Annotated in this window: 85 protein-coding genes and 6 pseudogenes (1 of these 91 only partly in view); 29 read left to right on the top strand and 62 right to left on the bottom strand. The window is 56.5% G+C overall.

Annotated elements, in window-relative coordinates:
- The 3 genes from BLT65_RS29850 to BLT65_RS29840 form a co-directional block, all read left to right on the top strand.
- On the top strand, window positions 1–60 hold the 3' end of the coding sequence (locus BLT65_RS29850) for an MFS transporter (RefSeq protein WP_143036585.1). Its footprint begins 756 nt before the window's first position; 60 of the gene's 816 nt are visible here — the last part of the coding sequence; the start codon falls outside the window, past its left edge; it ends in the stop codon at window positions 58–60.
- A 188-nt stretch (window positions 61–248) separates the two neighbouring features.
- Window positions 249–1340 (top strand): porin, encoded by a 1092-nt coding sequence (locus BLT65_RS29845; protein ID WP_091784508.1) that lies wholly within the window; start codon window positions 249–251, stop codon window positions 1338–1340.
- Window positions 1341–2174: 834 nt separating this feature from the next.
- Entirely contained in the window at window positions 2175–3470 is a 1296-nt protein-coding gene (locus tag BLT65_RS29840) for a polyhydroxyalkanoate depolymerase (RefSeq protein ID WP_091784505.1), read from the top strand.
- Window positions 3471–3827: 357 nt separating this feature from the next.
- Here BLT65_RS29840 and BLT65_RS29835 read toward each other — a convergent pair whose 3' ends face one another.
- Together BLT65_RS29835 and BLT65_RS29830 are read right to left on the bottom strand one after the other, a co-directional pair.
- Window positions 3828–4301 (bottom strand): hypothetical protein, encoded by a 474-nt coding sequence (locus tag BLT65_RS29835; protein ID WP_091784502.1) that lies wholly within the window; start codon window positions 4299–4301, stop codon window positions 3828–3830.
- A gap of 143 nt (window positions 4302–4444) precedes the next feature.
- Complete coding sequence (locus BLT65_RS29830) at window positions 4445–5851, bottom strand: DUF4365 domain-containing protein (RefSeq protein ID WP_143036584.1); 1407 nt, start codon at window positions 5849–5851, stop codon at window positions 4445–4447.
- 759 nt (window positions 5852–6610) lie between these two features.
- On the opposite strand from BLT65_RS29830, the gene BLT65_RS29825 reads away from it, so the two are divergent.
- Complete coding sequence (locus tag BLT65_RS29825; RefSeq protein ID WP_244186733.1) at window positions 6611–8020, top strand: sensor domain-containing diguanylate cyclase; 1410 nt, start codon at window positions 6611–6613, stop codon at window positions 8018–8020.
- A gap of 229 nt (window positions 8021–8249) precedes the next feature.
- Here the strand turns inward: BLT65_RS29825 and BLT65_RS29820 are convergent, their stop codons facing one another.
- On the bottom strand, window positions 8250–9809 hold the full coding sequence (locus BLT65_RS29820; protein WP_208545825.1) for a sensor domain-containing diguanylate cyclase: 1560 nt from the start codon (window positions 9807–9809) through the stop codon (window positions 8250–8252).
- Between the two features lie 1110 nt (window positions 9810–10919).
- Here BLT65_RS29820 and BLT65_RS29815 point away from each other — a divergent pair.
- The 4 genes from BLT65_RS29815 (at window position 10920) to BLT65_RS29800 (ending at window position 14797) form a co-directional block, all read left to right on the top strand.
- Complete coding sequence (locus BLT65_RS29815) at window positions 10920–12272, top strand: MFS transporter (RefSeq protein WP_091784493.1); 1353 nt, start codon at window positions 10920–10922, stop codon at window positions 12270–12272.
- The gene (locus tag BLT65_RS29810) at window positions 12269–12934 is read left to right on the top strand and encodes an RraA family protein (RefSeq protein ID WP_244186731.1); all 666 of its coding nucleotides are present in this window, start codon (window positions 12269–12271) and stop codon (window positions 12932–12934) included. The genes BLT65_RS29815 and BLT65_RS29810 overlap by 4 nt, the downstream gene beginning before the upstream one ends.
- 110 nt (window positions 12935–13044) lie before the next feature.
- On the top strand, window positions 13045–13848 hold the full coding sequence (locus tag BLT65_RS29805; protein ID WP_425273164.1) for a class II aldolase/adducin family protein: 804 nt from the start codon (window positions 13045–13047) through the stop codon (window positions 13846–13848).
- A 22-nt stretch (window positions 13849–13870) separates the two neighbouring features.
- Window positions 13871–14797: a 2-hydroxyacid dehydrogenase gene (locus BLT65_RS29800; RefSeq protein ID WP_167306568.1), complete on the top strand. Its 927-nt coding sequence runs from the start codon at window positions 13871–13873 to the stop codon at window positions 14795–14797.
- Here BLT65_RS29800 and BLT65_RS29795 read toward each other — a convergent pair.
- Window positions 14781–15785 (bottom strand): LysR family transcriptional regulator, encoded by a 1005-nt coding sequence (locus BLT65_RS29795; RefSeq protein ID WP_244186729.1) that lies wholly within the window; start codon window positions 15783–15785, stop codon window positions 14781–14783. The two genes, BLT65_RS29800 and BLT65_RS29795, sit on opposite strands and share 17 nt — an antisense overlap.
- 141 nt (window positions 15786–15926) lie before the next feature.
- Here BLT65_RS29795 and BLT65_RS29790 point away from each other — a divergent pair, with 141 nt between their 5' ends.
- From BLT65_RS29790 to BLT65_RS29780, 3 genes are all read left to right on the top strand, one after another.
- Window positions 15927–17159, top strand: coding sequence for a Zn-dependent hydrolase (locus BLT65_RS29790; RefSeq protein ID WP_091784487.1), 1233 nt, complete (start codon window positions 15927–15929; stop codon window positions 17157–17159).
- Window positions 17156–18058, top strand: a complete 903-nt coding sequence (locus BLT65_RS29785; protein ID WP_091784484.1) for an HpcH/HpaI aldolase/citrate lyase family protein — start codon at window positions 17156–17158, stop codon at window positions 18056–18058. The genes BLT65_RS29790 and BLT65_RS29785 overlap by 4 nt, the downstream gene beginning before the upstream one ends.
- A gap of 122 nt (window positions 18059–18180) precedes the next feature.
- The gene (locus BLT65_RS29780) at window positions 18181–19491 is read left to right on the top strand and encodes an MFS transporter (protein ID WP_091784481.1); all 1311 of its coding nucleotides are present in this window, start codon (window positions 18181–18183) and stop codon (window positions 19489–19491) included.
- Between the two features lie 839 nt (window positions 19492–20330).
- Here BLT65_RS29780 and BLT65_RS29775 read toward each other — a convergent pair.
- On the bottom strand, window positions 20331–20762 hold the full coding sequence (locus BLT65_RS29775) for an Lrp/AsnC family transcriptional regulator (RefSeq protein ID WP_091784576.1): 432 nt from the start codon (window positions 20760–20762) through the stop codon (window positions 20331–20333).
- Window positions 20763–20957: 195 nt separating this feature from the next.
- Here BLT65_RS29775 and BLT65_RS29770 point away from each other — a divergent pair, with 195 nt between their 5' ends.
- Window positions 20958–22034 (top strand): ornithine cyclodeaminase, encoded by a 1077-nt coding sequence (locus BLT65_RS29770; protein ID WP_091784479.1) that lies wholly within the window; start codon window positions 20958–20960, stop codon window positions 22032–22034.
- 58 nt (window positions 22035–22092) lie between these two features.
- Window positions 22093–23022, top strand: coding sequence for a citrulline utilization hydrolase CtlX (ctlX, locus tag BLT65_RS29765; protein ID WP_091784476.1), 930 nt, complete (start codon window positions 22093–22095; stop codon window positions 23020–23022).
- 309 nt (window positions 23023–23331) lie between these two features.
- Here the strand turns inward: ctlX and BLT65_RS29760 are convergent, their stop codons facing one another.
- The 8 genes from BLT65_RS29760 to BLT65_RS29725 all read right to left on the bottom strand — a co-directional run bounded on the left by BLT65_RS29760 (window position 23332) and on the right by BLT65_RS29725 (window position 31933).
- Window positions 23332–23694 carry a hypothetical protein gene (locus tag BLT65_RS29760; RefSeq protein ID WP_091784473.1) on the bottom strand — a complete coding sequence of 121 codons (363 nt, stop codon included), beginning with the start codon at window positions 23692–23694 and terminating at the stop codon, window positions 23332–23334.
- Between the two features lie 251 nt (window positions 23695–23945).
- The gene (locus tag BLT65_RS29755) at window positions 23946–25433 is read right to left on the bottom strand and encodes an efflux transporter outer membrane subunit (RefSeq protein WP_425273166.1); all 1488 of its coding nucleotides are present in this window, start codon (window positions 25431–25433) and stop codon (window positions 23946–23948) included.
- 147 nt (window positions 25434–25580) lie between these two features.
- On the bottom strand, window positions 25581–27152 hold the full coding sequence (locus BLT65_RS29750; RefSeq protein WP_091784467.1) for an MFS transporter: 1572 nt from the start codon (window positions 27150–27152) through the stop codon (window positions 25581–25583).
- Window positions 27153–27185: 33 nt separating this feature from the next.
- Window positions 27186–28370 carry an HlyD family secretion protein gene (locus tag BLT65_RS29745; RefSeq protein WP_208545824.1) on the bottom strand — a complete coding sequence of 395 codons (1185 nt, stop codon included), beginning with the start codon at window positions 28368–28370 and terminating at the stop codon, window positions 27186–27188.
- Between the two features lie 60 nt (window positions 28371–28430).
- Window positions 28431–29015, bottom strand: coding sequence for an isochorismatase family protein (locus tag BLT65_RS29740; RefSeq protein ID WP_091784570.1), 585 nt, complete (start codon window positions 29013–29015; stop codon window positions 28431–28433).
- A 161-nt stretch (window positions 29016–29176) separates the two neighbouring features.
- Complete coding sequence (locus BLT65_RS29735) at window positions 29177–29902, bottom strand: pirin family protein (protein WP_091784464.1); 726 nt, start codon at window positions 29900–29902, stop codon at window positions 29177–29179.
- Between the two features lie 11 nt (window positions 29903–29913).
- Complete coding sequence (locus tag BLT65_RS29730) at window positions 29914–30987, bottom strand: alkene reductase (RefSeq protein ID WP_091784461.1); 1074 nt, start codon at window positions 30985–30987, stop codon at window positions 29914–29916.
- Window positions 30988–30997: 10 nt separating this feature from the next.
- A complete protein-coding gene (locus tag BLT65_RS29725) occupies window positions 30998–31933 on the bottom strand; it encodes an SDR family NAD(P)-dependent oxidoreductase (protein ID WP_091784568.1) in 936 nt (311 codons plus the stop codon).
- A 100-nt stretch (window positions 31934–32033) separates the two neighbouring features.
- Here BLT65_RS29725 and BLT65_RS29720 point away from each other — a divergent pair, with 100 nt between their 5' ends.
- A complete protein-coding gene (locus BLT65_RS29720) occupies window positions 32034–32918 on the top strand; it encodes a LysR family transcriptional regulator (RefSeq protein ID WP_208545823.1) in 885 nt (294 codons plus the stop codon).
- Window positions 32919–32971: 53 nt separating this feature from the next.
- A pseudogene (locus BLT65_RS29715) lies at window positions 32972–33768 on the top strand (IS6 family transposase).
- 136 nt (window positions 33769–33904) lie between these two features.
- Here BLT65_RS29715 and BLT65_RS29710 read toward each other — a convergent pair.
- The 3 genes from BLT65_RS29710 to BLT65_RS48075 form a co-directional block, all read right to left on the bottom strand.
- A complete protein-coding gene (locus BLT65_RS29710; RefSeq protein WP_167306567.1) occupies window positions 33905–36031 on the bottom strand; it encodes an EAL domain-containing protein in 2127 nt (708 codons plus the stop codon).
- The gene (locus BLT65_RS29705) at window positions 36024–36380 is read right to left on the bottom strand and encodes a hypothetical protein (RefSeq protein WP_091784454.1); all 357 of its coding nucleotides are present in this window, start codon (window positions 36378–36380) and stop codon (window positions 36024–36026) included. Before BLT65_RS29705 ends, BLT65_RS29710 begins: the two co-directional genes overlap by 8 nt.
- 325 nt (window positions 36381–36705) lie before the next feature.
- Window positions 36706–38517, bottom strand: coding sequence for a diguanylate cyclase (locus BLT65_RS48075; RefSeq protein ID WP_244186727.1), 1812 nt, complete (start codon window positions 38515–38517; stop codon window positions 36706–36708).
- 97 nt (window positions 38518–38614) lie between these two features.
- Between BLT65_RS48075 and BLT65_RS48070 the strand changes: the two genes are divergently transcribed.
- Window positions 38615–38953 carry a hypothetical protein gene (locus BLT65_RS48070; RefSeq protein WP_244186726.1) on the top strand — a complete coding sequence of 113 codons (339 nt, stop codon included), beginning with the start codon at window positions 38615–38617 and terminating at the stop codon, window positions 38951–38953.
- 178 nt (window positions 38954–39131) lie between these two features.
- On the opposite strand, the gene BLT65_RS29690 is transcribed toward BLT65_RS48070, so the two are convergent.
- The 6 genes from BLT65_RS29690 to BLT65_RS29660 all read right to left on the bottom strand — a co-directional run bounded on the left by BLT65_RS29690 (window position 39132) and on the right by BLT65_RS29660 (window position 47386).
- The gene (locus BLT65_RS29690; RefSeq protein ID WP_244186723.1) at window positions 39132–39434 is read right to left on the bottom strand and encodes a hypothetical protein; all 303 of its coding nucleotides are present in this window, start codon (window positions 39432–39434) and stop codon (window positions 39132–39134) included.
- Between the two features lie 486 nt (window positions 39435–39920).
- Window positions 39921–40994 carry a porin gene (locus BLT65_RS29680; protein ID WP_091784447.1) on the bottom strand — a complete coding sequence of 358 codons (1074 nt, stop codon included), beginning with the start codon at window positions 40992–40994 and terminating at the stop codon, window positions 39921–39923.
- Window positions 40995–41641: 647 nt separating this feature from the next.
- Complete coding sequence (locus BLT65_RS29675) at window positions 41642–41848, bottom strand: hypothetical protein (RefSeq protein WP_091784444.1); 207 nt, start codon at window positions 41846–41848, stop codon at window positions 41642–41644.
- An 869-nt stretch (window positions 41849–42717) separates the two neighbouring features.
- Window positions 42718–44973, bottom strand: a complete 2256-nt coding sequence (locus BLT65_RS29670; protein WP_091784441.1) for a PAS domain-containing sensor histidine kinase — start codon at window positions 44971–44973, stop codon at window positions 42718–42720.
- Between the two features lie 302 nt (window positions 44974–45275).
- The gene (locus BLT65_RS29665) at window positions 45276–45650 is read right to left on the bottom strand and encodes a hypothetical protein (protein ID WP_091784437.1); all 375 of its coding nucleotides are present in this window, start codon (window positions 45648–45650) and stop codon (window positions 45276–45278) included.
- A 14-nt stretch (window positions 45651–45664) separates the two neighbouring features.
- Window positions 45665–47386, bottom strand: coding sequence for a methyl-accepting chemotaxis protein (locus BLT65_RS29660; RefSeq protein WP_091784434.1), 1722 nt, complete (start codon window positions 47384–47386; stop codon window positions 45665–45667).
- A 230-nt stretch (window positions 47387–47616) separates the two neighbouring features.
- Between BLT65_RS29660 and BLT65_RS29655 the strand changes: the two are divergent.
- Window positions 47617–48635, top strand: a pseudogene (locus tag BLT65_RS29655) (IS701 family transposase); the annotation flags it as partial.
- Here the strand turns inward: BLT65_RS29655 and BLT65_RS29650 are convergent.
- From BLT65_RS29650 to BLT65_RS29615, 8 genes are all read right to left on the bottom strand, one after another.
- Window positions 48636–49583, bottom strand: coding sequence for an NAD(P)-dependent oxidoreductase (locus BLT65_RS29650; RefSeq protein ID WP_091784431.1), 948 nt, complete (start codon window positions 49581–49583; stop codon window positions 48636–48638). It lies immediately after the preceding pseudogene.
- The gene (locus BLT65_RS29645) at window positions 49580–50359 is read right to left on the bottom strand and encodes a class II aldolase/adducin family protein (protein WP_091784427.1); all 780 of its coding nucleotides are present in this window, start codon (window positions 50357–50359) and stop codon (window positions 49580–49582) included. Before BLT65_RS29645 ends, BLT65_RS29650 begins: the two co-directional genes overlap by 4 nt.
- Before the next feature lie 81 nt (window positions 50360–50440).
- On the bottom strand, window positions 50441–51190 hold the full coding sequence (locus BLT65_RS29640; RefSeq protein ID WP_091784424.1) for a maleate cis-trans isomerase family protein: 750 nt from the start codon (window positions 51188–51190) through the stop codon (window positions 50441–50443).
- Between the two features lie 102 nt (window positions 51191–51292).
- Window positions 51293–52450, bottom strand: coding sequence for an FAD-dependent monooxygenase (locus tag BLT65_RS29635; protein ID WP_091784421.1), 1158 nt, complete (start codon window positions 52448–52450; stop codon window positions 51293–51295).
- A 26-nt stretch (window positions 52451–52476) separates the two neighbouring features.
- Entirely contained in the window at window positions 52477–52932 is a 456-nt protein-coding gene (locus tag BLT65_RS29630) for an acyl-CoA thioesterase (protein WP_244186721.1), read from the bottom strand.
- Window positions 52929–54602, bottom strand: coding sequence for an AMP-binding protein (locus BLT65_RS29625; RefSeq protein ID WP_091784419.1), 1674 nt, complete (start codon window positions 54600–54602; stop codon window positions 52929–52931). The genes BLT65_RS29630 and BLT65_RS29625 overlap by 4 nt, the downstream gene beginning before the upstream one ends.
- 32 nt (window positions 54603–54634) lie before the next feature.
- A complete protein-coding gene (locus BLT65_RS29620; protein WP_091784555.1) occupies window positions 54635–55510 on the bottom strand; it encodes a VOC family protein in 876 nt (291 codons plus the stop codon).
- A 43-nt stretch (window positions 55511–55553) separates the two neighbouring features.
- Window positions 55554–56819 carry an alpha/beta fold hydrolase gene (locus tag BLT65_RS29615; protein ID WP_091784416.1) on the bottom strand — a complete coding sequence of 422 codons (1266 nt, stop codon included), beginning with the start codon at window positions 56817–56819 and terminating at the stop codon, window positions 55554–55556.
- A gap of 968 nt (window positions 56820–57787) precedes the next feature.
- On the opposite strand from BLT65_RS29615, the gene tnpB reads away from it, so the two are divergent.
- Entirely contained in the window at window positions 57788–58078 is a 291-nt protein-coding gene (gene tnpB / locus BLT65_RS48810; protein ID WP_091784410.1) for an IS66 family insertion sequence element accessory protein TnpB, read from the top strand.
- Window positions 58008–58292 (top strand): annotated as a pseudogene (locus BLT65_RS29600) (IS66 family transposase zinc-finger binding domain-containing protein); the annotation flags it as partial. The gene tnpB and the pseudogene BLT65_RS29600, both read left to right, overlap by 71 nt.
- Window positions 58293–58505: 213 nt before the next feature.
- On the opposite strand, the gene BLT65_RS29595 reads toward BLT65_RS29600, so the two are convergent.
- Complete coding sequence (locus tag BLT65_RS29595; RefSeq protein WP_143036583.1) at window positions 58506–59666, bottom strand: methyl-accepting chemotaxis protein; 1161 nt, start codon at window positions 59664–59666, stop codon at window positions 58506–58508.
- 366 nt (window positions 59667–60032) lie between these two features.
- Entirely contained in the window at window positions 60033–60743 is a 711-nt protein-coding gene (locus tag BLT65_RS29590; protein ID WP_091784407.1) for a TetR/AcrR family transcriptional regulator, read from the bottom strand.
- Between the two features lie 616 nt (window positions 60744–61359).
- On the opposite strand from BLT65_RS29590, the gene BLT65_RS29585 reads away from it, so the two are divergent.
- Together BLT65_RS29585 and BLT65_RS29580 are read left to right on the top strand one after the other, a co-directional pair.
- Complete coding sequence (locus BLT65_RS29585) at window positions 61360–62640, top strand: MFS transporter (protein ID WP_091784404.1); 1281 nt, start codon at window positions 61360–61362, stop codon at window positions 62638–62640.
- A gap of 436 nt (window positions 62641–63076) precedes the next feature.
- Window positions 63077–64099, top strand: a complete 1023-nt coding sequence (locus BLT65_RS29580; RefSeq protein ID WP_091784401.1) for a LysR family transcriptional regulator — start codon at window positions 63077–63079, stop codon at window positions 64097–64099.
- A gap of 1248 nt (window positions 64100–65347) precedes the next feature.
- Here the strand turns inward: BLT65_RS29580 and BLT65_RS29565 are convergent.
- Window positions 65348–66403: a porin gene (locus BLT65_RS29565; protein WP_244186719.1), complete on the bottom strand. Its 1056-nt coding sequence runs from the start codon at window positions 66401–66403 to the stop codon at window positions 65348–65350.
- Between the two features lie 916 nt (window positions 66404–67319).
- On the opposite strand from BLT65_RS29565, the gene BLT65_RS29560 reads away from it, so the two are divergent.
- Together BLT65_RS29560 and BLT65_RS29555 are read left to right on the top strand one after the other, a co-directional pair.
- The gene (locus tag BLT65_RS29560) at window positions 67320–68249 is read left to right on the top strand and encodes an alpha/beta hydrolase (RefSeq protein ID WP_167306566.1); all 930 of its coding nucleotides are present in this window, start codon (window positions 67320–67322) and stop codon (window positions 68247–68249) included.
- 25 nt (window positions 68250–68274) lie between these two features.
- Complete coding sequence (locus tag BLT65_RS29555) at window positions 68275–69321, top strand: 2,5-dihydroxypyridine 5,6-dioxygenase NicX family protein (RefSeq protein WP_091784384.1); 1047 nt, start codon at window positions 68275–68277, stop codon at window positions 69319–69321.
- 796 nt (window positions 69322–70117) lie between these two features.
- Here BLT65_RS29555 and BLT65_RS29550 read toward each other — a convergent pair.
- From BLT65_RS29550 to BLT65_RS29515, 8 genes are all read right to left on the bottom strand, one after another.
- On the bottom strand, window positions 70118–71938 hold the full coding sequence (locus tag BLT65_RS29550) for a PAS domain-containing sensor histidine kinase (RefSeq protein ID WP_091784381.1): 1821 nt from the start codon (window positions 71936–71938) through the stop codon (window positions 70118–70120).
- 347 nt (window positions 71939–72285) lie between these two features.
- Window positions 72286–74742 carry a glycoside hydrolase family 3 N-terminal domain-containing protein gene (locus BLT65_RS29545; RefSeq protein WP_091784378.1) on the bottom strand — a complete coding sequence of 819 codons (2457 nt, stop codon included), beginning with the start codon at window positions 74740–74742 and terminating at the stop codon, window positions 72286–72288.
- Between the two features lie 201 nt (window positions 74743–74943).
- Window positions 74944–75828 carry an SMP-30/gluconolactonase/LRE family protein gene (locus tag BLT65_RS29540; protein ID WP_091784375.1) on the bottom strand — a complete coding sequence of 295 codons (885 nt, stop codon included), beginning with the start codon at window positions 75826–75828 and terminating at the stop codon, window positions 74944–74946.
- The gene (gene xylB, locus BLT65_RS29535) at window positions 75825–76592 is read right to left on the bottom strand and encodes a D-xylose 1-dehydrogenase (protein WP_091784371.1); all 768 of its coding nucleotides are present in this window, start codon (window positions 76590–76592) and stop codon (window positions 75825–75827) included. Before xylB ends, BLT65_RS29540 begins: the two co-directional genes overlap by 4 nt.
- Window positions 76593–76654: 62 nt before the next feature.
- Entirely contained in the window at window positions 76655–77818 is a 1164-nt protein-coding gene (locus tag BLT65_RS29530; protein ID WP_091784368.1) for an ABC transporter ATP-binding protein, read from the bottom strand.
- Window positions 77819–77943: 125 nt separating this feature from the next.
- The gene (locus BLT65_RS29525) at window positions 77944–78786 is read right to left on the bottom strand and encodes a carbohydrate ABC transporter permease (protein ID WP_091784365.1); all 843 of its coding nucleotides are present in this window, start codon (window positions 78784–78786) and stop codon (window positions 77944–77946) included.
- A gap of 1 nt (window position 78787) precedes the next feature.
- Window positions 78788–79705 carry a carbohydrate ABC transporter permease gene (locus BLT65_RS29520; RefSeq protein ID WP_244186717.1) on the bottom strand — a complete coding sequence of 306 codons (918 nt, stop codon included), beginning with the start codon at window positions 79703–79705 and terminating at the stop codon, window positions 78788–78790.
- A gap of 39 nt (window positions 79706–79744) precedes the next feature.
- Window positions 79745–81052, bottom strand: a complete 1308-nt coding sequence (locus BLT65_RS29515) for an extracellular solute-binding protein (protein WP_091784359.1) — start codon at window positions 81050–81052, stop codon at window positions 79745–79747.
- A 340-nt stretch (window positions 81053–81392) separates the two neighbouring features.
- Here BLT65_RS29515 and BLT65_RS29510 point away from each other — a divergent pair, with 340 nt between their 5' ends.
- A complete protein-coding gene (locus BLT65_RS29510) occupies window positions 81393–82481 on the top strand; it encodes a LacI family DNA-binding transcriptional regulator (protein ID WP_091784356.1) in 1089 nt (362 codons plus the stop codon).
- 390 nt (window positions 82482–82871) lie between these two features.
- Here BLT65_RS29510 and BLT65_RS29505 read toward each other — a convergent pair whose 3' ends face one another.
- From BLT65_RS29505 to BLT65_RS29450, 12 genes are all read right to left on the bottom strand, one after another.
- The gene (locus BLT65_RS29505) at window positions 82872–83978 is read right to left on the bottom strand and encodes a Gfo/Idh/MocA family protein (RefSeq protein ID WP_208545822.1); all 1107 of its coding nucleotides are present in this window, start codon (window positions 83976–83978) and stop codon (window positions 82872–82874) included.
- 95 nt (window positions 83979–84073) lie between these two features.
- Window positions 84074–85141 (bottom strand): ABC transporter ATP-binding protein, encoded by a 1068-nt coding sequence (locus BLT65_RS29500; protein WP_091784353.1) that lies wholly within the window; start codon window positions 85139–85141, stop codon window positions 84074–84076.
- A gap of 35 nt (window positions 85142–85176) precedes the next feature.
- Entirely contained in the window at window positions 85177–86007 is an 831-nt protein-coding gene (locus BLT65_RS29495; RefSeq protein ID WP_091784350.1) for a carbohydrate ABC transporter permease, read from the bottom strand.
- Window positions 86004–86951 carry a carbohydrate ABC transporter permease gene (locus BLT65_RS29490; protein ID WP_091784346.1) on the bottom strand — a complete coding sequence of 316 codons (948 nt, stop codon included), beginning with the start codon at window positions 86949–86951 and terminating at the stop codon, window positions 86004–86006. Before BLT65_RS29490 ends, BLT65_RS29495 begins: the two co-directional genes overlap by 4 nt.
- Window positions 86952–87015: 64 nt before the next feature.
- Complete coding sequence (locus BLT65_RS29485) at window positions 87016–88284, bottom strand: extracellular solute-binding protein (protein ID WP_091784342.1); 1269 nt, start codon at window positions 88282–88284, stop codon at window positions 87016–87018.
- Between the two features lie 267 nt (window positions 88285–88551).
- On the bottom strand, window positions 88552–89553 hold the full coding sequence (locus tag BLT65_RS29480) for a Gfo/Idh/MocA family protein (RefSeq protein WP_091784339.1): 1002 nt from the start codon (window positions 89551–89553) through the stop codon (window positions 88552–88554).
- Between the two features lie 140 nt (window positions 89554–89693).
- Window positions 89694–91136, bottom strand: a complete 1443-nt coding sequence (locus tag BLT65_RS29475; protein ID WP_091784336.1) for an aldehyde dehydrogenase family protein — start codon at window positions 91134–91136, stop codon at window positions 89694–89696.
- 40 nt (window positions 91137–91176) lie between these two features.
- Window positions 91177–92355 (bottom strand): fumarylacetoacetate hydrolase family protein, encoded by a 1179-nt coding sequence (locus tag BLT65_RS29470; RefSeq protein WP_091784333.1) that lies wholly within the window; start codon window positions 92353–92355, stop codon window positions 91177–91179.
- Window positions 92356–92425: 70 nt separating this feature from the next.
- On the bottom strand, window positions 92426–94210 hold the full coding sequence (locus tag BLT65_RS29465) for an IlvD/Edd family dehydratase (protein ID WP_091784330.1): 1785 nt from the start codon (window positions 94208–94210) through the stop codon (window positions 92426–92428).
- A gap of 215 nt (window positions 94211–94425) precedes the next feature.
- Window positions 94426–94815 carry a type II toxin-antitoxin system VapC family toxin gene (locus BLT65_RS29460; protein WP_091784327.1) on the bottom strand — a complete coding sequence of 130 codons (390 nt, stop codon included), beginning with the start codon at window positions 94813–94815 and terminating at the stop codon, window positions 94426–94428.
- Between the two features lie 15 nt (window positions 94816–94830).
- The gene (locus BLT65_RS29455; RefSeq protein WP_091784325.1) at window positions 94831–95049 is read right to left on the bottom strand and encodes a type II toxin-antitoxin system Phd/YefM family antitoxin; all 219 of its coding nucleotides are present in this window, start codon (window positions 95047–95049) and stop codon (window positions 94831–94833) included.
- Window positions 95050–95409: 360 nt separating this feature from the next.
- Window positions 95410–96543: a porin gene (locus BLT65_RS29450; protein ID WP_091784322.1), complete on the bottom strand. Its 1134-nt coding sequence runs from the start codon at window positions 96541–96543 to the stop codon at window positions 95410–95412.
- Window positions 96544–97623: 1080 nt separating this feature from the next.
- Here BLT65_RS29450 and BLT65_RS48800 point away from each other — a divergent pair.
- Window positions 97624–97782: a LysR family transcriptional regulator gene (locus tag BLT65_RS48800; protein ID WP_167306565.1), complete on the top strand. Its 159-nt coding sequence runs from the start codon at window positions 97624–97626 to the stop codon at window positions 97780–97782.
- A 772-nt stretch (window positions 97783–98554) separates the two neighbouring features.
- On the opposite strand, the gene BLT65_RS29440 is transcribed toward BLT65_RS48800, so the two are convergent.
- From BLT65_RS29440 to BLT65_RS29410, 7 genes and pseudogenes are all read right to left on the bottom strand, one after another.
- Window positions 98555–101590 (bottom strand): sensor domain-containing protein, encoded by a 3036-nt coding sequence (locus tag BLT65_RS29440; protein WP_167306564.1) that lies wholly within the window; start codon window positions 101588–101590, stop codon window positions 98555–98557.
- A 722-nt stretch (window positions 101591–102312) separates the two neighbouring features.
- Window positions 102313–102957, bottom strand: coding sequence for a response regulator (locus tag BLT65_RS29435; protein ID WP_091784314.1), 645 nt, complete (start codon window positions 102955–102957; stop codon window positions 102313–102315).
- 172 nt (window positions 102958–103129) lie between these two features.
- A pseudogene (locus BLT65_RS29430) lies at window positions 103130–104284 on the bottom strand (methyl-accepting chemotaxis protein); the annotation flags it as partial.
- Between the two features lie 33 nt (window positions 104285–104317).
- Window positions 104318–104842: pseudogene (locus BLT65_RS48885) on the bottom strand (Tar ligand binding domain-containing protein); the annotation flags it as partial.
- A gap of 1496 nt (window positions 104843–106338) precedes the next feature.
- Entirely contained in the window at window positions 106339–107376 is a 1038-nt protein-coding gene (locus tag BLT65_RS29420) for an HlyD family secretion protein (protein WP_091784308.1), read from the bottom strand.
- 6 nt (window positions 107377–107382) lie between these two features.
- Window positions 107383–108897, bottom strand: a complete 1515-nt coding sequence (locus tag BLT65_RS29415; protein ID WP_091784546.1) for an MFS transporter — start codon at window positions 108895–108897, stop codon at window positions 107383–107385.
- Window positions 108898–108962: 65 nt separating this feature from the next.
- A complete protein-coding gene (locus tag BLT65_RS29410) occupies window positions 108963–110525 on the bottom strand; it encodes an efflux transporter outer membrane subunit (protein WP_091784305.1) in 1563 nt (520 codons plus the stop codon).
- Between the two features lie 209 nt (window positions 110526–110734).
- Between BLT65_RS29410 and BLT65_RS29405 the strand changes: the two genes are divergently transcribed.
- Together BLT65_RS29405 and BLT65_RS29400 are read left to right on the top strand one after the other, a co-directional pair.
- Window positions 110735–111376 carry a TetR/AcrR family transcriptional regulator gene (locus tag BLT65_RS29405; protein ID WP_091784303.1) on the top strand — a complete coding sequence of 214 codons (642 nt, stop codon included), beginning with the start codon at window positions 110735–110737 and terminating at the stop codon, window positions 111374–111376.
- Window positions 111377–111408: 32 nt separating this feature from the next.
- Window positions 111409–111939 (top strand): cytochrome b, encoded by a 531-nt coding sequence (locus tag BLT65_RS29400; RefSeq protein ID WP_208545820.1) that lies wholly within the window; start codon window positions 111409–111411, stop codon window positions 111937–111939.
- A gap of 487 nt (window positions 111940–112426) precedes the next feature.
- Here the strand turns inward: BLT65_RS29400 and BLT65_RS29395 are convergent, their stop codons facing one another.
- Both BLT65_RS29395 and BLT65_RS29390 read right to left on the bottom strand, forming a co-directional pair.
- Window positions 112427–113140, bottom strand: coding sequence for an SDR family NAD(P)-dependent oxidoreductase (locus tag BLT65_RS29395; RefSeq protein ID WP_091784300.1), 714 nt, complete (start codon window positions 113138–113140; stop codon window positions 112427–112429).
- Complete coding sequence (locus BLT65_RS29390) at window positions 113137–114018, bottom strand: SDR family oxidoreductase (protein ID WP_091784299.1); 882 nt, start codon at window positions 114016–114018, stop codon at window positions 113137–113139. Before BLT65_RS29390 ends, BLT65_RS29395 begins: the two co-directional genes overlap by 4 nt.
- Window positions 114019–114268: 250 nt before the next feature.
- On the opposite strand from BLT65_RS29390, the pseudogene BLT65_RS29385 reads away from it, so the two are divergent.
- Window positions 114269–114567, top strand: a pseudogene (locus BLT65_RS29385) (LysR family transcriptional regulator); the annotation flags it as partial.
- A 353-nt stretch (window positions 114568–114920) separates the two neighbouring features.
- Entirely contained in the window at window positions 114921–115289 is a 369-nt protein-coding gene (gene tnpA, locus BLT65_RS29380) for an IS66-like element accessory protein TnpA (RefSeq protein ID WP_244186713.1), read from the top strand.
- Window positions 115290–115343 lie beyond the last annotated feature (54 nt).

The raw sequence follows: 115343 nt of genomic DNA, 5'->3' as shown, positions 1-115343 counted from the left end.
CATAAAATCCCTCTACTGATACACGCGGGTGTTAGCCGCGAACATGCAGCTGTGGCGTAGTCCACATTTGGCGTATGTCACCGTCGTCGAGTTTAACTAAGTCATTCAGCAGATTTCATTCTGAATAGTAACAACGACAAATCAGATATCAGACGTTTCGCTCGATTTGTATCTAGCCCCATCAATTTGATTGACATTTTATATCAATCAAACAAAAGGCAAAAGAAATTAATATTGACATTGGAGACATGATGGACAAAGGATTACTTCTCGCCGGTACAGCATTGCTTTGCCTCGCGTCCGCCGCACAAGCCCAAAGCACCGTCACACTCTACGGCAACGTCGACGGTGGTTTGGCCTTCTTCAATAATGTCGGAGGAAAGCGTTGGTATGGGTTTGAAAACGGAAATTTCGTTCCCGACTTGTTTGGACTGACCGGTACTGAAGATCTCGGAGGCGGACTGAAGGCAACTTTCAAGCTCGAAGCATCATACAATTTGAGCAATGGTTCACTCCTCGTCCCAAGTCAGCTGTTTCAGCGAAAATCGATCGTCGGGCTTTCGTCGGATAAATTGGGCGAACTGACGCTCGGCTATCAGCCGAGTTTCATGTTTGACGTTCTACTTCCGTACAGCGTTCCCTACCACGGCGGAGGACTCTACACCTTTCACCAAGGGAATCTCGATGAACTAGGAAATACGAATGCGCTCACTAATACCGTCAAATATTTTAGTCCGAGCTTCGGAGGCATATCCTTTGGCTTACAGTTTGCGTTCGGAAATGAGGCTGGAAATTTCGCCACCAAACGTAAATATGCGGCTGCTCTGCAGTACAAGAATGGCCCGCTGAGTCTTGGCATGGTATACACAAATGAAAATAACCGTGTCATTGAGTTCACTGAATTTCTCGGCCTTAAAAACCTGTTCGGCACACCATTGCCAACCACAGACGTCGCAATCGCCAATAAACTGCAAAATATAGGATTCGGAGGATCCTATAAGATTGAAGCTCTCACGCTTCACGCGGTCTTCACGCAATCGCGAGTCGAGTTCGCAAACGGAAGCAGCAACGCAAACACTGCAGATTTTGGCGTCAACTATTTCATCGGATACTTTGATTCGGTGGGGGCCGGCGGATCGGTGGAAAATTTTGCCGGCGGTCACTGGACTACACTGAGCTTGTCCAATGCGTACTTTCTGTCGAAGAGAACGACCTTCTATCAGCAATTTATGTATCAGAAAGCTTCCGGTGCAAACGCTGTTGCGTCGATGCTGGGTGCAGGGCAGGCGTCCGGAAATTCCCAACTCGGCGTAGCAATCGGCATTCAACACTACTTCTGAATCAGCCGATATCGCTAATATAGCAAGATGGTCGGTGTAGGAAGCTCCCATTCGGTGGACCAAGGCGATGATTACCGGGAGCTGTGGACAGCAAGACGGGCATTAGGGGCAGGACGAGAGGAGACAGTTCCGAGAGATTCCGGCCGCGAAAACGAATAAGTATGTGGAAGCGCCGAGGTCCATGATCGAGCTTCGAGAAAGGTTTCAGGATGCCGCGCTGTCGAGACGCCTGTCTGGCCTCTTGAGTCATTTTCTGGGAGCGTGAACTGAGCCGAAAGGGAAAAAATATTGGAGGGGCGTTTAGATTGCCTTGTAGTTCAGCCTTCTATGGTCGCCTTGTTTTTGTCTCCAAGTGAGCGTCGCAGTTCCCTAGTGCCTTTGTAGACCGCATCGACATTGATCCTCTTCTGGTCCTATCGGCATACGCCGCGCCAGCAGACGAACCTCATCATTCGGCGTACAAGAAAGCTGCAAACTGCGATGCCGAACGACGCATTCTGTCTACGGCACGGACCTTTTTTGACGTAGCGAGGCACGGTGATGATGCAGGACGGCGCTGTTTAGTTCGAGTGGACGAATTGTGGCGCGCGGTCGGCCATCAGGAATACCTTACGCCGAATTCAGTGGATACCGCCCGCACTATCCGGTTTTTGCCGACCGATACATCCATGCGGCATGCGTAAGATAAACGTCGGCGCACCGAGTTCAGAAAGCTGACTGGAAGCGCTCATCGCCGCTTCCACGGATGTCCTCTAGCCGTGAACGATGGCCAACCGATTGACACAACGGACGCATCTTCCGCCTTTCGACCCGCACGACTCCCCGAGACCCCGAATGTTGTATGAGTTGCATGAATGGCAGCGAGCCGCCTGGGCACCCTTCCTTCCCTGGCTTCAGATCACAGCGAACTTCCTCACACACACCGGTACCCCGCTTCACTCGACACCGTCCCGACAATTTGCCGCCGGCTGCGACTTGTTGGTGAGACTTCACAAGCGTTATGCAAAACCAAAGTTCGGGCTGACTGAGACCGTGGTTGCTGGACAACCAGTGGCGGTGAACGAAGCCGTGGCGCTGGAGAAGCCATTCTGCCGCCTTGTTCACTTTAAGCGCGCGGCCACATGTCAGCAACCCGTTGTTCTGCTCGTCGCTCCACTGTCGGGCCATCACGCGTCGCTACTGCGTGACACGGTACGGGCGATGTTGCCGGATTTCGATGTGTACATCACTGACTGGCTCGACGCCCGCCAGATTCCGCTCTCCGACGGAACGTTCCATCTTGACGATTACGTCGCCTATGTGCGTGAGTTCATCGACTTCCTCGGCCCGGAAGTTCATGTGGTGGCGGTGTGCCAGTCCACGGTCCCTGTCCTCGCCGCCGTCGCACTGGCAGCGGGAGACGGTCAGCCCACACCCGTGAGCGTAACCTTGATGGGCGGTCCGGTCGATGCGCGCCGTAACCCCACGGTGGTCAATAAGCTGGCCGTCGAGAAGCCACTCGACTGGTTCACACGCACGTTGATCAATACAGTGCCGCGTCCTTACGCCGGCGCCGGTCGGCGCGTGTACCCTGGGTTCCGCCAGCATCTGGCTTTCATGGCGATGAATCCCGACCGCCACCTGAAGGCGCATGTCGACTACTACTTCGATGTGTCGGCTGGCAACGCGGAGGCGAGCGTCAAACATCGCCGGTTCTATGACGAGTACAACGCCGTTCTCGATATGACGGCCGACTACTATCTGGAAACGGTCCGCGTGGTTTTTCAGGAGTTTTGTCTGGCGCGCGGTACCTGGCAGGTGGATGGCGAGCCTGTGCGTCCGGACGCAATCCGCGGTTCAGCCCTCATCACGGTCGAGGGTGAACGGGACGATATCTGTGGACCCGGTCAGACTCACGCCGCGCAGGATCTCTGCACCTCAGTCGACGCAGCCCGCAAGCACTGCATCACGGTGGCAGAATGCGGTCACTACGGAATCTTTTCAGGGAGTAGCTGGCGCACGCAGATCTATCCGCAGATACGCAACCTCATTAATCGGTACCACGTGGAATCATCAAGCTACGCCCAGGCTGCAATGAGAACAGCCAACAGCTCCGATGTAGAAAGTTTCCACAGCGTCGCATCCCCTTGAATTACTTTTCTACCTGTCGCTTGTCGCGTTGTTCAGGTACATGGACTGGATCCCTACGCGGCCTGGACCTGTGAACCGGTTGACGGTAAAGTTGAAGACATCTGCGAAGGGACCGCTCGACAGCCCGTCAACCATGATATTCGTCTTGACGTGCGGATCCTCATAAAGCCAACCCCGGACAACTATCAGTCGCAAGTCGAGTCAAGAGGGGGTGTGACACGTCGACACGGAAAGAGCCACCGTCGTGGGAAGCCCCTTCCTTGTAACGCGCGTAGCTGTGGAAATCCGCATCGACATTGGCATGCCCGACGGGAACAAAAGCTCCCCATCGGGTACGCAGACAAGTGCGCGCTCTGTTTAATGCTTCAAGGTCAAAAACGGAGAGAACACCTCATCGAGCTTCCTGACCAAGCCGCGGTACATCCTGGTTCGCTCTTCCAGACGCGCGTCATGCCCATCCCAGTCATAATCGGGCGATTCCGTATCATGCCCATCCAGAACCACGCGAAATTCTGCCAGTTCATTCAGACTCTCCTGAAACCGACCATCGAGGTATGCCGCAACTCCGTCAGACGTCAGCCATTTGGCTTCCTCCAGTTTCAACTGATCTGCCACACCCTCCCCCGTCCCCATTTCCTCCAATCCGCCCCAAGCCCGCACTAACTCTGCCGTTGCAGCCTGGTAAACGGACATGCGCCGGTCAAACAGATCAAACTTTAGCTTGTCGCGCGCGGTCCACCATTGCCGATATCCGATCCACGCTCCAAATCCGGCAATCACGGGAAGATTAAGCGCGGAAACGTACGTTGCCCATTGAAGATCCAGACTCATTTGGAACTCTCCTCCGTATAGAGACCCCATAGTAAGCCTGGTGCGTCGTGCGGCGCACCCTGGCATGAATACATAGATGAATTCGACGCGTTCGAGCCCAGAGATTGCACCTCGACCGGTCATCCTCACCCATTCTGTCAGGCTCACGAGGACGCTTTCTTTCCAGCATCATCCTCGAGTACCCTCGCCGCCGCCTTCAACAGTCCGCAGGAGATGAGGAATTCAACATCAGCGCCGTGACCGCGCAATCCCTCAAACATTGCACTCTCGGCAGTCTGTGACCAGACGAGTTCGTCAACGCGATCAAATGCTGGACCGGAAACGGTGAGCGTTCTCGCGCTCATCTCCTTGACGCGAGCAGTAGCGAAAGGAGACGCCGGAAGTTTATAGGTAAAGCTTCGCTCCTCCTGCAGCAAGCTCGCCAAGGAGTTTGCCTTTTGCACCAGGTCTTGTGTGACATCCTGTCCGTTCTGGAGACGTGAAGCGAGGGCCAGCCGCGCTTTCATTGCAGTTATAGCTGGAACGGCAAAATCGCGCATCCGGAAATACTGTGCCATCTGGGCTGACAGAGCACTTTCACCCGAACCGCGAAGCAACTTGCTCCCATCCTGCGGCGCAGCGCCCCGGAATTTCGGCTTAGGACAAGCCGTTTTCGCATAATCCACCGCGCTGCGCTCAAAACCCTGCGACATCTCCGCAGCCCCGAGCAGTTGGCGGAAATCTTCGTTCAGGTAGTCGCTGGCAGCCACGACCTCCGCATATGCATCAGTGTTCATAACACCGGCCATCTGGTCACGCTGCCGGCCCAGTTGACGGAGTGGTAGCTCGATCGGCTTCGTACAGCTGTCACGCAATTGACCAGAAAAAACAAATGCTTTACCCGCCATCGACTCGACGCAATTTCCATACGCAACCTGCAATTGGTCGAGCGTCGAGACCACCTGCTGTAAGCCGGCGACTGTCGTGCCGCGACTTGCATCCCTAGCCTGGAACCATTGTTCCACACGGCTCGATCCTAGAAATCCTGCAAATCCGATTACTGTTGTCAGTAGAACTGCCGCCGCAACGAACGTCAACGATGGCTTGCGCCACCAGTGCTCGTAGAAGGTTTTCAATACGCCCGGACAACTTCGAATCTGGTCCGACATCGACTGCCAACCCCAAAGCGTCACCTCAAACTTACCCGCGGCTTTACGCACTCCACTCAGGTCAATGACATATTGCTGGAGAACGGCGTCCTCCTTTGCTGTCGTCACGATATAGAATTCGGCGAGCTGCCCCGGATACGTTTCAGCTTCCTTAATAGCATCATCGACCTGCTTTTTCGTAAGTTCCTTGCCCATCGAAGATGTGCGTCCTTTGCATTGGACACCAATCAACGCACCTGTGGGAAGGCGCCCGAGCACATCAATGCCGTTCTGACGCTGACCCGCGCGACCAAAACGATTGAAGTTGGCGGAGAACACTTCACTAAAGACCGCTCTGGACAGTCTTTCAAAATGCTGCCAGTCAGCTGGTGCTGGAATATCTACCGACGTTGGTGACGTCATAAACTCCCCGTGTAAATTTCATTTCATTGCGCCAGATACACCGATCCGGATGAACACCATCCGGTGACATCGGCTTGTCTTTGTTAATCGGCAATTCTTGAAAGTACTTGAGGGACGCAAGGTGTGAGGTATCGGGTCGCGGCGATCAAGAGCAGCCACAGTCCTCAGGATTTCCCTGTTTTAACATAGGCATACATCTCGCAAACGTTTTAACCAACCCCGACGCTTCTTTCTTCACTCTAGAATCAGCAGGCGTAAAAATGTTTAACTCTCGCGCGACACAACGCATGCTGCGACAAGGAAAATAAGAGTAATCACATTACCTGCCCATTCGACTAAGTATGTGAGTGGCCAATATCCGGTTAGATATCTCCTCTGTATTAAATAGGCAGTCTGTTCAAGTGGCGTCTTCTGACGTCGCCGATGACTAATCAGTCTACTGGGCTCGCAGGTTCTGGCATGTGCCCCCGAAAGCCAGGACCTTTTCGGCGTCGCGTTCGCGCGACGCTTCTTTTTCTTTCCAAGCGAAGCAGTGTGCAGTGTGAGTCGTTCCACCGGTTATTCACGAATTCAGGATTCCCTCACTGCATTTTCATCAAAACCCTACAGATTGACGCTTGCACCAGCGCACCGTACCTCTCATAGTCAACGTCTTGCACGGTTCAGGTAACGGCTTGGCGTTGCAAGGCGCAGGCTGTGCAGTTAATCCACTCATGTCAAGGCCGGACCTGTTTAACAATGGCGGCGGAACAAAGCTTGGTGTCTGAACTCATTGATGAGCAAGCGGATTCGCTGCGCTCGAATTCTGAAAACTGGCACACGCGCCTGCTTCCCGGATCCGTTACGCTCCTGTCAATGCTCGTCTTTGTCATTGCGGCACCGTTCGCGAAAATGCCGCTGCCTCAAGTACCCGCGTTTATCCCGGTATATGAGTCGACGCTCATCCTTAATGACCTGATAACCTCCGTCCTTCTGTTCGGACAGTGTGTGATCGCACGTTCACGGGCACTCGGCGCATTGGCTAGTGGCTACCTGTACACGTCAGCGATCGCCCTTCTTCACATGTTGAGTTTTCCGGGGTTGTTCTCACCAACAGGACTCCTGAACGCGGGTCCGCAGAGCACGGCGTGGATATACATGTTCTGGCACGCGGGGTTTCCACTCTTCGTCATTGCTTATACGCTACTCAAAGATGGTGAACAGGCCAGAATGATGGACAACGCCTTCGGAGCACGCAGGCTAATGTTCATCATCGGCGCTGTGCTTTTCCTTGCAGCGGGGATGGCTTTCCTCGCCACAGCTGGAGAACGCCTGCTGCCTGAAATCATGCAGAGCAATCACTACACGCCGACGATGCGATGGGTAGCGGGATCAACCTGGGGACTCTGCCTCCTCGCCCTTGCGGTGCTGTACCGACAAAAATCCCGTTCGATGATCGACCTGTGGCTCATGGTTGTGCTGTGTGTCTGGATTTGTGATGTCGCACTGAGTGTCGTGTTCAACGGGGGGCGCTACGACCTCGGGTTCTATGCCGGACGATTCTACGGCATGTGCGCAGCCAGCTTCGTCCTCCTGTTGCTGCTGGTCGAAAATACCTTTCTCCATTCGCGACTTGCTGCAGCACTTGACGAGCTGAAACGGCTTGCGACTATAGATCCGCTGACAGGTGTCGCCAATCGTCGCGCCTTTGATGCCGCGCTGACAGCGCACTGGCAACGCGCCGTCCACGACCGATCGACGCTGTCATTGTTGATGATCGACATCGACTTCTTCAAACATTTCAACGACCGCTATGGCCATGTCGAGGGAGACCGGTGCCTGGTGCTCGTTGCCGAATGTCTCGCGCGGACAGTGCGGCGCGGAAGCGATCTGGTTGCACGCTACGGTGGGGAAGAGTTCGTGGTCCTGCTACCGGAAACCGATGCGGCGTCGGCAGCTCACGTCGCCCAGAGAATGTGCGATGCGGTGGCTGCTCTTGTGATTCCCAATGACGGTTCGCCTCATATGTCCAACGTCACGATCAGTGTCGGCGTCGCCAGCCGGATCATCGAAACAGGTACTGAGATGACAGATTTGACAAAGGCGGCCGATCACGCACTTTATCTGGCAAAGGCTGCGGGGCGTGGCCGGGTCGAAAAAGCGGCTTTGATCGCCTATAAGTCAAGTTGACTGCGGTACAGGCTGCAGCCCCCTGCTAGGGAAAGACGTATTCGTCTTTCTCCAACCGTCATTTTGAGCAGCACGCGAGCACGCGCGGAATGTTTGCGGGTACATCCTCGACTATTTGAGACGGGACCTGAACGATGAAGTTGTCCGGCGCACTGGCTAGGTTGTACTCATAGGGGCGTTCAAGGACGCCGTTACCGACGCCTGAAAGAAATAGTCATGCGGAAGGATCTCAAACAGTAGTCGAAGACGGGCGATTGTCACTTGCGGCCAATACGCGATTGCGTCCATTCTTTTTTGCCTCATACAAAGCCCTGTCGGCAGCCAGCATCAGCTCCGTAGGCTCGCTCGCACCCCGGATGGGGACTTGGGCGTCAACACCTGCGCTTATCGTGACGAAGCCAACCGGGTTTCCGGCATGTTCAATTTCCAGACCACGGATGGCGTCACAGATATCGTTTGCGATTGCAACGGCATCACTCACACCAGCATTTGGCAGAAGCACGGCGATCTCTTCCCCACCATAGCGGGCCGCAAGGTCCCCTGGACGTCGGGCTGTCAGGTCCATGACAAGCCCGCCGACAGTTCGGAGGCATTCATCGCCCGCTGCATGGCCGTAGATGTCGTTATATTGCTTGAAAAAATCGACATCCAGCATGATCAGTGCGAGAGAACTCGCGTGACGCGTGGCGCGGTTGAATTCGCTTTGCAACGTTACATCGAACTGGCGGCGGTTCGCGAGCCCCGTCAGGCCGTCCTGCATGGCAAGCTGTTCAAGCGTCCGATTCACCTTCTCAAGAGAGGCGTGCGTCTTTGTCAGCTCCGCCTCGGCAGTTGTTCGCAGCTCGATCTGCTTGATCAGATGCCAGCCGAACAGACCAACTACAATGACCAGGCAAAGCACGCCAGCGGCATGCCAGATCGTGTCGCGCCACCACTCATGCAAAATCTCATCCTTGGACAACGCAGCTGCGACAAAGACCGGATAGTGCTGGAGGCTGCGATAACTGTTTAGCCGAGTGACGCCATCCTGCGCCGACTTGATGAAAGCCGTTCCAGTCGGCCCCTGCGTTGTATAGTGGCGATACAGTTGAGTTCCCCGCATGTTTTTGCCGATCACGTTTACATCGAACGGTCGACGGATCAGCATCACGCCGCTATTCAGAACGAGGGCAACGGCTCCCGCATTGCCAATCTGAAGGGTACTGTAGAACGCTTTGAAAAAATCAATATCAATGGTTGCCAGCACAACGCCGCTGAAACTGCCATCCGGCTTATTGATTCTCCTTGAAACGGGAACAATCCACTTCCCACTCGATCTGCTTATTACCGGGACGCCAATGTGCGGGCCAAGGTCAGCGTGGAGTCGATGAAATTTGAAATATTCGCGATCTGAATTATTGAATCGGTCGAGTGGTGTCGACGTGGAATTGACGATCCAGATTCCGTTTTCGTCATATACAAAGAGACCCGCGAGCTGGGTAAGTTCCTGTTGGCGCATCACCAGAACATCGTGCAGTCGTTTAAGAGCGACCGGCCCGGTCCCGTCGTGCTGCACACGCTCAACGATGCCCAGCAACGCCGTGTCTGCTTCCTTGAACGTGTCGTCGGCCTGCTGGGCCATAGCCCGTGCGAGATTCGATGCGGCGATATTCATTTCGGCCAGTTCGAATGATCGTGCATTCCAGCTCCGCCAGCCATCCAGCACAACAAGACACAGGCAGACGATCGCCACGAACGCGATTGCCCGCCAGATAATTGACGGTTGATTCAAAATTAAACTGTTCTCCATGGACAGTCCGGAAGCGCCTGCTGATGAGGCACTTTCTGCAGAAAATGCCTCCAGTACGGCTATCGTATGGAGAGTATATCGGCATCCAGGCGTATATCTTGACGCCTGTTTAGTTTACGAACGTCTTGCGCCCGCGTCGCGAGTTCGCCACCAGATACAAGCAAACTGCGGGCGTGCATGGATATATTCTTCAACCGGAACATTGCGCATATTGCGCGCGTGATGATGCCTTCATTAATAGGAAACCTCGGCGGGCAATCCTACCCGCCAAATACTGACGCAGACAGATCCACGGATGGACCTCACTTGGCGCGTGCCCAACTTTGCGCGCTAGACAGTCTTCTGCCTCAACTGGTCGCCTTTGAGGCCAAAGGCCGACTGACGCCAGCGGGAAGCACTTGTCGGTCTCGCTTGAAACACCACTCGCGCTGCCCCGTCGACACTTCCGCCACTCGCCGCTTAAGTTCTATTGAGATCAAGCGCTATTGGCAGACCTTATTTTCAGATTCACAAATTGCCATGAACTGCAGTGCGGGGAGACATTGTCCGAGTTTGCATCGAACATCGCCGCCGCGCCCGAAAAACGAGCGAGCGACCCTTTTGCATTAGCCACCTTGAGCGTCTAGGGAATACCTGTTTGTGCCATGTTCTCGCCTTTTCCAGAACCCGCAGAATGCCTCGGAACTTAGGCCGGAAATGTAAAGCGTATCGAGCCAAATGGCCGAGGCGAGGTGCATTACCTTCGTCATGGGTCGTACAGGATCTGCAGCGAGGAGCCGATTCCGTATCGTCGCGTCACGAACCGCTTGAACCTAGCTGATTATCTGCGTCAGGGTCGGAATGCCTCGCTCTTGCTTCGGCGCATGGTCAACTGTGCCAATGCGTCTGCACCGTATCGAAGCGAAGTTGTCCCACGCAGCGCGAATGCCCGCTCAGGCCGCAACCACTTGGAGCCTTCGACGAGGAGCTGCTACCAACTATTCACACCGCTAATACTAAGAATTAGAAATCAGACTTTTACTTATTGTTTTTGGCTTCCGATAAAGGCACCAGGCCATGCGCAATGGCTGCGTTCATCCACTGAAACCGCCATGCCTTAAGGAGAAAACCATGACGTCCTATCACCCCGCGGACACGCCACCGCCGCCAGACGGCACCGAACGCAACATGAAAAAGATCGCGGTGGCGAGTGTGATCGGCACGACCGTTGAATGGTATGACCTGTTCGTTTTCGCCACCGCCTCGGCGCTCGTCTTCAACAAGGTGTTCTTTCCCGGCTTTGTTCCGTTGGTCGGAACCTTGCTGGCATTCGGCACGTTTGCTTCCGCCTATCTCGCGCGTATTATCGGGGCCGCCCTGTTCGGCCATTTCGGCGACCGCCTCGGACGCAAGGCGATGCTGCTGGTCTCGCTAGTCATCATGGGCGTCGCGACGTTCTCGATTGGCCTGCTGCCGAACTACGCGTCGATCGGAATCTGGGCGCCCATTCTGCTGCTCACCTTGCGCGTCACTCAGGGACTCGCGCTCGGCGGCGAGTGGGGCGGCGCCGTGCTGATGGCCGTGGAACACGCACCAGCCGACAAGCGTGGACTGTATGGTTCGTGGGTGCAGATCGGTGTGCCCGCCGGTACGCTGATCGCCAATCTTGCGTTTCTGGTCTGCAACGCGACGCTGTCGAACGATGCACTGCTCTCCTGGGGCTGGCGCATTCCGTTCCTTGCGAGCGCATTGCTCGTGGGGGTCGGGCTTTACATCCGCTTGAACACGTCCGAAACGCCGTCGTTCCGCAAGGTCAAGGAGGCCGACGCGCAGGTCAAGCTGCCGATCGCGGAGGTTCTCACCCGGTATTGGAAGCAGGTGCTGCTCGGCGGCATCGCGACGATGTCGACTGGGACCTCGTTCAACCTGATCGTCGCTTTCGGGCTAACCTATGGGACGCAGACGCTCGGCTTCTCACGTAGCGCGATGCTTTCCATCGCACTGATTGCCTGCGCGCTTTGCATCGTGTTGTTGCCGGCCTTCGGCAAGCTATCCGACGTCGTGGGCCGCAAGCCGGTGATCATCGGCGGCATCGTCGCCGAGGCGCTGCTCGCTTTTCCGCTTTTCTGGCTGCTGGATACGCGCGAGTTTCCGTTTGCGCTGCTCGGCTATCTGCTGATGATGACCGCGTTCGCCGCGAACTATGGCCCCATCGCCACCTTCCTCGCGGAGTTGTTCGGCACCGAGGTTCGCTACTCCGGTCTGTCGGTAAGCTATATGTTGTCCGGATTGCTCGGCAGTGCCGCTACGCCGATCGTCACCACCGCGTTGTTGTCGGCTACGGGCCGCGGTTCGTCAGTCGCGTGGTACATGATGGGTTCGGCTGCTGTTTCGGTACTTGCGCTCGTGCTGCTCGCGGAAACGCTGCGCCGCGATATCTCGTCCACGGCGCGCACCAATGGCGCTACAGCGAGCCTTTCGTGAAGGCAGATATGGAAACGGAAAAGACCGCGCTTATGCATGCCACACAGGACTCGTCCTTACTGCACAACCTCGAATCCGTCAGCTTCCCGACACTCGGGCATTTTCTGGAAAATGGCTTCGCCGACCATCGCCTTCGCGCGATGGTCCCCAACACGAAAGTGATCGGGCGAGCGGTGACGCTCAAGCTGCTGTCGCCCGACGCCATTCCCGTGAATCTCGCCCTGTCGCAACTCAAACCCGGCGACGTGCTGGTAATCGACATGAACGGTGACCACTCGCATGCGCCGGTCGGAGCGGTCACGGCATGCGCCGCGCTCAACGCCGGTGCGAGGGGCATCATAGTCGACGGCGTGGTGACTGATTGCATCGAGCTACGCAGCACTGGGCTGCCGGTGTTCGCGCGTGGAACGTCTTTACTGACAACAAAAAAACGCGACACGGCGTCGAGTCAGTTCGATGAGCCGGTGACGTGCGGCGGGGTCGTGGTGCGCCCAGGCGACATCGTGCTCGCCGACGACAACGGCGTGCTGTTTGCCGAAGCGTCCGCCCTCGCCGCCGTTATCGATCTGGCGCTGGAGTCCGACCGCGCCGAACCCGTGACACTGGCTCGGCTTAACGCCAAAGAGCCGCTTCAAAAGGTCCTGCAGTGCTTCATGTCGTAAAGTATTCACGCCGCTAATGATCAGCATTAGAACAATGAAATTGACGGACACTTACGCGCTAGCGAACACTACGCGCACTACAGCAAGTGAGAACCTGGGAGACTTCTGAAATGCAATCCACGCCCACACCCGACCGCATGTGCGACAAACCGGTGCCGCCGGCTGCCGAACAGAAGGTACGAGAGGAACTGGCGGCGCTCTACCGGCTGGCCGCTCACTTTCGCATGACCGACATGATCGACACGCACATCACAGCGCGCCTGCCCGGCTCGCCGGGCGAGCCGTCGGCGTTTCTAATCAACCGCTATGGCGTGCTGTTTCACGAGATGCGCGCGTCGGACCTCGTGAAGATTGATCATCTCGGCAACGTCATCGACGAGCGGGCGCACAGCGAGCCGGCCTTGTTTCGCGTCAACGCCGCTGGCTTCACGATTCATTCGGCTATCCACGCGGCGCGCGACGATCTGCATTTCGTGATCCATACGCACACCGCGGCCGGAACAGCCGTATCGGCCCAGGAGCAGGGGCTGCTGCCGATCAGTCAGCATGCGTTGAAGTTCTACGGCAAGCTCGCCTATCACGACTACGAAGGCATCGCGCTCGACCTCGGCGAACGCGAGCGCCTGGTGCGCGACCTCGGTTCCTGCAAGGCGATGATCCTGCGCAATCATGGGCTGCTTGCGGCAGGCGCCACGGCAGCCGAAGCGTTCCACGAGATCTACTTCCTCGAGCGGGCCTGTCAGGCGCAAATCCAGGCACTGGCTGGCGGCAGCGCGCTGCGCATCCCGCCGCGAGAAGTGTGCGAATTGACCGCGAGCCAGTTCGCTCGCGAAGACTCCGCAGAGATTGCGGAGCTCGCGTGGAGCGCGGCGTTACGGTTGATCGACGACCCGCAATCCGACTACCGCAGCTAGGCCCGTTTTCCGATTCAATGCAATGACCAAACTGGTTTTGATGAGCCGTGACTACGACATGTCACACCTGGTGCAGCCGATTCTGCGCGCCGCCCCTGAATTCGATGTCGTGATGCACGGCGAGCGGTCAGCCGGTGATGCTGAAATCGCCGTTTGCTGGAATCCGCCCGCCGGTGCGCTGGCGGCGCTGCCGAAACTACGGCTCGTGCATAGCATCGCAGCGGGCGTCGACAACATCCTGTCCGACGCTGCCCTGCCCGCCGTGCCGCTGTGCCGGGTCGTCGATCCTCAACACGCTCGCGGAATGAGCGAATTTGTCACGTGGGGGGTGCTGCACTTTCACCGTCAACTCGACCGCGTGCTCGCCAATCAGTGTCTTAACCGCTGGTTCCGCCACGATCAGCGTGATGCGTCCGAATGCGCCGTGGGCATCATGGGACTGGGAGAAATCGGCAGCCGCGTCGCGACGGATTTGCAACGCTTCGGCTTCGCGGTGCGCGGCTGGGCACGCAAGCCCCGTGAACTGCCTGGCGTGATGACCTTCGCCAGTGCTCAGGAATTCAAGCCATTCCTCCAGGGGACGGACATCCTTGTGTGTCTCTTGCCGCTCACGCACGAAACTCGCGGGATTCTCAACGCGAACACGTTCGAACACTTACGGCCTGGCGCCAAGCTGATTCACGTCGGCCGAGGCGAACATCTGGTGCCTGCGGACCTGATCGCGGCTCTGACGAATGGGCACATCGGCGGAGCGATCGTCGACGTGTTTCCGACCGAACCGTTACCGCCGGAAGATCATTTATGGCGCGCGCCCAATCTGATCGTAACGCCGCACATGGCTTCGGTGGCAAGCTCGGAAACGATCGGCATGCAAGTGGCGCACAACGCGCGCCGGCTGATCCGCGGCGAACCGCTACAGAACGTGGTCGACGTCACGCGCGGCTATTGAACAAGGCTGTTGAGCGCGGCTGTTGAGCGCGGCGTTGGCCGCTAGCGCCTTCCGCCTGGCCGTCGATGAACACATTCAGCGCATCGATAAACGCGGCTTCAGCGGCGCTCAGCTTGCGGTCCAGTGACCACAGCATGTAGATATCGAGGTCGGCCACACCGTCATCCGGCGGCAGTCGCTGAAGGCGCCCCTGAGCGATGTCATCGCGCACGACGTGTTCCGGCAGGCAGCCAATGCCGAAGCCCGCGAAGATGAACCGCCTCACCTCGGTCATGCTCGACGATGATCCAACGACGCGCCCCGTGAAGCCCATCTCGTCACGAAAGAACGTAAGCGGCGACAGATGGTCGCCCACTTTGTCGCCGGTGAAGGAGACGAACTTCTCGCCGGCGAGGTCGGCGACCCGAAGATCGTTGCGCCCAAAGAGCGGATGATGACGTCCGCAGAAAAGTGCATACCGTTGACGTAGAAACACACGGCTGTCGACCCGTTTAGGCAACGCACGCCGCGGCGTCAGTCCGAGCGTGACGGATTTTTGCTGGAGACTGTTGACCACATCGGCGCTGCGCATTTCCTGGCTTTCGAGTTCGATACGCGGATACGTGCGATGGAACTCGGCGAGAAACGTGTCGTAGGCCGGAAAATCGATGCCGCTGACGGTGCTCACGCGCACCATGCCGGAGATATCGTGATCGCGATCCACGTCGGCAAGCGACAGACGCGAAATCGTGCCGTACACGTCTTCAGCAATCTGCTTCACTTCGATGCCGGCCTGCGTGACCTCGATACGCGGACCGTGGCGGTCCACGAGGCGCAGTCCCAACTGCTCCTCCAGGCGGCGCAGCGCCTGGCTGACCGCGGGCTGCGTCAGATGGAGTTTGGTCGCGGCGCGACTCACGCTGCCCTCTTTCGCGATGGCTAGAAAAGTCCGCAGCAGATTCCAGTCAAGGCGGTCGTTGAGGTAGGTGTCCGGGCGATCTTTGCTCACGATGAGCCTCACTGGTTTCATCATCCGCCAAAATTATACTTAGGATTAGAATTAGAAATTAGACTTATCATTTTTGATTACCGATAAAGGCATCACGACGAACCCTACGCGGCCAGTACGCCGCGGCTTCAGGAGTGTGTGATGCTAAAGATCAATGGTGAGAGGCTCTGGGCGAGCCTGATGAACATGGCCGCTGTCGGCGCCACGGCCAGCGGCGGTGTGCGGCGCCTAGCACTGACCGAGCAGGACGCGGCAGGCCGGGCGCTTTTCTCGCAATGGTGCGTCGAAGCCGGGCTCACGTTATCCGTCGACCAGGTCGGCAATCTCTTCGCCCGGCGCGCAGGCAAACGGAACGACGCCGCGCCCGTCGCAAGCGGCAGCCACCTCGACACCCAGCCCGAAGGCGGCCGCTTCGACGGGGTCTATGGCGTGCTGGCCGCGCTCGAAGTTGTCCGCACGCTCAACGATGCGAACATTCAAACCGACAAGCCTATCGAAATCGTCGTGTGGACCAACGAGGAAGGCGCGCGCTTCACGCCGGCGATGCTCGGTTCAGCGGCCTTCACGGGCGTCATGCCGCTTGCCCAGGCATTGGACACGCGCGATGCCGGCGGCACCTCGATCGAAGAAGCATTGCAAACCACCGGCTACGCCGGCATGCGCGCCGTGCCCGGTATCGTCTTCGACGCCTACTTCGAAGCGCATATCGAACAGGGGCCGGTGCTCGAGGAAAGTGGCGTGCCGATCGGCGTCGTCACGGGTGGGCAGGCCATTCGCTGGCTAGATGTGCGCGTGCGTGGGCAAGCCGCGCACGCAGGCACAACACCGATGCAGTACCGCCGCGACGCGCTGTTCGCGAGCGCGGAAATGGCCGCGGAACTGGAAAGCATCGCGGCAGATTTCTTCCCGCAAGGCCTCGCCACCATCGGCGAGCTGCACATACGCAATGCTTCGCGCAACACGATCGCGGCGGACCTGTCGTTCACGGTAGATCTGCGCCACCCGGACGACACAATGATCGACAACATGGAAGCGGCGCTGCGCGAGCGCTTCCATGCGATTGCGAAACGCCGCCACCTCACGGTCGAGATCAAACAGCATTGGGTCAGTCCGGCCACGCCGTTCGACCCGCACTGCATTGCGGCTATCAGCAACGCGGTGGAGGCGCTGGACTATCCGCATCAACGCATCATCAGTGGCGCCGGACACGACGCGATCCATCTCGCGAAGCACTGCCCGACCGCGATGATTTTTATCCCCTGTGTCGACGGTCTGAGTCATAACGAAGCCGAAGACGCTTTGCCGGAAGACGTCACGCGTGGTACGGACGTGCTGCTTCACGCGATGCTTGCACGCGCCGGGCAGGCCGTATGAACGTTCATCAAACGCTGCGACCGCCAGGCATCCGGCGCACATGGCTCTTCGTACCTGGCAACCATACCGGGGCCCACGCAGTCGCGCTGCAAAGCGGTGCGGATGCAATCGTCGCCGACCTCGAAGAGATGACTTCGCCGCAAGACCGGCCGCAGGCACGCGAACGCATTGTCACGCTATTGCGCGAGGCGGCTCGGGCCGGCACGTTCGGTTCGGTACGGATCAACAAACTGGAGCACGACGGCCATGCCGATCTCGAAGGCATCATGCCCGGCACCCCACGGGCGATTTTTCTGCCGCACGCGGAGAGCGCGGCTCAGCTGGCCTCACTCGACGAGGCGCTGGCCGTCATCGAGCGCAAGCTGGGCATCCCGGAGGGCTCGACGGAGGTGGTTCCAGTTGTCGAATCCGCAAAGGGTCTGGTCAATCTGGGAGCACTACTTCAGGTGGGTGCGCGGATAAAGTGCTGCATGCTGGCGGTCGAGGATCTGGCGGCGAACCTCGGCGCACGCCGCACGCCGGGCGGTAACGAACTGCTTTACGCACGCAGCCGCTTTCTGATCGAGTGCGTTGCCGCCGGTTGCGTGCCGATTGATCTTCCTTGTACATATCGGTCGGCGCAGGTGCTGGGGCAGGACCTGAACATCTCCACGCAACTCGGATTCGCATCAAAAAGCGTCGTATTTCCGGAACACGTGCCGGCGATTCACCGCGCGCTGACGCCATCAGTGGAAGACGTGCAGGCAGCGCGCGCGCTCGTCGACGCACACGCGGCGCAGCAGGCGAATCCATCCCCTGCCGGTTCTACGTGGATCGACTACCCGGAGCGCAATAACGCTCAACGGCTGATCGCGCGTGCTGCGCTCCTCCGCGCCTTTGACGACAGCGGCAACGTATAAGCGAGGCGAGCATTAGCCGCCTTGATACTGAAGATTAAAAATCTGAATTTTGCGGGCGCATTTCGGCGACCGATAAAGACGGCAGTCAAGCCAACGCTGTTCGTCCATCAACAGGATTCCCCATGTCCCATTCTGAACAGACTCATCAGCCAGTGCGCGCCGCCACTGCGGCTTTCATTGGCACGGCCGTCGAGTTTTACGACTACTACACCTACGCGACGGCCGCCGCGCTCGTTCTCGGCGAGGTGTTCTTCCCAAGCAGCAATCACTTCCTCAGCACGATGGCTTCGTTCGGCACGTTCTTTGTCGGCTTCATCGCGCGTCCATTGAGCGGTGCAGTGTTCGGGCATCTCGGCGACAAGCTGGGCCGCAAGAAGATGCTGCTGCTGACCATGTTCCTGATGGGGATCGCCACCACCGGCATAGGCCTGCTGCCCGGATACAGCAGCATCGGCATCTGGGCACCGATCTCGCTCGTGCTGTTGCGGATTCTCCAGGGCATTGCCGTTGGCGGCGAATGGGGCGGAGCAGTACTGATGGCGAGCGAGCACGCGCCAACCGGCCGCAAAACGTTCTTCGCGTCCTTTCCGCAGATGGGCAGCCCGGCCGGCCTGATTCTTTCGCTCGTGTCGTTCAGGCTCGTCACATCGCTCGATCACGAAAGCTTCGTCGCCTGGGGCTGGCGCCTGCCTTTTCTGGCCAGCTTCGTGCTGCTTCTAATCGGCATGGCGATCCGTCTCGGGGTAAAGGAGTCGCCCGAGTTCGAGCAGCTCAGCAAGAATCGCGAGGTGCTGAAGTCGCCAGTCAGGGAAGTGCTGCGCACCGCGTGGTATCCGATCGTCATGGCGGCAATGGCCACAACGATCGGTTCCGCCGGGTTCTTCTTCACCAACACGTTCATGATTTCGTATGTCACCGGCTATCTCGGCATGTCGAAGTCGTTCATTCTCGATTGCCTGTTTGTGGTCACTCTCATCCAGTTGGCGTCCCAGCCGATCTCAGCGCTGTTGGCCCAGCGTGTTGGAGAGACCCGCTTTTTGACCTGTGCGGCCCTGCTGTCCATGCTGACGCCCTACCCGATGTTCCTGCTCGTCAAGACGCAAAATCCCGCCGCGATCGTGGCGGGTATCTCGCTCGCGGTGGTGGTGCTGTCCGCCGTCTATGCAGTTATCGCCGGGTTCATGACGCCTGCATTTCCCACGCAGGTCCGGTACTCCGGCATTTCGATTGCCTATCAACTCTGCGCGACAATCGCCGGTGGGACGACACCCTTGATTGGTACGATGCTCGCGCAAAACTACAAGGGCGAGTGGTTGCCATTGGCGATTTTCTTCACCGTACTTTCGGCCGTGTCGCTGCTTGGCATCGTGGGCCTCGGGCGCTATCGCAAAGGATTCCGGGCAGACGGAACTGCCGCGATGCTCATGAATTAGTGCGTGCATGGGGGCGCAGTCCAGCCCCCATGTCGATTACGTCGATCTCAAATGGACGGAAGGAGAATCAAAGATTGCCCATCGGACATTGTCTGTTCATTTTTCCTCTAGCAACTCTCGCCTGCGTGCTTGCGAGGTTCGTCCTCTTTATATTGGCCGAACGCGTGGAAACAATATCGTTACCGCTTCCGAGCGAGAGTCATCGCCTGACCGAACTCACCAGAGGCATCCCTATCGCTGTGCGAGATGAATGCCCGCGAGCACAACTCATCCATCCGCCCGCCATCTCGGTCGTCGACACCCGCAGTGGCAGAGGAGCCGCACCGAACGCTCGATAGTTGAGCGTTGTTGGGACGTCAAGCGCATCCCCCCGCGCTGACGTTGCGAGCACACGCACGTCACTCCCTGAAAACTCAACGCAGCCCCGGCGACGTGCGCGACCTGGTCCGCGTCGAGCCTGATGAGAGGACTGGAGGGGTTCATACGCTGTTCAATAGGCTATGAAAAGGACCCGAGGCTGCGTTTGCGCACCGCTCGGCAACTACTTTACGCGGCCAAATCCCGCAGCCGGAAACCGAGATGTTCAGCAAACATCGTGAACTTGTACTATTGAGATTTCTTCGGTCGAGCAAAGAACCTGTTGTTCCGCACCTTCGAGCCCACAGAAAGATAATTGCAGATTGTCCAAAGTCGCGGCCAGTTTGCGCAGATTGCTTCCAGTAGGTGACATTTCGCTAGCTGCGCCGGCAGCCAGTCTGTCGTCCGCTTAGTCGAGGTGCGACGGGGGAGCTTCGGAAGCTATCTCCTCACCGCGGGTCTGGCAATCGCGCACTGCTTGTTTAGAGCTTGTGGGTGGAAAGTAGAATGCTTGTTTCCGTATTGGCGATTCCGTCAATCAACCGGATCGCTCCGAGCACGCGATCGAAGTTCTCAAGCGTGTCGGCTCGCAGCTCCGCGATCATGTCCCAACGCCCATTGGTGCTATGGATGGTCGCCACGTTAGGGTGTCCGCGCAGCACCGTCATCACTCCCTTTGCTCGATTACCATCAACGGCGATCGTCATCAACGCGCGAATCTGATGCGGCTCCGCCGCTGGTTTCAGGCGCACGGTATAACCGACGATCACCCCGCTTTTCTCGAGCCGGGTTATACGGTTTTGCACCGTTGCCCGTGCGACGCGCAAGTGCTTTGCAAGCGTCACTACAGACATGCGAGCGTCCTGCCGCAGCAGCGCAAGCAACTGCTTGTCGGCATCATCGAGATTGACCACCTTCCCCACCGATATGAACGCGACGGCACAGACAACCCGCCGTCAAATTTAGCAAAATGCCACCGATATCTGACATTTTGCTATACACCGTGCCAAAACTGCAATCTTTGCCATCTTTTTGTTGGCTCGAGGCCGGTGAATAATTTCTCCAGCGTTTTCGACATAGCGGCCACTAATAACCTGGGAGATTCGGCAATGACCTGCTTTCTAGACGTACCCGCAACCTATCGACTCGTCGCGGACATCGGTGTCCCGCGCTTCTTGCGGGAACTCGCTGACACGATTCGCGCCGATTACCTTCGATGGCAGGAATTCGACAAGTCGCCACGCGTTGCCTGTCATTCGAACGTGGGTGTCATTGAGTTGATGCCCGTCGCGGATTCGAGTCTGTTCGCCTTCAAGTACGTGAACGGCCATCCCGTCAATGCGGAGCGCGGCATCCATACCGTGATGGCTTTCGGCGCGTTGGCGGACGTCGACACGGGTTACCCGACTTTTCTATCCGAGTTGACCTTGACGACCGCGTTGCGCACCGCCGCAACATCGGCGATGGTGGCGAAAGTGCTCGCACGGCCCAACTCTCGCACCATGGCATTGATCGGAAACGGGGCGCAGAGCGAATTCCAGGCGATCGCCTTTCACACAATCCTCGGCATCGAAGAGATCCGCGTGTTCGACGTCGATCCTCGCGCAACAGACAAGCTGATTGCCAATCTGGCGGGGTACCCACAATTGAGAGTGGTGCACGCAAGCTCGACGGCAGACGCCGTGCGTGGGGCCGACATCGTCACAACCGTCACGGCCGACAAGGCGTACGCGACGATCATCACACCCGACATGATCGAGCCGGGCATGCACCTCAACGCAGTCGGAGGCGACTGCCCAGGAAAGACCGAACTGCACGCAGACGTGCTACGCGCGGCGACCGTATTTGTTGAGTTTGAGCCGCAGACGCGCATCGAAGGGGACATCCAGCAACTGCCGGGCGACTTCCCGGTCATCGAATTCTGGCGTGTACTTCAGGGCGAGGCGGCTGGCCGGGAACGCCCCGACCAGGTCACGGTGTTCGACTCGGTGGGCTTCGCGCTCGAAGATTATTCCGCGCTCCGCTATCTGCATAGTCTCGCGCAGAGCCGGAAAGTCGGAACACAGGTCGCTTTGATCCCGCCTTCTGTCGACCCCAAAAACCTGTTCGATACGCTGGCCAGATCGAACGCGCCTGCGAACGACTTGATGGAGCTCAATAGCGAGGCCGTGGCGCTGAGCCAATAAGAAGCGTCGTCGAAACTCGAAACGACATACACAACGTACTCGTTCTACCGTCACTGACATGAGCACTATTTCGATTCAGGCGCCCAGCGCTGTCGTCATGATCCGGCCGCACTGCTTTCACCCCAACCCCGAAACGGCGGCTGACAATACTTTTCAGCACACCGGCCGCGAGCGGGCCCATGAGGCACTTGCCGCCGGTGCGCGAAATGAGGTCACGGCGGCTGCAGCAGCGTTGGAGCAAGCCGGAATCCGCACCCACATTTTTGAGGATCACGGGGAACACCAGACGCCCGACTCCGTGTTTCCGAACAACTGGCTCTCAACTCATGCTGGCGGTCATATCGCGCTCTATCCGATGCATTGCGCGAACCGCCGGCGCGAGCGACGTGCCGATATCGTCGAGATGCTCAAAGCGGAGTATCGTGTCCAGGACGTGATTGATTACTCAGGTCTCGAGTACGACGGTGTTTTCCTCGAGGGCACGGGGGCCATGGTGCTCGACCACGTCGCACGCGTTGCCTACACCGCGCGGTCGCGTCGCGCCGACCCCGTTGCCCTGGAGCGCTTCTGTACGCATTTCAACTTCGAGCCCATGTGTTTCGACACTGCTGATCGCTCAGGTCGTGCCGTCTACCACACCAACGTCATGATGAGCATCGCGACCGAATTTGCGCTGGTGGGGCTCGACTTGATTTCTAATGCATCCCGCCGCGCGGAAGTTCAGCGGCGACTGCTCGAAAGTGGGCGGACCGTGATTGCGCTCGATCACGAACAGATCGAGAGCTTTGCCGGCAACGCAATCGAACTCACCGGAAGCAACGGTCGAGTGCTCGCGTTATCCGAACGCGCGACTGAAAGTCTGAGGCCACAACAACGCGCACAGATCGAGCAATCCGCGCGCCTGCTGCCACTTCGGGTGCCCACCATTGAAATGGCCGGCGGCTCCGTGCGCTGCATGCTCGCCGGCATCCATCTCGCGCGACGCTAACGCGTGCAATCCATCCTTCTTAACTACAACGTTGCACCTACAACATCCGATGACCGGAGAGAGACCGGAGGACCGTCGCCTACTCGCTTTAGCCGTTCCGGTCGGCACGGTCGCAATTACCGCTCCCAAGGGCGTGCACTCAGTACACTAGCGGTCAATCAGCTTTCATCTCAGGTTGCAGCCGACACTGCCTACGCAACAATGCTCCTTGCCTGTCCAGTTTGGTTGTATTTCTGTTGAGCACCAACTTCGGAACGACATCGTTCTGCATCGAGATGCAATGCATGCGGGTTTCGCTTTGCAAATGGACTATGAGCGACGCGCCTGCCTTTTGCGGTCTGCTTGCTTGCCTTGATCCATCTCGTCGGCATGATCAATTGACGTCGCTGGCAAGTCGAGCGCATCAGGTTGTGCGGGCGGCTTTTGTCCCTGATCCAGACGAGCCAAAGCGACGCCGAGGACGGCCGTGATCTCCTGTATCGCAGATTGAATTGGCTTACTTGCAGGTGCAACACGGGCCATCAAATGTAACTGCCCAAGGCGGCGTTCAAGCATCGGGATTACCATCTTCCGCATCACCACCTTATGTGATGGGTCAGACGGATCAAAACTCACACATGCCTGTAAAAGAGTTTCCGTGTCGGAGTTATTCTGTAACGAGGTAAGGGCCATTTTTCTCGAAGCAAGTTCGATTCCCTAAAGAGAAAAAAGAAGCGTCGCGCGAACACGACGCCAAACGGTCCTAGCTACAAGGAAAAGAAGAGCCTGAAGCGAAGGAATAGCATCCGCAGGCTTATCAAATCTATAGAGCGCGGCTAAACCATAGCAATGCAGCGAACTCAAGATATTTCCGGCAATACACACCCGGTTGCACCAGTGCATCGAAACGCTGCGGTTTTGATGAACGGAGGCAATATGATCAGCTATCTTTCTGCCCGTATAGGTTCAACCGTGTAATCACTGTATGAGCGCGCGGGCGCAGGCGCCGCCGCCAAGTCGTAGTCGACCGGCTGATCGGCCGGACGCGGCGTCTCGCCGGCCCGCTCGATCCAGCCGCCGCCCAACGCCCGATACAGGTCGACGAGGTTCGTCCAGCGTGCGAGCCGAGCGGTGATCAGCGTCTGCTGCGCCGAGTACAGGTCGGTCTGCGCGGTTAGCACCGGCAAGTAGTTGTCAACGCCGTTCTTGTAGCGCAGGGCCGACAGATCAAATCGGCGTTGCTGCGCGCGCTCGTTGCGCTCAAGCGCGGCAATCTGCTGATCGTACGTGCCGCGAGCCGCGAGGCCGTCCGCCACTTCACGGAAGGCCGTCTGGATCGCCTTTTCATACGTGGCGATCTGGACGTTCTTCTGGATGTTGGCGAGATCGAGATTGGCCTTGTTCTGGCCACCTTCGAAAATCGGCAGCGTGATCGACGGCGAGAAACCCCACGCCGCCGAACCCGGCTTGAACAGACCACCGAGCGTCGGACTCAGCGTGCCGAAGTTGCCGGTCAGCGACACCTTCGGGAAGAACGCCGCGCGCGCCGCGCCGATATTCGCGTTGGCCGCGAGCAGATTCTCCTCGGCCTCCATGATGTCCGGACGACGCGTCAGCAGATCGGACGGCAGACCCGCCGGAATATCCGTGAGCAGATTCTGGTCGCTCAACGTCAGGCCCGGCGGCAGGTCGGCCGGCAACGGCTCGCCCACCAGCGGCACCAGCGCGTTTTCTGCCTGAGCCCGCAAGCGCGCCTGCTGCTGCAGGTTGGCGCTGGCCTGCTCGACCACGGTCTGCGCCTGGCGCAGATCCAGCTCCGAACCCGTACCGTTGTCGAACTGCAGCTTGGTGATCCGATACGACTCCTGCGCTGTCGTCAACGTGTTCTGCGTGGTCTTCAGCAGATCGTCCAGTTCGAGCACCGTCAGGTACTGATCCGCCACCTGCGAGACCAGCGAGATTTCCGCCGCCTTGCGCGCCTGAGCCGTGGCCAGATACTGCGCCAACGCCTGATCCTTCAGGCTCTGGACCCGCCCGAAGAAGTCGATTTCCCACGACGCGTTCAGACCGACAGAGTACTGGTTGGAAATCGTCTGGTTGAAGAACGACAGGTCCTTTGGCGTACGCGATTTGCTTTCCGAAGCCGCGACGTTGACCGTTGGCATCAGACCGGCGCGAACAATCCGGTACTGCGCGCGCGACGCCTCCACGTTCAGCACCGCCACACGCATGTCTCGGTTGTTCTTCAGCGCGATCCCAATCAGGCGCTGCAGGCGCGGATCGACGAAGAATTCGCGCCAGCCGATGTCGGTCGCGGGCTGGCCGCTCGCGCTGCGCGCGCCGGCCGCGGTGGCCGGCTGCATCGCATAGACGCCGTCCGACGGAAACGCCCCCGCGACGGGCGCCACGGGCCGCGCGTAGTGCGGCTCCATCGTGCAGCCCGTGACGAGGAGCGCAACCACAACGGCCGCAATTACAGATTTCACCTTCCCTGCATCGCTACTTTCATGCATGCGAGTCTTCACCCTGTGTCCGGAGGCTCAATGAAAATTGTGCAGTGACACGAGATGCACCGCGTGTCATCCTGCACGTTCCTGTGGTGCAGGCCGCAACATGATGATCAAGAGCAGACATCCGACAGTCGAGATGCCAATCACGGTGAATCCGTCGATATAGGACAACACGTTTGCCTGCGTTTGAACGGCCCGAGCCAGTAGCCCGGTTGCCCTTGCCTGGGCCTCGGTCTGACCAGACGATCGATGAGCGACAGCCGCGCTATAGCCACCGAGCCTCGATTCGGTCAGATAGGATCCGCTTGTCACATGAAGGCCAACGAGATACGAATGAATCTGTTCGCGGATCCGAAGAAACGTCTGCATGAACGCCACGCCGAGTTCTCCGCCAAACAGCCGTATGGTCTGAACGAACGCGCCGAACGTAAGCGCCTCTCGAGGCGACAGGTGCTGGCTCATGAACCAGATCAGCGATGTAAATCCGAACGATTGGCCAATCGCCTGTACGATCTGCGATGCGAGAAAATCATCGCTTTGCCAGTCCCTCGTGAGACCGCTCGCCATAAAGCAGGCAATACCGATCAAAGAAAATCCCAGCGCAAGCGGTATGCGTGCATCGACGTGTCGCAGCGTCATGGCGATCAGCGGAGCAAGTGCGAACTGTGGCAGTGCCACCCAAAGCAGCACGTCACCCGTCTGCAATCCCCTGAAGCCTTGGATCGTCGTCAGGTACTGAGGCACGATCAGAGCCGTCGAGAGTATTACGAAACGGAACATGATCAACACGACTGCGAGGATCGGAACGTTTCCTGTGACGACAAAGCGAAGATTGATTAACGGCTGCTCCGCGGTCAATTCGTGAACGACGAAAGCAACGACCAGAATGACGCCGGCGAGAAGCAAACCGCAAATCAATCCCGAATGAAGCCAATCCAGACGATTCCCTTGATCTAGCGCTGCATACAGCAGGCTAAAGCCTACACCGGCGTAAAAAAGTCCCATCCAGTCCGTTGATCGCAGATTTCCGTATTTGATGGGTTCACGAGGCATGCCGAACCATACACAAAGCGCCATCAGCGGCGTGATGAACGCGTTTTGCCAGAAGATCCACTGCCATGACCAATGATCCGCATACCAGCCCTCGATCGAAGCCGAGATGTTCTGTGAAAGCTCGGAGTTCATCGCATAGACGGCCACGCCATACACGGCGAGCCCGGCTGGCAGGTTGCGGAGGACGAAACTGAGCGTGAGCGGCACGAACGTCCCCGAAGATAGCCCGACAACCGCATAAAGCGCGATGAAGGTCGGCAGGTCAGGTGAAAGCGGCAACATGATGCACGCCGCCGTGAACACCGTCGCGGAGACGAGCAGCACACGCCGCGGACCGAACGTGGCGCCGAGCCAGACGGTCAACGGCCCCATCAGCATCTGGCTGACAGTAAAAACCGTGCTGATCCACGCACCCTCGTCGAATCCGGCGTGCACCGCGCCGCGAATGTCGGCCAAGCCAAAGCTCGTGAGACGACCCGCCAACGTTGAGATGATCGAACCTATCAGCACCGCGAAAATGCCAATCATCGGATGCGTGCCGGCTTTTGGTTGGGTCGCGGGGCTATGAGAGGGTGTCAAAGAAGACATGTGTGAGTTCCGCTCAACGATTGTCGGGTTCACTCACCGCAAACCCGTCGACGCGGCAGATTCTCGCTCCCCTGCCACCTCAGTATCGATGGTCGCGATCACTGACATGCCCGGACGCAGTAACTTGACGGCCGGCCCTTGCAAGTCGAGCACAATCTTTACCGGAATGCGCTGAACGACCTTGGTGAAATTTCCAGTGGCGTTATCCGCCGGCAATAGACTGAATTGAGATCCGGTAGCTGGCGACCAGCTATCGACATGCCCGTTGAGAACGACATCCGGAAATGCATCGACAGTCACGGAAGCGCGCTGACCAACCCGGATACCCGTCATTTGCGTTTCCTTGTAGTTCGCCACCACCCAAACGTTGGGAAGGGGAACGACCGAAATGACCTGCGTACCCACACTGACGTATTGACCCGGCTTGACCTGCCGTTGGCCGACCATCCCGTCGACTGGCGCAGTGATCCGCGTATGCCCGAGGTTGATCTTCGCAAGTTCCAGCGCGGCCTGTTGCGCTCTGAGCGTAGCCTGCGCCTGCGCCCTCTGCGTCTCCAGCACGCCTGATTGCTTGAGTTGCTGGTCGAGCTGCGCACTGTTCAGATCAAGTGTCGCTTGCGCGCGCTGATAAGCATTCGTAGCCTGCTCGGCGACCTCCTTCGAACTCGCGTTGCCCGCGACCAGAATCTGCTGGCGCGCCAGATCCCGGCCGTAACGCCAGACGTCTGACCGGGTTGCGGCGATCGTCGCCTTTGCCTGCCGAATCAGGGTCTGCTGCAACGCCTCCTGCTTCTCGATATTATCAATTGCAGAAATCGCCACCTGAACGTTGGCTTCGGCTTGATTCACCTGAGCCCGGTAATCGTCGTCCTCGATCTGAACCAGCAGGTCTCCCGCCTTGATCTGCTGAAAATCCTTGACGGCGACACTTTGAACGTAGCCACCCACCTTCGCGGCAAGTGGCGTCAAATCCGATTGCAAATAGGCATCATCGGTCGATTGCCGGGCGGCGGAACCTATCCAATGGGTCCACCTCGTGGTGAAAAGAATCACGAGGCCGGCCGCCAAAACGAGAATGAAGGATCGAAGCGCGACACTTTTCAGCCGACGCTGCCGCTCCGCAAGCGGCGTCGGCTGACCGGCAGTCGATTGGGTTGATTCGGAAGGCAGTGGTGCTAGAGCAGGCGTTGGTGAATCTTTGTCGTTCTCTCCATTCACGACATGCTCCTTTCCTCACTATTATTCGCCCGCATTTGCCACACGCCCCCGTTTACGTCTTCAACCCTGCAGCGCCGTCATCAGCACCTGCACCAACTGGCCGCCTTCCGGTGTCGTCCAGCTTCCCGCGAGCTCGGCGATCAACTGATTCGTACTGGTCAGCGTAACGCCACCATGCTGCATCCGGCGCAGCGAAATATCGTCAGCCATCTGGGTCGGCGAACCACCCGCGTCGGCTACGACCTGCACGTCAAACCCGTCGCGCACGAGGCTTAGTGCCGGATAAACCGTGCACACATCGTTGGTGACACCAGCGATGATCAGCTTCTTTCGCCCGGTCGCCTTGACTGCCGCGGCGAAATTTTCGTCATCCATCGCATTGACGATGCCGAAACGCTTGACGCGAGCGGCGAACTCGGTCGGCAGGATCGTTTCGAGTTCGCTCAGCAACGGCCCCTGTGCGTACTCTTCCATGCTGGAGGTCAACACCACCGGCATCTTGAGAATGTGCGCGGTCTGCGCCAGCATCAACGCATTGCGCTTCATCTCTTCAAACGGAATGGATTTCACCCAGCCCATCGTACCGACCTGGTGATCGATCAACAGCATGGCTGCGTTATCCGCAGTGAATCTTTCGTACGTCATCATGACCCTCCTGACATAATGGCCAACGCATCTGGCCGTGCAACGACATGTAAGAACGTGACGGCAACTTCCACGCATCCGATATGCGCTGCCGGGATCTCTTCCGTCCCGGCCAGCAACACCACTTGCGCGGAGGTTACTGATCCCGGCCCGCATGCTCACTAACGAAGCGGGCGCCCGGAAAACAACACCACCTTTCCTCCGCCATGCGCTGCCCGAAGCGCAACAGTACGAGGCGCCGCCTGTGTCGGGAAGACCGGGAGCTTGAGATCGTCACGACCAAAGGACTGACCATCCACTGCTACCGTGCCAAAGATTGGCATGACAAACGCACAGTGGCCTGCCGTCACCGGCACCTCCAGTACTGCACCTTCTTCCAGCGAAATATCGAGCATCGTCACATCGGTCGGTGGATTCAACGGAGAGCGGACATCGCCGAAACTCCCCGCCGGCACGCGAACCTTGACACCCGGTAATTGCACGACCGGAATGTCCGACGGTTCCAGCATCAGCGGAAACGGCGCAATGTCCCGCTTCTCCGGCGCAAGGCCGACGAAGATTTGCAGCGAATGGACGGTCTTGCCGGATTCCGCAGGAACTTCCTCATGCACGACACCACGGCCCGCTGTCGTCCAATGCAGACCACCGGGCCGAATCAAGTTGCGGGTGCCGATCGAGTCGTGGTTATTGATCCCTGTCTCCGAGTCGAGGAACACGTAGGACACGGCCGAAACGCCGGCGTGCGGGTGAGGCGGAAAAGTGGGCGCGCTCATCCACGCATGATCGACCCCGAGGAAGGGATCAATCAGCTCGGCCACGCCACGCAGGCCATAGGCCCGGAAGTGGCTACCGTGGTTGGCACGCTGGAGCGTTGCGACAGTAGGCATGATGGAGTGCCTCACGCGCTCGCGGTTTCGCGGAAAGTTGGATAGTCGGTGTAACCCTGCGCGTCGCCACCAAAGAAGGAGTTGCGGTTCGCCTCGGTCATCGGCGCATCAGCTTTCAGGCGTGCAACAAAATCCGGATTGGCGAGTACCATCTGGCCATAGGCTTCCAGATCGGCCAACCCCGATTCCACGTCTGCCCCAATCTGTTCGCGCGGCCGGCCAGGACGGTTCAGCGTAAAAGGCTGCTTCCAGAGATGACCGATGTCCGTCAGCAGCGGCTCGTTGCCTTGATGCATGATGTGCAGATAGGCAAGGCCGAGCTTGTCGAGTTCTGCGACTAGATAGCGGTAGAGGTCGGGCCCTTCGGTGCCTTCATCGATGCCCCATAGCGTCATGCCAGGCGATAGGCGAATGGCCGTCCTGTCCGCTCCAATCTCTTCAGCAATGGCAGCGGCCACCTCGATGGCAAAGCGCGCGCGGTTCTCGATGGAGCCACCGTATTCATCGGTCCGGGTGTTGGCATTCGGGGCCAAGAACTGATGGATCAGATAGGCGTTCGCGCCGTGGATTTCGACGCCATCGGCACCGGCTTCGATCGCTCGGCGCGCCGCAAAGCGAAATTCGGCGACGGTCTGGCGCACTTCCTCGGTCGATAGCGCGCGCGGTGCAGGAATATCCTGCATGCCTTTTGCCGTGAACATGCCGGTACCTGGCGCGATCGCGGAGGGGGCAACGCCCTGGCGATGATGCGGCGTGTTGTCCGGATGGGACATACGCCCGGCGTGCATGAGTTGAATGAAGATATGGCCGCCCTTCTCATGCACGGCAGAAGTGATTTTCTTCCAACCGGCAACATGCGCATCGGTGTAGATGCCGGGTGTCGTAAGATAGCCCTGCCCATCGTCCGAGGGCTGCGTACCCTCGGTGACGATCAGACCGACGCTGGCACGCTGCGCATAGTATTCGGCGGCCAAGTCTCCCGGCGTACCGTCGAGCAAAGCACGGCTGCGGGTCATCGGCGCCATGACCAGACGGTTTGGCAGAGTGTAGCGTCCGACACGAACGGGGCTGAACAGTTGGCTCATGATGAAACTCTTAAGAATGATGGGTGGAAGTAGAGACTGGTTTCTCGTTCGATAAAGCCGCGCTTTGGATGCCCGCCCGTGCTACGAGCGCCTCGGAAGCGGTCATGAATTTGCGGATGTGCTCAGCGGTAAGCCCCGGCGATGGCAAGATCGCCTGGCCCTTTCGATTGAACAGTGCACCACTGTGTCGCTCGATCTCGGGCGCAACCAGAAGCGGTCCGATGCGCTCGGCATAGGCGTCGGCCGTGGGCGTCAGCATGCCGATCAACGCCTCCATCACGCGCGACTTCAACGAGTCCTTGCCGAAGAAGTTATCGCGGATGTTGGTCTTGATCAGGCCTGGATTCAGACCAAAGAACGTGGCTTGCGGGTAACGCTTCGCTGCGTCGAGTACGAGCATCTCATTGCCCGCAACGGTGTTCATGTGGGCCGCAAAGGCCTTGTACGACTTCTCGGCATTCAGGTCGTCGGACGTGCCAATCTGGCCGCTGCCGGGGTAGCCGATGACGAACACGCGCGGCTTGGTCAATGCCCCAGGACGCTGCGTGCCCAGCCTCGGTGCAATGGCGCGCAGAATGACCAGTCGATTCAGGTAGCTGACGGCCATGTCGCGCTCAATGCCCTCCGCGGTTTCCTGACGCTGGGGCGCGGCAAAAATACCGGTGGTGAAGATAACCAGATCCAATGTTTCCGCAGGTAGTAGCGCGGCGACGCGCTGTGCCTCGCTCATCAGGCTCAGGTCGGCCTTGATGAAATTGATCCTGGATGCGTCTCCATCGCGGAAGGTTTGCCCTACGACTACAACATTGGCGCCGAGCGACGCCAGGTAGCGGCTTAAGGCTCGCCCAATCCCGCCAGTTCCACCGATAACTGCGACTTGCTTACCGTCAAGCTTCCGAGTGACACCATCGTCACGCCACCGAACCACATTCTTATCTCGCTTCATGGTTGATTCCCTAGACTCCATGGCGATATGATCGTTCGCTTCTCCTCTGAGATAAATATGGTAATTTGGATATCATTGATCTAAATATGGAGCAATCGGCGTGGAGCTATTGAATGATATGGCCCTATTTGTTGAGGTTGTCAGAGCAAAGGGCTTTCGCGGTGCTGCGGAGGCCCTGCGGATTCCAAACTCAACCCTCTCGCGACGGATCGCTGTATTGGAGAAGGCAATTGGGCTGCGCCTCCTGCACCGAACGACGCGCAAGATCGAACTGACCGAGGCCGGCCAGATCTACTTCGAGCGCTGCAAACGGATCGTCGATGAGGCTCGACTCGCGCACGAGCAGCTAGGTGAAATGCTCGCGCAACCGAGCGGTCTCCTGCGCGCGTCACTTCCAGTAGACTTTGCCGTGACCTATCTTGCACCCCTGATTGCTGAGTTCGCCAACCTCTACCCCGGCATTACCTTTGATTTCGACCTCACACCAAGGCGAATCGACTTGGTAAGCGAACCTTTTGACGTGGCAATCCGCATGGGCGAGTCGGAGAACTCTCAGCTGATCGCGCGTCCTCTGGCCTCACTTCAAGCGCACCTCTACGCTTCGCCCGGCTATCTCGAGCGCTCGGGCGAGCCACGCACACCTGCTGACTTGGAGCGGCACGAGTGCCTGGGTATGTTGAAAGCCGGTTCGGGTACATGGACGCTGCAAGATGGGACGCGAACTACTCAAATCCGCGTCGGTGGGCGATTCACGCTCAACAGTGTTGGCATGGTCCGCCGCCTCGCAACGCTTGATCAGGGAATCGTCCTGCTGCCGGAAGAGATAGTCGCCGATGAAATGGCCAATGGCCGGCTTCGTCGTGTGATGCCCGAATGGCACGGCAAGCCGATGCCAGTCTATGCCATTACCGAAACCCGCCTCCTGCCCGCGAAAACGCAACGCTTCATCGAATTCTTGCGTGAGCGACTGGCGCAGCGCAGATAAAGCGATTCTAGGGCTCTGCCAGGTTGACAGGGCGGCGGCGGCATAACAAAATGATTAGTAACACTACATATCTTTGTCACAGCTACCGCTTCTCCGCCCCGTCATCGGCTGCGCGGTTCGCTGGTATTTCCGGTTAAGCCCAAGCCTGCGGAGCATCAAGGAGGAGTTGCTCCAGCGCGGTGTCGAGGTCGCGTACGAACGATCCTTTCCTGATGTGCCAAGTTCGGCGTTGAATTCGCCCAGCGCACCAAAGCGGCTCGGCACAAGCCGGGCAGCACATGGTGTCTGGACGAGATGTGACGCTACGCGGCGAGCCGTATCTGTTGTGGCGAGCGGTCGATGAGCATGGCACCGAACTCGAGGTGCTGGTGCACAAGCGCTGCGACAAGGCCGCGGCAAAGCGCTTCGTCCCGCGGGCGCTCCGTTCAAACCCGGTGCCGCGCAGGATCGTTACCGACCAACTGCACCGCTATCCGGCGGCAAAGGCTGACACACTGGAACTCATGCAACGTTCTCGTCAGAGCGGCTGCACGGGTGAATAACCGCGCTGACCACACCCACCAGCCAACCCGCAGTCGCGAACATCAGACGTGCGGCTTTCGAAATGCGCATGGCATGCAGGCTTATCTCACATCCTTCGGCTCGGTAGCACTTCTCGTTGCCCAGACATCAAATGAACGCGGCGTGTCACCGCGTCATACTCAGGGAACGCTTTCGCCACAGAGCATGGTTGAACTGTCGCCACTGCTGCCGATGGAGTTATCTAATAAAGATAACCACTCTGAAACCACCACGGCAGTCTACTCTCGCAAACTTGACAGAACCGTTCATGGACACGCTTTCTCATTAAAATAGCCGGCTGTTACCTTCGCATGCGATAGACAACTGCTTCGGGATACATTGCAATCGACGACGTCGCCAGCGCCCCTCCTCGATATCATCTATACCGTTGCGCGGTCCTGCTTTAGTCCAGTCTCTACCTCGGCTCAAAATTCACTCGACGCGGACAGCCCATGCTGCGTGAAATGATCCAGGCAAGCCTGCTCGGGCAGCGGCGCACTGTGGAAATAGCCCTGGAAGATATCGCAGCCCAACTCGACAAGCGCGCAACGTTGCGCAGTGGTTTCCACGAATTCGGCAACGATCTTCACCTTTCGCGAACGGCCCAAAGCGGTGATCGTACGGATAACGTCTGCGGTGGTGCTATTGGTCAGCACTAGGCGAGTAAGAGAGCCGTCGAGCTTGATCGAAGACACGGGAAAGCGTTGCATGTACAGCAGAGACGAGTGCCCCATACCGAAATCGTCCATCGACAAACGCACACCGGCCGCGGCCAGTTGTCTCAGCGTTTGGTCGACCACATGGCCACCCGGTATCTCGGCCGATTCGGTAATCTCCAACTCGATCTCGACCGGCTCCAGCCCGTGCATACGCAGCGCCGTGCTCACGCGCGCGGGTAGATCGGGATCGGTAAGCTGAATAGGCGATAGATTGATGGCCATCGTCAGTTGCCGGTGCCCCGCCGCGTTCCAGCGCGCCTTGCATGCGCAGGCTTCGTTGAGTACCCAAGCTCCCACACGATGAATCTCCTCGCTGTCCTCGGCCAAAGTCACCGCGATGAGCGGTGAAATGGCGCCATAGCGCGCGTGGCGCCATCGCAATAACGCCTCCACGCCCACAACGGTGCCTTCACGGTCGTGCATTGGCTGGTAGACCAGACTCAAGGCCTGGCGGTCGTGGTTCAGGCCATCGCGAAGATCCGAGAGCAGCCCGCGCGCTATGTGGCCGACTTCGTCGTGGCGCTTGATCAACGGGGTACGTGCCGGCACATTGTTGAGAATAGTCTGCATCATCACCTGTGCAGCTTCGGCCTCGCGCTTCTTGCGGTCTGCCTCGGCCTTGTGAACGAACGGCAGGTACAGCACCGCGCTCAGGCCGATCTCGATCAGTTGCACAAAGGCACCACGCCACGAATCCGTGAGCATCCAGCCGGATAGCAGTGGCGGAGTCGTCCACAGCAAGACCACCGGATGGAGCGTCAGCCAGCCACTCTCCACCAGGGCGAGCGTAAGCAGGCAGAGCACGAGCGGCACGCAGATAAAAGGAATCAGATAGGTCGAATTCAGCACGATGGGCAGGCCGTACATGAGCAACTCGTTGATGTTGAAGAAGGCCGGCACGACGGACAGCTGTGCGATACGCCGCTCTGGACCCTGCTTTACGACCAGCAGAATCGCCACAATCAGACCGCAGGTGGCGCCCGACCCACCGAGCAGGACGAAGCTATTGAACAAGGTCCGCGACGCTAGCCCACCGGCGTAGACTGTGTCTGCCCGCGCGAACAGGTCGGTGGCATAGACATCGAGCATGTTGCCGCCGTTCACGCCCGCGAACCACAGGATCTGGTTCAGACCCGCCGCCGCCATGCTAAGTAGCCATGCAGCCGTCCCATGCGAATTGACCGCGGCCACGATTGCCGCGAGTGCCTCGTGCGACAGTCGGGGTAGCCGATCGGACAGCACAACGGCCGCCATCATGATCAAGCCGGACGCCATTACAGGCGGAGTGAGCCGGATCCCGAAGTAGAAGTTGGACTCGACGTCGTAAGGCACGCGTGCGGGTGCAAACCAGCGCACGCGCACCAACTGCCGAAGCAGCTCGGTCGAGGCGATGCCCACAACGATGCCTTGGAGCATGGCGTTGCGACCGAAACTCTCGCTGGAAATCGGCTTGGCAAACACGAAAAGCATGAAGTTGACCAGCGCCGACAATGCCGCCACGACCGGGGGGACTTCCAGGCCATCAACCGGTATTGAAGGCAGACGGCGGAAGAGATGAACGGCAATGAGTGGTGCCAGCACCAGCCCCATGACGCCGTGCGTGGCCAGCACGACCACGTTCATGCGCTCATGCCAGACCTTTCCCCCGAGCGCGGTCATCGCGCCTTGGTAGGCATCCCACGGGAGGTTTTGCAGCAGCAGGGCACCTAGGCCGAAGAATGTCACGGGCATCAACGTCACGAACGAATCGCGGATTACGCCGAGCCACAGAGTCAGCCTCGTGGTAGCCCGGCTGAGTCGGAGTCGAGGCTGCACGCCCGGACGTTCAAACATGCTGTGCCTCGCAGACACGGTTGCGGCCGTAGCACCTGCCCGCATACAACGCGGCGCTGGCTTGTTCGAGCGTCGTGTCGACCTCTGTGCGCCCTGTCGCAAGGTGCACCCAATCGCTGACCTTCGCCTCGGTCGATACACGCTTGCAGGAATTTCTCGAGCCTTCGTTGTTCGCCGATGCGAGCACCAAGCCGAACTCCTCGCCACTCAGCTGCAGAACGGCGGTGTCGCCCTCCTGCAGGGGGCCAGCTACAGGTCGGAACATCTCACTGCCAGCTTCGTCGAATTGCGGCCCTGCTCCATCGAGCACCACCACTCGCGAGACCCGCAGAAAGACCAGTGTGGCCATCGCGGATGCTAGCGGATCGCTCGATTCGTCGTTCGCCCAACGTGGTTGCGTGACTTGTATCCTTTTGCCTTTTTGGTAGGGTGATGATGAGCGGCGGCTTCGATCCTGGGACACTTCGATCTACTCCTATGGTAAGTATTTTTGCGATTGCCGTCGGACGTCTTGGGTAAGCTGGATTTCGAGGCCGCAAGGACATTCAGAGCGTGATGATCTCCGACAACCACTGGTTGAACTCAACGAGTCAGACAGCTCAAAAAATCCAGTACATGAGAAGCCTGCGCGGTGAGGTATGCTCAATTGCTCGCAGCATTGGGCGCCCGGGACGCTATGTCATGCTCTCCCATGCGTCTGCCAGCACAGCCTGATTACGTCCTTGCGCTTTCGCTCGATATAGTGCGGTGTCGGCGCGTGTCATCAGATCTTCGGGTGCTCCGCCCTCCGCCGGCGCGGCGACAGCTACGCCGACGCTGACGGTGAGATGGCCGAATGGCGACGTCTCATGTGGCAACGCAGCGCTTTCAAGCGCTGCGCAGAGCCGCTGCGCCAAAGGCAGGGCTCCGTCACGGCCCGTGACGGGCGCTATCACAGCGAACTCCTCTCCGCCATAGCGCGCAACGAGATCGGTGACGCGAGCGACCTGAACTGCCAATATCCTCGCCACGCTGCGCAGGCACTCATCACCCGCCTGATGGCCGTAGCGATCGTTGTAATGCTTAAACCAGTCCACATCGATCATCGCGAGCGCCAGGCTGCTGCCCGTACGTTGCGCACGCTGCCATTCGCTGGCCAGCACCTGATCGAAGCGGCGGCGATTGGCAATTCCTGTAGCTGCATCGGTCATGCTCATCGACAGCAGTTTGCTGTTCGCTTCCTCGAGCGCCGCGGTGCGTTCCTGCACTTTGATCTCGAGTTGCTCGTGCGCATCCCGCACGCGCTCCGCCATAGTGGCGAACTCGTGTGCCAGTTCACCGACTTCATCGTTCGACCGCATAGGCAACGAATCTTTATCGAGACGTACTTTTGAAAGACCTATCTGCCGTGCCGCGTGAATCAGTCGAAAGAGAGGCGTAGCGACCTGTTTTTGAAGGATCGAACGCAGAATGAAAATCTCGACCAGCAGCGTGACTATCCCCAACGTAATCAGGATCGCCAGATTCTGCGCGATGGCGGGACGCATCAGTGCCTTCGGATAGTGAACAGAGAGCAGCCATGGCGTCCGCGGAATGGCACCCACGGCGACGATTTCATCGGCGGTGGTGACAAGCGAGACTTGCCCCGGCTTCGCGGCAAGACCTGCGGTCAGGACCGCATAATCCTGTGCGAGTTTCAGGGATCTGATTGAAGCCTTGCCCCCACTGCTCTTGATTGCGGTTGTAAGGCCGCGGTGATAAATCAGTGTGCCTTCGGAGTCCGCCTGAAAAACCGTCGTATAGGCTCCCTCAATGGGCGGTTTTGCCGTGCGGCGCATCAGATCGTCGAGCAGCACGTCGACGCAGGCCATGATGCGATGCCTTCCCGACTCGTCGGCCACATCGGGTGTGGCGATGGTCGTCATCCATGCGGAATTCGATGGATCCCAATACATACGCGTGAAGACGGTACCCTCGTTCGACTTGTCGAAGCCGCGATAGTAGAACTCGTAGGTCTCGAGCTTCAGCGCGTCAGGGCCGGAATAGGTGAACACCTTCGCAATGTCGCTTGCCTGAAAAATAGGAAAACCCTTTTCAGGGAGCACACCGTAGAAGTTGAAAAACCTCCCCTTTACGCTTGATCCATACTTATACGACAGAATGTACGCGAGCGTAAGGCGGATCTTTATATCTTCGTCGGGCGGAATATCGGGAGCGTAGGTGGCCGACATCCCACCAAACCTGCGGCCATCGGACAGCGCATTGCCTTCGAACAGTCCCGCGCGTTGCGTGTAGGAACCGTCGGTGTGTCGATAGAAAATCTGGCTGAAATTGTGCAACAGTGCTTTTCGCTCCGCAGGGTCCGCGTAGATCGCCTTGAATTCCTCGAGAAAATTGCTCTGCAAATGTCTGATTTCGTCGAACGGCAACGATTCGCGCTGCAAGGTCTGCGCGGTCGAAATCAGAAGTTGACGGCGGATCGTCTCCTGAATCGTGAATTCGTTCACGAAATATGAGATCGCACCCGCGCAAATCGAGACCAGCCCTATGCGTAGTATGGCAAGACGAAGTGCGCGGGAGGCCAGAGAGCTATGGAGTGATGCCATGGATATGAACAGGTCAGCTCTTTATAACGAACCGGTCACCGTTGTTGCCTTTGATTCGGTCGGGTGCCCAGGCACGCTCGGTCCACGTCTTGTTAATTTTCGGATCCTGGCATTTTGGCGCCAGCGATGGATTTTTCTTCGCGCCGGGACGAGCGCGCTTGCGAGGGAAAATATCTTTCTCCGTAAGGCCGTATTTCAGAACCTTTGCGCGAACTTCTTCAACAACGGCTTGGTGTTCGTGGTCTCGCTCAGCTTTGGGTTCCCGGGTAAATTGTCCTATCAGGTCTCGAAGCGCTATGCAGGTTGCCATAATGTAGTTCGTTTAGATTGGAGATAACCGTCCAGAGGGCCGAACCAGACATTTCAAGGGGCGTCGCGCGAGCGCAATTCCGGGAATGAAATAGGCGATGGTGCGAACACCAAATCAAAAGGTCCTACTACGGAGCGTTTTCCCCTCGGATAGCTGGTGCCTCCCGCGTCTACGCTGGAACGCGATAAGAAGGAGAAACCCCCAGCTACCTGTGCCCCCCACTCTTTCTGTCCAGCGCTGTCAGCAGGTTATTGGTCTGCTCCAACAGCGTTGAGTGATATTCTCCGGGCAGCGGCATATCGTCCATGAGCGACAGACTGTCTTCAATCCCCTGCCGGAATTGCCTGATGATCTCGACACATTGGGTCGCGGTGAGTTGCGGAAATGTAGCGTCAATGAATTTGCTCATAACCACAACCCGCGCGCCGAAGCGGGAAACAGCGTTGCCGTTTGAGGCGACTGAGGTCGCCAGCGATTCCATGAGGGAGTCAATGTCGTTCAAAATCATGCCCCCTCAAAACGTTTCGCAGTCGGCGCTACTTGCGTCGCCCCGAACGATCGTACCGGAGCACAATGCAGCGCTGGACGATTCAGGCATTGCTCCCGGGTTCGCGAGCCCCGTGCGACGAATGGTCGGAGTCCGAGGAGTTGAGGGGCGCGGATTGCTCTGCGGAACAACCATACGCGAAGCGGAAACTTCGGTCTCGGCAATTCTGAATGCCGAGACGGTGTCTGTCAGGTTCACGACCTGTTCCTCCAGTAATTGTGCTGCCGCTTGTTCAACGAGCGCCGCGTTCTGTATTCAACGCGATGTCGTCACGCGCGGCGTGTTCACCAGCACCATAGACCTCGAATAAAAAGCTCACGCGCTATATCCGCCAGTACAACAAACAAGGCGCTGCGTTGAAATGGAAGTACGCCAGTCCCACGCCTGGCATCCGGCGCGATTTATCCGGCTCAATGAAACAGGTATGGTCATACAGGCTGACGCCGCTCAGAATCGCTGCTGGACGCCCATCATGACACCCAGTTGGTTTTTACCCATGGCCACTGTTCCGCCTGCCGCGACCGGGGCACTCCCGAACTGACTGTTGATCATGTAGGCGATCGAGGAATAGACAGACGTGCGCTTGGAAAGGAAGTAGCTCAGCCGACCGATCATCATGGTCGAGTTCGAGTGCGAGCGAAGAACATATCGCAGCGCCTCACCGTCAATCACGAACGCCGGGGTGACATAATAGTTCATGCCCACAAACCAGATATCGGATTGCGCATGAGCAGACGCAGCAGTATTCCGGCGAATCCAGCCGGCACCAATCTTTCCCGACCCGTACTGGAAGTAACCATCAACGACGACATGCGTGTCCGTGTATCCTGGGCTTGAAAGCGGGGCCGTCGCGCCATTTCCCCCACGCATAACGTCGTACGCCGCCGCCGCGCCAAAATAAGTACTGTCGTAACCGAGGAGCATGGTGTACTGGCGGCAGGCAACCGGATTCCCCGCAACCTGCCCTGGGCAATTGGTAGCCCCAGGTCCAGCCGGACCAGCGGCATCCCTGCCGAAGCTATAGGTTGCCCCAAGCCTGAACCCGCCAAAAGAGCCAAGATAACCAACAGCATTGTCACTACGTGAATTAGGCAGGTAAGTATCGAACGCACCGATGCCATGGATTGAAGGTCCGATGATATCGGCGCTCGTCAGAGAATACATCGTCATACTCATTTGACGGCCCAGCGTGACCGCACCAAGGCCTCCGCTTAAACTCACGTTTGCTTGTCGCCCAAACAATCGACCTCCATTGTTCAGCGTGCCGTTGCTCGGAGCAAAACCGTTTTCCAGAACGAAAATTACCTTATATCCGTTGCCAAGCTCTTCCACTCCGCGCAGCCCCCAACGAGAGGGTACTTCACCGGTCAATGTCGGCATGCCAACAAACGACCCTCCTCCCGCAGCATTGTTGTAGTACTCGACGCCGGTGTCGACAACTCCGTACAGCGTTACGCTACCTTGCGCCTGGGCTAGCTGAACGGTGGTGAATAAGCTAATTGCAATAAATCCTCTGCGCATCTACCTCTCCTGATTTTTGCTGTGCCACTCGATTTTTAATCCAGCGAATTTTTTAACTTAAAGATGATCGCCGACAATTCGCGAGCGACGTTTCTCAATCGATCGCGCGCGCATGAAGTCAGACCAACTGGGAAATTGATCGCGCGAAGCACCCCTTCTTCTTGATACAGAGAAACGATTTCTTACTCGTCGCGAGGCGAATTCCATATCGCTGCCGGCGCCCTTCCCGACTTCGTTGCGAAAGCTCGACCAATGTAGTCCGTGGAGTTACACCCGTAACCGATAGCCGAGACAGGACAGTCATCGCGAATACACCCCGAAAAAATCATCAAAGGAAGAAAGACCTTTGCGTGTACTCATTTCGTACCCGTTTATGCGTTAACGGTAACGTTAGACAACACTTTACCGGCAGATGACGTAGGGAATTCCTGATTTCTCGGTAGGCCATCACCCCTGCCTGTTCTCCGAACCATTCAATTGCGTTTGGGGCTTTCTTCAAGGCTGGCCTGAGAACCCAGTTAAGGCTGATCTTCTTTTCGTGTGACCTCCTGTGCATCGCCGTTTCGGCAGTGGGAGTACGCGGAATCTCCGCTACCGACAATCGCTCCACGCGCTCCTATCAAGAACCGACTCTGCCTGCGGAGTCCTTATAAAATGCCTATCGACTCCAGGCACTGCAGCGCGATTGAACTGATGGAAGTGGTATCCCTGAGTGCCCAGCACAGCAGCATGAAAAGGGGCGTTTCAATCTCGTCGAGAGGCTTCTTTAGCCCACAGACCAGCAATTTGAATTGTTCCGAACCAGCAGGAAACCGGACACCACCGAGCAAATCGCGCAGGAGTTTATCCAGCATCGCGACCTATTCATGAATGCTTTTCGCGCGGCCGTACAATCTCCCGCAGCGGAGACACGGCGTCGGCAATCGACATTCAGGCAGGACAGCCCCGTCCTTACAGCAGCACGAGACACAATCTCGAGGATCTCAACAGCATGCCGAACAAAGAGGCGAACGCGACATGTAAAGCTGATATGCCTTCCTTCCAACTCGCGCGAATCGCCCTTTTGAGCGTTCTCGCAGTAGGAGGCACTCTGGCCAGTGTTACCGTATGGTGGCAATTGTGCTCAATTGGACGAAGCCTCGTCGGCATTCGAGGAACGCTCAGCGAAGTAAGTCAATCCATTGACCTGACGTGGGGAATCGCAGTGACGAGTCGAAATGAAATTGGACATAACCAGCGCTTTTAACGAACTTCTGACTCGTATAGCGAAGGTCGTCGGGGCAGTTCGATCATCGTCGGAATTGATCGCGATAGCATCGCGTCAAATTGCCAGCGGCGATGCTGTCTGGCGTCAACTAGAACTACCGTCGGCAGAAGTAATTGTCGCCAGACACGATGCAGATCTCTCCGCTCAAACCGCAAAAAAACGAGTCTGCTTGAACGATTCCAGCCAGCATGACGCAGCTGACGGAAACGGTAAAGCAGAACGCAGACAATGCCCGTCCTCGTGAAGGACGAATTTTCGTGGGGAAAGCTCGCTTACAAGTTGACCAAATGTGCTTACATTCTGTCTTTCGCGCAGCGAGACAGGATGATCCGAACGCTACCAGGCGAACAGACACGGAGAAGAATCAAACCCAAGCTGCCTGCGCAGTCCGATGCGATGGCACACGGTATACGTGTTTCTCACACAGGCTCACTGCGCTGCGGCGCCTGGACGAAGTCAAGCGTTTGCCGCACGCCTGGCGATGGGAATGCTCACCTTGACGGCGGTGCCGGCGCCTCGCGTGCTCGCGATGCTAATTTTGCCCCCGAGCATCAGCACGCGCTCCTTCATGCCGGCCAACCCGAACGACTTCTTGCGGATCGCGACAGGATCGAAACCCTGTCCATCGTCGCAAACCTCAAGAACGCAATCGTCGCCTCTTCGTTTCAGTGTGACGACCACCTGTCTCGCACGAGCATGCCTCGTGATATTGGTCAACGCCTCCTGGACGATACGAAAGAGAGCGACGGCCAGCTCTTCGCTGAGGGCGAGATCCGCTTCGATGACGCGCAGGCGACAGGCAATATGGCCATTCATGCGTGAGAATTCAGCGGCGAGCCACTCGAGCGCTGCGGCAATTCCGGCATCTAGAACGGCGGGGCGCAACGACGACACCACGTCTCGGACGACCTGAATGGTCCGGTCGGACAGCGACAGCATATTCTGAATTCGCTCCGCCAGAGCCGGATGCTCGTGCCCGAACTGTAAGCGCAGGGCCGATACCCCCATCCGGAGCGCCGTCAAGTGCTGGCCGAGTTCGTCGTGCATCTCCCGGGCAATGCGTCTGCGCTCTTCCTCGCGTGCCGTTTCGCGTCGCGATGCAAGTTCCCGCAGCAGTTCGTACGATTCGAGTAACCGGCGTTCCGCTTCCTTGCGCTCGGTGACGTTGCGCCAGATCGTGAGCACGCTTTGAATGGTGCCGTGGTCGCCATATTCCGGGACCGCGCGTACGTACCACCAGACTGTTTTTCCATTCATTTCGTACGTGTAGTCCATGTCTTCCGGCATCCCACTGTCCATGATCCCCGCCAGCTTCTCCGTGAAGGGGCTTATCAGATGTGCTGGCCCATATGAAATCTCCGCAGGAGACCTACCGAGGACATGCTCAGCTTTATGACCTGTCACGCGTTCGTACTCGGGATTGACGTAAATCCGGTTGCAGTTCCGGTCGTACCGGATGATCGGATCTGGCGCGTTTTCGGCGAGCGTACGATAAGCTCGTTCACTCGCACGCAACGCGAGCTCAGCAGTGCGCAAGCGGGTAATGTCACGGCCAATGCCGAGCACGCTGACGACGCGGCCTTCAGAGTCTTTCTCCGGAACATGCCGGATTTCGTAGCAGCGCTCGTGATCGGTCAGTTGCCAGTGTGCCTCGTACTGGTTTGGTTGACCTTCCTCGAAAGCACGACGGATGCCCGCTTCGAGCGAATCGTTCTGCGCGGGTTCGCTGATGGGCTTCAGTTCCCGCAGCCGCTTGCCGACAAAATCCTCCTGCTTCATGCCGAAGGCCTTCGCGACGGCTGGGTTCACATAGCTGGGACGGCATTCGCTGTTGAAACGGATGATAAAGTCCGGAAGATTTTCCGTTAGCGTGCGAAATAGCTGCTCGCTCCGTTTTAATTCATGGATATCGCGGCCGATCACAAGGAGGCTGGAAACCTGACCGTCCGGCGCGAATTCCGGAACGATTCGCATATGCCCCCAGCGAGTCTCCCCTGCGGCATTGCGGAACTGTACTTCCTCCGCGAATTCCTTCCCGGTTGCGACGACCGTTTGCAAACGCTTCTGATAGGTCGACGGATCGAGCAGCGACGAGGGTTCAACCGGTGTCGTCCCGAGCATCTCGCTGGCCGTCCGGGCTATGAGCTTCAGCCTTGCCGGGTTCACATACACGCGGCGGTAGTTGAGGTCGTAACGGGCGATGTAGTCGGGCGAATGCTCGACTACAGCACGAAACGCCTGTTCGCTGGCGTGTAGTTGCTCCTCAACCTTCTTGCGCTCGGTGATGTCGCGTACGAGCGCCAGCTTGTATGCGCTACCACTGTATTCGAAATAGCTGATGTTGATCTCGACCAAGAACAGACTGCCATCTCTGCGGCGGTGTGTACTCTCGAAGACATGAGAGCCGATCGAGCGCAACGTGGCCAAAAGGTCCGTCGACCGGTCTAAGCTCCAACTGGGATCAATATCCATCACGGTCATCTGCAACAACTCGTCGGCACTGTACCCGAGGGCACGGCAGGATGCGTCGTTAACGTACGCGAAACGGCCATTCTCGCCGATCAGGTAAGCGGCTTCACGCACCAGATCGAGGGCGAAGCTCTTCAGGTGTAGACGCTCGGTGCGTTCCGCAAGCAAACGTCGGAGATGGTCGCGCTCCTTCCGCAGTTGCGCGTTCTGCCGTGCGAGATCGTCCTGACCACGTTTCTTCATGGAATCACTCTCGATTGAATGATGCACCGGAAAACCAGATGTTGAGGTCAGCCTCGCAATCCAGCGGCGGCCACGGCCACGAAGCAGTCAAGAAGCAGCGATTCGTCGGCCATCCTCGCGCGGCCGCGCCCCCAATACGACCATACGGTCGGAGCGCGTTCACGCCATAGCATGACACTCACGCGCATGCCGGTCTGTCGTCGGGTCGCCGCGAGCTATCCTGCAACTGATGAATCTCGTTCATTTCTTTCCTTGCTCTTCAGGAAGTCTGCCTGTGCGGCCCGGTTGCTTCGATAGGCAGGTTATCGAAGTGCATTCAGGTAACGGTTCACTTCGGTTAAGAGCGCCGAGTGGTATTGTTCCGGTAAGCTCCTGTCGTCACTTAGCGACATCAGATTATCAACCCTGTCGCGGAACGACTCGACGATATCTGCCCGCATCTCGGTCGGCAAGTGCGTCAGCACCGAAACCAGTAATTCGCCCATGACTGCAAGGCGCGCGCCGTGTTGAACGACACTCATACCGTTTATCTTCGACAGGATCGCAAGCGAATCGAGTAACGTGTCGTCTCCCATTTTTTCAGACTGAGTGGCCGAGACTGGCGACGATTGCGCCAGCGAAACCGGTTGGATTTCGAGGTCTGCCGTGCCACTCTGCGTCTTAAAAATTCTGAACATAATGCGTTGCGTGATTAGAAAGTTTCCCAGTCCGCTTTCGCTGCATCGACTGCGAGTGCGTTGGGATTGTCAGCAATGGCCACGGAAACCTTCGGTTTTGTGGACGCCACGCTATGCCTAATGGAAGTCCTGGAAGCTGGCAGGCCAGGCTTGTTTTGCGGAATTGCTACACGTGAGATAGATTGCGCCGTATCAGCGATCCTGAACACGGAAACGGTGTTCTTCAGAATGGTGGCCTGTTCTTCTAGCGACTGCGCTGCGGCGGCCGCCTGCTCAACAAGCGCTGCGTTCTGTTGTGTGACTTCATCCATCTGGCCGACGGCCTGATTCACCTGCTCAATGCCACGGCTCTGTTCTTCGGACGCTGCCGCGATCTCGCCGACAATATCGGACACGTGCTTGATCGCCTGCTTGACCTTTCCCATCGTGGCGCTTACTTCCGCTGCCTGGTTCGCGCCGTGCTGAATCGTTGCCACTGATGAACTGATCAGCTCCTTGATTTCCTTCGCGGCAGTAGCGGATCGTTGGGCCAGACTGCGCACCTCACTTGCAACCACGGCAAAGCCTCGCCCCTGTTCGCCGGCACGTGCGGCTTCGACGGCCGCGTTCAGCGCGAGAATGTTTGTCTGGAAAGCAATGCCTTCGATGACTCCGGTGATCTCGGAAATCTTGCTTGAACTACTGCTGATCTGGCCAATTGTCCCGACCATGGCCTGAACCGATTCGTTACCCGCATCAGCCATGTCCGTGGCGCTCGTGGCAAGTGCGTTCGCCTGCCGGGCATTGTCCGCGTTCTGCTTTACAGTTTCGGTCAGCTGCGTCATGCTCGCCGCAGTTTCTTCGAGCGACGCAGCCTGTTCCTCGGTGCGTGCAGAGAGGTCGGTATTGCCGGAGGCAATTTCGCGTGACGCCACCGCGACGGAGTCGGTGGACGTCTTGATTCCGCGAACCGTATCGCCGAGCTGCTGGTCCATTTCTTTCAGCGCTTCGAGAAGCTGCCCAAACTCCCCTGCAGCATCCACCACAACGTGATTTTCCAGCTTGCCTCGTGCGATATGGTTCGCTACAGCAACCGCCTTGTTGAGCGGGTTGGAAATCGTACGCAGCAGGTAAACCGACATGCCAACAGCAACAATAATGCCGGCGCCAAGAAGTGCGATTGCGCTCCAAAGCGTAGTTCTGAACGTCGAACCGCTGTCACCGACAAATTGCTGAGCCTGAGCGAGATTGATTGCAGCATCCTCATTCAATAGGGCTCTCAACGTATCGCCAGAATTACCCGTCTTGTCGAGCAGCGGTGCCGCCTTCTCGTAGTCGCCCGCAGCTAACACGCCTAAAGCCTCTTCGCGTGCTGCCTTGAACTGAGACAGAGCGTTCCTGATTTTATCCGCAATCTCACGTTCCTTCTCACTGGTTATACCGCCCGGATAATAGTGATTCCATGCTTTATCGATACGCTCCTGGTCACCTTTGATTATCTCAAGCGCAGCGGCCGTTTTTCCTTGATCATGAAACACCTGAATTCGCCGCAACTGAAGGCGGATGTCCAAAGTACCTTCGCGAAGGTCCGACAGATCAATAATAGGAATGGTATTGCCGGCGTACTCGTCGGCTACGTTGGAATTGAGTCTGGACAACCCGGATATGCCATAACCACCGATTGCAGCCATTAATATCACGCACGCGCTGAACGCGAGGATGATCTTGAATCTGATCGTCTGTACAAAGCTAACCACGTTGCATCCGTTGAAGAGTTGGTGTCGAGTTCTGACTGTGTAGGGCTAAAGCGGGGCGCAATTGCCATAGTGCTTCATTCGTAAACGGCAATGTACTTCGATCTCTGAAGCTGGACGGGGTAAGGATTTGCTGAATTCGCCGTGAGAATAAGCTTAAATTTGGGAAAACCTGAGCCAAGGCGGCCCAAGACTGTGAAGGGAAGTTAGAATTGCCCGGCCGAATATAGGAAATTCTCGAACCGGTGCGCCCCTGGGTGTTGCCGCACATGGACTCGGCAAGGGGCCAGTACTGGGTTTTGACGACACAGGCTACCCGAAGAAAGGCAAGCATTCGGTCGGCGTAGCGCCAACTTGGCAAACAGGATAACTTCCAGGCCGCCGTGAGTCTGTCGGTAGCTGCTTTATCTGCCACAGGACTGCGCCGGTGATCCCGCAAGGCGGTAGCGGGCCGGCGTTCGTTCCCGACGCGGTCGAATTTACAACCAAGCCGCAGATCACGATCGCACAGTTGTGTGAGGCATGGCAAAGCGGTGCACAGGGCGGTACTGTGCTGGCTGATGCAGGATGCGGAAATGACACGGGCGTTTCGCGATGCCGTTGGCGAATTCGGTCTGCGATATGCAGTGGGTATCCAGTCGGGAACCCGCGTATAGCCGCCGGGTCGTGCACCGTTGCCGGCCGAACCCTCGAAGGGCAACGGTGATCAGCCGCGAAGCCTGCAGCGCCGCGTACCGAGACATGACCCCGTTCCGGTCAAGGATCCGGCGCTGGCGCTCGAGCCATCCTGCTATCACACGGTTTCGTCGCGAGAGCGCACGCGTGCTGCACCGAGTTCCCGATTCGCGGCTGTGCCCCTCACACCGTAATTACCGGCGGGCCACTCCGTGTGATGAAGAATGGCTGCTGATCGAGTGGCCCAACGGCGAGCCTGAGCCGGCTAAACACTGGCTTTCAACATTGCCAAAAGATACACCTGCGGAAGGTCTGGTTTACGTTGCCAAAATGCACTGGCGCATTGAACGCGACTACCAGGATCTCAAGCAGGTGTCCGGCCTCGGGCACTTGAAGGGGCGAGGATAGCGCGGATTCCATCACCATGCATCGCGGTGCATTGCTGCTTATGGGTTCCTTGTTACGCAACGCCTCATTCAAGGAGGCAGCAAAAAACGCCCCGATCCGCAACTCACCGGCCTTACCCCCGGCCTACGTACCACGCGGCACCCGAGAGCACGCAACGCCCCGTGGCTGACTAGTTACTCACACCCTTCCGGAGCGCATCAAAGACGTTACCAACGGTTGCGCGCGCGAGTGCGTCGAAAGACTCGACCGTGTGACCAAGTCGATGAGGCGTCAAAATCGCTCGCGGTACTGCACGCATGGGACTCTCCACCGGTAATGGCTCGCGAGCGAACACATCGAATCCAATCGCTGCAATATGCCCACTTTCGCATAACTCGACAAGTGCATCCTCATCGACAATCTTGCCTCGAGCGGTGTTGATTATCACCACACCAGGCTTGGTCATCTGTAGACGCTCTCGACTAATCAGCCCTTCGGTTGCAGGATTCAGTGATGCATGTATGCTGATCACATCGCTCTCGACCATGAGATCACGCAATGAGACAAAATCCACTCCAGAGAACGTATCCGGCCTAGATCGCGCATACGCCAGAATGCGCACGTTCCAGTTGGCAAGGCGCTTCGCGACGTGCTGGGCAGTCTTGCCAAATCCGACAAGACCGACCGTCCGCCCCTTCAGCATAACCGCGGAAGGACGCGGTGGACGAGGCGCATTGAGCGCCAAAAGCCGCTGTGCCCTATTGAGGTCATACAGGGATGCAAGTATCAGAAGAATGGTCGCCTCTGCAAGGCTCTCCGAAGCTTCGTCTGCCGCACTATTTGAAACCTGAATCCCTCTCCTTGCAGCCGCCACAGCATCGATCGCATCGACACCAATCACCGCGGACACCAATGCGCGGACGTTCGGGAGTGAATCAAGCAGGTTCGCATCGAACCTGACACTAACCCCGACCACAATGACACGTGCGCGCCGCGCGGTATCTGGAAGTGCGACGAAATCGGCAACGCTGACAAGGTAGCTTTCCACATCATGCGCAAGCAAACATGCGTGAACATCACCCGGGATGCATCCCAGAGCAGGATCGTCAATGACGACCACGACGTCACTTTTACTCATTTATCGTATCCCGGCAGTTCCCGGTCAAGCCGCCGCAGCATGGCGGGCCATTCACGCTCACCGAGCGGCAGAACGTCATTTTCGTGCGTCCGAGCAGTTTTTTCTGCCAGTTCATCGGTCGCCACAGTAAGTTCGGTGCCGCACGACATCGCCTGTATCTGCGTCTGACACGCTCGTTCCAGGTAGGACATCCGCACAAAGGCCTCGCCAACCGTACCGCCAGCAGTGAGCAATCCGTGGTTCCGCAGAATCATCGCATTCTTGTTGCCCAGATTCGCGATCAGGCGACGTCGTTCGTCGAGGTCAAGAGCAGGGCCTTCGTAGTCGTGATACCCCAGTCGATTGTGGAAAAGCATCGCATGCTGAGAGAGATTCAACAGCCCACACTTCATCATCGATAGAGCGATACCAGTATTGATGTGTAGATGCATGACACAATTGACTTCATGTCGCGCCCCGTGGACCGCGCTATGGATGGTGAAACCACCCATATTTACATCGGCGTCGGACTCACCAACTACCGCACCATTCAGATCTATCTTGACCAGGTTTGATGCAGTAATCTCTTCGAATGCAAGCCCGAATGGGTTGATAAGGAAATGATCTTCCTTGCCGGGAACACGCAATGTGATATGTGTGTAGACAATGTCGTCCCACCCGTACAGATACGCAAGCCGGTAGACGGCTGCGAGGTCCACCCGCGCGCGCCACTCTTCTTCCGTCATTCCGGTATCTTTGACGCGCTCCTTCATCCTCATGGCGATGCTCGTTTGCATGTCTATCTCCTGACCACGGTCTCAAAGGCAACAGCCTGAATTCAACAACGTATTAAAGCTGGTTGACGGCGGTCAAATGAATCAGCCGCCAGCCAACAAGGCACCAGCACCGGGAACAACCGGCTCGAGTTCCAAGCGGTCCAACATCCCACGTACTGTACATACCGCAGTTGAAACTGTTCTGATCCCAAGCAGATCCTCAATACGTTGGATCGCCGGCAGCGAAGGCATCTGAACGCACGCTGAAGCGACTACAACATCGGCACCTTCCGTGTTCAATCGCTTCACATCAGAAAGCAATTGCATGGGATCTCGGCGCCCAACTTCCAGATTGTCTGGAATCTCAAAGCAGACTGAGTCGATAACCTCGATCCCTTCATTTTCAATGTAGTCCACCACCAAATCTGTGAGCGGACGCATATACGGCGCCATTAGGGATATTCGCTTGGCTTCCATCTTCTTCAAGCCTTCAACCAAGGCACCTGCTGAAGTCATTACCGGAGCGAAGCATTCGTTCTGACGCGCTACTTCGGCCAGTTCCATTTCGCTCTCGCGGTGGTAACCAGGTCCCATCGACATGATTGCAACCAAACAGGCGGTACTCATAATGTCGACACGTGCATCAGCAAGTTCAGCAGCGCACCTCCGACCTTCGAGGTTCATTGCCGCAAGTTCATCCTTGGTGACCTTCTTCATTCGCATCCGACTCGAATGAAAAGTGAACCGCTCAGGCCGAATGCCTTCACGGGCCCTGAACATCGCAGGGATTTCCGTCTCCATGGTGGTATTGGAACTGGGGACAATCTGTCCGACTCGATAGATCTTTCTCATCTGAATCCTCTTCGTTCGATAGCGCCAAGTCGCTCATGACAGGCAGCTGAGTTCGAAAATGCTGGCTGCAGGTCACACGTGCTAGTCGATTTCACTCACCGGTCACCTTTGCAAGGCCGGTTCAGGCTGGACATGGGGGCGTGATTCGTACGCAGCAACGAGATATGGGTCTCTCTTTCTCAGATCCTCAAGGTCAACCTGGCCAGTGCGGCACATATAGTCGACCGCGAAATCCACCGGTTCCAGATAGAGTTTCTCTGCAACACCTTCGTACCAGTCAAGACTCTTCGCCGCTGCGGTCTGAAACGTTGACGACGCCTGACGCCGGTTGCTCTCGAAGTGTGAAAAGGCCGCCATCAGATCAGTAGGATGGGCAGTGAGCCCGTTGTTAAGGGCGATAGCATCCTGCATCGCCATCCGTGTCCCCGAACCCAACGAGAAATGTACGGTCCTCAACGCATCGCCGAGCAGAACGATATTCTGATGAAACCAGTTTTCGTTCTTCGCTATGTTTGCTTCGAACCAAAGCGACCGGTTGCTCAGGAGCGTGTTGCCACCGAGTTCCTCTCGGAAGACCGCTGCACAATACTCACAGCTCTCCTGCTCGCTCGCCTTGTCAAGGCCTGCCTTGGCCCACGTTACAGGGTCGACCTCGACCAGGAAGGTGCTGAGGTCCTCCGAATACTGGTAGCTGTGGGCAATGAAGACACCATGCTGGGTCTCACGAAATATCAGCGAGACCGGGTGAAAGCGCTGGCGTGTTCCATACCATGCAAACTTGTTCCGGCGACGCTCGAAGTGAGGTCTGAAGTATGTCTCGTATTGCTTCCTGACAGCGCTATTACCTCCGTCCGCCGCAACCACTAGGTCGACGTCCCGGGACAGCGCATCTATATCCTCAATGCGACGATTGTAGTGAACCTGCACGCCGAGCCTTTCACACGCCCGCTGCAACACTTTTAGCATTTCGATGCGCGAAGTACGCGAAAAGTGATTACCATGTACCTGCACATGAGTGCCACGGTGCACAATCTCCATGTAGTCGCAGCGCACATGGTTGGCCGTAAATTCCCTAAAAAATTCCGGGTCGGCCTCCTCAAGAAACGACAGTCCAACATCAGAGAACACAACTCCCCACCCGTAGGTCGCACCTTCAGGGTTCTGTTCGTAAACAGTTATGTCGTGTGACGGGTCGTTTTTCTTGGCAAGCAGCGAAAAGTAGAGGCCGGCAGGCCCCGCACCAATGACGGCAATTTTCATGGCTGAACTCAGATTGGGCAAAGTGTCTATTGATCCTGATACTTCAGAAGCGCCCGACGGATGTTATCGGGTATGTCTATCGAACGTCGCTCATCGCGCGCCACACAGACTGGCGTAAGCTCGGCCGTGAAAACGGGCTCCCTTTCGAGCGTACGTGCCGCCATATTCAGCACATAGGACCTCCGCCGGACATCTCCAACCGTTACAACAATTTCAAACTCCTCGTCCGGCCACAAAGAACGCTTGAAATCAAATTGGAGCGCGCGCGTGGGCGTGCCAAACCCTTCCGTTTGCTTTGCCTTCTGCGGCGGGCAGTCAAAAAGTACACCATAAAAAATCTCGGCAGCCGAAATTACGTACTCAGAAAAGGTAACGGTGTACACCACTCCCGCCGGATCACACTCGCCCCATTTAACTCTCCGACGTATTGTGACCGGATCGACAGATATCAAGGACTCGGTCGACAGGATGGGGCTATTCAAGGAAGTCTCCCATCAGTCGTCTCCTCTGCAAGTTTCTCGGAGATAAGCTTCTTCAAAGCAGGCTTGTCGACCTTGCCCACACGCGTAACCGGGAAGGCTTCCAGTACTTCGATCCGCTCCGGACACTTATACTTCGCCAAGCCGCGGTCTACCAAAAATGCAGCCAGTTCTTTAACATTTGGCGGTTGCATGCCAGGACGAATTACGATGAACACACATCCTTTCTCGCCATAGAATTCGTCTGGCATCGCAACGAGCTTCGCATCGCTGATGGCAGCATGCTGGGAGACGAAGCCTTCAACCTCCTCACATCCGATCTTCTCGCCACCACGATTAATGTTATCGCGCAGGCGTCCTTCGAATGCGTAATAGACACAATCGTCGATCACATGCCGAGTCATCATGTCGCCGGTTCGATAGAAGCCATCCACTGTAAAGGCAGTCACGTTAGCTTCAGCGTTGTCATAGAACCCGGTAAGACTTGATGGGCCACAAAAACACATCTCCCCGATCTTCCCATCCGCCACTTCGTGCCCCGTCTCAGGATCGATCAGGCGCACTTCATCATAAGGACAGCCTGACGCGCCCTGCGTGCGATGCCGCGCGGATGCCGGTGCGCTTGCAGGCGACCCGAGCAGTAGCCCCTCTGTGATGCCATAAAGGTTCGAGCATGGAACACCAATATGAGCCTCGAGCAGATCGGCACGGCTCATCGTTGCGAAGAGTTTCAATGATGAAAGATCGTGACGCTGTACTTGCGTATAGGCAAGTAGTTGAGGCGCAATTGGCCCGATGGATAGCGCATGAGTGACGTGATGCAGTTCAATGAGTTCCAGCATGCGCTGAACGTCCACTTTGGGCATCAAGACACTCGTGACACCCGTCATGATCGCTGGAATGAGCGCGTACAACTGGCCAGCGTTGTGGACAATCGGGAGTGACCAGATCACCCGGCTGGCCTCCGTGATCTCGAACTGGCGCATCCAGGCAGCCGAGTGTCCAAGATACTCAGCATGAAACCGCGGAATGATTTTGGGTACTCCAGTCGTCCCGCCGGACAACTGGAAGCTTAGAACGTCCTCACTTGCCACCGGATTTTCCGCAAGGATCCGACATGCCTCCTGGTATGAGACACTGTCGATAAGGCCTTTGATGCTCGGAAGACCCGGGGACTCGCCGCGCACGACGATCAGACGGCTAAGCGACTCATCGCGCTCCATCATCTGCGCTGCGAATCCAATCAGATCAAAGCCGCTGAAATCCGCCTGGACGAAGTAGCCTCTTGCCGCGGACTGTCGGGTGAGCTGCCCGATCTCGACCTCGCGGTGCTGCGGCAGCGAGCAGACAGGAACTATACCTGCTTTGTAACAAGAAAGCAGGACTACTACACTTTCGATATTTGTCCCAATCTGCAGGATGGCCCGATCTCCTCGAATCAGCCCAAGATTTACGAGGGCCGCACCGAGACGCTCGGTCAGTTGATCTAGTTGACTGAAAGTAAGAGTCGCCTCATCGCTGATGAACGCAGGACGGTCGGGGAGCCGCCTTGCAGTGTCACGCAACGCGTCACCGATGGTTGCGTCAATCCACGATCCGTTAGCGAACGATTCACGGGCACGCGAATCTGACGGGTATACAACTCCATCAATGAAACTGCTAATGCCAGGCATTGTACGTCTCCAAATTATTATGGTCTGAGCTATCAGTAAGCGGGTGAGATCGTCACATAATCCCGGTCGAACCGCTTGATGTGACCGGTAATGCCTCCCGTGAAAAGGCCATACCAGACTGCCGGTTTGAGGCGGAGTTCCTTACGATTGAACTCGATTTCCGCGTCAGCTTCGATCATGTCGTGCTCTTCGCCAGGAACGACACGGCAATCCGGTCGCGAGGTTGCCAGTTGCACGAGTGTCGAAAATTCTTCGACACGAGGTACGAAGATACGCACGCAGCCCTGCTTCGCGTCACTACGGCTCAGTAGCTGCGCCTTTCGTGCCCAAATCTCGTCGATGGACGTTACACGTTGCCCTTTTTCGGCCGCGTCAGCTTCTGTCTCGATAGCAGCTTGTAGCGTCAGCGCGGCATCGACAGCATCGGTCTTCCCGAGGGGTCTCAGCTTATGGGTAAACTCAACGAAGTAACCGTTCGGGTCACGAACGTAGATGGACTCGATAACTTCGTGACGTGTTTCTAACGAAACCTGCAATCCTTGACTTTCAAGTCGGAACTTCCACGCCTTGAGTTCCTCTTCGTTAGCAACCAGCCACGCAGTATGAGTTGCATCGAACACGTGATCGTCAGGAACCGGAGGCCGGCTCACCCTGCCTTCAAGTGTTTCGGGCTGTTCCGAACCCAGATAGTAAAAGAAGGCGATGGTGCTCCCGTTCCCGCTGTCAAAGAAGAAATGCAGAAAATCAGGGTGCGTGGCTGGACCCCATCCGCGAGCGGAAATGACATGAACAAGCGGCAGGCCGAGCTTGTCGCGATAAAACTCAACAGTCTCTTTCAACTTCCAGGTCGGTCGGGCCGTATGATCGACCCCGCGAAGGTTCAGGACCGGTAGATCTCTGGCGGACATCATCTTCTCCTTAAGCATCATTTATCTAAGTTCGGTGTCCCGGTCAGCTTGCGAACATTTCGCGCAACCAACGCGCCACATGACGGCCAGCTTCGAGCCGCCCTGGTTCCTCGCCGCTGCTCAATGCCCGACCATGGTGATCGCCGCGCACCCTGACATGGCGTTTGGTATCGGATGCGATCGCGTCCACGATAAGTCTGACGTCGCCCGGGAAGCACGCCTGATCTCCGGTGTACTCCACCACCAGGACGGGCTGCGTCAACGCGTGCGCCGTTTTGTCTAACGTGGCGTTCGACGACAAGCCGGACCAAGTAGAAAGCCAGCTCTCGGGCGTGCACTGACGCGCAAATCCGACCGCACCATAATTCGAGGCAAACGGATCGGCGCCCCACAAGGATCCGAACTTTCTGTCCGACGGATCCAATGAAAGATCAAAGCAACGCAGATCAGCGTCGGTTCGCCACACATTGATGATGGGGGTATGGCCAGCAAGCCTGCGATCGGCATTGGTCGCCTGAGCACCAGCCTCCTTTATGCGGCGTCGCGCACCCATTCGGCGCTCGATTAACTGCCGTGCGTGAGCGTCAATGCGGGCTACCCGCGCGCGCTGCGCGGCTCGATAGCGTTCAATAAAATCTGGCTCGTAGCGGGTAGCTGCAGGGCCACCGTAGCCATTGACCGCATTGAGCGGATCGAGCGAATCGTCGACCGACAGCGCATCGCCTGCCACCGCAACCGAAGGGTCAATGCAATTGAGCAAAAGCGCGCCTTGTCCAGGATGCGGTCCAACGAAGATGAGACCGTCTACAAGCGGCATCTCCAGTTCGGCGAGATTCGTCGCTCTGCCGCCCGGAGTTCTTGCAATCCTTTCGCCCGGATTGCTAGCCGACTGCTGCGCATAGAAGGCGTACAAGCCCGCCCCACCTGAGTTCCCCAGCAGAATAATTCGTGCAAATCCCTGGCTTTTCAGGAAGGTCAAACCTGCAGCAACATCGAAGAGCGCAAATTCGTGCTCAAGCCGGAGGTCATTCCCTACAGATCGGGGCGACTGTGACCAAGCAGCGAAGCCTGCACCAACGATGTCCGGAATCAGGTAGTGACACGCCATAAATTCACGCGGGTGCATCACGCAGACAACCGTATCGGTTGGCGTCGCGGGTCGATAGAGTGAGCCGCTCGTGGCCGCACCATCACTGGTTCGCAACACCACGTTCCGGGTGATTGCATCGGCAGGCAGATCGCGTGGATTCCAATCGGTATTGAGGAAACCTGCGGTTGCTTGCGAGGCGCTAGTCGCTGACTTGTTCATTGGAAAAGATGGACGAAGATTGGGAAGGTGCGGCAAGTTTGGGCAGATTACATCCACCAGACTATAACGTCAAATATTTGACGTAGGTGTTAACTCCAATGATGAATCTCATCCCTTCTGGGCCGGACCCGCCAGAGGTGGCGTCGGGGCGGCTGTCAGGAACGGCGGCCATACGCACGGCGTGTCGAATTGTTGATCCGCCAGTTGCGGCGGGCCTTGCCGCATGATTGCTGTGATGCTGCGATCCACACTTACTGTCACTGTCGTGCGCCTCGCCCGACGGCACGCACGATCTCGGTGAAGTACGGTAACGGAATCCCATTTGGGGCAACGACTTCCGATATGGCCGCTCCTCCTGGAATAGTGCCTCGACTTGCCAGCGGCAACTGCCGTGGATGCAGCTGGCCGCCTGGTTGTCCTCGAAGGAATTCATTCGGGTCTCGGGCGACCCAAAGCGAGGGCCGGAGAGCGCAATGACGCCGTAGTGCGCGAGCATCGCGGCGTATAGGCGGTGGATGGCAAGTGCACGGGGGAACCCGTCTTGTGTTGCGTTGAAGGTCTTGCGAGCATCGTGTCCACTTAACGAATAGGCGGGCACGTGAACACTATCGAGGAAGCATCGCTGGGACGGCGTCGTCGTCGCTGCAGCCATGAGTTCAAGGCCTAGGTCGTTGGGGGCGTGCCAGGAACCGGGAGTCTCGTTCGCGGTCATCGCGCTGCACCACAAACTCACAACGCCAATCTGCTCAGGCGCTGGGTCGAACAGTCCGAATCGAATGTGACGGCGCTGACAGCAGCCAGCAACGTGGCACTGCAGGCCCCCACTCGATACGAAGAACGTGCGCCCGGCCGAGATCCGCGTCGAGGTACGCCGCGCGGACCAGTCGAGAACGGTCAGCTGGCCGGCAGAAGTAGCGCAGTGCGTCGCCTGGCTGCCTGAGTGGCTCGCGTGATCCGCATCGGAGGGCGTGGCTAGCGGTCAATCCGCCGGACATGCTTGCCGCCTTCGACACGGCGCTGGCGCGGGTGGTCACCGGTTCGGCGCCGCCCATCTCCACCATGCTCACCTGTTCGCCAATCGTCGGGCGACCCGCGTCAAGGTCCTGGTTCACGATGGCATTGGCATCTGGCTGGCCGCACGTCGGTTGAATCAGGGGCAGTTCGTGTGGCCGCGCCCCGGTGACCAGTTGCCAGCTCACACGCATTGGCGAAGACGTCAGCGAGAAACTCGACTACACACCCGGCATGTTCACCGTTGAGCGCCGTGTCCGCGGAAAGTGGGTATGCGCGAAATGCGAGACGCTGATCCAGGCTCCAGTGCCGGCGCAGGTGCTAGACAAAGGGGAATCCCGGCAGCCGGTCGGCTTGCGGAGGTGCTGGTAACAATCTACTGTACCGGCAGGAACGCATCTTTGAACGCCCGGGTCTGGCCGCGTTCCCCGGTCGCCCCTCGCGCAATGGGTTGGCATGTCTGACTCGACGCCAGCTAGTGAGCGGACTCCACCGGCGGGTGCGTCATTCACCAGAGTGCCACTCTCAAACATAGGGCAGCCGTTCTTTGGATGCGAGGCCGGGCGGCTCGATGCGCGATGACACTCCAACCGTACTCCCGGTTTCCAAAAAAGCAGTTGAACGGTCGTCCAGACGTTGGAGCCCAGCAATTTCCTGCAAGCACTCGCGAGAAGATCAACTGTCGATTGCGAGTGTGGAACCCGTTGTATCAGCAAGCTTGAATGCTGAAACAGCAATCCTTAGCTTGGCCGACTGGTCCTCAAGCGAATGGGCGGCTGCAGCTGCCTGCTCGACCAATGCCGCATTTTGCTGCGTCATCTGGTCCATCTGATTGACAGCCCGATTGACCTGTTCTATGCCACGACTCTGTTCTTCCGACGCATAAGCGATTTCTCCGACGATTTCGGAGACACGCCTGATAGCACTCTTAATCTCCCCCATCGAACCGCTAACTTCGATGGCCTGCTGCGAACCGTCCTGTATTGTGGCTACAGACGACGCAATCAAGTCCTTGATTTCCTTTGCCGCAGATGCAGAGCGCTGGGCCAGACTACGAACCTCAGCGGCGACGACTGCAAAGCCTCTCCCCTGTTCGCCTGCGCGCGCCGCTTCCACTGCCGCATTGAGCGCGAGAATATTCGTCTGGAACGCAATCCCCTCAATAACGCCCGTAATTTCAGAGATATCCTTCGAGCTACCGCTGATTCTCTCGATGGTGGCAAGCATGGCTCCGACAACATCGCTTCCTGTGCCAGCAATTTTTGCGGCATTCACAGCCAACGCGCTCGCTTGACGTGCGCTTTCGGCGTTCTGCTTCACCGTGCTGGTCAACTGTGTCATGCTGGACGCAGTCTCCTCCAGCGACGCGGCTTGTTCTTCCGTGCGTGACGAAAGATCAATGTTTCCGGCAGCAATTTCGCGCGTAGAAGTGGTAACAGAGTCTGCCGATAGGTACACCACGGACATTGTCTCTTCTACGCGACGCATGAGTCGATCGAACGCAACGGCTGCACGACCAAATTCGTCCATACGAGGGCTGGAAGACCGCTTCGACAAATCAAGAGTTATCGCAATCTCCTCAAATTTTTTGCCCATGCGGTTGATGCCGCCGCACACGACCCGGTTTAAATGAAGGCCGCAGTAGATCGCCATGAAAAATCCCAATGACGTCACTGCAATCAAACCTGCCAGGCACAAGCGGTATGACGACGCCGAGTTTGCGTCAATTCGCAATAGCGCGACTGTCGCCAACAACCCCACTACGAACATCAATGTCGCCGACGTGCCGAACGCAAGCACCAACTTAAGTCTGATCGTGAAGACGAATTTTTGCACTTCGTGTCCTTCGTGAATGACAACATTGCTGCACCTCGAAAAACTCGCACCGGCCGTGGACTACAACACGGTCAATCTTCTTACTTGGTGACGTCGCTAGAAACTGTTTTATCGATATGCAGACATTGCATGAACTGCCTTCAACCGGGTGGTCCCGGCAAAGACGCGTCGGGCAACCAACGCGCAGGCCCAGCGCTGAGTAACGACCTACGTTTCGATGTTCTGCATGCATGTTTACCCGAAAACGCCATGGCGGCTTCGGTTGAGGAAGATCGTTACCTATGAAAAAGTCTGCAGACAACCCGCCGAACTGGGGATTGCCGCCATCAATCAGTTCTTTGCCGCAAACACTGAAAGCCTTATAGGTCATTCGGGCTTACAAATTTGACGCTCAAGGAGCCCAAGCGAGTCCTTTATCAGCTTAAAGGTGTCTTCAACGCTCGGGGCTCGCGACTTGCGAGGTTTATCCGGCAACACAGCGTGCAGTCCCAAGTCCGCAATCATGTTCGAGACATCTTCCGCGGAAAGATCCCCGGCAGGATCAAACCACCACGCACACCAGTTGCACATGCCGATGATCGAAAACGCTGTCACATGTGCGTCCACCGCACGGAAACGACCGTCGTTTATACCGCGTCGGATCACCTTTAGAAAGTGATCGAATACCGCGCGCCGCGCGCTCTGTGCAGCCGATCGATGCGGCTCCGGCAGACTGGATTCGCTTCGCTCGACGACCCGAAACTGAAGCGGATGCGACAAAATCAATCCGGCGTGCAGGACGATTAGCTGGTGCAACGCCTTGTCTGCTGGCAACTCGTCTCGACCAACAACAGATTCAGCGAGCAGACTCGCCTTGTTTGTGACCTCCTCTGTTAGCGCCTCGAGCATGGATTCCTTGCTCGGGAAATAGTGATAAACCGCCGTCCTGGTCAGGCCCGCGGCATCTGCAATCTCATGCAGGTTCGCTCCCGCGAATCCCTTTTCGATGAAAGCTATCGAGGCCTTATCCAAGATCGCCTTGCGCTGTGCCGAATTTCTAGTGGGCCGCTCAGCCACCAACTCTTTTCGTTTGATCATGTTCTCGTCCGTCGTATGTCTCGTCCAATGTCGGCAATGACGCCAGCATTATGTCAGGATCATAACTGCACCTGCGCGACCCGACCTCACTGGTCCCGAACCATGCCGTTCCCGTGCGGCACTTCGACGACCCGCCGATTTCGACTGGCCTATTGCAAATCCTGAAGCAGCGCTCGAGCAATGGACTGAATCGCCATGCAGCGGCGGACCACACTGCAACGGCCATTGCCCCTTCCGCAGTTCAATGCCGACACCCGTCCCAGGATCTACAGCGGCCCGTAAAGGTCAGGCGGAAATGCCTCAAGTCTAGATTGACTCACACGCCCGCCGGACCTCCCAACGGCTCCTCACGACCAGCCGCAGCGGATCAGGTCCCTCCCCGATAAATTCTGGAGAAGTGTGGCGTTCATTTAACTATATCGCCATAACGTTAACCATGACATACAAGTCAAATATTTGACTGTATCGTCTGGTCGTCACGCTGGATCATACTTGGAACGGTCGTACTATTCTCTAGTTTCCGTTCTGCACGAAGCCGGTGGTCGAAACAGCACCTGCGGCGGTCATTCATCACGTACGCAAGGGATAGACAATCATCAAAACAGTGGAGACACGAATGATTAATCTGGTTAGCACCGCTAACGACGGCCGTGAGGCTTCATGGAAATATCCGGGATGGCGGGTCGCGATTGCGTCACTCGTCGCTTTGATGTTTGGACCGTCGACTGTCGCATTTCTCAGTTTCGGGTTATTCATCCATCCAATTGAGATCGAATTCGGATGGACTCGGTTTCAGGTGTCGCTTGCGACAACCATTGCGTCGTTCACGTTGGCGGCTGTCTCGCCCATTCAAGGAATCTTGGTCGATAGGTATGGGCCTCGCCGGGTAATCTTGACCAGTATTCCGCTGTTCGGTCTTGGCGTGTCGGCTCTCTACTTTCTCCCTCCAGTACCATGGATATACTATGGAGTCTGGATCCTTCTCCCGATCCTTGGCATGGGTATTTTTCCCATGTCATATCTTCGAGCAGCGAGCGCCTGGTTCGAAAGACGTTTAGGGTTATCCATAGGGATCGTGAACGCCGGCCTAGGTTTAGGTGGAACAGTAATCCCTTTCATCGTGGCCTTCCTCATTGCTCACTATGGATGGCGCGGTGCCTATCTGGGACTCGGTGTAATCGTTCTTGTGGTGACCCTGCCGATTGCATTCTTGTTCGTCCGAGATAATCCATCAGCAAAGAAGATCGAAGTCCTTCACACTGCTGGACATTCGTGGACTTTCTCCGAAGCGGCTGTCACCATGCCCTTCAGACTGCTGTCTCTTGCCTTCTTTCTCCTCGGAGTTGTCACGACTGCACTCACGGTACATCAGGTTCCGCTTCTCATAGATGCAGGCGTTAGTACCGCGCGAATAACTGCTGTTCTATCGGTCTATGGGGTTTTCGTCATACTTGGCCGCTTTTTTACCGGTTTCGTCCTGGATTATCTACCTGCGGCCTTGATCTTGAGCGTTATCAGTTTCGGCGGGGCAACTGCGTACTTCGTCTATGGGATGGGAGTGAACAATGTGATGGTTTTTCCATGCGCAGCCCTGCTTGGCATGGTCCTGGGCGCTGAATTTGATGTCTTGGGCTATATGCTAAAGAGATACTTCGGAATAGCATCTTTTGGAAAAATATATGGTGCAATTTTCGCAATCTTTCAGCTAGGCGCAGGCTTCGGCACCGCTGCACTTCCGTACTCACGTCAGATCTTCGGAGGGTACGGGCCTGGATTGATTGCCTTCGCAGCAACCGCGCTTGCCGTATCAGCGTTGATGATCAGGCTGCATTTCGCCAAGGAACCCACTCCAAGAGCAGTTGCTATGGAACAGGGACCAACGCCCGCCCTAGAATAGGCAGTCGCAGCGGCCACCTGAACCGGATTGGTGTTTGGTCTACATCGACACAGAATGATTCGGCGGAGGTCTGCTCTATTGTTTCGACGACTCTCTGCCATATTAGGGGTCTGCGCTTGTCAGCTGGGAAAATGGCCAACGCGATTTACCCAACTGACCTGTCGGTCGCTTCCGGAGCTATGGGTGCAGTGAATGAGCACCAAGTTGGTGACAACCGGCGGAATTGCGGTGTGTTGCGATATATCGCACCCGGTGCTTGCGTCAACACGTACCGTGCCGAGCGGTTGAAGGACGGCGGCCTCAGAAGACATCAACATGTGCGTCTAAGCGTCCTTCTAGAGGCATTACTTTTCAATATATTGAAAGGCATTCATTTTCCGGGAATGTCGCCACGAATCACCCGACAGTTATCGACGCGCACCGGAGCTAAAGACGTATGGAACTCACCTACCTGCAGTATTTTCTGCGCGTTGCCGAGATGGGAAGTATCAACCGCGCTGCCGCTGACCTAAGCCTGTCTCAACCGGCCTTATCTCGTAACATCGCGGCGCTCGAAAACGAGATAGGTAGCCCTTTGTTTACGCGTAGGCGCGACGGCGTGACATTAACAGAAGCCGGTCGCTTGCTTGCTGATAGAACACGACCGCTGCTCAGCCAATTTGCCTTGATAAAGGAAGAAGTCGGGCAGCGCGCCGCTGGTCATCTCACTATTGGTCTACCGCAAGCTTGGAAGAATGTATTCACCATTTCATTCATCGGCGATCTCGTAAAGCAACATCCGGGTGTTTCAGTAAAGATCCATGACGGCGTTAGCAACACCCTACGAGAGTACCTGGCGGCCGGAATCCTCGACCTCTGCATCATGCCTTTTGAACCTGTGACACTCAATGGTTATGTCCAGTCACCACTGGTTCGCGAATCGATGATCGCCATCGGTGACGCCACGGCCGAATTCCGGCCTTATAATGAACTTCCGCTGACGGCACTTGATAATGCGCGACTTGTAATGCCTGGACGCACGAACGTCCTACGGCAGCACGCCGAACAGGCGTTCATGCGCAAGGGTATCAGTATGCGCATGCTCATCGAACCATTTACCCAAGATCTTTGCATTGAATGCGCACGGGGCGGCCTTGGAATCGCGATCACTCCCGCTTCCTCCGTCCAAGGATATGCTAATCCAGAAAGTCTGAGCTGGGCGCCGCTCAAAGGTCTGTACGCTACGTGGTCTCTCTACGAAAACGAGGCGCGAGCACATTCGGAGGCGGTGCGCGCGGCCAAACACCTTATCATGAAGAGGTTCAGCAGTCCTGCTAACCTATGGTTCGGCGCCGAACTGGTGACTGTTGCAAGCACAGCGAAGGCCGGTCCGTCCAAATCATGTTCACCAAGAATACGACCGGAGCTGAACCCCACCGCGCGATTTGCCTCGTTCAAAGAGGAGGCCCGATGCGATTGAACTCTGCTTTCCTTTAACAGGCAGTTGAAAATCGCCTTCGTAAGAGGGTTAGTGTTTATCACGACGGCTTCTGAAGGCGTGTTGTTACAACATGAGACATAGATTTCTCGCGTTTGCCGCAACTGGCGGTTGGCTCTGACCATCGCGACCCAGCGCATCTCGCCGCTCAACGGGCAAAAGCGTGCATATAAATGAGGTTGTAGTCGAACTGCGTCAAAACGAAGATCTTGTCGACACGCTTAAGACCCCGGCGCATTACCTGACAGATATATCCGACAGTCTTGCCTCAGCCAAACACCTGCTCAAGGCGTTTGTGCTATTTCTAGCTGAACACGTATCCGGCCAGCGTATGGTGCGCTTCTCAATCGCCGAGCCGCTGCGGTGTCAATCGCTTTTCGCTACCTACAGCGCGACGCAATTTGTTCTGCAATTGGTTACGAAGCCAACGATGTCATGGTTCTTGTCTGCGCCGACGGAAATGCCTAGTGAGCCTACATTTCAGACAACTGCGAGCATCTGCTCTGCCGCGTATCGCTCGGCGGGGCCCGTCACCAGCGTCACCTACGCGCTAACCACGAGGCCGTGGCGATTGTCGGTCAACACGCGGCCCATATAACGGGGCATCGCACCCGTTCCCTTTACTCTTGCGAGACATGCGTGCCTGCTCGTCAGTCTTGGATTGGGCGCATCTCGTCACTGCACTTCGGTCCGCTTGCCAGCTGAATTGGGCGCCGGCGGTTCGTCAGGAGGCGCGGCATCTTCGTCTGGACTCGCCTTCGCCCCAAAGTTCTTGTTTCCGGTCCATGCCTGAGTCAACGTGCCATCGACGCTAAAGTGCACCTGGAAAGCCGCGCACGGTCGCACGGGGTCGAGACTGTCTTGTTGAAGAGCAACACAAGCACGTCGTGCTCGAGGAAACGATCGCGGTTTTTACTGAACGCGGGGTGGTACAACACGACCTCATCCATCGGCAGACCGACGAACCACCGAAACAACATGTTGTAGGAAAATCTGTTTCGTCAGCATGCACTCGCTACGAATTGAGTACAGCTGCCAGACATCACCACGTTATCCAAGCGCAGATACAGCTAACAATTCCGGCCAGAGATGACAGCCTCACTACGGATGGGACAATGTTACTAGCGGCTACTTTTCTGACTGCGTGCACACGTCAAGTGAGTCATGCCCCAGCGACGCGACGCGTCTCCGAGGCATGAAGTCCGTAAAACGCGACCAGAATCACGTCGCTCAAAATCGTTGCTGCAGGCCCATCATGACCCCAAGTTGGTTCCTTCCCATGGCCACCGTCCCTCCCGCTGCAACCGGGACGCTTCCGAACTCGCTGTTTATCACATAGGCGATCGACGAATAGACAGTCGTACGCTTCGAAAGAAAGTAGTTCAGTCGACCAATCAGCAACGTTGAATTCGAACGCGAACGAAGCACGTATCGCAGTGCCTCCCCGTCGATAGCGAACGCTGGCGTCACGTAGTAGTTTGCCCCCAAGAACCAGATGTCCGATTGAGCATGACTAGCCGCAGCAATGTTTCGCCGGATCCAGCCCGCGCCGATCTTGCCTGACCCATACTGCACGTAGCCGTCAACAATGACATGCGTGTCCGTGTACCCCGGATTCGATAGTGGAGCGGTCGCCCCGTTCCCACCACGCATAACGTCGTAAGACGCCGCCATCCCAAACTGCGCACTGTCATAGCCGAGAAGCATCGTGTACTGGCGGCAAGCAACCGGATCGCCCGGAACCTGCCCAGCACAATTGGTAGCCGACGGCCCAGCAGGGCCCGCTGCATCCCTGCCAAAGCTGTAAGTTGCCCCAAACTTAACTCCCGAGAAGGAGCCAAGGTAACCAACTGCATTGTCGCTACGTGAATTTGGAATATAGGTATCTAATGAAGCAATGCTATGGATTGAAGGTCCAATAATCTCTGCATTCAGAAGCGAATACATGGTCATATTCATCTGCCGACCAAGTGTAACCGTACCGAAACCGCTACTCAGACTCACGTTTGCCTGCCGCCCAAACAATCGACCGCCGTAATTTTGCATCCCGCTGTTAAGTGCGAAACCGTCTTCCAAAACAAAATTCACCTTATATCCACCGCCCAGATCCTCCACTCCGCGTAGCCCCCATCGCGAGGGCACTTCTCCGGTCAATGTGGGCATACCTACAAACGAACCTCCTCCAGCAGCATTGTTGTAATATTCAATCCCCGTATCAACAATACCATATAGCGTGACGCTACTCTCAGCTTGAGCGAACCCTGAAATAGTCAGTAGTGCCAACATAAATAGCTTCTTTATCATTTGCTGCGTCTCCGATATCTAGTTTGCTTTGGTCTTTCTTAATGCACTGAATTTCTTCCTGGTCAACCCGTCCTCGCAATCAACCGTCCAACTCCTCACTACGTTACCCAAGAAATCACTCCAAGGTAGGTCGCTCAACCGTCTTTGCTTTCGGGCTTATCAGCGAAATTTATGGTGATCGCGAACCATACTTCAATGACAGGAACATTTCTTTAGCCTTTTGGTAATGAATCTCCTTCTGTACAACATAAATAAGACACATCACTCCTGCTTGTTTCGGTATCCTATGTTCTATGTGAACACTTAAATTAGCGCCTGAATACCAGCACACTCTTTGAACCCACATGACTCGCACAACCCCGTCTCTTTGACGGTGCCAGACCAACCAATCTGTATCACACGCTATCAAAGAAGAACCTAATCTATCGAAACATAGACACTCACGTCAATCTTTTGACCACATCGTTAACCCCACCCGCTATTGACCAAACTTCGACGACGTACGATTTTTGCGCAGGCCTTCTAGCCGGCTCCCAGATTCGGGCACTGGGGTTCATCGATACTCAGCCATCCCAAGCTGCAAGTGCGATGACGTCCAAAAGTGCTAGTAACGCTGGCACAGGTTGCGATGCCGATAAAAAGACACCAGCGCCGTCGTGAGGGAATCGAGAGGACGGAAGCGGTGGCATGGCGTTGCACTATGTAGAGGTACAAATAGCTCTCTGACGCTGATGCCACGCGGTGTTACGCCGCCTGTTGCGTGAACGCCGGTGGTCTTTACACGTCGGTGGTTATCCGCCTATCGGATAAGCGTCATGTCGAGTCAGCAGTATCCAACGGACAAACTGGCACCTAACATTCTTCGATGACCCGACTTAGCGTTTTCAGAGGGAATCGAATGAGTGCCACAAATCACCAATCCTTGCTCGGCCTAAACAGCTGCAGCCCCCTTCATTTGGCCAGCGATGCGATCCGGCAAGCGCTGAGCGGTGTCAATCCTGCGCTCTCTCCTGACACATTTCGCGCCACCATCAATGCAATGCGTGGTTTTCAGGTCAGTAATGCCGATTCGGTTCTAGTAACGCCAGACATTGCTTACGGTTCAGATGTAAGACAAAAATTTAACTGGTATGAACCCGCGAAACAGCCGGATTTTGCGCCCTCCAAGGTGCTGTTGTTTGTGCATGGTGGAGGTTTCGTCGGCGGGGATAAACGAGAGCCTGACAGTCCCCTATATGACAACATCGGAAGATGGGCCGCTGCACATGGCATGTACGCTGCCACGATCAACTATCGTTTGGCTCCCCAGCACCCGTGGCCAGCAGGCGCCGAGGATGTTCGGCTTGCTGTTGAGGCGGTGGCGGCCCGTGTTCGAAGCTTAATCGGCACCCCGGCAAAAGTCGTTGCGATGGGGCATTCAGGGGGAGCGGTCCACGTCGCCGGAGCTGTGACGCTACGGAAGCCTCCACCGGAGGTTATCGGTTGCGTCCTTCTTTCTGGAATATATGACAACACCGTAGGGAAACCAAACCCTGCCTACTTTGGAGACCGGCCAGAGCTGTATTCGTCGCAATCGAGCCTACCCGGTCTTGCGCTATCTGATATCCCATTGTTTTTGGCGGTCTCAGAGCATGAGCCGATACGTATGCACGCAGAGGCTATATCTGTGATGAAAGCGCGACTCGATAACGAGAAAACTTTGCCGCAGTTTGTGGTTCTAGACGGCAATAACCACTACAGCTCAGTACTACTTTTAAACAGCGTAGTGGATTTACTCGGTCCACGGTTACTTGAATTTTTCGCCCGCATTGATTCCTGTTGCACCTAAATCAATAAATCTGGAGGAGTATTAGATGCTTACGTTTGATTCAAAAGTTTCGTCTGCGACCATTGTACCGGCGTTTATCAAACAACTCCGGCTCTGCAAGCTCGAGCCCAAGGAGACTGTGCTCTTTCTAACAGATGACTCCAGTCCTCGGGAGCTTGTGGAGGCGGGGCTCGTAGCGTGCACGAGCCTTGGAAGCGCCTGTTACGAAGTGCGTGTGCCCAGCGGTCCCGATGTTCGATACGTTGGCGCAAACCCTTATGAAGCTCCTGGTCTGCGAGAGGCGTTTGAACGTGTCGATCTTGTAGTCTCGTTTGTTGTCGGGTTTTTCTCGGGTTGGGAGCGCGCAGTTCGCGAATCGGGAGGACGTATCCTCAACATTCTCGACGTTCCTTGGATGCTCTTGAAGCTGCAGGGCGACGAAAATTTCAAGCGTGTGGCACTGGCTGCGCAGAGGCAGGTTCAGGCCACCAAAGTCATTCGTGTGACCAGCGCGGCTGGAACCGATTTTTCGTATGAGGTGGATCACAGCGCTCCACACCTCTGCCATTATGGGGCTGCCGACGAGCCGGGGCACATGGATGAATGGGGTCAATGTATGATGGGCGCGTTCCCGGTCGACGGCACCGCGAACGGCACCGTGGTTGTCCAACCAGGTGACCTCTGGGCGCTTCCCTACATGAGGATCGTGCAGAGCGAGATCAAACTGGAAGTGCGGGAAGGATATGTGCGGTCGGTCACCGGGGGGCTTGACGCCCACCTGTTCCGCGCGTGGCTTGATGAGTGCAAGTCCTCGGAGAGCGATATGGACCCGTATGCTGTTTCGCACCTTGGATGGGGGATGAACCCGCGGGCTTCCTATCATGATGTGGTCAACTTCGAACACAAGATGGATCACTTGGTCGCTGCCGTCCGCGGGTTACCGGGCAGCTACTTGTTCTCTACTGGTCCGTCGCATAAACGCAAGACCAAGGGGCATATTGACATGCCGTTGCTTGGTTGCACGGTCATGCTCGACGGCCGTCCTGTTATCGAGGGCGGACGGATCGTGGACCCTGAGATGAAGTGCTTTTAACCTAGACCGCACCCGATAGGCAGTCGGGGGAGCAAAGAGAGAACTGATTCAGTATGAGATCAGTTCTCTCTGATAGGTTCAGGGAGAAAAATGCGGATCGGCTGTGCCGACATAAAAATATCCTGCGCCTAGGTCGCTGGGGCACTCAGATTCAAACTCGCCGTGCATTTCATTTTCCAGTGTGGCACGCTCCAGGGCGACCGGCTGCGATTCGGTTTACACCAGCCCTTCCAGGGTGGACTTCGCTTCCAGCGCCTCTAGGCGCTTGTTCATAGTCTTGATGTCATGGCTCGGCCAGATGCTCTATGCGCCTCCTGCGGCGAGACGCTAGGGCATGACCTTTGAGCACTGTGTTGGCGATACAGATCTGGCCGTCCGCCGCCAATTCCAAGGCCAGTTGCACCACGGCCGTACGATCTGCGGATTCACGCTGTTGTTCAGCACTGGTTCTGAGAGATTTCCTGCAGGGCCTCTCTTCTCGTTGGCGTGCACCCCGAACCCGAAGACTGAGTCGGCCGCAGCTGTAAGAAACTTCTGGCATGAACCGATAACCTTCCCACCGCGTACCATGAAGAAGCGCTGAAAAATACAGCAAGCATTCGTCGCGACACGCTTGACCGGCTACTGTCCTTGACGCACTTGCTTGCGCTATCCTGAACGAGAAGTCGATGAAGTGATTCAGGTATTCAAAAACACAGGTATATGAACCGGTGGAAGCAAATCACTACGGACCGCCGCAGTTTCAGCGTGGCTGAAGCGACGACCTCTGCCTGCGCTTTTACTTAAGCGTTGACGCCTACTTGACAACGCTAGCGCTTCCAAATACGCGTAGGCGTACCGTCGAGCCACCACCCGGCTGGCTGTCTATGTGCAATTGCGCGTCGATTAACCGCGCACGCTCGGTCATGCCTAGCAGCCCATACGAATCGCGCGCATGTGCATCCGTCAGGTTGAAACCCCGACCATCATCAATCACGGAAAGCTCTAAATGTGATTGATCACTAGTTAGTATCACTTCAACCTCAGACGCATCTGCATGACGCGCCACATTGGTTAACGATTCCTGTGCAATGCGGAATATTGCGGTTGCGCTTGCATCAGTGAGGTTTGGTTCTGGACCCACAGCACGAAAATGACATGAAATCTTGGTGTGTCGATTGAAATCAGTCACAAGCCATTCCAGAGCAGAGACAAGTCCGAAGTTCAAGGCAACTGGGCGCAGATGATTGACGAGACTCCGCGTGATATGCATGCTCTTATCCACGAGGCCGAGCGTCTCCTCCGCTTTGTGCATGGCGGTCGAATCAGAATTCAGGTGCGACCTTAGCAACGACAAGTGAATCTTCATTGCCGTGAGTATTTGACCAAGTTCGTCATGTACCTCCATGGCAATTCGCTTTCGTTCCTCCTCACGAGCAGCTTCAAGACGGACATCCAGTTGCTTCGACTGTTCACCGGCTTCACCTAGTTTCGACTCGATATGATCTCGCTGCCCGACCTCTGCTGTGGGCGCGTCGCAGAGGTACTCATGGTCGTCAGTCGCGATCTTCTGTCTAGTCACGTCTGTTAGCTGGCCTTCAAGCCAAAGTATTCTGCCGTCTTCGGCCATAATCCCTCGGGCATTCATCAGCACCCAGATGGGCTTACCGTCGTTGCGGCTCAACTGCATCTCCAGCCCCACGACCGCACCCTGCGCCCGCACAGCATCGAAAAGCACACGAGTTCTCATGGCTGAGAACGGTCGCTGATGCGACTCTTGTGTAGCTGAACGAATAAGATCAGTTGCACTTTGGTAGCCAAGAAGTTCTGCCATGGTCTGATTGGCTTCATGAAGCTCGCCGCTCTCGTCGATCCGAAAGATGCCTTTGAGCGACTTCTCGAAGATGCATCGATACTTTCTTTGGCTGAATGTCGGCTTTTTGGTTGCCTTTCGCAGGCAATTTACCGTCCTGGTGACGAGCGCAGCGAGCCGAAAAATTTCGCGATTCGCGCAAATGGCGCTCCGCGCGTCGTGGTTCCCGCCCGCAACTCGGTCTAACATTGCCTCGCGCCGACGGTTCGAAAAAAGCGCAAACAACTTCAGCAAAAAGCATATTGTTACGCAGATGACCGCGACAGCGGCTGAGGCCATCAAAAGGATAGCAGCATCTGGACGAGTGACCTTCGTCTCGGTGACCGCTTTGGCTAGAATAGCGCGGAGCCGTCCAATCTCCTCCCCCGGAGAATCGCCTCGTGAGGTAAATTCGATCGATTTGAGTCGCGCGAGACTCACGTTAATGGAAGCAAGGTATTCGCCCATTCTGGTCAATACAACGCCAAGTTTGACCGCTACCACCACTAACTTTGCCGCCTCACGATTCGGCGACGCCGCAGCGAATGGGGCTTTGCTTGCAGAGCGATCGATATACCCCAACGGCTGCATGAGCGAGCGACCGTAAAGATTAGCGATCCGCGCGGTACGACCCTCCTGGCCTTGAATCCAGCGCGTACACTCCAGCGAGACAGGAATGTAGCAGTGAGTACTTGCACCAAGCATTGCAAGCATCGCGATCGAGAACCCCAACTTGATACTTAGGTTTAGGGGGCAGGACGTCAGGTGGGCAAAATGGCTCATCATGAAACCTTCGAACTCGCATGCAAGCAACGATTCACGTCAAATTCGTACGGACCGGCGACTTAGAATCTCGGTCACCGCGACGCCAAAACAGCACTGCGAGCCACTCGGCTACCTAAAGATGCCCATCCCTGCCCCGACTCGCAGACACCCGTTGACCGAGGCTGATTGCGTCGAGACGCTTACGACACTGCGTATGTCTACCTTCGTGGCGCATGCTTAATCCCGCGCTCACGAGTTCAAGTAGCGGACGAAGATAGAGTCCCCCGGAAAGTAGCACGCCTCCTTGTTTCTTTGCGGTGACAGGACTAGGTGTTCCGTCACCGCAATCTTTGAGATTTTTGCAGCGGTTACTTGGCCACGGGCCGCGTGTCGGTTCCGACGCGCTTCGCTTTAGATGCTTCGACGGTAGACTTGACGCTGCTCAACATGCGCCAACTGAAAGGCAGGATCACTGGATGCTCACCGATCACTGTTACTGTCTCCGTCAGATGAATATCGCGGCTCGAACTACCTATCATGACATCGAACTCACCTGGCTCTACCACGCGGTCCCCGTTTTCATCAGTGAAGTTGAGCATGTCCACAGGAACGGAGATTGCGACCTTAGCTCGCTTGCCCGCCTCTACGCTGATGCGCGAAAATGCCTTCAATTCCTTGACTGGTCGCACGGTGGAAGCGAGTCGGTCGCGAACATACACCTGAACAACTTCCGTACCCTCTCTGGTACCCACGTTTTCAATCTCAAGTTCCAACTCGATCGTTCCACCTTCGATCGGAACCTGAAGTTCTTTTACTTCCAGCTCGCGGTATTCGAATTTCGTGTAACCCAATCCGAAGCCGAATGGGTAGCGCGAGCCAAAATGATAGGCGATTGGTGTTCCGGCGCTCTTCAACTTGTGGTTGTAGAAGAAAGGAACTGCCCCAGCGCTTTTAGGTACAGAAAGTGGCAAGCGGCCGGAAAAGCTCGCCTTTCCAACGAGAAGATCGGCGAGCGCGTCAGGCCCCCCTTCGCCTGGCGCAAAAGCCATGACTTGCGCCGCGATTCTGTCCTCAAAACCCCCAAGGTTGTACGGCCGACCACCCGTCAACACCACCACCGTAGGCGTACCGGTTTCGACGACCGCTTCAACGAGCGCCTGCTGCACGCCCGGCAAGTCAAAGCTGTCGGTGTCAGAACCTTCACCTACTGTACCCGACTGGAACAGGCCAGCGAGGTCGCCCACAAAAACGACCGCGACATCTGCATCCTTCGCTGCCTTCACAGCTTCGGCAATCTGTCCCCTATCAGTGCTGATCAAAGACGTACGATTCTCGTTAATCGCCTCGTCCATCTTTACATCACCAGGATACACCGGCGCCCCCTGGCTTCGTTCCTTGATTACGTCGCAGCCTTTTGCATAGGTGACGTGCAGGTCACCGAACCGGGCTCGCAACGCCTGAAGAGGTGTCGCCATGGGCACGCCGGCTTTCTCCCCTGCGTTAATCAGGTGAACCGGGAAGCTGTATCCTGCGAGCAGCGCGAGTGGGTCGTCCGCTGTGGGACCAATCACAGCAAGCTTCGCAATTTTCTCGACATTCAGCGGCAAAGTTCCGTCGTTGCACAGCAGAACCGCCGACTCGACAGCTGCCTGATACGCCACTCGGGAAGCGGCCTCGCCTCGCAGTTCGACCTTTTCCGGATCGGCATAGGGACGCTCGAAAAGACCGAGGCTGAACTTGGTCGCTAGCACCCGGGCGACAATCGGATTGATGACTTCTTCCGTTATCTCTCCGCGCGCTAAAGCCTCTTTCAAATGCAAGGCGCACTCGTGGCCGGGCAGCTCGATATCAAGTCCTGCCTTAAACGACATTGCGGCAGCCGAGGCTGCGTCCCGAGCCACACCGTGATGCGTGTAAAGGAGGTTGACTCCCGCGTAATCCGCAACAATCAGCCCGTCAAACCCCCACTTCTCGCGCAAAATCCCCGTCAACAGCGTTCGGTCCGCATGGCAGGGGATGCCATCAATATCGTGATAGGCAGGCATCACCGAACCCGCATTCGCGAGTTTCACCGCCATTTCGAATGGCAAGAGGAAAATGTCGTTGAATTCGCGCGGTCCGACGTGGACGGGCGCGTGATTCCGTCCGCCTTCGCTCGCTGAATGCCCTGCAAAATGCTTGAGCGTTGCGAGCAGGTCACGTTGCTCGCCCTGAAGACCATTGACATATCGGTATCCCATTACGCCTACGAGATAGGGATCTTCACCCAGGGTCTCTTCCGTGCGGCCCCACCGAGGATCGCGAGACACGTCAAGAACAGGAGCAAGCCCCTGATGACAGCCGATAGAGCGCGCCTGCTGGCCGATTATCTCGCCCACCTGCTCGATGAGTTCAGGATTCCATGTCGCGGCATAGTTCAGGGGCGCAGGAAAGAGCGTTGCGTCCTTGATCATCAGGCCGACCAGACACTCTTCGTGAGACATCACCGGAATCCCAAGCCGGGTTTCCTCCATCATCTGACGTTGCAGTTCGTTGAGTGCGCGAACACCTTCCTTGGGATCAACCGTGTGAGTCCCAAGCGGCCGGGTAATCTGCCCTAAGCCGTGCTTCAACAACGAGTCGATGGAAATGTCAGTCGTACGTTGCGCGAAGTCCGCGACTCGCCATTCATGATTTCCATTCGAGGACAGCTTGAGCCACGCGGCGTGCAACTGCGCAACTTTCTCCTCCAACGTCATTCGTCCGAGAAGATCCTCGACACGATCTTCGATCGCGGCCCCCGGATTTCGATACAGCGGCGTCTCATCAACGGTCTTCGTAGGCATAAAAAGGCTCCTTTAATCAGATATTTTTTGTGGTCAAAACAGACTCACGAACTGAAATATTTCGCGTGCAACGCACACTCTCCGCGCAACAGCTTCCTTCGACCTAAAATATTTACGCTTAATAGTCCTAATCTAGACTATCTTTCCATTTTCATAACAAACGACCCTCGTTAGCGGACCGATTGATCTAAGCTCTTTGCCTTATGGTGTCAGACCTCTTGTGCACCTCGCCTGCGCCTTCCCCGGGGTCTCGGTCCGAAACGAGAACAGGCCACCTGCGAGGGGCTGCTGCAGTATGTCTTCAGGCGACAGCCCTTTGCGCGCAGTTGTAACGTACGCAGTACGGAGATCATCTCCACCGAACGTGAGCTTCGTGATGTTGGAACAAGGGAAGGGGACCTGTTCTACGAGCGCTCCATCCGGCGAATAGCGTTCAACCCGTCCACCGCCAAAGAGCGCAACCCAGACGAAGCCGTCAACATCAACAGTCATCCCATCGGGATACCCAGTCCCCGAGATGGTCGTGAAGACCCGCCGGCGCGACAGTTCCCCAAGCTCGTTGACATCAAACGCATACACGGTCTTCTCCAACGTGTCCGTGTGATATAGCGTCTGATTGTCCGGGCTCGTCGCCGGACCATTCGTAATGACGTATCCGGCGTCACGCATCGTCACACCCCCGCTGTCTTCAAGTCGATAGAGCGAGCCTGTCGGCTTCTTCTCCGAATCGTCCATTGACCCAAACCACAGGTGGCCCTCAGAATCGACAAAACCATCGTTGAGTCGGTTACCAGGTAGATCCACCTCGACACTTACTATCTGTGAAAACTTGCCATCCTCGACATCAAATCGATACAAACCGTCCCGCAAACCGCATACGAATGTGCTATCGGATAACGGCAGAACGAAGCCTGGCTCCGAGGGAGCTCGCCAGGTGGTCTTTTCGCCTGTCTCGACAGACAACCGGTGCAAATAGCGGCCCTTGATGTCGACGAAATAGACGGCTCCCTCACTGTGTTGCCAGACCGGACCTTCGCCAAGCTCTGCCTCAACCTGCCAGACGCAAACTGGAGACGGAGTGTTCATGCACCGTACCATCCGGCATCTACGAAATACTCCCGCCCTGAGCAGCGGGCGCCATCGTCCGACGCCAGAAACAGCGCCATCCGTGCTACATGCTCTGGTTCGATACGCTCACGCAGACACTGCGTCTCGACCAACTTCGCTTCACTCTCCTCGGTCTGCCACAATTTCATCTGTCGGGGAGTTCGAACGGCACCAGGTACAATACAGTTGACCCGGATGCCATAGGATCCCAAGTCGCGCGCCAGTCCCCGCGTCAACCCTTCAATGCCCGCTTTCGCGGTCATATAGATCGAGAGATCCGGCAATGCACGATGCCATGAAACGGAACCGAGATTCAGAATGACGCCGCGTCCGTTTTTCCGCATGCTTTGCGCGGCTTGCTGCGCGCAGAAGAAATGGTGTCGCAAATTGACTGCGATTCGCTCGTCCCAATAGGCGGGTGAAACTGTCTCGAAATCGTGCCTATCATCGTTGGCCGCGTTATTGACAAGCACTTCAATCGGACCTGCCGCATCTGTTATGGCTGAAAACACTTCGGCAATTGCATCCACATTCCGAAGGTCACAGCGCTGGAACTGCGGCGGATGATACGCATGGCTCAGTGAATCCTGGAGAGCACGCGACTCCACCTCCGCGACATCCAGAAAGTACACCCGCGCGCCCTGTCCAGCGAACGCTCCAACCATGGCGGCGCCAATGCCGGTCCCACCGCCTGAGATGACTACAGTCTTGTCCTGAAGACTCGGATAGATCGCGTACGACATAGAAATTCCATTAGAAACAGTAATGTTGAGCGAAATGCTAAACAGCTGCGGCCTGCCTGACCCTAGACGAGGCGAATAGCCGTCATCGGCGCAACGACAGTATCAAGGCGGTTCAGAGCCATATCCTGATCATCGAAAACGTGACACTCCTCTGGAGAAGCACAGAGCGTGATCCGCTCATCAAACGAAACCCCACCATCTCCGGGGAGTTTCGCGATAATCGGGTCCGCCTTCTCACCTATCGCTACGTGAACGTAGCTGTGCTCACCCAATCGCTCAACGAGACGGACGTTTCCTCGGATTGATTGCCGTTTGCCACCCTGAGCATCAAGATGAAGGTGCTCAGGTCGAATGCCCACTGTCACGTTCATGTCCATGCGCGCTTTGCTACCATCGACGGCAGCATGAATTACATCGCCCGTGATCAGGCGGACATCAACACCAGCGTTCGTAATCGACGAAATGGTGCCTGGGAAAAAGTTCATCTTCGGCGACCCGATAAACCCCGCTACGAACCGACTTTTAGGACGGTGATACAACTCCAGTGGAGCACCGACTTGCGCAACGCTGCCATGTCGTTCCATGTCTGCGCCCGCGTGTAAAAGCACGATCTTGTCGGCAAGTGCCATCGCTTCGATCTGATCATGCGTTACGTAAATTGCGCTTGCGCTGTTGAATTCCCTGTGAAGGCGTGCAATTTCGGTACGGGTTTGAACCCGAAGTGACGCATCGAGGTTTGACAACGGCTCATCAAAAAGAAAAACGCCGGGTTCGCGCACAATCGCCCGTCCAATTGCAACCCGCTGACGCTGGCCACCGGACAGCGCGGCAGGTCGCCGGTCAAGATATTTCTCCAGTTGCAATGCCTGCGCCGCCTGACGGACTTTGCGGTCGATCGTGTCTTTATCGAGTTTCGCCTGGCGCAGTCCGAAAGCCATGTTTTCATACACACTCATGTGCGGATAGAGTGCGTAGTTCTGAAAAACCATCGCAACCCGACGCTGGGAGGGGTGCACATGATTCATCACCTTGCCGTCGATACGGAGTTCACCCGCGGTAATCTCCTCCAGACCTGCGACCATGCGCAACAGCGTTGACTTTCCGCACCCCGATGGACCAAGAAATACGCAAAACTCATTAACTCCGATTTCAAGATTCACATCACGAATCACAGGCGGATTGCCTTCGTAGGCTTTCTGAACTGCTGAAAGAGTAATGCTAGCCATGACTCACTCGCTCGCCGAAGATGGCAATTTATATGCCACTCGTCACTAAAACACGTTGACCAAACAATTAGCAAAACATTGACCGAATCCGGGCTATGCTCTGCTTCCCTAATGTCGCTGCCCTTCTATCCTTTCAATGATCCAGCCATCATCCCCTTGATAATCCGTTCCTGGCCAAATGCGTACACAAGAATCAAAGGTAACGAAGTTAGCGTCACGACAGAAAGCATTGCTGGAATATTCGAAGAGTACTGCCCCTGGAAATCCCACAACGCCAAAGGCAAGGTTCGATGTTCCGGCGTCGACGTCAGAACATAGGCAAAGATGAATTCGTTCCAGAGTGCAATGCCGTTATAGATCGCCACGGTTGCAAGACCCGGTGTTGACAGCGGGAAGTAGATCCGCCAGAAGATCTTGAAGGGCCCACAGCCATCGAGTTGTGCTGCCTCCTCGAGCTCGCGCGGGATCTGACGCATAAACTCGGTCAGGATGAAAATAGAGATCGGCAGACTCAAGGCTACATACGGACCGATGAGCGCAAATTTCGTGTCATACAACCCGATGTTTCGAATCAGAAGATAGATCGGGACCAACGTTGCATGCAACGGGACGATCATGCCAGCCACAACGAGACCGAAAAGCGGCTTGTTCAAGCGAAAAGGCAGGCGCGCGAACACGTAGGCCGCCATTGCGCTAAACAGGACGATGAGCGTGACCGAGACCCCAACAACAAAGAAGCTGTTTCCAAGGTACGTGAAGAACGAACCTCGAAGGACATCCAGATAGTTTCCGAAGTCCAGGTGTGAGGGCAATGCCCATACAGATTCCGAATAGGTCTCTTCCTGAGTCTTGAAACTGGTCGCCACAACGAAGAGAAACGGCAACGTAGTTACTGCAAGCCAGACCAGTCCCAGCAGAAAGATACCGGGACGAAACTGCTTGCCTCCGTAGGTTGCAGACCGAATCATGTCAGACCTCCGTTGCAAACCGGTTGGTTACGCGCATCGCTGCCGCGGCAACAACTGCGACGATAATGAACATTGCTGAACCAATCGCACTACCGTAGCCGAGCTGGAACGAGCTGAATACAGTCCGGTACATGTATGTCGCCATCACTTCAGACGAACTCTCCGGCCCCCCACCCGTCATCACGTAAATCAGGTCGAAGTAGCGCAGTGAACCGATAATAGCCAGCAGCGCACCTGTCCTGACTGTCCCTTGTAGGTGAGGCAACTTCATTCGCCAGAAAATCGTCCATTCCGATGCGCCATCGAGGCAGGCCGCTTCACCGATCTCCGCAGGGAAGGACGACAGTCCTGCGAGGAAAAGAATCATGTAGAAGGGAATGTTTTGCCAACAGATGACGGCAATCGTTGACGCGAGGGCGTAATGCGTGTCGCCAAGCCAATCCTTCGCCAGTCCGTCCAGACCAAACGCGTGTAACGCGACATTCAGCGGACCAAAATTCGGGTCATAAACATTCTTGAACAGCACCCCAATTGCCACACTCGACATCAGAAGCGGCAGGAAATACAGAATCTTGAGCGTCCGCGAGCCACGCCCCGCCTTATCGAGCAAAACGGCAAGAGCAAGTGCAATAGGCAGTTGTATGAGAATCGAAAAAATTCCAAGAAGCAGATTATTGCCGAGTGCCTTCCAGAAAACATCGTCGTGGGCAAGGTGCACCCAGTTATCGAGCGCAACGAAGCGCGCGTTGCTTCCCAAGCCGTTCCAGTCCAGAGTCGATAACTGGAAACTCGACAACAATGGATAAATCAGAAAAACCGACAACAAGACGACCGACGGTGCAAGAAGAACCGCGATGACAAGCCATCTTGACTGCAGTCGTTGAGCCCTTTGCGGCTCAAGCGGGATTGCAATGTTCACAAGTGTCTCCTGGCCCGTCATGTCGCCGGGCAATCATTTTCATTTACCGCCAGCATCAGCCTTGGCGGCCGCTTCCATCTGCTGCGCTGCAGCTTCCGGGCTCAACGACAGGCCGAAGAGTGCCTGCGAAGTATCCTTGTGCAACTCTCCCAGCTTCGGCGGAAGCTCCTGGTCGTACCACAACTGCACGTTCGGCGCTTGTGCAACCAGCTCCTGCAATCTCTTGAGGAACGGATCCGTCACCGTAATGTTCTTGACGGGCGGGATACGTGCATCTGAAACCCGAGCTTTCATCGACTCGTCGTCGGTGAGCGTCTTGATCAGCTTGAAAGCGGCATCGCGGTCTTTGCACTGCACCGCAATACTGGTGAAGCTGTCGCCAACGGTTCCGACTACATCGCGGGGATCACCTTTACCGCCCGGCACGCTTGGGAATGGGAAGAAATCGAGCTTCTTGTAGAACGCGGGGTTTTCCTTCTGGATGGTCGCTGCCTCCCATCCTCCCATCAACTCCATTGCTGCACGACCGGAGTAAAGCAGGCGCCGCGATGCACCAATGTCATAGTCGAGCCCGTTATAGCCCGGCGCAAACGCACCAGTCTTAACCAGTTGCTGAATGTATTTGCCCGCCTCGATGAAAACGGGATCGGCAAAACTGCCTCCGGGCTGACGTTCTGCTGCCTTGCGGAATACCTCCGGCCCACCGACGCGGTCGACGAGATACATGTAGTACATCGACCCGGTCCACTTGTTCTTGTTCGCGAGCGCGAATGGCGCAACGCCGTGAGACTGCAGCGTTTTGACGACATTCATCAGGTCGCCCCACGTAGCTGGCGGCGTAAGGTTGTACTGCTTGAAGAGGTCTTTGTTATAGAAGATAACCGCTGCCGAAACGTTCTCGGTCGGGATTCCGTAGATCTTGTTGTCGTAAGTAACAGCACGCCATGACGTCGACAGGAACCGGTCACGGTACGCGGGGTCCTTCTGGAGATACGGGGTAAGGTCGACGACCTGCCCCGCCTTAACGTATTCGCGCAATGGTCCGCCGCCCCACGTGTCAAACAGGCAAGGAGGCTGTCCCGCGCCGAATGCCACCTTCAGTTTGGCCTTGTACGCATCGTTGAGCACGTGTGAGTCCTCGACCTTGTAGCCCGGATTCTGTTTTTCGAAGCGGTCGGAGGCGTCGCGCACGACCTTGGGTCCGTTGCCATCGGTCTGGTGATCCCACGTGGTAATCGTCTTCGACGATTGAGCATTTCCGGTCCCAGTCCATGCCGCGGTTGCAGCACACAGCAATGCCGCGACGCCGTGGATTGACGCGTGTTTGCGGCCTGTAAACCACTTCATTTTCGTCTCCTCGGTTGATGTTTGCTTCTCACCTATAACGTTATCGCTAACGTTAATTTATGTTAGTTCGATGGCGGCCAAGGCACCATGAGGGTTTACCCATGATTCCGGCGGTGTACGACAGTCAGTGCCATCCCGCCCGATGCCAGCCGCCGTACCGGAGGCGAATTTCCACATAACGTTTCCCGGCGCATTTCGCAAGTCGGCCACCCAGCTACTGGTACAATGTTATAAAGTACAAACTTGTGCTAGCGATAACGTCTTGCTACCGTTACAAGCATGTCCTTCGCGCATCGCGCCCCATCAAGGCGAAACCGCGTTTTCCGGATCCTATTCGGCCATGAACAAGCAAAATCCCACCCTCGCGCATGTCGCACAGATTGCTGGGGTATCGCAGATGACGGCGTCTCGTGCACTTAACGATCGCCCTGGCGTGTCGCGTGAGACGCGAGATGAGGTGTTAAGGATTGCCGCCGACATCGGCTACGTCGTAAATCGCAGCGCACAAAAGCTTTCCGGCGGCCGTAACGGCATTCTCGGGATCATCACGCCGATGCTCGACAATCAGTTTGCGAGTGAACTGATACTCGGCGTTGGCCGGGCGGCTCGTGCAGTTAGCTACGAAACACTGGTTTACACGATCTTTGACGAGGATCGGGCTACTCATCGAAGCGTGATTAATCTTCTTCAGCAATTCGCAGACGGGGTCGTCGCCATTCTTCCGAGAGAATCGACGTATTTCGACGCATTGGCTGCAGCTCACGTCCCTGTCGTTCTCATCGATCAACGCGGATCGCTGACAAGTTTTCCGTCGGTTTCCGTTGACAATTACGGGGGCGCTCGTCTTGCCGTCGAGCATCTCGCCGGCTTGGGACATCGGCGCATTGCCTTCATATCCGGCGACGAAACGATTGAAGGGGTAAGGGATCGTCGCAGAGCCTACGACGACACGATCGTCCAGTTCGGCTTGCCCCGTGATTCCGCCCTCGTTACCATGGGTGACCTCTCCCAGATGAAAGCCTTTGAAGCAGCGTCGCACCTGCTCAAGCTTGCAGATCCACCAACCGCCATCTTTGCCGCAAATGACCTCAGCGCGTTTGGCGCTATCGCCGCTGTGCGCGAGGCTGGCCTGCGCGTACCTGACGACATCTCTGTCATCGGATTCGATGACATCCCTATGGCGGCACAGGTTCATCCAGCCCTTACGACGATCCGGCAACCGTTCCAGCAAATGGCACGAGCAGCAGTCAATACCGTTCTTGCCAGCATCGATGGCACCGAAGCGGCCGCCGCACGGATTACACTTCCTGCCGAACTCGTGATCCGTCACTCGACAGGCCGAGTGCCCGATTCACGAAGTAAGGGAACAAATCGTCGAGGAAAGGCGACGCGCGAAGTCGAAACAAAGCGTAGTCAAGCGCAAGTTTGAAGGTACACTGAGACGCGCCTGGGGGCCCCTCTGCCTGGAACTCCAGCCCCCGCTGCTCGTGGTGACGTTACTGCCAAGACGGCAGCGTATTCGAGCGGTCAAACACCGAGCCCAGCTTTCAGGTGGCTCTAGCGCGTATTGAACACGCCGCACTTCTGCTCCCGTGCTGTCACGTGCCAAACCTTCAGTCAACTTCTGCCCGCCACGGCCAACCCCGCCGGCCCAGCATCTTCACATAGCACGAGAATCACCTCGTATGCAGCACATGCGTCGAACGGGTCGTTTTTCGCCACAGCCCGATGGGCAACATTGAAGTTGGGGTGGACTTCTCCGCTATTTTCAATCTGCACGAGGAACCTGGCAATTCATCTCGACTGCCAGGTGGGGAGTCTAGTCAAACAGGCCTTCACTCAGGTCGCATGGGATGGGCGTCGGGCGGCCGCAAGTGCTGTCAATCCTCACGATTTTTCTTGACTTCGCCGACCGCTCAAATGCAGTCATGATTTCCAGTACATGAAACGCAAGATCGGCTGAAGCGCGATGAGGACGCCCGGCTCTCAGGGCCGCAACCATCTCTGCGGCACCCAAGCCGCGCAGGCCGTGGTAGCCCGGAACGCCTTCAACATAAGGATGATCAACCCGCACCTTTTCCCAGTCTTCCGCACCCTCCGAAAATATCTCGACGTTACCCGTAAACTCATTCGGGTCAGGAAGCAGCATGGATCCAAGACTCCCATAGAGCTCGATAGGATTATGCTTGTGTTTGAGCACGTCGAAGCTCGTCACCACAGTTGCTGTTGCTCCACAATGAAATTCCATCACCCCGGTTACGTGCGTCGGCACGAGCACCTTGATGACGTCCCCTACTCGCGGACCGGTCTTGACCTTGCGCTCTATACGCGTAATCTTTGCCGCCCCGAACACCTCCTTAACCGGCCCAAGTAACGTAACGAGGCTGGTCACATAATAGGGACCGATATCCAGCATGGGACCTCCTCCCGGTCCGTAGAAGAACCCAGGATTAGGATGCCACTGCTCATGTCCAGGCAACAGCACCATCGCAGTTGCACTGATTGCCTCGCCGATGCGCCCCTCGTCGTATAGGCGACGAGCCAACTGGTGGCCACCACCGAGAAACGTGTCCGGCGCGCACCCGAGTCGCAGATCACGGGTACGTGCTATTGACATCAATTCATCGGCCTCACTCATTGAAATTCCCAGGGGCTTTTCCGAATAGACGTGTTTGCCGGCGAGCAGTGCCATTTTTGTAATGTTGTAATGCGCGACTGGTGTTGTCAGATTGATGATCAACTCGATCTCGGAATCCGCCAACAGACTGTCCAAGTTCGTAGCCTGCAGGTCAAACTGCTCGGCAAGCGCCTTGGCATGCTGCTCATGGACCGCGCAAACAGACTTCACGTCGAGAAAGTCGAAAGTCTGCAGGTTTGCCACGTAAGTCGCGCTTATGTTCCCAGCGCCGATGATCCCGACTTTCACGGGTGACGTCTCGTTCACGGTCAAACCCTCCAAACAACAATTGCGATTGACAATGCAGCATCACTACATGACTGCATGACGCCGCACGAGTGGATCTACCTGTTTTTTTCCAGCGACTCGTCATACCCGCACAAATCTCCTGGTGGAGTCACTGCAGGAATGCGAATCCCGTCTTCGTCAAAACGGTGCAGATGTTTGCGATCGGGTACCATGCGGACCGTTGTTCCGGTCTTCAGATGATGGTGACCGTTTCGTCGGACGATAATTTCGCCGATATCGGATTCCACGTAAAAAATCGTCTCATTGCCAAGATGTTCCGCGAAACGAAGGCGACCACTCCAGTCTCCCGTGCCGTCGTCAGCGTCTATGTACAGGTCGATATGTTCGGGACGAATTCCGATAGTGGCAGCGGCCTCCCGCGTGGCACTTTCGCCCGAGATCAAGTTCATTCTCGGCGATCCAATAAAGGTGGCTACGAATAAGGTCCTCGGAGCATCATAGAGTTCTAGCGGCGAACCGACCTGCTCAATACGACCTGAGTTCATAACGACAATTTGATCAGCAAGCGTCATCGCCTCGACCTGGTCGTGCGTCACGTAAATCATCGTTGCCTTGATTCTTTCGTGAAGATCAGCCAGCTCCACGCGCATTTGGGTACGCAGCGCTGCGTCCAGATTTGAAAGTGGCTCATCGAACAGAAAAACCGCAGGGTTGCGAACTATCGCACGCCCGATTGCGACCCGCTGTCGTTGCCCACCTGATAGTGCGATCGGCTTGCGCTTCAGCAGGTGCGTGAGATGCAGGACCTCTGCCGCCGCTGAGACACGTGTTTGACGTTCCGTCCGAGGGATCTTGGCGAGTCGCATACCAAAATCAATATTCTGCTCCACGGTCATATGCGGAAACAGAGCGTAAGACTGGAAGACCATGGAGATACCACGTTCGGACGGCTCCTCACGTGTAACATCCCGCTCTCCAATAGAGACTGCCCCAGTGGTCGGCTGTTCCAGGCCCGCGATCATTCGAAGCAGCGTGGACTTACCGCAACCGGACGGACCAACCAGTACAGTAAACGAACCGTCCGGGATGGAAAGCGTTAGGTCCGGGATAATTTCGGTTTCACCGAACGTCTTGTTGATGCGCGTCAGCGTAACTGCTGCCATAAATTTCTCTCCAGCTATCTTGGTTTGTGCTCCGGTCATCCCTTGACCGCGCCGCCGGTCAGCCCAGCGACGATGTATTTCTGCGCGGCAAAAAAGAACACAATGGCCGGCAGGATAGTCAATGTAACGAACGCAAGCGTTCGGTTCCATTCGACGAGGTATTGCCCGCGAAACTGCATCATGCCGAGTGGCCAGGTATAGAGACTTCGGGAATCAACGACTACCAGTGGCAGTAGAAAGTTGTTCCAGCTTTGTACGAAGGCGAAAACACCAACGGTCGCGAGGATTGGCGTGGAAAGCGGTAACGTGAACTGCCAGAAAAACCGCAGATAACCACAACCTTCTACATATGCTGCTTCGAAGAGCTCCGGTGGCAGCTGTTCGAAGAAGGTCTTGAACAACATGATGGCAAGAGAGAGGCCAAAAGCTGTTTGCGGCAGGATTAATCCCCAGTAGCTATCAAGCAACCCAAGGTCGCGAACCTTGATGAAAAGCGGCAGGATCGCCGTAGCAAACGGAAATACGAGGCCAGCGAGCAGATAGGTTTCCAACATGCGCACGCCAAAGAAACGCAATTGTGCGAACACATATGCGGCCGCAGCCGCAACGACCAGCGTCAGCGTAACGGTGGCTGTCGAGACGAATAACGAGTTCCCCATGTACCGCCAGAAGCTATGACTCTGCAGAATTGAGCCGTAGTATTCAAGATGCCAGACAAATGGGAGTCCAAGTGGATTGTTCTGTAACTCACCATTAGTCTTAAACCCGCCGAGGAGAGCAATGGCTAATGGACCGAGCACGAACACGGTGACTAACAGCAGGAATGTCACCCGGACAATATTGAAGATAAGACTGCGACTTTTCATTGTGCAGACCTCCGCACGAGATAGCGCTGATAAAGAAGCGAGATAGAAAATGCGACAACGAAAAGAATGACACCTACTGCACTGCCGAAACCAATTCGCATCCGCGTTAAACCGAATGTGTAGAGGTAAGTGACGATCGTGTGTGTCGCGTTTGAAGGTCCGCCATTTGTCAAAGGGATAACAACGTCGAACAATTGCAATGAGCCGACAATTGCAAAGAACACGCTGACGCCGATTGCTGGCTTGATCATAGGCACTAACACATTGGTAACAATTTGCCACCGTCTTGCCCCCTCAATCCTCGCTGCTTCGACGAGTTCCACGGGCACGCCTTGCAATGCAGCAACGTAAATCATCATGTGAAAACCAAAATACTTCCACATCACGACCAATGTGATTCCGAAGAACGCCCAGGTTCGATCCGTCAACAGGAAATAGGGCTGAGTATGCAGCGCATGCGTAATCACTGCCGCCAGTCCACTGTCGCCGTCGAAAATAAAGCCCCAGATCAAGCCAGATGCGATCTCAGCGATAATGAAAGGAAGAAAGAAAAATAGCCGAAATACCGCATTTGTCGGCGTTTTTTTGTAAATTAGTAGCGCTAGACCAAGTGCAAATGGAAGCTGAATAAATAGCGAAGCAAACAGTATGATGAGCGCATTGAAAACAGCGCGGAAAAACACGTCATGCTGGAATATTTGCTTAAAATTCCCCAAACCGATGAAGTCGGTTGGCGAGCCATAACCGTTCCACTTGAAAACGCTATAGTAAGCTGCGTCGATGAAGGGCCACGCAACGAAGAGAGTGAATAGCGTCAACGCAGGCGGCAGCATAATAATTAGCGCGGCCGTTTGCCCACGAAAAATGCGCGCAAACCCGGCCCTCGATGAGGTCTTCGTGGCATTGGAAGCCGACACTTGACCTATCCGGTGTAAAGTCGTCATCTGACCTATCCTGTGTGTTGAGCGGGTTGGCGCCAAATGCCCCTAGGCCTTGGCGCCGATTCGGTCAGCGCATCGACCACGCGTTCTGGATACTCTCAGCCGCCTTTTGAGGCGAAGTCACGCCCTGTGCCAAGTCAGCGGCAGCATCATTGAATACTTCACCCGCATTGGCGCCCAACGCTTCATTGAGAAAGTTTTGGTGGTAAGTTGATGCGCTAACATCCTTGGCCATTGATTTGAAAAACGGCTTGGTCAACGCTGTGTCGGCACCTTTCACAATAGGGATGAAGCTCCCACCTGCCGCGCCCTCCTGTTGATACTTCAAACTGCTCAGGACCTTGAGAAACTCCACTGCTTGAGGTTTTGCATCTTTCACGACAGCCCAACCGGTAACGCCGCCAAACGTATCGGTATATTGCCCCGCCCCTCCCGTGACGACCGGAAAGCGGATAGTGTCAAGATTCTCGTCTGCGATCCCCTTGCCACTGATGGAATTTGCCTTCTGGGTACCATAATCCCAGTCACCCATCAGGTGGAAAACGGCCTTGCCATCGCCAAACTGCCCGCTTGCCTGCTCAAATGTCAGACTCATGAAGCCCGGTTCAAACGGATTAAGGTCGATGAGCTGCTTGAACTCCTCACCTGCTTTTACAAAGGCTGGAGCGGCAAAGCCCTTACCTTCGCCCTTGAACGCAGATTGCATCCCAGCCTTGCCCGCTTCGCGCAGCATCAGGTAGCTGTAGTAGAAATGAAGCGGCCATTTGTCCTTGCCGCCGACCATGATCGGTGTAACCCCAGCAGCCTTCGCCTTCTTCACTGCCGCCAGGAAGTCCTGCCACGTTTTGATTCCCTTGTAATCGATCCCTGCCTTTGCGGCGAGGGTCTTGTTTACCCAGAAAACTACCTCGCTCGTACCCAGTGGAACCCCGTAAACTTTGCCGTCTACGGTAAACGCGCCAACACTAGCCGGAGAAAAACTGGCAGCCCACGGACCGTTCAGCTTGGGAGTAATGTCCTGCAGTACGCCAGACTGAACCTGCTCAGACAACACTCCACCTGCCCAACTAAAGATGATGTCTGGTTTGTTGTTTGATTGAAGGAGCGTAGTCAGTTTCTGCTTGTAGGCCTCATTCGCAAGATAGCTAATCTGTACCTTGTCTCCCGGATGTGCCTTCTCGAATTCACCAATTGCCTCGTTGTAGATTGCTTTTTCGTTATTGGGTACCTCTGCCCTAAGTATGTGGACGATAGTGTCAGCCATGACGGGCATCCCTGATATCGATGCGACCAGAGCGAGAGCGGCAATGCCACAATTTTTCAAACCGAACTTCATGTTTTTCTCCTCCTTTTTTAACGACCATGCCTGGAGCGGAATCGCGGCAGGGTCTTCGAAATAAAATGATTAGCGTTGAAAATCCGACTGAATACGAAAATAATGCTTATTTAATTACCTAAAAATCACATATTATTCGCAGTGCTTATCGTATTGAAATTTGTCATCTTGATATATTGACTGACTCACCGTGTCATCTATCTAAATGACCGTGTATCAGCATTTACACGCAGGTATCTGGATCCATCACGTGAGTACAGACCTATCTCAGATAGTCTCCCAGCTGCCTGATTGGGCTGAGCGAGAAATAGCATCGATCACACGCATATTTGACAGTGTGTCCTCCAATGAAACAGCGGCTGGACGCTTATTCAATATCGCTTCTGAAAATACTTCAGCTGCCACGCCATATTGATCGCATACCGGAAGTTCCAGCCAGCGCTCTGTATCACCGGCCGCACTGTTTTCGCTAACTAACAGACGCGTTGGTCGATCGTTAGGCGCATTGAATGGGATTTCGACTTCGATCCGCCCCTTAGTGCCGTGGAATTGCATCCGCTGGTAATTGTGGATCTGTGTCGAGTAAAGGAAGCTTGCTTGTACACCGTCGAAATCCATCAGGACAGAACCAAGCCTGTCCACCTTGAACACAGGGTCCCGCTCTATGAGCGCAACAACCCGCCGAGGCTCACGCCCGATGGTAAAGCGCGAGGTCGTGATGGGATAGCAGCCGATGTCTAACAGACCGCCGCCACCAAATTCTTTCTGATTTCGGATATTGCCCGGGTCGGTGTTGTAATAGGTAAAGGTGCCGCTCACCGCCCGCAACTCGCCAATCACGCCGTCTTCAATCAAGGCTCGCACCTTTAACCATTGAGGATGGGTACGAACCATGAATCCTTCCTGTATGCATCGACCGGTCCTGTCACGTGCAGCGATCAGTCGCTCAGCCTGTCCTACATCCAGTCCGATCGGTTTCTCACACAGTACGTGCTTGCCAGCCTCGACGGATTTGATGGTCCATTCCATGTGAAGGTGATTGGGTAACGGGATGTACACGGCATCGATTTCCGGGTCGGCCAAAAGCGCCTCGTAACTGTCGTAGGCGACAGGTACGCCATACCTGGTCGCTGCTTCCCTGGCCTTTTCCGGAGTTCGTGACGCAATGCCTTTTATCCGGCAATTTGTTGCTCGGTGCATAGCCGGGACAACCTTGTCGTTGATCCCTGCGGTGCCCAACACGCCCCAGACAACCAAATCTTTTACCATGGCATACCTTTTGGAATTTTGCACGATGGAAATGAAATCAGGACGAAAGCATCAGACAGTGGCCAGTTTGGTTACTCCCGCCTACACAGCTGATTTACCGTTTACGTTGGACCGCGAATCGCCGCGACTGCGCTCTTCAATCACAGAGAGCCCGGATTGATGTAGGCGGTTTTGACAGCCGTATAAAACTCACGCGCATAGCTACCCTGCTCGCGTGGGCCGTAGCTTGAACCTTTCCTCCCGCCGAACGGCACGTGATAGTCCACTCCGGCTGTTGCGGTGTTAACCATAACCATCCCTGCCTGCACGTGACGGCGGAAGTGGGTCGCATATTTGAGCGAAGTCGTGCAGATACCTGCAGAAAGACCGAATTCAGTATCGTTCGCCACCGCCAGCGCCTCCTCGTAATTCTTGACCTTGATGACCGAGGCGACTGGTCCAAAAACCTCTTCACGATTGATGCGCATAGCCGGCCTCGTGCCGGTCACGAGAGCCGGTGCGAGGAAATAACCGGTCGTGCTGTATTCAAGCCGTTCGCCACCAAACACAGTGCCACCTTCTTCACGTGCAATTGCGATGTAGCGCTCGTCCTGCTGAAGCTGCTTTTCGTCAACTACTGGCCCAATGTGCGTGCCTTCGGCTAGCGCATCGCCTACCTTCAATGCCTGCATGCGAGTCTTCATTGCCTCGACGAAACGGTCATGAATGCCTTCAGTAACAATGAGACGGCTTGAGGCTGTACAACGCTGTCCAGTCGAGAAGAATGCTCCGTTGATGCAAGCATCGACAGCGACGTCGAGGTCAGCGTCATCGAGTACGACCATTGGGTTCTTGCCACCCATCTCCAGCTGAAACTTCTTGCCCGAGGCAAAGCACTTTGCGCCGATAGCACGCCCCGTCGCGACTGAGCCCGTAAAGCTCACCGCATCCACATCCGGTGAAGTTACAATGACTTCACCAACGACCGAGCCTCGGCCCATCACAAGGTTGATAACACCTGCGGGCGCACCGGCGTCGGCAATCATTTTGACCAGTTCCCATGTGCTCGCAGGTACCAGGTCAGCGGGCTTGATGACGATGGTGTTGCCATAGGCAAGCGCTGGTGCGATCTTCCACGCAGGAATGGCGATGGGAAAGTTCCAGGGTGTCACAAGTCCGATCACACCGATGGGCTCGCGTGTAATTTCGACCGTCATGCCCGGGCGCACTGACGGAACCAATTCGCCGCCCATGCGTAGCGCTTCGCCCGCAAAGAACTTGAAGATCTGAGCAGCGCGCCCGACCTCGCCGATCGCTTCAGGAAGCGTCTTGCCCTCTTCACGGGCAAGAAGCCGGCCGAGTTCCGCCTTGCGAGCAAGAATGGCACTCCCCACCAGGTCCAACAGGTCAAAGCGCTGTTGGGGCGTCGACAGCGACCACTGTGCAAACGCCTTTCGCGCCGCACCGATGGCACGCTCTGTCTGAACGGCATCAGCCTGTGCAAACTCGCCAATGATGTCTTCGACGTTCGAAGGATTCACGTTTGACGAGACACTCGCACCGGGCACCCACTGGCCGTCAATATAGTTGTCAAATTGAGTCATGGCAATTCCAATGAAGTAGTGATCGTGGGCGAGACATCGCCTATAACAGGCCTCGCACCGCCAGGTTCTGGTAAAGGGCGCGCACACCAAATCGCCAGGGTGCGATTTCCGTGCTCAGTTGTACCGTATTAGTTAGCGCGCCCAGTCGTGGCGTCGAAATGGTTACCCGGTCGCCCAGGTGATGCGTGAAACCGCCGCCCGGTGCATCGCGATCCTTGATGGGGGAGAACATAGTGCCGAGAAACAGCATGAACCCATCCGGATACTGGTGATGACGACCCCACGTCTGTGCAACAAGATCGAGCGGATCACGGCTGATTTCGCGCATATGGCTGACACCGTCGAGGAGGAAGCCGTCATCTGGTCCTTCCACTCGCAGCGAGACGCTCGCGGCACGCACAGAATCTATATCGAATGACTTGTCAAACAGACGGACGAACGGACCGATTGCACAGGAACCATTGTTATCCTTACATTTCCCTAGCAGAAGCGCCGAACGCCCTTCGATATCGCGCAGATTCACGTCATTGCCGAGGGTCGCGCCAATCACTTCTCCACGACTGTTTACTGCGAGCACAATTTCCGGTTCGGGATTGTTCCAGCTTGATGATGGCAGTAGCCCCACATCTGCGCCGAAACCCACAGCTGACATTGGCTGTGACTTCGAAAAGACCTCGGCATCCGGGCCAATCCCGACTTCCATGTACTGTGACCACGCGCCGCGTCGCCCGAGTTCGGCTTTGAGTTTCGTTGCTGCTTCTGAGCCCGGCCTGATTTTCGACAGGTCGCTGCCAATCGTGGCGACAATGGTCTCGCGTACTTCCTTTGCTTTCGCCGGATCGCCGCCTGCCTGCTCTTCAATAACACGCTCAATAAGGCTCACCGCAAACGTCACACCGCATGCCTTGATGGCCTGAAGATCGCAAGGTGCGAGCATCTGTACTGCTGGGGCCTCTGATCCCGGCTGGTTTGAAGCCAACAGTGCGTCGACCGGCCCCAGCGATTCCCCTGCCACAGTTCCTGCAAACTGCACGATGTCCTCGCGCTCGAAGAGGTCAGCGGTCGTTGGTGTACTGGCTGTAATGTCAAAGACTTCGCCAGCACGCACAACGACGACGCAAGGCCCCTCGCGTTCTCCGGTCTTACGCCACACGCGCCCCACGAGGAGCGCCTGTTCGACGTCGTGAGGCAGAAAGGCAGGTTGAGATGATGTGGCCATAGAAAGTACTTCCGTAATCGTTGATCAGATCGAGCCGGTGCTCTTGTACAGAACGGGCTAGGCTCAGCGTTCAATGTGAGTGTCGGGGATTGCCGCGCTCAGCAATCACCTTCAGGTAAAGCGTCGCGGGTTCAAGGCAGCCGCCCGTCGAAAGCTGACCGACTGTCTGGCGATACAGTTCTTGCCACGGCGTTTGCGCAGGCGGAATCTCGAACGTCGTGCTCGCACGGCGACGCTCGAGTTCGTCTTCGTCGACGAGCAACTGCACGCTGCGCGCATTGAGATCGACGCGAATGCGGTCGTTCGTGCGCAACAGCGCAAGGCCGCCGCCGACTGCCGCTTCCGGCGACATGTTGAGAATAGATGGACTCGCCGACGTGCCGCTCTGCCGTCCGTCGCCCATGCAAGGCAGCGACGTGATGCCCTGGCGCACCAGCTCCGCAGGCGGCGCCATGTTGACCACTTCCGCACTGCCCGGATAACCGACCGTACCCGCGCCGCGAATGACGAGCATGCAGTGCTCGTCGATTTCCAGCGACGGGTCGTTGATGCGCGCGTGATAATCCTCGGGACCGTCGAACACGATCGCGCGGGTTTCGAACGTATTCTCCTGGCCAGGCTCGCTCAGATAGGTTTGCCGGAACGCCTCGCCGACCACCGACATCTTCATGATCGCGCTATCGAAGAAGTTGCCCGACAGCACGATGAAACCCGCGCCATGTTTGAGCGGCTCGGCTGTCGTGCGAATCACGTCGCGATCGCCTGTCACCGAACTCGCGGCGATATCGCCGATCGTCCGGCCCGATACTGTCATACACGATTCGTGTACGAGGCCTGCTTCGCACAGTTCGTGCATGACGGCAGGCACGCCGCCCGCGCGATGAAAACTCTCGCCGAGATATTCGCCAGCAGGCATGCAATTGACGAGCAACGGCACCTGTTCGCCGACACGCTGCCAGTCCGCGAGACTCAATTCGATACCCATATGCCGCGCAATCGCGATCAGATGCGGCGGGCAATTGCTCGACGCGCCCAGCGCGGACGCCATTACGATCGCATTTTCGAACGCCTCTTTCGTCATGATGCGCGAAGGCTTCATATCTTCGTGGACCATCTCGACGATCCGCTTGCCCGTCGCATACGCCATCTGCCCGCGCTCGCGGTACGCAGCGGGAATGCTCGCGCAGCCGGGCAGCGACATGCCGAGCGCTTCCGCGAGGCTGTTCATCGACAGCGCCGTGCCCATTGTGTTGCAGTGTCCGATGGAAGGCGACGAGGCCGTCGTCAGTTCCATGAAGCCTTCATAGTCGATCTCGCCCGCCGCGAGCAGATTGCGCGCGTGCCAGATCACGGTGCCGGAGCCGACGCGCTTGCCTTGATGCCAGCCGTCGAGCATCGGGCCACCCGACAGCACGATAGCGGGCATGTCGACGGTCGCGGCCGCCATCAGACACGCGGGCGTGGTCTTGTCGCAGCCGGTGGTCAGCACCACACCGTCGAGCGGAAAGCCGTGCAGGATTTCAACGAGACCGAGATACGCGAGATTGCGATCGAGCGCGGCCGTTGGCCGGCGGCTCTGTTCGGCAAGGGGATGCACGGGAAATTCCATCGGGATGCCGCCCGCATCGCGGATGCCCGCCTTCGTGCGCGCGGCCAGTTCGATGTGATGCCGATTGCAGGGCGCGAGATCGCTGCCCGTCTGCGCGATGCCGATGATCGGCCGGCCCGACTGCAACTCTTCGCGCGTGAGGCCGTAGTTCATGAAGCGCTCGACATAGAGCGCGGTCATGTCCGCGTGCGAAGGATCGTCGAACCATTCCTGGCTACGAAGGCGACGGACGGTCGGTTGAAACATGTGCGGTACTCCGTTGGTATCTATTTAAACAGCACGCTGCCTGCAATCATTCGACTCCCCGACAGTAACCCGGGCAGTCGGATAGCCGCTGCGCTTGGCAGTGTTGCGTAGGTTGCGGCCCTTCTATGTGCCGCTCCCCTGACTCCTGCCTGCCGCCAGGTACACAGCGCGACAGTCGCTCGCTCAACTCCAATAGCGATGAAACCTCGACCCTCTCACCACACTGTTTCGACATGCGTGAGTTCGCGCACCCGACGGTCCGGCGTGACAAGTGGAACACCTAGCGTGCGCGCCGTGGCTGCAATGAGCCGCTGAGCGACCGGCAGCACCGGCGACATTGACGCAGCGCGCATTGCAATTGCCGTATCCACAGGAACCATTCGCACGCCCTCAATCGAAGTGAGGGTAGCGAGCCAGCGACGTGTATCCATCGAGAGCGCCAGCTGTCCAATTTCGACGAACTGCGCGACCTCGAGCACGCTAATGGCCGAGATCAGCACCTCACCGCCGTCGAGCGCATCCGCGATTGCCTCGCGAGCTGCGTTGCTCAGCTCTGCGCAATCGCCCAGCCAGTAGATAACAGCATAGGTGTCAAGAGTGACCATCGATGAGCGCCCTCCCTAATCAGCGACTTGCTCACCGATGCCGTTGAAATCGTAGTGAACTATTGAGCCACGCAACGACTCCAGTGGGCTTTTGCGTCGCGGCCGATAAGGTCGTATCTCGATCGTGGGGTGCCCTCGATCGGTCACCACCAGGCTTTCGCCCAGCATCTCAACCTGCCTGAACAGTTCGCAGGCTTTCGCCTTGAACAAGGCTTTCGATATCTTTTTTTCCATCGAGCCGTCTCCTCCCTCCGGATTTGCCCAACTGTCTTCCGCCCACCAGTGCCTTCCAGGTTTCAGCGTTAGCTTAACGTTAGCGATAACGTATTAACGGCACATTAGCACGCGGCGAGAGCTCATTCAAGATGGCGGAAGCGGGGGTATTCCCCAGTATGGGCACCCTTTGGTGAGAAAGCGTCCCTAAAAAAAGACGTCGGTGCGGCCCGTTTGAGGAGCCAAAACACCGACGGGCACACGCCAGAAAGCGCCCCGGCATGTCAGGGTGGAGGAATGTTCACACCGGAGCGCACCGTCAAAATCGACGGGAAATTGTGCGGGCAAGAGTCAACGCTTCGTTACTCGCCCGCGTGGCAATCAGAACTGCGTCATAATGCCGGTGAACACACCTGCCTGACTGTGACCATAGTTCGGATTGCTGTTCGATGCAGTATTGGTAGCGGCGTCAAAGTTGTTGTTGCCGTATGGGCCATTGCTCAGGCTGATGTTCGACGTAGAGCTGTTGTGCACATATCCGGCCTCGGCGTAGAGGAACGTCCGCTTTGACAGGTTATACGTTCCCCCAACCGTGTACAGCGTTGCATTGCCGTTGCCGTGGTTCGCATTTGCATGAAACACCCCCGTCGTCAGCGCGGCCGTTGCGTTGACCTGCCATACCGCGCCAATCCACTCGTGATCAACGGAAGTAGGTGCCGATACCCCTGCGGGCTGAGACGCATTCGTTACGCCAACGCTCGCATTTGTCGCATTGGGCGCGCTCAGATGTTGGTAGCCGCCATAGAGCCGCACAGGACCAAGGACGTAAGTTCCGCCCGCGAGCAGTGAGCGAGAATGCGCATAAACGTCATTGAAGGTACCATCGGCACCTCGCACTTCGTCATAAATGACTCGAACATGGCCGCTACCAAACGTGTATGAGGCTTCGATGCCATCCGTTCGTCCCTGCCCGGTGGCCGTCGTCGCCCTATTCCAACTCGTGTTGTTCGTTACATCGTACTGGCCTTTGAACATGAGGCCGCCCCAGTTCGGGGTCTGATATTCAAAACCATTTGAAGCACTTGCCCAGTTGCGGGCGCGCACGAGAGTAGAAATCGCATAGCGCTGCATGAATTGCGGATCGACATTCCAGCTATCCTGGGACAATTCGCCAGCGCCGATATTACCGATCTTGAATGTGCCGAAACGGTCATTATCGATACCGATAGTCGCATGCCTGCCAAAAAGGTTACCTGAAAGAGCACCCGTCATAGTATTGATTTGCCCTTCCAGCTTAAAGATCATCCTGTTTCCGGCACCGAGTTCCTCCGTTCCCTCAAGACCGAACCACGAGCAACCCCAATCACCACTCTGCGTGCTGAAGCGATTTCCGGTCGGCAAACCCGTCTCATACTGAACACCATTATCAATCCGACCATACAGGTTCACACTGCTCTGCGCATTGGCCGCTGATGCCGCGGCCAACACCGCACAACCAATAATCGACTTTTTCATTCGTCATCCTATTTATATTACATAATCTCCAAACCACATCCGAACCCATCTCCTGATCCTTCGGCGCGGCATCACGAAATGCGATTTGCATTCCGGATAGCGATTATATGGACGCTCGCTTGCTACCTAAACAAGACTCTGACCAGGGAAAATGCTTCCGTACGATTGCGTTGCATCGTCCAAACGTTTCCGCTAGCACACCAGTTATGACCATGCCTTCGCGGTCACTTATCGCGCATGCCCCCATCTCGCTGTTCAATTTTTCGAAGCGATGCTCCTCTGCTCCCACTGAATTGACAGAAGACGGCGAGACGAATACTTTTCCGAAATTCTTTTCTTCAGGACCACTGTGGTGCGAAAGCGACGAACCGCCCGACGAGGTTAAAGACTGAAGATCCTGCCGACGGGCATGTCGCCCTACGTGGAAAGCGCGATATCAACAATCACGGACCCAGCGACTATGGACGAACTACTCTCTTGCTCTTGGTTTCTCTGGTGGTCGTTTAAACGATGGACGCCGAAGTGTGACGTACGGTTGCTGAACAACGTCAGCATATCGAATCGAGCGAAAGTCCAGACTAACTAACATGTTCGGCTCGGCTGCAGAGATGACTTCATTGATCCGCATCGTTGCGATATGAGTCGAGACCGAACCGTTAGAATGGGTGTCGGCACCGATACCATCCTGGCGCGCGTAGTAAGCGCCAGTAACTGTGTGTCGCTTCTCGACACTGATTGCTCCACGATTGGATCAGTGCTTTCCATCTTTAGCCTCTATCGGAAATAGATAGTGGTCGATACTATGGCTGCACCTCTTCACGAGATCGATCCAAAAACTGAAGGATCCCATTGGCGTGAATCACCTGCATTCAGAACATCGAAAGACTTAGTGCAGAATTCACTGTGACGACGTCGCGCTCGAGAAGATCCGACGCTCTTGACGGAGGCGGTTTGCACTTGCATTGTTCGAGATTCGTCTCGGGCACCGATGATAGGCCTTTTGTATCCTCGCGCCTCACCTCCGACAAGACCTAACGTGGACATGTCGTTTAGCATCAGGTATTTTGAATTGCCGTCGAATTGGAGTGCTTTACCGCTGTAGCCCAAAAGCTCCAAATTTCCCGGGCAGCTATGAGCAAACACACTTCGCATCTCAAGCGGCATGTGGGCGGACACCTGCTGCGCAGGACCAGCCGTCGTCTGAGCCTGACCGAAAACGGCGCCGTATTTTATGACTAAGCCTGCAGGATACCTGACGATCTCTCGGACGTTGAGCAGATCGTGTATATGTCCAATGCGAGCCCGAGCGGAACCTGAGAGTCAGCTTACCAATGTGGATGGCAAATCGAAGATTTGCTGCTGCGATGTTCGAATATCGCAACTAGCACCCACTTATAACAATTGAAATTTACGTATCCAGCCGTCTTATCGATTTTGAGAAGGCAAGAATTAACGTCCCAGTGCCCGCCAATCACGAACGTATTCTCGACGAGAGTTTGGTGGATCATCCAATCACAGCGGTTGGGCTCATTCTTGTCGCAGCGCCAGAATATGCAAACATTACAGTCATCCGATGCACTATCGGCATCGTTCTAAACACATTGTACTTTCACATTCGTGTCGTCCGGTCAGACACGGATAGAACTGCGCAGGCCAGATGTTTCCAATATTATTGATGCCGAGCCAGCACTACAGAGCAACAACGAGTCACTGCTACACTCGGCGGCGCTCAAGGGCTCCGCACTAGCGATTTTCCCATGCCCGTTAGTTGAAGACGATTTTGCGCGAGCAAATATTGCAAGATTTCCGATCTCCACCCCTCCACATCTATTGTTCATCGAAATCAGAAAAGTCTTCCAAAAAAGATAGGATCATTTATCGATTTCGCCAGTGCAGAATTCCGCTCGCTATGACCGTTGCTGCGATCAGACCGATGAGTCATCTTCTTCCAAGGCAAGACACTTTCGGAAGTACCCAGCCAAATCGCAATTCACGGGGCTTCACATTAGATTCAGACCGACGTCTCGCGCACCACGAGAGAGCGTGGTAACGTCAGGATACTTGCCTTCGACATCGGCTTGCTGTACAGAAATCCCTGTACGATGCGGCAGCCGTTTGCCTCTAGAAAAGCCGCCTGCTCCAGCGTTTCCACACCTTCTGCGACAACTTGCAGACCTAGGCAATCCGCGATGGAAAGGATCGCCTTCACGAGTTCCCCATGACGTCGATCTATCGTCATCTGATGAACGAACGATTTGTCGATCTTCAGCGTATCGATCGGGAAGCGAGTCAGATAGCTGAGCGACGAGTAACCGGTGCCGAAGTCGTCGATTGCAATCGTTAGTCCCATCTCTCTGAATGAGCTGAGCGTACTTAGAATGGCTTCATCCTCAGCAAGGAGCAGACTTTCTGTGATTTCGAGCTCCAGCCATTCGGGGCGGCAACCGGTCTCCACAAGAATGTCGTTCACATGTGACGCGAGACCATAAGACTGGAACTGTCTAGCGGACAGATTTATCGCCACTCGGTGGACTATCGCTTCACCTTCGTTCAACTCAGTGGCTGTCTTGCACGCCTCGCGTAACACCCAACAGCCTAGTTCGGAGATAAGCCCCGTTTCTTCGGCAAGGGGGATGAACTCGTTCGGAGGGACAAGCCCGACGCCTGGCCGGTTCCACCTGAGCAAGGCTTCCGAACCAACGACGATATTGCCACGAATCGACACCTTAGGCTGATAGTGCAGTTCGAGTTCGGCCCCCGCAATCGCTCGTCGCAGTTCCGACTCCAAAGCCAAGCGCGCAGTTGCCTCGACTGTCAGTTCCTTAGAGTAAAAGCGAAAGCTGCGACGGCCTGAACGCTTCGCGTGGTACATCGCCGAATCGGCGTATTTCATCAGGTCATCCGGCTCGACGCTGTCGGTTGGACACAACGCAATGCCAATACTGCATGAGACAAACACGTCCTTCCCGTTCAACTGGAAGGGCTTATCGAAGCTGTCTATGATCGCCTTCGCGATGTGCTCCAGCACACGACACTCGCTCACTGCAGGTAGCAAAATAGCAAATTCATCTCCTCCGAAGCGTGCCACGGAATCACTTGTGCGAACGCAGGCCATCAGGCGCACGGCAGCCTCGCGTAGTAGTTCGTCGCCCGCTGCGTGCCCCAAGGTATCGTTGACACCCTTGAACTGATCCATGTCGATCATCATGACGCCGGTCAACCGATGAAAGGCGCCAGCCTCAGTGACCGTCTGCCGCAGACGTTCGTTAAACAACGTCCTGTTCGGCAAGGACGTAAGCTGGTCATAGTAGGCCATACGGTGGATCTTCTCGCGCGACATCTGGAGTTCGCTGATATCACGTCCCACAGCCAGAACACGAACTACCGTTCCGCGCTCCCCCAGCTCCGGGGCGAGCTTAATCAGATAGCAAAGCTCAACTCCATCGTCCCGTCTCCACTTCGATTCGAACTCGAGCGCCTTCCCGGTCGTAAATACCTCGTTAAGCTTTTTCTCGTGAAGTGCCGAATACGGACCACCTGGATATTCAGAAGGCGTCTTGCCAATGAGTGACGCTTCTCCACCTTGAACGAGTGCCGCAAATGTAGGATTGACATACACGCGCCGGAAACCGCTGTCATAGCGCGCGACCGTGTCTGGCGAGTGCTCAACCAAGGTCCGAAATTCCTGCTCCCGATCAGCAAGCTTCTGCTCTGTCTGCCTTCGCGCTGTGACGTCTCGCGATAGCACAAGGAACGTGTCGACGGAAGACTGTTCTCCCGGCTTCTTCGCGAGCGAGTACTCAAACCACCGTCGAGAGCCGCCCGGCAGGTCGACGAGAATGATGTGGCCATAGCTGACTCCCTGCGTATCGGCTTCCCTGATGGCATGCATGACCAAGTTAGCCTGTCCCTGTGGCAATACCTCATTGACTGTCTTGCCGGTTAGCCTTTTCGAGCGCATTGCCACCCTATCTGGGTTTTTCGTCCAGACATTCAGGCATCGGCCGTCACGATCCACTTCCAACAGAATGTCGGGTATGGCTGCAATAATCCCTTCGGCGAAATCGAGTGCTCGCTTAAGTTCCTGTTCGGCACGTCGGCGCGCGGTGATATCGTCACCGATGCCCAGCACGGATACCACCTCACCACTTTCGTCGTGCTCAGCGACGAGATGAATTTCGTGGACACCGGGGTGCCCTTCTTCCGTGATGACCTGCAACTCTAAATGGTTTTCATTTCCAGTTTTGGCCGTTTCCAACACTTTGCGTTCGTACTCGTCAAGCCCACCCTTGGGAGATAACTGTCTGGGCGTCTTGCCAACGACATCACGCGTGTCAAGACGGAGGAAGGTCGCCAGAATAGGGTTAAGGTAGACGATTTGGGCGCGCGGGGTAAAACGCATGAGGTAATTCGGCAAGTTCTCAGCCACCGTGCGAAAGTGACGCTCACTGGCCACCAATTTCTGCTCGATCGCGGCTTGTTCCGTTACTTCGCGACCAATTCCGAGAACGCTGACAATTTGACCTTCCTCGTCTCTCTCAGGTGTGAGAGAGACTTCGTATATCCGCGCGCGCGATAGCTCGTCGTAGACCATCTGTCGAAAAAGCCGCGACGTTTTCCCGCTCTCCACCACCGCAGCGATGCCGGAGCTTATGGAGTCGTATATTTCCGGAATCCGTGTACCGACAATTTCTGAAGCTTTTTTGCCAAAAGTCTCTTCATGCCAAGGATTGGTGTAGAGATAGTTGCCGGAGCAATCCCAACGAGCGATGATCGCGGGCAGGTTCCCAGCGAGAGACCGGAATTGATGCTCGCTCGCCGCGAGCGCCTTGAAAATCTCTCTTTTGCGCTCGACGTCCGCAGAGACAGCTGCATCCATCTCGACGGTCAGGTCTCGCAGGCGTACGGATAGTGCCTGAAGCAGTTTGGGTGCGTTGTTTTTATAGTTACCGCTGCCACTGGATAACCGGAACTCCATTGCAATATCGTCTATTTCGCTCGCAACGGTGATGAACTGCTCGGTCCAGTGATGAATATCAAATGTCAACGAACTCTCCCACGTCATAACGATCAACCTAGCTAAGGACAGGCAACTGAACTGACGATGCGACGAAACCAGCGAGCGAATATCGCGCCGCCCTCACTTCCCTTGCCGGGTACTCGAACATCTCGGACTGTGAATGAAGGATGCGCGCTACTTCGGAATTGCCGTGCTCATCGACGGTGCCCAGCCACCAACTTCATCCCTCGCTCTCGCTTACGGGAGTTCGTCCCGCGAGGGGTGATGGGAGTCGCCAGGCAATACCCGCAACGACAGGTAGGCATTCACCAGCCGTCGTCGCCCCGATACTCGGTCCGCCAGCATTCTTGCGGTCCCGTAATAAATGTCCCCGAATTTCAGCATCAAAAACGACGCTAGCCTTCGACACTTTGTGGGTCCCGTTAACTGGGCCTGCAGGTCAACTGACGACGTATTCGGCAGGAGAGATTCGTCGAGAGGACTGTGCGCGCCGGCTCTCGTTGCATTCGCCCCTCACCGTTCGGTCTGCTCTCGTGCATATGTCAGCGACGTGAACTTGAGGCATTAATCGCGAAACGTGCCGTTGACGGACGCTATCCGACACCTGCTTTATCGCCTGTTTCACCTGCCTCATCGTTGCGCCGACCTCGCCCGCCTGTTACACCCCGTCGTGAATCATCGCGACCGACGAGCCAATCAGCTCCTTGGGCTCCTTGTCTGCGGAAAGTCAATGCTTGAGCAGCGTCGCCCTAACCCACTACCTCCGATGGCGTCAATCCATACCGGATCGCGTATCGGATCACCTCCGCGTTATTCGCGAGTGCAAGTTTCCGCATCAGCCGCATCTTGTGGGTACTGATCGTTTTTGCACTGAGCGAGAAGGTGTCTGCGATCTCGTTGATGCTCCTGCCCGCGGCCAACATCTGCAGCACCCGAAACTCGCGATCGGACAGCACTTCGTGCGGCGGCATATCGCCGCGATGCGTATCAAACACCATCGCATCGACAAGTTTCGGATCGATGAAGCTTCCGCCGGCAGCGAGTTTGCGAATCGCGAGGAAAAACACATCCGGGTCGCTGTCTTTCGTCAAATAGCCTGCTGCGCCAGCGCGCAACGCGCGAGAGGCGACCTGCGCTTCGTCGTGGATACTCAGCACCAGGACGGGGAGCGAAGGATGCTCAGCACGCACGCGCCGGATCAGATCGACACCGCTGATGCGCGGCATCGTCATGTCCAACAGAAGCAGGTCGACCGTGCAGGTGCGAAGTTTGTCGAGGACTTCCCCCCCGTGCCCGGCTTCCGCGGCGACAACGATGTCGCTCGTCGTCGCTATGATCTGTTTAAGGCCGCCACGGACAAGCGCATGATCGTCTGCGATTAGGATCCTGATCATGATAGAAAGCTACCGTCATCACGCTTCGGGAAGATGCGGCGACATACGGCGTCCGCGAGCGTCCGTCGCATCGTTATATGGTCAGGCATAAATACGTGAGACTGTTTCGTCGTTTCCTGACACAGTGCTTGCCCATGAAGCGGGAGCCTCGGCTTCCCGGTTGACATTCGCATCAGAAAGTCTCCCATTCATTGTCACGAGAGCTTGCCGATGTCCCCGTAGCAACGCCAGCAGAAGCAATAGCCCGTTGCACCGGCATCTTCGTTTGCGGTCTCACTCCTGATGTTTTCAGCGCAGGCGTGCTGAGCCCACTCAGAGGAGCCCCCCCTCGCACGGGGTCATGTCCAGCATCGGCAACCTTGAATACGGAGACGGCGTCCTTGAGCTTGATCGCCTGCTCCTCAAGCGAATGGGCCGCCGCTGCAGCCTGCTCCACCAGAGCGGCATTCTGTTGCGTCACCTCGTCCATCTGCGAGACTGCCTGGTGGACCTGTTCGATACCCCGGCTCTGTTCTTCCGACGCCACGGCGATTTCACCGACGATATCCGACACCTGCTTTATCGCCTGCTTCACCTGCCCCATCGTTGCACCGACCTCACTCGCCTGTTGCACTCCGTCCTGAATCATCGCGACCGACGAGCCGATCAGTTCCTTGATTTCCTTCGCGGCCGCTGCCGAGCGCTGCGCGAGGCTGCGCACCTCGCTTGCCACCACGGCAAAGCCGCGCCCCTGTTCCCCCGCTCGGGCTGCTTCCACCGCTGCGTTGAGTGCAAGAATGTTGGTCTGGAATGCGATGCCCTCGATTACCCCCGTAATTTCCGAGATCTTCGTCGAGCTGCCACTGATCTGACCAATTGTGTGGACCATCCCCTGCACAGCATCGTTGCCGGTATCAGCTAGACCGGTCGCTCGCGAGGCGAGCACGTTAGCTTGCCGCGCATTGTCCGCATTGTGCTTCACCGTCTCAGTTAGCTGCGTCATACTCGCAGCTGTTTGCTCAAGTGAAGTAGCCTGCTCCTCTGTACGGGCCGACAAGTCCTCATTGCCGGACGCAATTTCCAATGCAGCGGTATGCACCGCGCCAGCGGCAGTTCGAACACCGCTCATTGCACCAGCGACGCGTCCAATCAATTCGTTGAACGCCGATGCGGTCCGTCCAATCTCGTCGTTGCGCGAAGATTCAGCACGCTTCGTCAGGTCAAGCGATCGACTCGCGTCATGCAGCGTTTCCTGTATGCCAGTCAGGCTGCGACCGAGCAACCGCATCTGCCACGATGCAACTAGTCCACACACGATGCCGCCAATCAGCAACGCGCCGATCACCCAGGCGCGAATGGTCGCATACCGACTCATCGCTCGCGTGTGCGCGGCCTCCGCTTCCGAATTGAGCAATGTCGTGAATTGCATCATGTCCTGAACTGCCGCAAGGCCATAAGGCCGTGATTCTTTCTTCACCACGTCTAATGAACCAGATATGTCGCCACTTTTGGCGACTTGCTCGGCCTTGCGCAGAGCAGACATCCACTTGTCGAAGTCGATCCCGAAGGTCGATGCAGCGCTCTCCAGAGCAACCGGTTTTTTGCTGCTATTGAACAACTCAATGTCCTTCTTCACCATCGGAACAAGCCGATCCAGCGCCTCAAACTGCGCTTGACTCGCGTTCAAATCGTTTAACCGCTGGATTTCAGCTATTTGCAGCGCCATAAGGAGCCCATTCCGATAGGCATTGGAACCATGTTGAGCAGGAAGCATAAGCTCCTGGTAGGTAACGTCGGCGCGCTCGTTGGCTTCTGCCAAACCATGTAGGGCGATTGATGCAATAGCCATACACAACACGCCAAGGGCCGCCAAGATCAGCGAAAGTCGCGATCTGATGTTTGTCATTCCTGCGCTCCAAGATGGATAGTTAAGAGACGCCGACCGGCAAAGGTCTAGGACGTCGTGTGAATTCCTGGGCATGCCACTTCGGGGACGTGCCGTCCGCATCAACCATGCCGCCGATCCACGCTTTCCCGCCGTTGCTCGCGTCTTAGTATGCCGCCGCCGTGTAGAAGAAGAACGCACTTCGGTGACAGATAGCGCGGCGCGGCCAGATGGGCATGGCTGTCCCTCCCAATGGTCGCCATCGCCTGCAACCGCAACTCCCTCTTCATCATTTTCTCCAATCGATTACGCTAGTAAACGGCTCGAGAAGAAAGCAACTAAAGGGGAAATTCACGTAAGGATTGCCTGAAATTCTCGTAGGAAGGGGCCTTACCCAGCTCTAACAGGTTCGCGAAATGAATGATAAGTGGGACATCAAATTCAATCCCCGATATTCGATAACGCGAATGACGTACTCAGCCAATCGGTTTGGCGCGGCAAGTCGCCAAAACGGACGTGACGGTCAGTGAATCGATCGGGATCCGAGAGCCCAGGATCGCAAATGATCTAAATAACTTTGTTGGGCGTCGCCTACCAAATTGAACGACAGACGCAGCAAAATCATCGCGATTCTGCAGGTTCGTTGGCGGTGCATTCCCACAACAGGCGACGGCGCATGACCGGTGATCGTTGCGGCGAGTGCTCCGGTTTGGCGACGAGCTAGGGCGGAGTGAAAAGCATCTGCGATCACGCTTTCCACACGTGCGGTCCCGCGTCATGCGTTCGCAGCCTTATTGCGCCGACAGGTCTCGGATATCGAACCGTGCTCCGTCCGCACGATCGCCACGGAGCACGCTCCTGATCCGTTATCCGCTGCGGCCTATGTTCCGCCGGATCGACTCTGGATGGCGCATCTCTTCGTGATTGACAGGTGCGGGTCGCAGCACGGACCCGAAGACCGGTTCGCCGACGACGATTGGCCACTCTGAGATTGCGGAGCGGCCGGCTCGCCATAGTGAAAGCGACTGCTTTCGACCGCCCGACCAGCAGGCTCTCGTCATCTGCGTCTAAAATCGTGATGAAGACATTGGGAAGCTGCGACTTTTCGGTCGGGTTCACGTTTTCGATGGTCGACGTGGACTGTGTCGAGAAGTTGTTTAGCGGAGCGCATTCGGGATGCGACGCCCATGGGCTCGACGGATACGACGCCATGAAGCACATCTTGTCGAACTAATTGCGAAAACGCCTGACAACGTGAACTAATGTGCAGTTACTGCAGCAGCGACGCCAGACGATATCGGCTTACCATGTGTCGTCGATATTTAGGAATGTAATCAGTTGATCCGGCTGTCCACAAGCCCGGTTGACAGGGACAGTAGCCTCGGACGACGAGCGCGTCGGAAGCTATTCTGTACATCGACACCTGCTTGAAGAGCACAACCGTGTCGTCGACGACCGTGTAGCACCGTGAGAATCTTTAGCTATCACGCCGTCGCCCGACATGCAGACTTATATGCTTATCCGCTCACTATACGGATTGTCGGCGTTACCGACATACCCACACGCAATCTCGATGTCGCCGACTGGTTTGCGTCGATTCTGATTCGCACAGGCAGGCGCTGGACGATCTTGGTGAAGTTCCCGGTCGCGTTATGTGGCGCGACAGCGGAATAGCTGACACCGCTGGCAGGTCCGAGGCTCGCTACACGACCTTTCAGCACTTCACCAGGCAAAGCGTCAACCGTGATGTCTACGATTTGCCCCGCTCGCACATGCTGTAGCTGTGTTTCCCGGAAGTTGGCCGTGATGTAGAGCGCATCGAGCGGCACGACCGCCAGCAACGGCTTCCCAGCGCTAACAAAAGCCCCAACCCGCACGGACGTCTGCCCAGTCGTGCCGCTAATCGGTGCAATGATGCGGGTGTAGGAAAGTTTCAACTCCGCGGCGGCCTGCGCTGCCTTTGCCTCTGCAAGAACTGCCCGGGCCTTTTCCAGGTCGCTTCGAAGAATGTCGAGTTGCTGCCGCGCACCTTGCAGGCCAGCCTGATCCTTTTCCCGGTTTGCCTGCTGGATACTCAACTGCGCGTCGGCCTGCTGCAATGCCTGCACCGTTCCCGAGCCGTCTCCGGCCAGGTTACGGTACCGGACCTGGTTGGTCTTCGCTAGCTGGAGGGCGGCCTCGTCTGCAGCAACTATTGCTTGCGCCTCACGAATACCTGTCTCCTGACGGGCGAGATGTGCCTGCAAGCCGGCAATGCTTGCCGTCGCGCTCGCAACCTGCGCCTTCGCAGCGTCAAGCTCGACCACGAAGTCCCTATCATCAATGGTGGCAAGCAAATCACCTGCCTTGACTGGCTGGTTGTCCTCGACCAGCACCCTGTCGACTGTACCGGCGATCTGCGGCGCGACCATGGTGAAATCGGCCTGTACATAAGCGTCGTCAGTGGACTGGGACGATCCACTTGATTCGGGACGGTTGATATAGAAAAAGACGGCCGTCCCAACCGCGAGCAGCAGTACGGCACTGGTGATCTTGACTGTTTTCGGTAACGCCATGTCGAACTATCCGTGTGAAGAAGATGAAGAAGACGGTTTCGGAAACGCAGTCCTACGCAGTTCCGGCGCGGGAATATAGGTAAGCAGCAAGACCACCGGGACTAATGCGAGCGCCAGTATTCCGAGCACACGGTATGCATCGGCCACAGATAGCACCAGCGATTGATGTCCGATGATGGTCATCAATTCAGACTGCTCTGGTAGCTGGGGAACGGAATTGCCTACCATCCCGGCATGATCTAGCAGCATGTCCGAATGAAAACGGCTACGGACCGTCATGAGTTGGCCGACGGCGGCACTTCCGATCAATGAGCCGAACGCGCGCACCGTGTTGACCGTGCCGGAGACATACGGTCCTTCAGGAGGTTGCACAACGCTTGTGCTAAGAAACAGCAGTGGTACCACTGCCATGGGCTGCCCAACAGCCTGCAGGACTTGCGCAACAACGAACTGATCTCTGCTCCAGTCAGACATCAACTGCGAGCTGGAGAAGCAGGCTAGCGCGACGAGCGCCAGACCGACGGCGAAAACAACGCGTGCATCGACCCACTTCCGATAGAGGAAGAACGCCACCAACGGTCCTAATACAAGTTGCGGCAGAGCGATGACTAAACCGATTCCCGCCGTCTGCCAAGGCCGATAATCCAGGATTTGCCCAAGGTAGTTGGACGGCAATGCCGAACCGGAAGTCAGTGTCACCAATAGAAGCAGAAACACCGTAAAACCCAGTCCCAGATTGCGCCGTCTGAGAAGCTGCAGTTTGAGGAAAGGTGTTGGGTGATACCACTCCGATAACAGGTAAATGACTAGCAGCGTCGTTCCGGTCACTGACGCGACCAAGATCACCGGCGACTGGAACCAGTCCAACCGCACGCCTTGGTCCAATGCAACGGCGATCAGGGCGAGGCCAGGCATGCCAAAAGCCATGCCGAACCAGTTGGCCTGCCGCAAACGTCCGGGTAGTATTGGACCTCGTTCCAGTCCCCATGCACCCAGCAATCCGGCAACAGCAGCAAGCGGAATAATTTGCCAATAGACCCAACGCCAGTCGTAGAACCCGTCCGTCCACCAGCCGGCCAGCCAGATGGCCACGTTTGGAGCAAACGTGGCGGTCATCGCATACAGCGCGAGGCCATATAGGCGGATAGACGGTGGCAGAAACTTCAATGCCGCCATCATCAGGATGGGGATCAATGCACCACAACTGATACCCTGCAGAAACCGCAGACACAGCAACAGATTGAGATCATGAACGAACGGCAATAGCATAGCCAATGCTACGCAAACGCAGAGCATCGTCCGATGGAAAAGCCTCAATGAAAACGTGATGGCAAACCACGTAGCGAAAGGTGTCGCCATCAATTCGCCAGCGGAATAGACGGTGGAGAGCCAGGACGCATCGTCGAGGCCCAAGCCCAGCGCCCCGCGCACATCCGCCAGTGCGAGCGCGCCGACGCGATTATTCAATCCCGCCATGATTGCGCCGACGAAGATGCCTCCCAGGCCCATCAGCACCCGCATGGATAGGACCGCTCCCGCTGACTCGACAGCCGGAGTGACGGCTTGTCCGGACGAAACGGCACCATTCACTTGTGGCTCTCCATCTCTATCGAGGACGAAGACAGAACCGTAACGCTCTCAGGTATCGCAACTGCCGGCGTATTGACGGTAGCCGAGGGCACAGCCATAGGTTCGCGCGGATCCCAGCCGCCACCAAGGGACTTGTAGAGATTCACCAGCGCAATCGTTGCGTTAGTTGCGCTGGCATTAAGGCTCGTTTGGCTGGCTAGCAGGTTGCGCTGCGCAGTCAGCACACTCAGATAGTCCACCGCACCTTCCTGATACCCTCGTTCTGCAACTTGCAACGCTTGCTTGCTCTGGTCGACGGCAACGATCAGTTCTGCGTATTCGCGCTGCTGGGCTGCCCAAGCGTCCAGCGAGTTGTCTATTTCGTGCCAGGCTTGCAGGACGGTCTGCCGATACGCGATGGCCGCTGTCTTCTGCCGCGCCTCGTTCAGTTCAAGTTGCCGCATCAGTCGGCCTCCCTGGAAAATGGGCAGGTATACCGCCGGACCGAATGAAAAGAACCGGGAATCCCAGCTCGAGAGGTCCGTAAGGTTGAAAGCCTCAATCCCCATTTGGCCGGTCAAGCTGATACGTGGGTAGAAATCGGCCTTCGCAACACCGATAGCAGCTGTAGCAGCATGGAGTTGAGCCTCCGCTCGCAGAATATCTGGTCGCCTACGTGCCAATTCCGAGGGAACGCCTACCGGTACATTCGTCGGTAGTGACGGCAAAGGCATGGCTTTGAACAACTGCAAATCCAACGCGCGGGGCTTCTCCCCGAGCAGCAATGCGAGCGCGTTCATGAGAGCGTTGCGCCGCTGGGCAAGGTCCGGAAGCATGGCCTTGATAGTGGCCAGTTCAGCACGGGCAGACGCAGACTCGAAACGTGTCGCGACACCGTTCCGAGCGCGGCTTTCGGCCAGCCCAAGCGCGCGCTCGGCGATGACACGGTTCTGCTCCGCGATGTCAATTTGAGCCTGCGTGCCCCGCAACTGGAGGTAGGTCCTCGCCACTTCCGCAGCCAAAGCCACACGCACAGCTTCATGGTCGTAGACTGTGCCTTCAAGCTCCGCCGCTCGTCCCTCGCTGGCACGCCGCGCACGACCCCACAGGTCAATTTCCCAATTGGCGTCAAAACCAAGTTGCCAAAAATTGTTGGGGCTGGTGGGCGCCCCAAGGTGGCCAAAATGTCCAAATTTGCTGATGGCCTCACGCGCGTAGCTGGTGTTGGCTCCGACTGTCGGTAGCAACTCTGAAGACGTGATGCCCAATTGGGCCCGGCTTTCTTCAATACGGCCAGCAGCCTCCTGCAAGCCGAGGTTTCCCGAGTAGGCCTTCATCTCGAGCTCGGTTAGCAACCTATCGTCGAACAACGACCACCACTGAATAGGCACGTCGTCGCTCAAGCCTTGGACACTCCCCGGGTAATCCGGTCTTGGAGCCAACTGAACCGCGTCGAGGCCGTTTTGGGATGTCACGAAGTCTGGACCGACTGCGCACCCCGCCAACCAGACCGTGCAGACCGCTGTTCCAACCACGCGGCGAATGCGCAATGGAAAACGTGTTGCTGCGTAATGAGACATCGTTGCCATATCCTAATAATGCCGATACCAATCGAATCGAACCGATCGGTTTATATCACGCACAAAATTGATACGCCAGTGGTGGCAGCGACGTCCTGAATCCAAACTACTATGGAAAGGAGCAGGAAATTGATGAATGTCTTGCGCAAAACCGATCGGTTCGGCATGATACGCGCTAGCCTTGTACGCGAGCCCAGCTCCTGCCTTTAATGCGACAGACCAAACCAGCCGCCTCACCCAACGAAGCCGACCGAGGATCCAAGACCGACGCGATCTTGCGCGGAGCTAGGGCCATTTTCATGGCCCACGGGTTCAGCGCGGCGACAACGGACATGATTCAACGCGCCGCGGAGGTTTCGAAATCCACTGTCTACTCGTACTACCCGACTAAGGAAGAGCTGTTCGTAGCGGTGATAGAAGCAGAATGTCGAACATTCACGGACTCTATTCAGGGAATCAAATTTCGCCCCGGGAAACTCGGCGAGACGTTGGCGGAACTGGCACGTGCCTATCTGAATATCGTTCTCTCCGAGACGGCCCTGTCCCTGTTGCGGGTCATCATCGCGGAAGCCCCTCGTTTTCCGGAACAGGCACGCGCGTTCTACTTAGCGGGACCGAGCGTCATCGCATCAATGGTTGCCGAGATTCTTGGCAGTGCAGCGGCATCAGGTGAAGTCGACCTGACTGAATGCGGTCGATTAGGCGCAGCGGATCTCTTCGCGAACATGGTGCGCGGCGGTCCGCAGTTTCAGTGTCTTCTGCATCCGAATACATCCCCGTCTGCTGCACAGATCGACCAATGGGTCGCTATGGTCGTTACAACTTTCATGCGAGCTTATGGGCGCGAATAGCACCTGAACGTTGACTCCGAAGGAGACTGACAATGGAACTGAAGAGCACGAGCAATCACTATGGCACCGTCGCCGTCTCAATCCATTGGATCAGCGCCATCCTGATCATTGCCCTGATCGGCTCGGGATTTCGGGCAGCGGCAACAGTAGACTTCGAAGCCAAGGCAGCTATTCTTCGCGCTCATCTGCCGATTGCTGTGACTGTGCTGTGCCTGACGGCATTCCGGATCGTATGGTGGTGGCGCATGGATCGAAAGCCCCATCCTGTTGCGAACGCTCCGCGCTGGCAGCGCCGTGCGGCGCGGGCGTCTCATTTGCTTTTTTACGTCACTATTCTTGGCATGATTACGAGTGGTATTGGCATGATGATGCTAAGCGGCGCAGCGCCTGTTATCTTTGGCCAACAATATGCAGTACTGCCAGACTTCTGGAAGTTACCTCCCCGCTTGCCACACGCTATCGGAGCGCGTTTTCTCGTCGCCCTCCTTGTTCTGCATGTGGGAGCTGCCCTCCATCACCACTTCGTCCGTCGTGACAAGTTATTGCAACGTATGTGGTTTTGAATTTGAAGGAACTTGTTGCACGGCCGTCATTTGTGCGGCATGCAACGGCGTGTCATAACGTCATTGCACGTGGCCCCGTGACCACGCCAACAACGATAAACCCGTTCCCACCGGCATCGCAGAGATCTCATATCGATAACGAAATTGTTGAGTCCCCACATGAAGCTGAACCGCTTAGGGAAGCCCTAACGCTCACGTCTGGCGCCCTGCTACGTTCGCTAAAGCCACTTGGCGGTCGCAGAGCCCCTAGATGACGTAACCTCCGCCGTCGAGGTCGCGCTGGACTCGACAGCATCAACGCGAGGCACCAACCCGCCCACTATGCGCATTGCCGCGTTCGGTGATGCAATTTGCACCGAAAACAGGCCAGTTAACGCCGACGTCGAGCTGCGGCTGTGGACTAGCACCCCTCTTCCGTCTCTACTCAATAATCGCCGGGCTAAGGGCGGCGCCCGTAGCCCGGAGTTCTATACCGTTTAGAGAAACATCACCATGTTTCAAGAAAGGGTCGAGCCTCAACCTCGAAGCTCCAAGCTTGGCGGTCTTGAGCCGTCAACCAATACGCGGTCTCCGCCAGTGCTGCAGGAGAGACGAAGGCTTCAGCCGGCTTGTCAGCAAAATGCTTACGCGCGCCGGGAAGATCTACGATGCCGTCGATAACAACGAGCGCGACGTGAATGCCCATTGGCCAAAGTTTGCGCGCCATCGATTCAGCAAGGCTGCGCTGCGCCGCCTTGGCGGGCGCGAAGGCGGCAGTATTCACACCGCCCCGGCGTGAGGCGGTTGCGCCAATGAAAATGATGCTACCTCGACCGCGCTCGACCATGGAGGGAATGATCTGTTTTGCGCATAGAAACCCGCCAAGGGCGTTTACACGCCATGAGTCCTCGAACTGTTCAGGCGTGATGGTCTCGATATCACCGAACACCCCCGACCCGGCGTTGAAAAGCAGGACGTCGACTTCACCAAGGTCTGAGCGGATTCTCTCAAACACCGTCGACACCGCTTCGGCATCAGCGACATCGCAGGCATAGCCCCGAGAGTTAGGGACCTGATTTGCCAGCACCGTTACGCGGGCCTGGTCGCGAGCAAGCAACGCGACTGCATAACCCGCCTCGGCAAAGCGCTTCGCGAGCGCCTCGCCATTGCCCGGTCCGGCGCCCACGACAACCGCTACGGGCAGCTTAGTAAGCTTCGTCATCCCTGTACCCTCCAAGACTCGGCTGTCTCGCGCGCGAAGGCTGCGTACGTACGGGCCGGTGTGTCCAGGATGTCAGTAAGGACGAGCTGTGACGCCGGTTCGGGTAGCATGCCAAACTTCTGGAACGCCCTAAACATGATTCGTGCATCCCTTGCCTGCCATTTCGGAGCGAAAGACCCCATCATCGTCTCTAAAGCATCCAGATCATCACCTGCATAGGAAACCGTCTTTCCAACGACTTCACTCCAGATTCGGGCAAGATCCTCCCCTCTCAACGCTTCGGCGCCGACAATTTCGATCACGTTTCGCGGCAATGGGGCCGACGCGCGCTCCCGGCGAAGCAATTCTTTTGCGGCAACGGCGGCGATGTCACGGGCATCGACCATTGCAACACCCATCGCCCCTATGGGCATAGGGTACGTACCGTAGTTGAGTATCGCCTCTTTCAGCATTGCATCATTCTGGAAGAAATAGGCAGGCCTCAGTACCGAAGCAGGTATAGCGCGTTTGGCGATTGCCTGCTCGACTGCATGCTTCGCTGTGAAATGAGGCACGTCTACGAACAAATCCGCGTTAAAAGCAGAAAAATAGACGATCCGTTGAATGCCCGCCTCGACTGCAAGGTCGAGCGTGAGAAGTGCCTGTGTCAGTTCGTCCGGCACGACCGCGTTGAGGAGGAAAAGCGTGTCTACACCCTTAAGCGCTGCTCGCATGCTGTCGAGATCGGTCATGTCACCAATCACTTTCTCGACTCCTGCGGGAAACGCCGTTGGTTTGTCGCTTCGAACCAGCGCGCGCACACTGACGGATTCCGACGCAAGATGATTGACGATGTGGGAGCCGATAGTACCCGTGCTGCCAGTAACGAGAATTGTCATAGTATTCGATGTCTTAAGTTAGAGGCCAGTTCATGCCCCCTCTGTCCTTCGCGGCGTCCGAGCGTGCGTACGCACACAAGTGAACTCAGCCAAAAACCATCGGTATGCTGTCGCCGTCAACTTTTGCTATCGCACTGGCTAGCTGAGTGGCATCCAATCCAGAGAGCTCACCGCAGCATCATCGATCATTTGGATATCGAGATAAAGGTGGTAAGGTTGGAAACATTGATCCATAAATGGAGCAATTTACGTGAAGCTACTTAGCGCCATGGCCTTGTTTATCGAAGTGGCCAACGCCAAGAGCTTTCGCCGCGTCGGCGAGGTAATCGGCACACCAAACTCGACCTTGTGCCAGCGGATCAACCTTCTCGAGATAGCAATCAGACTGCACCGCACGACACGCAAGGTCGAGTTGACCGAGGCAGACCAGATCTATTTTGAGCGGCGCAAGCGCCTCTTTGACAAGGCCAAGCTTGCGCACGATAGCTCGGCGAATTGGTAGTGCTACCCGCCGGCATTTTACGCGCGTCACTACCGGTAGACTTCGCGAATATCCCGCGACCTCGCACCGGCATGCGGTTGTGCGACTTCGCTGCACCGGCATGACCAATGCCAATGCGGAGTAGCTTTCCCACAACAATAGCACCGTGCCGGAGAAGAAAACCTGCTCGTTGAGGTAGCGGATGGAGCTAACCTTGAACGGAACCCAGCCGAGCGAGCGCCGTGCTCCGCTGGACACACGCTAGCGCAACCTGGTCTTGTGGGCACACTTTCGCCACACGGCGCACCTCACCCATGGTCTGCAGCGCACGGGAGTAAAGGGTAAGCGGGCGGCCGACCCAACTTGAAGTCCAGCAAAGCACTTGGGAGTATCGTGTCCACCTAAACGAATAAGCGGACACGTGAACACTATCGTCGAAGAAGGAATGCCTTCCGAACGTCGCCACCGGCTGCGCTACAGCGAGGAGTTCAAGGCCAAGGTCGTAGCTGCCTGTCACGGAACCGGAGTATCAGTTGCAGCGGTCGCGCTTGGACACAGGCTCAATGCTAACCTGCTGCGGCGCTGGATCGATCAGGCAGAAGGCCAGCTGCCCAAAGGGTTGTCGGGCCGTCCGGCAGATTTGCAACCGGCAGCCGCGCCAGCATTTGTGCCGATTACCATAGAATCCCGCAACACGCATTCGGCCGAAATTCGCATGCCCACCCACAGGGCTAGCGACATTGCCGCGTTGCTGCCGCATCGATGGCAGCCGAAACAGGCCAATGCCTAACCTCGCCCGTCAAGACGGGACCGCTGGCCGCTTACCTTCGTCCGTTCCGCGCGA

Source organism: Paraburkholderia steynii (assembly GCF_900100565.1).
Lineage (GTDB): Bacteria > Pseudomonadota > Gammaproteobacteria > Burkholderiales > Burkholderiaceae > Paraburkholderia > Paraburkholderia terrae.
The sequence above is the reverse complement of the archived record's forward strand: the minus strand, read 5'-3'. Positions and strand labels throughout refer to the sequence as shown.

Coding starts and splice junctions, on each gene's coding strand:
- BLT65_RS29845 (WP_091784508.1), top strand. CDS start 249: ATGATGGACAAAGGATTACTTCTCGCCGGTACAGCATTGCTTTGCCTC.
- BLT65_RS29840 (WP_091784505.1), top strand. CDS start 2,175: ATGTTGTATGAGTTGCATGAATGGCAGCGAGCCGCCTGGGCACCCTTC.
- BLT65_RS29835 (WP_091784502.1), bottom strand. CDS start 4,301: ATGAGTCTGGATCTTCAATGGGCAACGTACGTTTCCGCGCTTAATCTT.
- BLT65_RS29830 (WP_143036584.1), bottom strand. CDS start 5,851: ATGACGTCACCAACGTCGGTAGATATTCCAGCACCAGCTGACTGGCAG.
- BLT65_RS29820 (WP_208545825.1), bottom strand. CDS start 9,809: ATGGAGAACAGTTTAATTTTGAATCAACCGTCAATTATCTGGCGGGCA.
- BLT65_RS29815 (WP_091784493.1), top strand. CDS start 10,920: ATGACGTCCTATCACCCCGCGGACACGCCACCGCCGCCAGACGGCACC.
- BLT65_RS29805 (WP_425273164.1), top strand. CDS start 13,045: ATGCAATCCACGCCCACACCCGACCGCATGTGCGACAAACCGGTGCCG.
- BLT65_RS29800 (WP_167306568.1), top strand. CDS start 13,871: ATGACCAAACTGGTTTTGATGAGCCGTGACTACGACATGTCACACCTG.
- BLT65_RS29790 (WP_091784487.1), top strand. CDS start 15,927: ATGCTAAAGATCAATGGTGAGAGGCTCTGGGCGAGCCTGATGAACATG.
- BLT65_RS29785 (WP_091784484.1), top strand. CDS start 17,156: ATGAACGTTCATCAAACGCTGCGACCGCCAGGCATCCGGCGCACATGG.
- BLT65_RS29780 (WP_091784481.1), top strand. CDS start 18,181: ATGTCCCATTCTGAACAGACTCATCAGCCAGTGCGCGCCGCCACTGCG.
- BLT65_RS29770 (WP_091784479.1), top strand. CDS start 20,958: ATGACCTGCTTTCTAGACGTACCCGCAACCTATCGACTCGTCGCGGAC.
- ctlX (WP_091784476.1), top strand. CDS start 22,093: ATGAGCACTATTTCGATTCAGGCGCCCAGCGCTGTCGTCATGATCCGG.
- BLT65_RS29760 (WP_091784473.1), bottom strand. CDS start 23,694: ATGGCCCTTACCTCGTTACAGAATAACTCCGACACGGAAACTCTTTTA.
- BLT65_RS29755 (WP_425273166.1), bottom strand. CDS start 25,433: ATGGAGCCGCACTACGCGCGGCCCGTGGCGCCCGTCGCGGGGGCGTTT.
- BLT65_RS29750 (WP_091784467.1), bottom strand. CDS start 27,152: ATGTCTTCTTTGACACCCTCTCATAGCCCCGCGACCCAACCAAAAGCC.
- BLT65_RS29740 (WP_091784570.1), bottom strand. CDS start 29,015: ATGACGTACGAAAGATTCACTGCGGATAACGCAGCCATGCTGTTGATC.
- BLT65_RS29735 (WP_091784464.1), bottom strand. CDS start 29,902: ATGCCTACTGTCGCAACGCTCCAGCGTGCCAACCACGGTAGCCACTTC.
- BLT65_RS29730 (WP_091784461.1), bottom strand. CDS start 30,987: ATGAGCCAACTGTTCAGCCCCGTTCGTGTCGGACGCTACACTCTGCCA.
- BLT65_RS29725 (WP_091784568.1), bottom strand. CDS start 31,933: ATGAAGCGAGATAAGAATGTGGTTCGGTGGCGTGACGATGGTGTCACT.
- BLT65_RS29710 (WP_167306567.1), bottom strand. CDS start 36,031: ATGTTTGAACGTCCGGGCGTGCAGCCTCGACTCCGACTCAGCCGGGCT.
- BLT65_RS29705 (WP_091784454.1), bottom strand. CDS start 36,380: ATGGCCACACTGGTCTTTCTGCGGGTCTCGCGAGTGGTGGTGCTCGAT.
- BLT65_RS48070 (WP_244186726.1), top strand. CDS start 38,615: ATGGATATGAACAGGTCAGCTCTTTATAACGAACCGGTCACCGTTGTT.
- BLT65_RS29690 (WP_244186723.1), bottom strand. CDS start 39,434: ATGATTTTGAACGACATTGACTCCCTCATGGAATCGCTGGCGACCTCA.
- BLT65_RS29680 (WP_091784447.1), bottom strand. CDS start 40,994: ATGCGCAGAGGATTTATTGCAATTAGCTTATTCACCACCGTTCAGCTA.
- BLT65_RS29675 (WP_091784444.1), bottom strand. CDS start 41,848: ATGCTGGATAAACTCCTGCGCGATTTGCTCGGTGGTGTCCGGTTTCCT.
- BLT65_RS29670 (WP_091784441.1), bottom strand. CDS start 44,973: ATGAAGAAACGTGGTCAGGACGATCTCGCACGGCAGAACGCGCAACTG.
- BLT65_RS29665 (WP_091784437.1), bottom strand. CDS start 45,650: ATGTTCAGAATTTTTAAGACGCAGAGTGGCACGGCAGACCTCGAAATC.
- BLT65_RS29650 (WP_091784431.1), bottom strand. CDS start 49,583: ATGAGTAAAAGTGACGTCGTGGTCGTCATTGACGATCCTGCTCTGGGA.
- BLT65_RS29645 (WP_091784427.1), bottom strand. CDS start 50,359: ATGCAAACGAGCATCGCCATGAGGATGAAGGAGCGCGTCAAAGATACC.
- BLT65_RS29640 (WP_091784424.1), bottom strand. CDS start 51,190: ATGAGAAAGATCTATCGAGTCGGACAGATTGTCCCCAGTTCCAATACC.
- BLT65_RS29635 (WP_091784421.1), bottom strand. CDS start 52,450: ATGAAAATTGCCGTCATTGGTGCGGGGCCTGCCGGCCTCTACTTTTCG.
- BLT65_RS29625 (WP_091784419.1), bottom strand. CDS start 54,602: ATGCCTGGCATTAGCAGTTTCATTGATGGAGTTGTATACCCGTCAGAT.
- BLT65_RS29620 (WP_091784555.1), bottom strand. CDS start 55,510: ATGTCCGCCAGAGATCTACCGGTCCTGAACCTTCGCGGGGTCGATCAT.
- BLT65_RS29615 (WP_091784416.1), bottom strand. CDS start 56,819: ATGAACAAGTCAGCGACTAGCGCCTCGCAAGCAACCGCAGGTTTCCTC.
- BLT65_RS29590 (WP_091784407.1), bottom strand. CDS start 60,743: ATGATCAAACGAAAAGAGTTGGTGGCTGAGCGGCCCACTAGAAATTCG.
- BLT65_RS29585 (WP_091784404.1), top strand. CDS start 61,360: ATGATTAATCTGGTTAGCACCGCTAACGACGGCCGTGAGGCTTCATGG.
- BLT65_RS29580 (WP_091784401.1), top strand. CDS start 63,077: ATGGAACTCACCTACCTGCAGTATTTTCTGCGCGTTGCCGAGATGGGA.
- BLT65_RS29565 (WP_244186719.1), bottom strand. CDS start 66,403: ATGTTGGCACTACTGACTATTTCAGGGTTCGCTCAAGCTGAGAGTAGC.
- BLT65_RS29560 (WP_167306566.1), top strand. CDS start 67,320: ATGAGTGCCACAAATCACCAATCCTTGCTCGGCCTAAACAGCTGCAGC.
- BLT65_RS29555 (WP_091784384.1), top strand. CDS start 68,275: ATGCTTACGTTTGATTCAAAAGTTTCGTCTGCGACCATTGTACCGGCG.
- BLT65_RS29550 (WP_091784381.1), bottom strand. CDS start 71,938: ATGATGAGCCATTTTGCCCACCTGACGTCCTGCCCCCTAAACCTAAGT.
- BLT65_RS29545 (WP_091784378.1), bottom strand. CDS start 74,742: ATGCCTACGAAGACCGTTGATGAGACGCCGCTGTATCGAAATCCGGGG.
- BLT65_RS29540 (WP_091784375.1), bottom strand. CDS start 75,828: ATGAACACTCCGTCTCCAGTTTGCGTCTGGCAGGTTGAGGCAGAGCTT.
- xylB (WP_091784371.1), bottom strand. CDS start 76,592: ATGTCGTACGCGATCTATCCGAGTCTTCAGGACAAGACTGTAGTCATC.
- BLT65_RS29530 (WP_091784368.1), bottom strand. CDS start 77,818: ATGGCTAGCATTACTCTTTCAGCAGTTCAGAAAGCCTACGAAGGCAAT.
- BLT65_RS29525 (WP_091784365.1), bottom strand. CDS start 78,786: ATGATTCGGTCTGCAACCTACGGAGGCAAGCAGTTTCGTCCCGGTATC.
- BLT65_RS29515 (WP_091784359.1), bottom strand. CDS start 81,052: ATGAAGTGGTTTACAGGCCGCAAACACGCGTCAATCCACGGCGTCGCG.
- BLT65_RS29510 (WP_091784356.1), top strand. CDS start 81,393: ATGAACAAGCAAAATCCCACCCTCGCGCATGTCGCACAGATTGCTGGG.
- BLT65_RS29500 (WP_091784353.1), bottom strand. CDS start 85,141: ATGGCAGCAGTTACGCTGACGCGCATCAACAAGACGTTCGGTGAAACC.
- BLT65_RS29495 (WP_091784350.1), bottom strand. CDS start 86,007: ATGAAAAGTCGCAGTCTTATCTTCAATATTGTCCGGGTGACATTCCTG.
- BLT65_RS29490 (WP_091784346.1), bottom strand. CDS start 86,951: ATGACGACTTTACACCGGATAGGTCAAGTGTCGGCTTCCAATGCCACG.
- BLT65_RS29485 (WP_091784342.1), bottom strand. CDS start 88,284: ATGAAGTTCGGTTTGAAAAATTGTGGCATTGCCGCTCTCGCTCTGGTC.
- BLT65_RS29480 (WP_091784339.1), bottom strand. CDS start 89,553: ATGGTAAAAGATTTGGTTGTCTGGGGCGTGTTGGGCACCGCAGGGATC.
- BLT65_RS29475 (WP_091784336.1), bottom strand. CDS start 91,136: ATGACTCAATTTGACAACTATATTGACGGCCAGTGGGTGCCCGGTGCG.
- BLT65_RS29470 (WP_091784333.1), bottom strand. CDS start 92,355: ATGGCCACATCATCTCAACCTGCCTTTCTGCCTCACGACGTCGAACAG.
- BLT65_RS29465 (WP_091784330.1), bottom strand. CDS start 94,210: ATGTTTCAACCGACCGTCCGTCGCCTTCGTAGCCAGGAATGGTTCGAC.
- BLT65_RS29460 (WP_091784327.1), bottom strand. CDS start 94,815: ATGGTCACTCTTGACACCTATGCTGTTATCTACTGGCTGGGCGATTGC.
- BLT65_RS29455 (WP_091784325.1), bottom strand. CDS start 95,049: ATGGAAAAAAAGATATCGAAAGCCTTGTTCAAGGCGAAAGCCTGCGAA.
- BLT65_RS29450 (WP_091784322.1), bottom strand. CDS start 96,543: ATGAAAAAGTCGATTATTGGTTGTGCGGTGTTGGCCGCGGCATCAGCG.
- BLT65_RS29435 (WP_091784314.1), bottom strand. CDS start 102,957: ATGATCAGGATCCTAATCGCAGACGATCATGCGCTTGTCCGTGGCGGC.
- BLT65_RS29420 (WP_091784308.1), bottom strand. CDS start 107,376: ATGGCGTTACCGAAAACAGTCAAGATCACCAGTGCCGTACTGCTGCTC.
- BLT65_RS29415 (WP_091784546.1), bottom strand. CDS start 108,897: ATGCGGGTGCTGATGGGCCTGGGAGGCATCTTCGTCGGCGCAATCATG.
- BLT65_RS29410 (WP_091784305.1), bottom strand. CDS start 110,525: ATGTCTCATTACGCAGCAACACGTTTTCCATTGCGCATTCGCCGCGTG.
- BLT65_RS29405 (WP_091784303.1), top strand. CDS start 110,735: ATGCGACAGACCAAACCAGCCGCCTCACCCAACGAAGCCGACCGAGGA.
- BLT65_RS29400 (WP_208545820.1), top strand. CDS start 111,409: ATGGAACTGAAGAGCACGAGCAATCACTATGGCACCGTCGCCGTCTCA.
- BLT65_RS29395 (WP_091784300.1), bottom strand. CDS start 113,140: ATGACGAAGCTTACTAAGCTGCCCGTAGCGGTTGTCGTGGGCGCCGGA.
- BLT65_RS29390 (WP_091784299.1), bottom strand. CDS start 114,018: ATGACAATTCTCGTTACTGGCAGCACGGGTACTATCGGCTCCCACATC.